Source organism: Escherichia sp. 93.0816 (genome assembly GCF_013368855.2).
GTDB lineage: Bacteria > Pseudomonadota > Gammaproteobacteria > Enterobacterales > Enterobacteriaceae > Escherichia > Escherichia ruysiae.
Map to the genome: position 1 here is coordinate 1 of NZ_JABWNC020000011.1, position 115,343 is coordinate 115,343.

Genomic DNA, 115,343 nt, shown 5'->3' on the forward strand with positions numbered 1-115,343 from the left:
GCACGACCTTGCCAAGGTCGGGGTCGCGAGTTCGAGTCTCGTTTCCCGCTCCAAAATTTGAAAGTGTTGTAAAGCACAGACCACCCAAGCGGGAATAGCTCAGTTGGTAGAGCACGACCTTGCCAAGGTCGGGGTCGCGAGTTCGAGTCTCGTTTCCCGCTCCAAATTCTCCTCTCAATAAACTATCCACAGCGACGCGATGCGTTATTGCTGGTTTTTGTTGTCTCTGACAAACTCTTGTAAACAGAGTTATCCACAGGTTCAGGCTGTAATCTTAATTTCAGAAAAACTTCGCACGGTGAATAGTAAATTATTAACGTGTTGATATTTAAATTGAAAATTAAGGTTTCGATTTGTCGTATTGATCGCTTGACGATTTTTTCCGGCTTGAATTGCAATGCGTTTTTATTTTTATTCACAAGCTGTGGATGAATCAGGCGTCGCGTGGTAAGCCCTTTTCAATCACCCGAACAAGACGCTGTTTTTTCGGTAGTTGAACCTCAACCACGCAGGCATTTCGTCGCTCGATTTGCTGCGTAATCGCCCACGCTATGTGTTCATCAAGAAGTGGATGCTCACCTTTACGACTTTCCAGCGCCGCCAGAATCGCTTCATCCCAGGGCGCATTGCCTAATGCTACGGCGATATTACGCAGCCAGCGCAGGTGGCCTATACGGCGGATCGCTGAACCTTCTGTTATTTTTAAAAACTTCTCTTCGCTCCAGGCGAATAACTCAATGAGTTCCGGTGCGTGTAGTGGTTTGCGTGGGCTGAAATCGTCTTCAGTTGTCAGTTGCGAATAGCGATTCCACGGGCAGATAAGCTGGCAGTCATCGCAACCGTAAATACGGTTTCCCATTAACGGGCGTAACTCTTCCGGGATTGCCCCTTCCAGTTCTATCGTCAGATAAGAAATGCAGCGGCGAGCATCTACGGTATATGGCTCGACGATGGCTCCGGTCGGGCAAATCGTCATACAGGCCACGCATTTACCGCATCCTTCCTCGACCGGTTGATCCACAGGTAACGGAATATCAACCAGCAGTTCGCCTAAAAAGAAGAACGAACCAGCTTCGCGATTGAGGATAAGTGAGTGCTTACCTGTCCAGCCAAGTCCCGCTTTTTCAGCCAACGGGCGCTCAAGAACAGGCGCAGAATCGACAAACGGTCTAAAATTCAGCGAAACACAATGTTGCTGAATCATCTCGCCCAGCTTTTTGAGTCGGTTGCGCAGAAGTTTGTGATAGTCACGGCCCAGCGCATAACGGCTAACATAGCCGAGTTTGGGATTTTTCAGCGTGCTGGCAAATGCGGCGTTGGCAGGCAGGTAATTCATCCGCACGCTGATCACACGCAGCGTACCGGGCAATAACTCGTGGGGGCGGGCGCGCAGCATACCGTGACGTGCCATCCAGTCCATTTCGCCGTGGTATTGTTTGTCCAGCCATGCTTGCAGTTTTGGCTCGGACTCGCTGAGATCGGTGTCGGTAATACCCACCTGCTGAAAGCCCAGTTCCAGCCCCCACTGTTTAATTTTTTGCGCTAACTGATTGAGATCGAGGGGCTCTGACATGACGGACCATACAATGAAGAAAAACCCCGTAAGTATACCACACACTGTCTGGCACGCCGACGATATCCGACGTGGTGAACGCGAAGCGGCAGACGCGCTGGGGCTAACGCTCTATGAGCTGATGCTTCGCGCGGGTGAAGCCGCGTTTCAGGTGTGTCGTTTGGCTTATCCTGACGCCCGCCACTGGCTGGTGCTGTGCGGTCATGGCAATAACGGCGGCGATGGCTACGTGGTCGCGCGGCTGGCAAAAGCGGTCGGTACTGAGGTTACGTTACTGGCCCAGGAGAGCGACAAACCGTTACCGGAAGAGGCTGCGCTGGCACGCGAAGCATGGTTAAACGCGGGAGGCGAGATCCATGCCTCGAATATTGTCTGGCCCGAGTCGGTAGATCTGATTGTTGATGCGCTGCTCGGCACAGGATTGCAGCAAGCGCCCCGCGAATCCATTAGCAAATTAATCGACCATGCTAATTCCTGTCCCGCGCCGATTGTGGCGATTGATATCCCTTCCGGCCTGCTGGCACAAACCGGAGCCACGCCAGGCGCGGTGATCAACGCCGATCACACCATTACTTTTATTGCGCTGAAACCAGGTTTGTTAACCGGCAAAGCACGGGATGTTACCGGGCAACTGCATTTTGACTCGCTGGGACTGGACAGTTGGCTGGCAAGTCAGGAGACGAAAATTCAGCGGTTTTCTGCAGAACAACTTTCTCACTGGCTGAAACCGCGTCGCCCGTCTTCGCATAAAGGCGATCATGGGCGGCTGGTGATTATCGGTGGCGATCACGGCACGGCAGGGGCTATTCGTATGGCGGGAGAAGCGGCGCTGCGTGCTGGTGCTGGTTTGGTCCGAGTACTGACCCGCAGTGAAAACATTGCGCCGCTGCTGACTGCACGACCGGAATTGATGGTGTACGAGTTGACGGAGAAATCTTTAACTGAAAGCCTGGAATGGGCCGATGTGGTGGTGATTGGTCCCGGTCTGGGCCAGCAAGAGTGGGGGAAAAAAGCCCTGCAAAAAGTGGAGAATTTTCGCAAACCGATGTTGTGGGATGCCGATGCATTGAACCTGCTGGCAATCAATCCCGATAAGCGTCACAATCGCGTGATCACGCCGCATCCTGGCGAGGCCGCACGGTTGTTGGGCTGTTCCGTCGCTGAAATTGAAAGTGACCGCTTACATTGCGCCCAACGTCTGGTACAACGTTATGGCGGCGTAGCGGTGCTGAAAGGTGCCGGAACCGTGGTCGCAGCAAACCCTGATGACTTAGGCATTATTGATGCCGGGAATGCAGGCATGGCCACTGGCGGCATGGGCGATGTGCTCTCTGGTATTATTGGCGCATTGCTTGGGCAAAAACTGTCGCCATATGATGCCGCCTGTGCTGGATGTATCGCACACGGCGCGGCGGCTGACGTGCTGGCGGCGCGTTTTGGTACGCGCGGGATGCTGGCAACCGATCTCTTTTCCACGCTACAGCGTATTGTTAACCCGGAAGTGACTGATAAAAACCATGATGAATCGAGTAATTCCGCTCCCTGATGAGCAGGCAACATTAGACCTGGGCGAGCGGGTAGCCAAAGCCTGCGATGGCGCAACCGTAATCTATCTGTATGGCGATTTAGGCGCAGGTAAAACCACCTTTAGCCGGGGCTTTTTACAGGCTCTGGGTCATCAGGGTAATGTCAAAAGCCCCACTTATACGCTGGTCGAACCCTATACGCTCGACAACTTAATGGTTTATCACTTTGATTTGTACCGCCTTGCCGATCCCGAGGAGCTGGAGTTTATGGGGATCCGCGATTATTTTGCCAACGATGCCATCTGCCTGGTGGAGTGGCCACAACAAGGTACAGGTGTTCTTCCTGACCCGGATGTCGAAATACACATTGATTATCAGGCACAAGGCCGTGAGGCGCGCGTGAGTGCGGTCTCCTCTGCGGGTGAATTGTTGCTGGCGCGTTTAGCCGGTTAACCTTTGAAGGTGGCGGGATGATGTATCGCATCAGAAATTGGTTGGTAGCGACGTTGATGCTGCTGTGCGCGCAGGCTGGCGCTGCTACGCTCTCTGATATTCAGGTTTCTAATGGCAATCAACAGGCGCGGATAACGTTAAGTTTTATTGGCGATCCTGACTATGCATTTAGCCATCAAAGCAAACGCACCGTGGCGCTCGATATCAAACAAACGGGCGTGATTCAGGGGCTGCCGTTGTTGTTCAGCGGTAATAATCTGGTGAAGGCGATTCGCTCTGGAACGCCAAAGGATGCGCAATCGCTGCGGCTGGTGGTCGATCTCACCGAAAACGGTAAAACCGAAGCGGTGAAGCGGCAGAATGGCAGCAATTACACCGTTGTCTTTACGATTAACGCCGATGCGCCGCCACCGCCTCCTCCGCCGCCAGTGGTTGCTAAACGTGTTGAAACGCCAGCCGTTGTCGCACCGCGCGTCAGCGAACCGGCGCGCAATCCGTTTAAAACCGAGAGCAACCGGGCTACGGGTGTCATCAGTAGCAATACGGTGACGCGTCCAGCAGCGCGCTCGACGGCTAACACTGGCGATAAAATTGTCATCGCTATTGATGCCGGACACGGTGGTCAGGATCCTGGCGCTATCGGTCCTGGCGGTACGCGGGAGAAAAATGTCACCATCGCCATCGCGCGTAAATTGCGTACTTTGCTCAATGATGATCCGATGTTTAAGGGTGTTTTAACCCGTGACGGGGATTACTTTATCTCGGTGATGGGGCGCAGCGATGTGGCACGTAAGCAAAACGCCAATTTCCTTGTGTCGATTCACGCTGATGCCGCACCGAACCGCAGTGCTACCGGCGCTTCCGTGTGGGTGCTCTCTAACCGTCGTGCAAACAGTGAAATGGCAAGCTGGCTGGAACAGCACGAGAAACAGTCGGAGTTGCTGGGCGGGGCAGGCGATGTGCTGGCGAACAGTCAGTCTGACCCGTATTTAAGCCAGGCGGTGCTGGATTTACAGTTCGGTCATTCCCAGCGGGTAGGGTATGATGTGGCGACCAGTATGATCAGTCAGTTGCAACGCATTGGCGAAATTCATAAACGTCGACCAGAACACGCCAGCCTTGGCGTTCTGCGTTCGCCGGATATCCCGTCAGTACTGGTCGAAACCGGTTTTATCAGCAACAACAGCGAAGAACGTTTGCTGGCGAGCGACGATTACCAACAACAGCTGGCAGAAGCCATTTACAAAGGCCTGCGCAATTACTTCCTTGCGCATCCGATGCAGTCTGCGCCGCAGGGCGCAACGGCACAAACGGCCAGTACGGTGACGACGCCCGATCGCACGCTGCCAAACTAAGGATTATTGATGCCAATTCAGGTCTTACCGCCACAACTGGCGAATCAGATTGCCGCAGGTGAGGTGGTCGAGCGACCTGCGTCGGTAGTCAAAGAACTGGTGGAAAACAGCCTCGATGCGGGTGCGACGCGTATCGATATTGATATCGAACGCGGTGGGGCGAAACTTATCCGCATTCGTGATAACGGCTGCGGTATCAAAAAAGATGAGCTGGCGCTGGCGCTGGCTCGTCATGCCACCAGTAAAATTGCCTCTCTGGACGATCTCGAAGCCATTATCAGCCTGGGCTTTCGCGGTGAGGCGCTGGCGAGTATCAGTTCGGTTTCCCGTCTGACGCTCACTTCACGCACAGCGGAACAGCAGGAAGCCTGGCAGGCTTATGCCGAAGGGCGCGATATGGACGTGACGGTTAAACCAGCGGCGCATCCGGTGGGAACAACGCTGGAGGTGCTGGATCTGTTCTACAACACCCCGGCGCGGCGCAAATTCCTGCGCACCGAGAAAACCGAATTTAACCATATCGATGAAATCATCCGCCGCATCGCGCTGGCACGTTTTGACGTCACTATCAACTTATCGCATAACGGCAAAATCGTACGCCAGTACCGCGCAGTGCCTGAAGGCGGGCAAAAAGAGCGCCGTTTAGGGGCGATTTGTGGCACCGCTTTTCTCGAACATGCGCTGGCGATTGAATGGCAGCACGGCGATCTCACGCTGCGCGGCTGGGTAGCAGATCCGAATCACACCACGCCCGCACTGGCGGAAATTCAGTATTGCTACGTGAATGGGCGCATGATGCGCGATCGCCTGATCAATCATGCGATCCGCCAGGCCTGCGAAGACAAACTGGGCGCCGATCAACAACCGGCGTTTGTGCTGTATCTGGAGATCGACCCGCATCAGGTGGATGTCAACGTGCACCCCGCCAAACACGAAGTGCGTTTCCACCAGTCGCGTCTGGTGCATGACTTTATCTATCAGGGTGTGCTGAGCGTGCTACAACAGCAACTGGAAACGCCGCTGCCGCTGGATGATGAACCACAATCTGCACTGCGCGCCATCCCGGAAAACCGCGTAGCCGCAGGGCGTAATCATTTTGCAGAACCGGCAGTTCGTGAACCGGTAGCTCCACGCTACACTCCTGCGCCAGCATCAGGTAGTCGCCAGTCTGCTCCCTGGCCGAACGCGCAACCGGGCTACCAGAAACAGCAAGGTGAAGTGTATCGCCAGCTTTTGCAAACGCCTGCGCCGACGCTCAAACCAAAAGCGCCAGAACCTCAGGAACTTACGCTGGCATCGAATGGTCAAAGCTTTGGTCGGGTGCTGACTATCGTCCATTCCGACTGTGCGCTGCTGGAGCGCGACGGCAACATTTCACTTTTAGCCCTGGCGGTAGCGGAACGCTGGTTGCGTCAGGTGCAACTGACGCCGGGGGAATCGCCAGTTTGCGCTCAACCGTTGCTTATTCCGTTGCGGTTAAAAGTCTCTGGTGAAGAAAAATCGGCATTAGAAAAAGCGCAGTCTGCTCTGGCGGAGTTAGGCATTGAATTTCAGTCTGATGCGCAGCATGTGACCATCAGAGCCGTGCCTTTACCCTTACGCCAACAAAATTTACAAATCTTGATTCCTGAACTGATAGGCTACCTGGCGAAGCAGTCCGTATTCGAACCTGGCAATATTGCGCAGTGGATTGCACGAAATCTGATGAGCGAACACACACAGTGGTCAATGGCTCAGGCTATTACCCTGCTGGCGGATGTAGAACGGTTATGTCCGCAGCTTGTGAAAACGCCGCCGGGTGGTCTGTTACAATCTGTTGATTTACATCCGGCGATAAAAGCCCTGAAAGATGAGTGATATCAGTAAGGCGAGCCTGCCTAAGGCAATTTTTTTGATGGGGCCGACGGCCTCCGGTAAAACGGCGTTAGCCATTGAGCTGCGTAAAATTTTACCAGTAGAGTTGATAAGCGTTGATTCTGCCCTTATTTACAAAGGGATGGATATCGGGACGGCGAAGCCGAACGCTGAAGAGTTACTCGCCGCGCCGCACCGATTGCTGGATATTCGCGATCCGTCGCAGGCTTATTCGGCTGCTGATTTTCGTCGCGATGCGCTGGCGGAAATGGCCGATATCACGACGGCGGGGCGGATCCCGCTGTTAGTGGGCGGTACTATGTTGTATTTCAAGGCGTTACTTGAGGGGTTGTCGCCGCTACCGTCGGCGGACCCGGAAGTACGAGCCAGAATTGAGCAACAAGCGGCAGAGCAAGGTTGGGAGTCATTGCATCGTCAACTGCAGGAGATAGATCCTGTTGCGGCAGCAAGGATTCATCCAAATGATCCACAAAGGCTTTCCCGGGCACTGGAAGTTTTTTTCATTTCGGGTAAAACTTTAACGGAACTGACGCAAACGTCAGGAGACGCTCTACCGTATCAGGTGCATCAGTTCGCCATCGCCCCGGCGAGCCGTGAACTGCTCCATCAACGAATTGAGCAGCGTTTTCATCAGATGTTGGCTTCAGGTTTTGAAGCAGAAGTCCGGGCGCTTTTTGCCCGAGGAGATTTGCATACGGATTTGCCTTCCATTCGTTGCGTGGGTTATCGCCAGATGTGGTCTTACCTTGAAGGCGAAATCTCATACGATGAAATGGTTTATCGAGGTGTTTGCGCCACGAGACAGTTGGCGAAGCGGCAGATAACCTGGCTGCGTGGTTGGGAAGGGGTTCACTGGCTTGACAGTGAAAAACCAGAACAGGCGCGTGACGAAGTATTACAGGTTGTTGGTGCTATCGCAGGCTGAATGTGTACAATTGAGACGTATCGTGCGCAATTTTTTCAGAATCGAAAGGTTCAAAGTACAAATAAGCATATAAGGAAAAGAGAGAATGGCTAAGGGGCAATCTTTACAAGATCCGTTCCTGAACGCACTGCGTCGGGAACGTGTTCCAGTTTCTATTTATTTGGTGAATGGTATTAAGCTGCAAGGACAAATCGAGTCTTTTGATCAGTTCGTGATCCTGTTGAAAAACACGGTCAGCCAGATGGTTTATAAGCACGCGATTTCTACTGTTGTCCCGTCTCGCCCGGTTTCTCATCACAGTAACAATGCCGGTGGCGGTACTAGCAGTAACTACCATCATGGTAGCAGCGCGCAGAATACTTCCGCGCAACAGGACAGCGAAGAAACCGAATAAGGTTTCGGGCTGTTTTTTTACACGGGGAGCCAGCGATCCTGCGTTCCCCGCTGATCTATTTAGAGGGTTTTACGCTTGTTTGACCGTTATGATGCTGGTGAGCAGGCGGTGCTGGTACACATCTATTTTACGCAAGACAAAGATATGGAAGACCTCCAGGAGTTTGAATCTCTGGTTTCTTCCGCCGGTGTCGAAGCATTGCAGGTGATTACCGGTAGCCGTAAAGCGCCACACCCAAAGTATTTTGTAGGTGAAGGTAAAGCAGTTGAAATTGCGGAAGCTGTCAAAGCGACGGGTGCTTCGGTCGTTCTTTTTGACCATGCCCTGAGCCCAGCGCAAGAGCGTAACCTGGAGCGTTTGTGCGAGTGTCGTGTCATCGACCGCACCGGCCTTATTTTAGATATTTTCGCCCAACGTGCGCGTACCCATGAGGGTAAGTTGCAGGTTGAGCTGGCGCAGCTGCGCCATCTGGCTACGCGCCTGGTGCGTGGCTGGACCCACCTTGAAAGACAGAAAGGCGGGATCGGTTTGCGTGGTCCGGGTGAAACCCAGCTCGAAACCGACCGTCGTTTGTTGCGTAATCGCATCGTGCAGATACAGTCGCGCCTGGAAAGAGTTGAAAAGCAGCGTGAGCAGGGGCGGCAATCGCGTATCAAAGCCGACGTTCCTACTGTTTCGCTGGTGGGATATACCAACGCCGGTAAATCTACCCTTTTCAATCGCATCACCGAAGCGCGGGTCTACGCGGCAGACCAGTTGTTTGCCACCCTCGACCCGACGTTGCGGCGTATTGATGTCGCGGATGTCGGTGAAACCGTGCTGGCAGATACCGTAGGGTTTATTCGCCACTTGCCGCACGATCTGGTGGCGGCGTTTAAAGCCACGTTACAAGAGACGCGGCAAGCCACATTGCTGCTGCACGTCATTGATGCGGCAGATGTGCGTGTACAAGAAAACATCGAAGCGGTGAATACGGTTCTTGAAGAGATTGATGCTCACGAGATCCCGACCCTGCTGGTGATGAACAAGATCGATATGCTGGAAGATTTCGAACCGCGTATTGATCGGGACGAAGAGAACAAACCGATCCGTGTCTGGCTTTCTGCGCAGACCGGAGCGGGGATACCACAGCTTTTTCAGGCTTTGACGGAGCGGCTTTCCGGTGAGGTGGCGCAGCATACATTGCGTCTGCCGCCGCAGGAAGGGCGTCTGAGAAGTCGTTTTTATCAGCTTCAGGCAATAGAAAAAGAGTGGATGGAGGAGGACGGCAGTGTAAGTCTGCAAGTTCGTATGCCGATCGTTGACTGGCGTCGCCTCTGTAAACAAGAACCGGCGTTGATCGATTACCTGATCTAACCGGCAAAGCGTCTGAAGCGTGGAGTCATATCCTCTGGCGTCGAAAGACAACAGGGATCACCGCATAACAAATATGGAGCACAAACATGGCGTGGAATCAGCCCGGTAATAACGGACAAGACCGCGACCCGTGGGGAAGCAGCAAACCTGGCGGCAACTCTGAGGGAAATGGAAACAAAGGCGGTCGCGATCAAGGGCCACCTGATTTAGATGATATCTTCCGCAAACTGAGCAAAAAGCTCGGTGGTCTGGGCGGCGGTAAAGGCACTGGATCTGGCGGTGGCAGTTCATCGCAAGGCCCGCGCCCGCAGCTTGGCGGTCGTGTCGTTACCATCGCAGCGGCAGCGATTGTCATTATCTGGGCGGCCAGTGGTTTCTACACCATTAAAGAAGCCGAACGCGGCGTGGTAACACGCTTTGGTAAATTTAGCCATCTGGTTGAACCTGGTCTGAACTGGAAACCAACATTTATCGATGAAGTAAAACCGGTGAACGTGGAAGCCGTGCGTGAACTGGCTGCTTCTGGTGTGATGCTGACGTCGGACGAAAACGTGGTACGCGTTGAGATGAACGTGCAGTACCGCGTCACCAATCCGGAAAAATATCTGTATAGCGTAACCAGCCCGGATGACAGTCTGCGTCAGGCTACCGACAGCGCCCTGCGTGGGGTTATCGGTAAATACACCATGGATCGCATTCTGACGGAAGGTCGTACCGTGATTCGTAGCGATACTCAGCGCGAACTGGAAGAGACGATTCGTCCGTATGACATGGGTATCACTCTGCTGGACGTCAACTTCCAGGCTGCTCGTCCGCCGGAAGAAGTAAAAGCAGCGTTTGACGATGCGATTGCCGCACGTGAAAACGAACAGCAATACATTCGTGAAGCAGAAGCGTATACCAACGAAGTTCAGCCGCGTGCGAACGGTCAGGCGCAACGTATCCTCGAAGAGGCGCGTGCGTACAAGGCTCAGACTATCCTGGAAGCCCAGGGTGAGGTCGCGCGCTTTGCTAAGCTTCTGCCGGAATATAAAGCCGCGCCGGAAATTACTCGCGAGCGTCTGTATATCGAGACGATGGAAAAAGTGTTGGGCAATACCCGCAAAGTGCTGGTTAACGACAAAGGTGGCAACCTGATGGTTCTGCCGTTAGACCAGATGCTGAAAGGGGGTAACGCGCCTGCGGCGAAGAGCGACAACGGTGCCAGCAATCTGCTGCGTCTGCCGCCAGCCTCTTCCTCCACGACCAGTGGGGCAAGCAACACGTCGTCCACCAGTCAGGGCGATATTATGGACCAACGCCGCGCCAACGCGCAGCGTAACGACTACCAGCGTCAGGGGGAATAACGATGCGTAAGTCAGTTATCGCGATTATCATCATCGTGCTGGTAGTGCTTTACATGTCTGTCTTTGTCGTCAAAGAAGGTGAGCGCGGTATTACGCTGCGTTTTGGTAAGGTACTGCGTGACGATGACAACAAACCTCTGGTTTATGAGCCGGGTCTGCATTTCAAAATACCGTTCATTGAAACGGTGAAAATGCTCGACGCGCGTATTCAGACCATGGACAACCAGGCCGACCGCTTTGTGACCAAAGAGAAGAAAGACCTGATCGTCGACTCTTACATCAAATGGCGCATCAGCGATTTCAGCCGTTACTACCTGGCAACGGGCGGTGGCGACATTTCGCAAGCGGAAGTGCTGTTGAAACGTAAGTTCTCTGACCGTCTGCGTTCTGAAATTGGTCGCCTGGATGTGAAAGACATCGTCACCGATTCCCGTGGTCGTCTGACCCTGGAAGTGCGTGACGCGCTGAACTCTGGTTCTGCGGGTACTGAAGATGAAGTCACTACCCCAGCAGCGGATAACGCCATTGCCGAAGCGGCAGAGCGTGTAACGGCTGAGACGAAGGGCAAAGTTCCGGTCATCAACCCGAACAGTATGGCGGCGCTGGGTATTGAAGTTGTCGATGTGCGTATTAAGCAGATCAACCTGCCGACCGAAGTGTCTGAAGCGATCTACAACCGTATGCGCGCTGAGCGTGAAGCGGTAGCGCGTCGCCATCGTTCACAAGGTCAGGAAGAAGCAGAAAAATTGCGCGCGACTGCCGACTATGAAGTGACCAGAACGCTGGCAGAAGCAGAGCGTCAGGGGCGTATCATGCGCGGTGAAGGCGACGCTGAAGCTGCCAAGCTGTTTGCTGATGCATTCAGCAAAGATCCGGACTTCTACGCTTTCATCCGTAGCCTGCGTGCCTACGAGAATAGCTTCTCCGGTAATCAGGACGTGATGGTCATGAGCCCGGACAGCGATTTCTTCCGCTACATGAAGACGCCGAGTTCCGCGACACGTTAAGATAACGACTGCGGTACAGGTAAATAAAGCCACCGCATCCTCAGGGATGTCGGTGGTTTTCTTTTTCTATAAGGACAATGAATGAATTCGACAATCTGGCTGGCGCTTGCTCTGGTTTTGGTGCTGGAAGGTTTAGGGCCGATGCTTTACCCGCAGGCGTGGAAGAAGATGATCTCTGCGATGACCAATTTACCCGATAATATTTTACGTCGTTTTGGTGGTGGACTTGTGGTTGCGGGCGTTGTGGTCTACTACATGTTGAGGAAAACGATTGGCTGAACAAAAAATAGACTGATTAAGGTCATTTTTGGATGCAAAAAGTGCTGTAACTCTGAAAAAGCGATGGTAGAATCCATTTTTAAGCAAACGGTGATTTTGAAAAATGGGTAACAACGTCGTCGTACTGGGCACCCAATGGGGTGACGAAGGTAAAGGTAAGATCGTCGATCTTCTGACTGAACGGGCTAAATATGTTGTACGCTACCAGGGCGGTCACAACGCAGGCCATACTCTCGTAATCAACGGTGAAAAAACCGTTCTCCATCTTATTCCATCAGGTATTCTCCGCGAGAATGTAACCAGCATCATCGGTAACGGTGTTGTGCTGTCTCCGGCCGCGCTGATGAAAGAGATGAAAGAACTGGAAGACCGTGGCATCCCCGTTCGTGAGCGTCTGCTGCTGTCTGAAGCATGTCCGCTGATCCTTGATTATCACGTTGCGCTGGATAACGCACGTGAGAAAGCGCGTGGCGCGAAAGCGATCGGCACCACGGGTCGTGGTATCGGGCCTGCTTATGAAGATAAAGTAGCACGTCGCGGTCTGCGTGTTGGCGACCTTTTCGACAAAGAAACCTTCGCTGAAAAACTGAAAGAAGTGATGGAATATCACAACTTCCAGTTGGTTAACTACTACAAAGCTGAAGCGGTTGATTACCAGAAAGTTCTGGATGATACGATGGCTGTTGCCGACATCCTGACTTCTATGGTGGTTGACGTTTCTGACCTGCTCGACCAGGCGCGTCAGCGTGGCGATTTCGTCATGTTTGAAGGTGCGCAGGGTACGCTGCTGGATATCGACCACGGTACTTATCCGTACGTAACTTCTTCCAACACCACTGCTGGTGGCGTGGCGACCGGTTCCGGCCTGGGCCCGCGTTATGTTGATTACGTTCTGGGTATCCTCAAAGCTTACTCCACTCGTGTGGGTGCAGGTCCGTTCCCGACTGAACTGTTTGATGAAACTGGCGAGTTCCTCTGCAAGCAGGGTAACGAATTCGGCGCAACTACGGGTCGTCGTCGTCGTACCGGCTGGCTGGACACCGTTGCCGTTCGTCGTGCGGTACAGCTGAACTCCCTGTCTGGCTTCTGCCTGACCAAACTGGACGTACTGGATGGTCTGAAAGAGGTGAAACTCTGCGTGGCTTACCGTATGCCGGATGGTCGCGAAGTGACCACCACTCCGCTGGCAGCTGACGACTGGAAAGGTGTAGAGCCGATTTACGAAACCATGCCGGGCTGGTCTGAATCCACCTTCGGCGTGAAAGATCGTAGCGGCCTGCCGCAGGCGGCGCTGAACTACATCAAGCGTATCGAAGAGCTGACTGGTGTGCCGATCGATATCATCTCTACCGGTCCGGATCGTACTGAAACCATGATTCTGCGCGACCCGTTCGACGCGTAATTCTGGTGAGCCCGGCAGATATTTTGCCTGCTGGGCTAGCAGTGTGATACATTACTGCGTCGAGTAAGCCATTACGCTTTCCGACGCAGTGTTAAATCCTCGCTTTTTTCCTTCCCCAAACTGAAATAAATTAGCGACACAGCTTGTGGCTGGTTTATCATCAATGTAAATGTATTTTTTCCCGATTTCCCTTTTGAGGTTGATGTGCAGTTAACGAGTTTCACTGATTACGGATTACGTGCGCTGATCTACATGGCGTCATTGCCAGAAGGGCGGATGACCAGTATTTCTGAAGTGACAGACGTCTACGGCGTCTCCCGTAATCATATGGTCAAAATAATCAATCAACTTAGTCGTGCCGGCTACGTGACTGCTGTTCGTGGAAAAAATGGCGGCATTCGCCTGGGTAAACCAGCGAGTGCGATACGTATTGGTGATGTGGTGCGCGAGCTGGAACCCTTATCGCTGGTGAATTGCAGCAGTGAGTTTTGCCACATTACACCTGCCTGTCGGTTGAAACAGGCACTTTCTAAGGCCGTGCAAAGTTTTCTTACGGAACTGGATAACTACACGCTTGCCGATTTGGTTGAAGAGAATCAACCGCTTTATAAATTATTGCTGGTGGAGTGACGAAAATCTTCATCAGAGATGACAACGGAGGAACCGAGATGTCACAAGATCCTTTCCAGGAACGCGAAGCTGAAAAATACGCGAATCCCATCCCTAGTCGGGAATTTATCCTCGAACATTTAACCAAACGTGAAAAACCGGCCAGCCGTGATGAGCTGGCGGTAGAACTGCACATTGAAGGCGAAGAGCAGCTTGAAGGCCTGCGTCGCCGCCTGCGCGCGATGGAGCGCGACGGTCAACTGGTCTTCACTCGCCGTCAGTGCTATGCGCTGCCGGAACGCCTCGACCTGGTGAAAGGTACAGTTATTGGTCACCGTGATGGCTACGGCTTTCTGCGGGTTGAAGGACGTAAAGATGATTTGTATCTCTCTAGCGAGCAGATGAAAACCTGCATTCATGGCGATCAGGTGCTGGCGCAGCCGCTGGGCGCTGACCGTAAAGGTCGCCGTGAAGCGCGTATTGTCCGCGTACTGGTACCAAAAACCAGCCAGATTGTTGGTCGCTACTTTACCGAAGCGGGCGTCGGCTTTGTGGTTCCTGATGACAGCCGTCTGAGCTTCGATATCTTAATCCCGCCAGATCAGATCATGGGCGCGCGGATGGGCTTTGTGGTGGTGGTCGAACTGACTCAACGCCCGACTCGCCGTACCAAAGCTGTGGGTAAAATCGTCGAAGTGCTTGGCGATAATATGGGCACCGGCATGGCGGTTGATATCGCTCTGCGCACCCATGAAATCCCGTACATCTGGCCACAGGCCGTTGAGCAACAGGTTGCCGGACTGAAAGAAGAAGTGCCGGAAGAAGCAAAAGCGGGTCGTGTCGATCTGCGCGATTTACCGCTGGTCACCATTGATGGCGAAGACGCCCGTGACTTTGACGATGCGGTTTACTGCGAGAAAAAACGCGGCGGCGGCTGGCGTTTATGGGTCGCGATTGCAGACGTCAGCTACTATGTGCGTCCGCCAACCCCGCTGGACAAAGAAGCGCGTAACCGTGGTACGTCGGTCTACTTCCCGTCGCAGGTTATCCCGATGCTGCCGGAAGTGCTCTCTAACGGCCTGTGCTCGCTCAACCCGCAGGTAGACCGCCTGTGTATGGTGTGCGAGATGACGGTTTCGTCGAAAGGCCGCCTGACTGGCTACAAATTCTACGAAGCGGTGATGAGCTCTCACGCGCGTCTGACCTACACCAAAGTCTGGCATATTCTGCAGGGCGATCAGGATCTGCGCGAGCAGTACGCACCGCTGGTTAAGCATCTCGAAGAGTTGCATAACCTCTATAAAGTGCTGGATAAAGCCCGTGAAGAACGCGGCGGGATCTCGTTTGAGAGCGAAGAAGCGAAGTTCATTTTCAACGCTGAACGCCGTATTGAACGTATCGAACAGACTCAGCGTAACGACGCGCACAAATTAATTGAAGAGTGTATGATTCTGGCGAATATCTCGGCGGCACGTTTCGTTGAGAAAGCCAAAGAACCGGCACTGTTCCGTATTCACGACAAGCCGAGCACCGAAGCGATTACCTCTTTCCGTTCAGTGCTGGCGGAGCTGGGGCTGGAGCTGCCGGGCGGTAACAAGCCGGAACCGCGTGACTACGCGGAGCTGCTGGAGTCGGTTGCCGATCGTCCTGATGCAGAAATGCTGCAAACCATGCTGCTGCGCTCGATGAAACAGGCGATTTATGACCCGGAAAACCGTGGTCACTTCGGCCTGGCATTGCAGTCCTATGCGCACTTTACTTCGCCGATTCGTCGTTATCCTGACCTGACGCTGCACCGCGCCATTAAGTATCTGCTGGCGAAAGAGCAGGGGCATCAGGGGAATACCACTGAAACCGGTGGCTACCATTATTCGATGGAAGAGATGCTGCAACTGGGTCAGCACTGTTCGATGGCTGAACGCCGTGCCGACGAAGCAACGCGCGATGTGGCTGACTGGCTGAAGTGTGACTTCATGCTCGACCAGGTAGGTAACGTCTTTAAAGGCGTAATTTCCAGCGTCACTGGCTTCGGTTTCTTTGTTCGTCTGGATGACTTATTCATCGATGGTCTGGTTCACGTCTCTTCGCTGGACAACGACTACTATCGCTTTGATCAAGTCGGACAACGCCTGATGGGGGAATCCAGCGGCCAGACTTATCGTCTGGGCGATCGCGTGGAAGTCCGCGTCGAAGCGGTTAATATGGACGAGCGCAAAATCGACTTTAGCCTGATCTCCAGCGAACGCGCACCGCGCAACGTCGGTAAAACGGCGCGCGAGAAAGCGAAAAAAGGCGATGCAGGCAAAAAAGGCGGCAAGCGTCGTCAGGTCGGTAAAAAGGTAAACTTTGAGCCAGACAGCGCCTTCCGTGGTGAGAAAAAAACGAAGCCGAAAGCGGCGAAGAAAGACGCGAAAAAAGCGAAAAAGCCATCGGCTAAAACGCAGAAAATAGCCGCTGCAACCAAAGCGAAGCGTGCGGCGAAGAAAAAAGTGGCAGAGTGATCATTACCCTCTTCAAACAGAAGAGGGTTAGTATTATGACCAACGCAAAAATTCACTCGGACAGTCCCCTCGCCCCTTTGGGGAGAGGGTTAGGGTGAGGGGAACTGGCCAGCACTGGCGCGTATAATTGCCCTCACCCGGGCTCACTCGCCTTCCAGGGGGAGAAAACCGTGCCCACGTTAACGAGTGAACTTGTTTGTCAGCAATCTCGCTCTCTTCAAAAAGAAGAGGGTGAATTATCCGTAGGCCAGATAAGCGTAGCGCATCAGGCAAAACGTAAACAACGAGTACATTAATGAGCGAAATGATTTACGGCATCCACGCAGTGCAGGCCCTGCTGGAGCGCGCCCCTGAACGTTTTCAGGAAGTCTTTATTTTAAAAGGCCGTGAAGATAAACGTCTGTTGCCGCTGATTCACGCCCTTGAGTCCCAGGGCGTGGTTATCCAGCTGGCAAACCGCCAATATCTCGACGAGAAAAGCGACGGTGCCGTGCATCAGGGCATTATCGCCCGCGTGAAGCCTGGACGTCAGTATCAGGAAAACGATCTGCCGGATCTGATCGCTTCGCTCGATCAACCGTTCCTGCTGATCCTCGACGGTGTAACCGATCCGCATAACCTCGGCGCGTGCCTGCGTAGCGCGGACGCCGCTGGCGTTCATGCAGTGATTGTGCCGAAAGATCGCTCCGCCCAGCTCAACGCCACGGCGAAAAAAGTGGCCTGTGGTGCGGCAGAAAGCGTTCCGCTGATTCGGGTGACTAACCTGGCGCGCACCATGCGTATGTTGCAGGAAGAGAACATCTGGATCGTCGGTACGGCAGGTGAAGCGGACCATACGCTTTATCAGAGCAAAATGACCGGTCGTCTGGCGCTGGTGATGGGCGCGGAAGGTGAAGGTATGCGTCGCCTGACCCGTGAACATTGCGATGAACTGATTAGTATTCCGATGGCAGGTAGCGTTTCTTCCCTGAACGTTTCGGTTGCGACCGGAATTTGCTTATTTGAAGCAGTTCGCCAGCGTAGCTAATTCTTCTGAATTATGAAAAACCATCCATATTTGGATGGTTTTTTTTTATCTATAGCTGGTAAGATAATTACGCTCTATAAATATTCATTTTATTAATAATTAAATTTAATCTATATGGAATAATATATGACATGGAATCCGTTGGCGCTGGCGGCGGCGCTGCAAGCTGTACCTGAACAAAATATTGATATAACAAATAGCGAAAACGCATTAATTATTAAAATGAATGATTATGGCGATTTGCAGATCAATATTCTTTTTACTTCTCGCCAGATGATTATCGAAACCTTCATTTGTCCGGTTTGTTATATCAGCAATCCAGATGAATTTAATACCTTTCTATTAAGAAATCAGAAGATTATGCCGCTGTCATCGGTAGGGATCTCCAGTGTGCAACAGGAAGAGTATTACATCGTTTTCGGGGCGTTATCGCTTAAATCTTCCCTTGACGACATTCTGCTGGAGATAACCACACTGGTGGATAACGCCTTGGATCTGGCTGAAATTACTGAAGAATATTCACACTAATTACAAGGATTCGTATTTATGGGGATTTTAAAAAGTTTATTTACGCTGGGTAAATCATTTATCGCACAGGCGGAAGAGTCCATTGAAGAAACCCAGGGTGTGCGGATGCTGGAGCAACATATTCGCGACGCTAAAGCTGAACTGGATAAAGCCGGAAAATCGCGCGTCGATCTGCTGGCGCGAGTGAAATTGAGCAACGACAAACTGAAAGATTTACGCGAACGTAAAGCGGGTCTGGAAGCCCGTGCGCTGGAAGCGTTAAGTAAGAATGTTAATCCGTCGTTGATTAACGAAGTTGCTGAAGAAATCGCGCGTCTTGAGAATCTCATTACCGCTGAAGAACAAGTATTGTCGAATCTGGAAGCCTCCCGCGATGGCGTGGAAAAAGCGGTTGCGGCGACGGCACAGCGTATTGCCCAATTTGAACAACAAATGGAAGTCGTTAAGGCCACTGAAGCTATGCAACGTGCGCAGCAGGCTGTGACGACATCTACAGTCGGCGCGTCTTCCAGCGTTTCGACAGCGGCAGAGTCATTAAAACGCCTGCAAACGCGTCAGGCTGAACGTCAGGCTCGACTGGATGCCGCCGCACAGCTGGAGAAAGTCGCAGACGGTCGCGATCTTGATGAAAAGCTGGCGGAAGCCGGAATTGGCGGCACCAATAAAAGCAGTGCCCAGGATGTGCTGGCGAGACTGCAACGCCAACAGGGTGAGTAATTTTTTTGCCAGCCTCACTGCAAGGCTGGCAACTATTTTAAGGATAAAATATGTCTGGTTTTTTCCAGCGCCTGCTTGGCAAGGATAATAAGCCTGCTATCGCTCGCGGTCCGCTGGGACTCCATCTCAATAGTGGTTTTACGCTCGACACGTTAGCGTTTCGTTTACTGGAAGAGGCATTGCTGATCGAGTTACCGGGTGAAGAATATACCGTGGCCGCCGTCAGCCGCATCGATCTGGGCGGCGGTAGCCAGATTTTCCGCTATTACACTTCTGGCGATGAATTTCTGCAAATTAACACCACCGGCGGCGAAGATATTGATGACATTGATGATATCAAGCTCTTTGTCTATGAAGAGAGCTACGGTATCAGCAAAGAAAGCCACTGGCGCGAGGCGATCAACGCCAAAGCGATGGGGGCGATTACCTTAAACTGGCAGGAAAAACGCTGGCAGAGATTTTTTAACAGTGAAGAACCGGGAAATATTGAACCCGTTTACATGCTGGAAAAAGTAGAAAATCAAAACCATGCCAAATGGGAGGTGCATAATTTTACCATGGGTTATCAACGGCAGGTGACCGAAGATACTTACGAATATTTGCTGTTAAATGGTGAGGAATCATTTAACGACCTCGGCGAGCCGGAGTGGCTATTTTCTCGCGCGCTGGGTGTCGATATCCCACTGACATCACTTCATATTATTGGTTAATTACAGGGACGTTTATAATGCATATACTGGATTCACTCCTTGCTTTTAGCGCCTATTTTTTTATCGGCGTAGCTATGGTGATTATCTTTCTTTTTATCTATTCCAAAATTACTCCGCATAATGAATGGCAGTTGATCAAGAATAATAACACTGCGGCGTCGCTGGCGTTCAGTGGCACGTTGTTGGGTTACGTTATTCCCTTATCCAGTGCGGCAATCAATGCGGTGAGTATTCCAGATTATTTTGCCTGGGGCGGAATCGCACTGGTGATTCAGTTACTCGTTTTTGCTGGCGTCAGACTTTATATGCCGGCATTAAGCGATAAAATTATTAATCACAACACTGCGGCAGGAATGTTTATGGGAACCGCCGCGCTGGCTGGCGGTATTTTTAACGCAGCTTGTATGACATGGTAATGGACGATCATGGCCAGAAAACGCAAATCAAGAAATAACAGTAAAATTGGTCACGGAGCGATCAGCCGCATTGGTAGACCGAATAATCCTTTTGAACCGCGTCGCAATCGTTACGCACAAAAATACTTAACGTTGGCGCTAATGGGCGGTGCCGCTTTTTTCGTATTGAAAGGATGTGCCGATAGTAGCGACGTCGATAACGACGGCGACGGAACGTTTTATTCGACAGTGCAGGATTGTATTGATGATGGTAATAATTCAGACATCTGTGCGCGTGGCTGGAACAATGCCAAAGCGGCATTTTATGCCGATGTTCCGAAGAATATGACTCAGCAGAATTGTCAGTCTAAGTACGAAAATTGCTACTACGACAATGTTGAACAGAGCTGGATTCCAGTCATTTCAGGATTTTTGTTAAGCCGGGTTATTCGTAAAGATCGCGATGAGCCGTTCGTCTATAACAGCGGAGGATCCTCATTTGCTTCGCGCCCCGTCTGGCGCAGCACTTCCGGTGATTACTCCTGGCGCTCCGGTTCTGGCAAAAAAGAGTCTTACTCCTCGGGCGGCTTTACCACCAGAAAAGCCTCAACGGTTTCTCGCGGCGGCTATGGTCGTTCTTCCAGCGCCCGTGGGCATTGGGGAGGGTAATTATGCTGAGACATAACGTCCCTGTACGGCAGGATCTTGACCAGATTGCCGCCGACAACGGTTTCGACTTTCATATCATCGATAATGAGATCTATTGGGATGAGAGTCGAGCCTATCGCTTTACTCTGCGCCAGATAGAAGAGCAGATCGAAAAACCAACCGCAGAGTTACATCAGATGTGTCTTGAGGTGGTGGAGCGTGCCGTTAAAGATGAACAGATCCTGACGCAACTGGCGATCCCGCCGTTGTACTGGGATGTGATCGCTGAAAGCTGGCGTGCGCGCGATCCTTCGCTGTATGGCCGTATGGATTTTGCCTGGTGTGGTAATGCGCCGGTGAAGCTGCTGGAGTACAACGCCGATACGCCGACTTCGTTGTATGAGTCGGCATATTTCCAGTGGCTATGGCTGGAGGATGCGCGGCGTAGCGGCGTTATTCCACGTGACGCCGATCAGTACAATGCCATTCAGGAACGCCTGATCTCGCGCTTTAGCGAGCTTTATAGCCGGGAGCCGTTTTATTTTTGCTGCTGTCAGGATACCGACGAAGACCGGACTACCGTGCTCTACTTGCAGGACTGTGCTCAGCAGGCAGGGCAGGAGTCCCGGTTTATTTATATTGAAGATCTCGGTCTGGGCGTCGGCGGCGTGTTGACCGATCTTGATGATAACGTCATTCAGCGCGCATTTAAGCTGTATCCGCTGGAGTGGATGATGCGTGACGATAACGGTCCTCTGCTGCGCAAGCGCCGTGAGCAATGGGTGGAGCCGTTATGGAAAAGCATATTGAGTAATAAAGGGTTAATGCCGTTGCTGTGGCGCTTCTTCCCTGGGCATCCTAACCTTCTGGCATCCTGGTTTGAGGGCGAAAAACCGCAGATTGCCGCTGGCGAAAGCTACGTACGTAAACCGATCTACTCGCGCGAAGGTGGTAACGTCACCATTTTCAACGGTCAGAATAATGTCGTTGACCATGCTGATGGTGATTACGCCGATGAACCGATGATCTACCAGGCGTTTCAACCGCTGCCGCGATTTGGCGATAGCTACACACTGATTGGTAGCTGGATTGTCGATGATGAAGCGTGCGGAATGGGGATCCGTGAAGATAACACGCTGATCACTAAAGACACCTCACGTTTTGTTCCGCATTACATTGCTGGTTAAGAATGTTTTAGCAATCTCTTTCTGTCAGGAATCCGTGGCAGTGACCATACTAATGGTGACTGCCATTGATGGAGGGAGACACAGTGCACTGGCAAACTCACACCGTTTTCAATCAACCTATACCATTAAATAACAGCAACTTATACCTGTCTGATGGCGCGCTCTGTGAAGCGGTAACGCGTGAAGGTGCTGGCTGGGATAGCGATTTTCTTGCCAGTATTGGTCAGCAACTAGGAACGGCTGAATCCCTTGAACTGGGGCGGCTGGCAAATGTGAATCCGCCTGAATTGTTGCGCTACGATGCGCAGGGACGCCGTCTGGACGATGTGCGTTTTCACCCTGCCTGGCACCTGCTGATGCAGGCGTTATGTACCAATCGGGTGCACAATCTGGCCTGGGAAGAAGACGCTCGCTCTGGCGCATTTGTGGCGCGGGCGGCGCGTTTTATGATACACGCGCAGGTTGAGGCCGGATCGTTATGCCCGATAACCATGACCTTTGCCGCCATGCCATTGTTGTTACAGATGCTACCTGCGCCGTTTAAGGACTGGAGCACGCCGTTGTTGAGCGATCGCTACGATTCCCACCTATTACCCGGTGGGCAAAAACGCGGCCTGTTGATTGGCATGGGAATGACGGAAAAGCAGGGCGGCTCTGATGTTATGAGCAATACCACACGGGCAGAGCGTCTGGAAGATGGCTCTTATCGGCTGGTGGGGCATAAATGGTTTTTCTCGGTGCCGCAAAGCGATGCGCATCTGGTGCTGGCGCAGACCACGGGTGGTTTGTCCTGCTTTTTTGTGCCGCGCTTTCTGCCTGATGGGCAACGGAATGCGATTCGCCTGGAGCGGCTGAAAGACAAGCTGGGTAATCGCTCCAACGCCAGTTGCGAAGTGGAGTTTCAGGATGCCATCGGTTGGTTATTGGGTCAGGAAGGAGAAGGTATTCGCCTGATCCTGAAAATGGGCGGGATGACGCGTTTTGATTGCGCCCTGGGTAGCCATGCCATGATGCGCCGTGCATTCTCGCTGGCGATTTATCATGCACATCAACGCCATGTTTTTGGTAATCCATTGATCCAACAGCCCCTTATGCGTCATGTCTTAAGTCGCATGGCACTTCAGCTTGAAGGGCAAACGGCGTTGCTGTTTCGTCTTGCGCGAGCGTGGGATCGGCGTGCCGATGCTAAAGAAGCCCTGTGGGCGCGCTTATTCACTCCAACGGCGAAGTTTGTGATTTGCAAAAGTGGTATGCCGTTTGTGGCCGAAGCGATGGAGGTGCTGGGCGGCATTGGTTATTGCGAGGAGAGCGAGCTGCCGCGTCTTTACCGGGAGATGCCGGTAAACAGCATCTGGGAAGGCTCTGGCAACATCATGTGTCTGGATGTTCTGCGCGTTCTCAATAAGCAGGCTGGTGTATACGATTTACTGGCGGAAGCGTTTATGGAAGTGAAAGGGCTGGATCGCTATTTTGATCGCGCGGTTCGTCGATTGCAGCAGCAACTGCGCAAACCGACTGAAGAGCTTGGGCGAGAGATCACTCATCAGCTATTCCTGCTGGGTTGCGGCGCACAAATGTTGAAATATGCTTCACCGCCAATGGCGCAGGCGTGGTGTCAGGTGATGTTAGATACGCGCGGCAGCGTACGATTGTCAGAGCAGATCCAGAATGATTTATTACTGCGGGCGACGGGAGGTGTGTGTTTGTAAGCGTTCATGCGTGATGCGATGCTGTTTTCGCTTCACTAAATGAAGTGTATGAGATTTGTAGGCCGGGTGAGGCGCAGGCGCCGCATCCGGCATTGTTCATTCGATGTTGATGACATTCATGCATACAGTATCGCCTGTACACGCCAGTTATCGGGCTGCTGGTCTTCGTACATGGTAATAATGCGATACCATGACGCCCCCTGTTCATCGGCCTTTAACGCCACGATACGTTCCACGTCCTGCGGATCCCCTGAAATATTGCTAACCGAGATCTGACCTATTTCATTCAGGCCCGTCACGCAGTCAGCACTGGCGAATTCTGCAGACTGTGCCGTGGCGCTCGCAGGATAAGTCACTAATTGTAGCGAGGGTGAGGCAAGTAATTGTTTCATCGTCAGCTCCATTTTTCGTTTCCCCACATGTTGCAGGGCATTCCATCGCGGTAATAAACGCCCGAGCTTCCAGTCGGTAATTTATTGTGCACAGGTAAACGCATAGGGACGCAAAGCAATGTAAAGCTTACTATGTAAGTTGTCTGATTTATTTACGGTATAAAATGGCTTGTGAATACCACTGTCCTGTCACGATGGTTTCATCCACCATGACGACAACGTAATAATCAGCTTTTGCAGCGACAGCTTTCGCCCTGATTTCTGCTAATGCGTCATCCGGAGAACCCCGAACCATCGTGCTTACGCTACCTATTCGCTGCAACCCCTGGGTTTGGTCGCGGCGAATTTCTTGCGGATGGTCTGTTACTGGTGGTGCTGGCTGTGGCGTACCTTGCAGTGCGCTACAGGCGCTTAACATCAACACCAATAATAAACTGGCAAACCGGGAAATAACGCTATTACGTTTCCTGCTAACCATAGTGTAGTGCCTTATTAATTTAACTTTGGGGGAATGTTCCCGAATTGTTACCTGGTACGCGATTTTCGAATGAAAACGTGGCGAAAGCGTAATCCACATCTCAACATTATGAACTAATACTGCCAGCAGAAACTTGTGCTAAGGATTTGTTCATGTCATACCAGACCCAAAGGAGAAACAGATGATTGAATTAGAATCGCGCGTGCTGGCAGATATTCCCATTCTTCACGCTTATCCCACAGGGCAAAAAGAAACCCCGTTACCATGCGTGATTTTTTATCACGGCTTTACTTCATCCAGCCTGGTGTATAGCTATTTTGCCGTCGCGTTGGCACAGGCTGGTTTGCGGGTGATTATGCCGGATGCGCCCGATCACGGTAGCCGTTTTAGTGGCGACGCACCGCGACGGTTAAATCAATTCTGGCAAATCTTGCTACAAAGTATGCAGGAATTCACTACCTTACGTGCGGCAATAGCCGAAGAAAAATGGCTGCTTGATGAACGACTGGCGGTTGGTGGCGCATCGATGGGCGCGATGACGGCGCTGGGGATTACCGCTCGCCACCCAACGGTGAAATGTACTGCCAGCATGATGGGCTCGGGCTATTTCACATCGCTTGCCCGTTCACTGTTTCCACCGCTAATACCTGAAACGGCAGCACAACAGAATGAATTTAATAATGTTATTGCGCCACTGGTAGAGTGGGAAGCGACAAACCACCTGGAACAACTCGGGGACAGGCCGCTCCTGCTGTGGCATGGCCTTGACGATGATGTAGTGCCTGCCGACGAATCACTACGTTTGCAGCAGGCATTAAGAGAAACGGGACGGGATAAACAGTTAACCTGTTCATGGCAGCCAGGCGTGCGCCACCGTATTACACCCGAGGCGTTAGATGCCGCTGTGACATTTTTCCGCCAACATCTTTAAACACGCAGAATGCTGACCCCTTGCGCTTCCAGTTGTTGCAGGATTTCTGGGTTAGCATTTTTGCCGGTGATCAGCATATCGATTTGATCGGCACGGCTAAAGAGCATCCCCGCGCGTTCGCCAATCTTGCTGCTATCAACCAGTACCACCAGTTTCCCTACTACACTCAGCATTTTCTGTTCTGCCATCGCCGTCAGCATATCGGTTTTATACAACCCTTCCGCTGTTAGTCCTTTGCCACTGGTAAACATCCAGTGCCCGGCATAGAGGCTGTTTTCGCTGCCCTGTGGGCTTAAGGTGATGGACTGACTTTTGTTGTATTGCCCGCCCATGATGATCACGCTGTCATGTTCCTGATCGATCAGGTAATTCGCCAGCGGCAGATAATTAGTGATAATTTGCACTGGCTTGCCACACATTTCCCGCCCAAGCAGGAATGCGGTGGAACCGCAGTTGATGACCACGCTTTCGCCCGGATTGACCAGCTGCGAGGCCGCTTTAGCGATACGTACCTTTTCATCGTGATTTTGCGCCTGATGCAGATTCATCGGCGTCCAGCGCGGTCGCTGCTGGGTAATGGCTTCTGCGCCATTGCGCACTTTTTTCAGTTTGCCGCTTTCGTCGAGTTTATTGATATCACGCCGCGCGGTAGCAGGCGAAATTCCCAGACGCTCAACGACTTTCTCAACAGTCACAAAGCCCAGTTGTGCGAGCATTTCCAGGAGAATTTGATGTCTTTGTGCTTCAGTCATGAGCTATTCCGATAAAATTTGATTTTTTTAGATGATATTTGAAATAGCCAGGAAATACTACGCCGGATAGCGCGAACATCTCTACGCTATCCGGTATAAACGACACGATTACAGGAACGATTTGAACGGCAGATCCGGTTCAATAGTGAAGCAATCGTCAAAACCACGCGGATAGTGGTACTCGAAGTTGTCTTTATCCAGCGGCCAGGTGAACTTGCCACCAACCTGCCAGATAAACGGCTTGAAGCCATACTTCAGGCGGTCTTTTTTCATTTCCCACAGCATGCGGATCTCTTGCGGATCGGCCTGGAAGTTTGACCAGATATCGTGGTGGAACGGGATAACCACTTTCGCATTCAGGGCTTCACCCATACGCAGCATATCGGCACTGGTCATTTTGTCGGTAATACCGCGCGGGTTCTCACCGTACGATCCTAACGCCACGTCGATCTGATGCTCGTTACCGTGCTTCGCATAGTAGTTAGAGTAGTGGGAATCGCCGCTGTGATAAAGGGAACCGCCAGGCGTTTTGAACAGGTAGTTCACCGCGCGATCGTCCATACCATCTGGCAGTACGCCCGCCGCTTTTTGATCCGCAGGCAGGGTAATCAGTGCAGTACGATCAAACGCGTCAAGCGCATGAATTTCAATGTCTTTCACTTTTACTACATCGCCTGGTTTGACCACGATGCAACGTTCTTTCGGCACGCCCCAGCCAATCCATAAATTCACGCAGGTTTTCGGCCCAATAAACGGTACGTCATCAGCGCAGTTTTGTATCACGGCGGCTGCCACGTTCACGTCGATATGATCGTTGTGATCGTGCGTCGCCAGCACGGCGTCGATCTGGCGAATAGCAAACGGATCTAGAACAAACGGCGTGGTACGCAGGTTTGGTTGCAGTTTTTTCACGCCCGCCATGCGCTGCATCTGGTGACCCTGTTTCATCAGCGGGTTGCCGTGACTTTGTTTGCCAGTACCGCACCAGAAATCGACGCAAACGTTAGTGCCACCTTCTGATTTCAACCAGATCCCGGTACAGCCGAGCCACCACATCGCGAATGTGCCTGGTGCGACCTGCTCCTGTTCAATTTCTTCATTCAGCCAGCTACCCCACTCCGGGAAAGTACTCAGGATCCAGGATTCACGGGTGATACTTTTCACTTTACTCATCGCCATTTACCTTCATGATGGTTCAATTCGAATCAATAATTGATTGGTTTTGATTAATCCTGACACTATTTTTTCAGGAAGGCAATGACCATTTTTTGACTTTCGGCCTGGTGAGTTGTTGTGAATTTTGGCTGTGGAAAGATTTAATGGAATGTGTAATCAAATTAACCGAATGAATTTAAATGATTAATTGTTTCTTTATGTGAATCGCATACTTTCGTTGTGGAATTATTTGCGTGCCGCGTCACATTTAATCATAAATAATCTTGTTGTGATTACTTTTGAAAATTAGAGTGAGTGCACAACATTCCGGGTGTGTGGAATACCCGGTTACCTCTTCTTCAGGAGATCGTTATGGAGATCCTCTACAACATCTTTACCGTGTTTTTTAACCAGGTCATGACCAATGCCCCATTGTTGCTGGGTATTGTGACCTGTCTGGGCTACATCCTGCTGCGCAAAAGTGTCAGCGTGATTATCAAAGGTACGATTAAAACCATTATTGGTTTCATGTTGTTGCAGGCAGGGTCCGGCATCCTGACCAGCACCTTCAAACCGGTGGTGGCGAAAATGTCGGAAGTTTATGGCATTAACGGTGCGATTTCAGATACCTATGCCTCAATGATGGCGACCATCGAACGTATGGGTGATGCCTATAGCTGGGTGGGTTATGCGGTGCTGTTGGCTCTGGCGTTGAACATCTGTTACGTGCTGCTGCGTCGAATTACTGGCATTCGTACCATCATGCTGACTGGTCACATTATGTTCCAGCAGGCAGGGCTGATTGCGGTAACGCTGTTTATCTTCGGCTACTCCATGTGGACGACCATTATCTGCACTGCGATTCTGGTTTCGCTCTATTGGGGCATCACCTCCAACATGATGTACAAGCCGACTCAGGAAGTGACGGACGGCTGCGGTTTCTCCATTGGTCACCAGCAGCAGTTTGCATCATGGATTGCCTACAAAGTCGCGCCGTTCCTGGGCAAGAAAGAGGAGAGCGTTGAAGACCTCAAACTGCCAGGTTGGCTGAATATTTTCCACGACAACATCGTCTCCACGGCGATTGTGATGACCATCTTCTTTGGCGCCATTCTGCTCTCCTTCGGTATCGACACTGTACAGGCGATGGCAGGCAAAGTGCACTGGACGGTCTACATCCTGCAAACCGGTTTCTCCTTTGCGGTAGCGATTTTCATCATCACTCAGGGCGTGCGCATGTTTGTGGCGGAACTCTCTGAAGCGTTTAACGGTATCTCCCAGCGCCTGATCCCGGGTGCGGTTCTGGCGATTGACTGTGCGGCTATCTATAGCTTCGCGCCGAACGCCGTGGTCTGGGGCTTTATGTGGGGCACCATCGGTCAGCTGATTGCGGTTGGCATCCTGGTTGCCTGCGGCTCTTCGATCCTGATTATTCCTGGCTTTATCCCGATGTTCTTCTCCAACGCCACCATCGGTGTGTTCGCTAACCACTTTGGCGGCTGGCGCGCGGCGCTGAAGATTTGTCTGGTGATGGGGATGATCGAAATCTTTGGCTGTGTCTGGGCGGTGAAACTCACCGGTATGAGCGCCTGGATGGGCATGGCGGACTGGTCAATTCTGGCACCGCCGATGATGCAGGGCTTCTTCTCTATCGGTATCGCCTTTATGGCCGTCATCATCGTCATTGCACTGGCTTATATGTTCTTCGCTGGCCGCGCACTGCGCGCAGAAGAAGATGCAGAAAAACAACTGGCAGAACAATCTGCTTAATAAGGAGTTTTGATTATGACCGTACGTATTCTGGCTGTGTGTGGCAACGGACAAGGCAGTTCCATGATCATGAAGATGAAAGTGGATCAGTTTTTAACCCAGTCGAACATCGACCACACGGTAAATAGCTGCGCGGTTGGCGAATACAAAAGTGAGTTGAGCGGCGCGGATATCATCATCGCTTCTACGCATATTGCGGGCGAAATCACCGTTACCGGCAACAAATATGTCGTTGGTGTGCGCAATATGCTCTCTCCTGCCGACTTTGGCCCGAAACTGCTGGAAGTGATCAAAGAGCATTTCCCGCAGGACGTGAAGTAAGGACGCGCCATGAAATTACGTGATTCGCTGGCGGAAAATAAATCCATTCGTCTGCAGGCCGAAGCTGAGACCTGGCAGGAGGCGGTGAAAATCGGCGTTGATCTGCTGGTGGCTGCGGATGTCGTCGAGCCGCGTTACTACCAGGCGATTCTGGATGCTGTTGAACAGCACGGCCCGTACTTCGTGCTCGCACCAGGCCTGGCAATGCCGCACGGACGCCCGGAAGAGGGCGTTAAGAAAACCGGCTTTGCACTGGTGACGCTGAAAAAGCCGCTGGAGTTCAACCACGAAGATAACGACCCGGTAGATATCCTCATCACCATGGCGGCGGTCGATGCCAACACTCACCAGGAAGTGGGCATCATGCAGATCGTCAACCTGTTTGAAGATGAAGAGAATTTCGACCGTTTACGCGCCTGCCGTACCGAGCAGGAAGTACTGGATTTAATTGACCGCACCAACGCGGCTGCTTAAGAAGGAATTGAAGATGTCATTACCCATGTTGCAAGTCGCGCTGGACAACCAGACTATGGATAGCGCCTACGAAACCACTCGCCTGATTGCCGAAGAAGTCGACATTATCGAAGTGGGCACCATTCTGTGCGTGGGCGAAGGCGTGCGTGCGGTTCGCGATCTTAAAGCACTCTACCCGCATAAAATTGTGCTGGCAGACGCCAAAATTGCCGATGCGGGCAAAATCCTTTCTCGTATGTGCTTCGAAGCCAACGCTGACTGGGTGACCGTGATTTGCTGCGCGGATATCAACACCGCCAAAGGCGCGCTGGACGTGGCGAAAGAGTTTAACGGCGACGTGCAGATCGAACTGACTGGCTACTGGACCTGGGAACAGGCGCAGCAGTGGCGTGACGCAGGCATTGGGCAGGTGGTTTATCATCGCAGCCGTGACGCGCAGGCCGCCGGCGTGGCCTGGGGCGAAGCGGACATTACCGCGATCAAACGCCTTTCCGATATGGGCTTCAAAGTGACCGTCACCGGTGGCCTGGCGCTGGAAGATCTGCCGCTGTTCAAAGGCATTCCGATTCATGTGTTTATCGCAGGTCGCAGCATCCGTGATGCCGCTTCTCCGGTTGAAGCCGCGCGTCAGTTCAAACGTTCCATCGCCGAACTGTGGGGCTAAGGAGCGGATATGTTGTCCAAACAAATCCCGCTTGGCATCTATGAAAAAGCACTCCCCGTCGGGGAGTGCTGGCTGGAACGGCTGCAACTGGCAAAAACGTTGGGTTTCGATTTTGTCGAGATGTCGGTGGATGAAACTGACGATCGCCTGTCGCGCCTCGACTGGAGCCGCGAGCAGCGTCTGGCGCTGGTGAATGCAATTGTGGAAACCGGCGTGCGCGTGCCGTCTATGTGCCTTTCTGCTCATCGTCGTTTTCCGTTGGGCAGCGAAGATGATGCAGTGCGGGCGCAGGGGCTGGAGATTATGCGTAAGGCCATCCAGTTCGCGCAGGACGTCGGCATTCGCGTGATCCAACTGGCGGGCTATGACGTTTACTACCAGGAAGCCAATAACGAAACGCGTCGTCGTTTCCGTGACGGCCTGAAAGAGAGCGTTGAGATGGCGAGCCGCGCGCAGGTGACGCTGGCGATGGAGATTATGGATTACCCCCTGATGAACTCCATCAGCAAGGCTTTGGGCTACGCGCACTATCTCAACAACCCGTGGTTCCAGCTCTACCCGGATATCGGCAACCTGTCGGCGTGGGATAACGACGTGCAGATGGAATTGCAGGCCGGAATAGGGCATATCGTTGCAGTGCATGTGAAAGACACCAAACCGGGCGTCTTCAAAAACGTGCCGTTTGGCGAAGGTGTGGTGGATTTCGAACGTTGCTTCGAAACGCTCAAGCAGAGTGGTTATTGCGGGCCGTACCTGATTGAGATGTGGAGTGAAACGGCGGAAGACCCGGCGGCGGAAGTGGCGAAAGCGCGTGATTGGGTGAAAGCGCGCATGGCCAAAGCGGGCATGGTGGAGGCGGCATAATGCAAAAGCTCAAACAACAGGTGTTTGAAGCCAATATGGATCTGCCGCGCTACGGGCTGGTGACCTTTACCTGGGGCAACGTCAGCGCCATTGATCGCGAGCACGGGCTGGTGGTGATCAAGCCCAGCGGCGTCGCCTACGAAACCATGAAAGCGGACGATATGGTGGTGGTCGATATGAGCGGCAAGGTGGTGGACGGTCAGTATCGCCCGTCTTCCGACACCGCGACGCATCTCGAACTCTACCGCCGTTACCCGTCGCTTGGCGGCATTGTCCATACCCACTCCACTCATGCCACCGCATGGGCGCAGGCGGGGCTGGCAATTCCGGCGTTAGGCACCACGCACGCTGACTACTTCTTTGGCGACATCCCGTGCACGCGCGGATTAAGCGAAGAAGAGGTGCAGGGTGAGTACGAACTGAACACCGGCAAAGTGATTATCGAAACGCTGGGTGACGCCGAGCCGCTGCATACACCGGGAATTGTGGTGTATCAGCACGGACCATTTGCCTGGGGGAAAGATGCTCACGATGCGGTGCATAACGCGGTGGTGATGGAAGAAGTGGCGAAGATGGCGTGGATTGCGCGCGGCATTAACCCGCAGCTTAATCCCATCGACAGCTACCTGATGAATAAACACTTCATGCGTAAGCATGGTCCCAATGCCTATTACGGGCAGAAGTAAAACACGTGCTGCGGAAATTTCCTTCTTCGGGAGATAACTGGTCTGATTCCGCAGCCGTTTTCAAAAAAAGCCCCCTGAGAAGGGGGCAAAGCAAACTATGGCAATGTTTCGTTGGTTATACCTGGTGCTAGCGATAAATATCCGCGCTGGCGTGCATGTTGCCGTTACTCCCCGGTTCCCGCATCAGAATCACGTGGTAGTACGTTGCGCCTTGCGCATCTGTCTCTTCATTCAGTGCCTGGCGAGCTTCACTTTCAGTGGCGAAGTTATGGTTGATATAAATCACGCCTAAGCTCTGTACGTCGTCCATATTTCTGGCCTGGTGATTATTAATTTCAATGGCTGCCCATGTATTTGCACTTAGCAAAAGCACAGCCAGAAGGGCTAAAACACGGCTGAACATAGATACCTCCTCGACGGCTGTCTTTGTGTGCTCTCCTCTGTGATGATCTTCTGATTTAATTTTAATCAATGATAAAGAAGTTGATGGTGACCATTTCTGATGCAGTTGTTCAAAAAAACACCGTAATGGAATGTGATGAACTTCAAATCAGCGGGTTAGTACGATTTGGCGAAAGGTGAGATTTATTTGTCGGCTGGCCTTGAGTTTAGTGGGGTATACCAGTACTATAACGCGTCATTTTTCAGCCGCCCTTTAACACGTTCCTTGCCTCCATGGGCTGCGGCTGACCCAGACAGGAGGCTGAATAATCCGTAAGGAGCAATTCGATGCGTCATTACGAAATCGTTTTTATGGTCCATCCTGACCAGAGCGAACAGGTTCCGGGCATGATCGAGCGCTACACTGCTGCCATCACTGGTGCAGAAGGCAAGATCCACCGTCTGGAAGACTGGGGCCGCCGTCAGCTGGCTTACCCGATCAACAAACTGCACAAAGCTCACTACGTTCTGATGAACGTTGAAGCGCCGCAGGAAGTGATCGATGAGCTGGAAACTACCTTCCGCTTCAACGACGCCGTTATCCGTAGCATGGTAATGCGTACTAAGCACGCCGTTACCGAAGCATCTCCGATGGTTAAAGCGAAAGACGAGCGCCGTGAGCGTCGCGATGATTTCGCAAACGAAACCGCTGATGATGCTGAAGCTGGGGATTCTGAAGAGTAATTTCTGATGACCAACCGTCTGGTGTTGTCCGGCACCGTGTGCAGGACTCCCCTTCGAAAGGTCAGTCCATCAGGAATTCCTCACTGCCAGTTCGTGCTTGAGCATCGTTCTGTGCAGGAGGAAGCCGGTTTTCACCGGCAGGCGTGGTGCCAAATGCCCGTTATTATTAGCGGACACGAAAACCAGGCCATTACTCACAGTATAACGGTCGGCAGTCGCATAACCGTTCAGGGGTTCATTTCATGCCACAAGGCGAAGAACGGACTGAGCAAAATGGTTTTGCATGCCGAGCAGATTGAATTGATAGATTCTGGAGACTAGCCATATGGCACGTTATTTCCGTCGTCGCAAGTTCTGCCGTTTCACCGCGGAAGGCGTTCAAGAGATCGACTATAAAGATATCGCTACGCTGAAAAACTACATCACCGAAAGCGGTAAGATTGTCCCAAGCCGTATCACCGGGACCCGTGCAAAATACCAGCGTCAGCTGGCTCGCGCTATCAAACGCGCTCGCTACCTGTCCCTGCTGCCGTACACTGATCGCCATCAGTAATCGGTCACGGTCCATTAATACGACTTTGAGAGGATAAGGTAATGCAAGTTATTCTGCTTGATAAAGTAGCAAACCTGGGTAGCCTGGGTGATCAGGTAAACGTTAAAGCGGGCTACGCTCGTAACTTCCTGGTACCGCAGGGTAAAGCTGTTCCAGCTACCAAGAAAAACATTGAATTCTTCGAAGCACGTCGCGCTGAACTGGAAGCTAAACTGGCTGAAGTTCTGGCAGCAGCTAACGCTCGCGCTGAGAAAATCAATGCACTGGAAACTGTTACCATCGCGTCTAAAGCTGGCGACGAAGGTAAACTGTTCGGTTCCATCGGTACTCGCGACATCGCTGACGCTGTAACTGCAGCTGGCGTTGAAGTGGCTAAGAGCGAAGTTCGTCTGCCGAACGGCGTTCTGCGTACCACTGGCGAACACGAAGTGAGCTTCCAGGTTCACAGCGAAGTATTCGCGAAAGTGATCGTAAACGTAGTAGCTGAATAATTCGTTATTCAACGAGACGTAAAAACGCCGACCATTGGTCGGCGTTTTGCTTTATAGCGAAAGCGTTACAACTGGAGTATAACGCTCTGATATCTATTAATTAGCTTGTCGCTAGCTGTACTTGCGGTTCTTCATCTTTAACTTTGATAAGCGTCCACAATGCAATAGCGCCAATAATGTCAAAGAAAGCCAGGGCAATAAAGAACGGTGCGAAGCCGATAATGTGAACGAATGCCCCGATGAACAGGTTGAAAATCAACTGACCGCTCCACGCACAGGCTCCTGCCATACCCACTGCGGTAGCCACTTCGTCTTTTTTGAACAGATCGCCGCCCAAAGTTGCTGCAACGGTAGAAAGGCATTGATGCGAGAACGCGCCAATACTAATCAGTAACACGGCAATGTAGGGATTTTCGACAATACTCACCAGGCCAATCGTCATCATAATGACGGCTGCAATAGTGAAGGTAATTCTTCGTGAGTTAATTAAACTTACGCCGCGATCGTGGAAGAACTTCGCGACAAAACCGCTGGCTAAACAGCCGAGATCGCCCAGCAGGAAAGGTAGCCAGACGAACATGGCGATTTCTTTCAGGCTAAAATGCAGCGTTTCAACAAAGAAAATTGGCACCCAGAAGTTAATCGTTCCCCATGCCGGATCAGCGAGAAAACGCGCGATGCCAATCCCCCAGAAATTACGTTGGCTGAGGATATGCTTGATTGACGTTTTTTCTTTCTTATCTGTTTTAAGATGCTGTTCTTGCCCTGATTCAATATAGTGGCGCTCTTCATCAGAAAGGCGTTTGGCATCTTTTGGATCTTTATAACAAAAGAACCAAAATAAAGCCGCGAGCAAAGCAAGGCTACCTGAGACAATAAACGCAAATTGCCAGCTATGAAACATAATGCACCAGGCAATTAGCGGTGGTGCAAGCATCGCGCCGAGTGAGGTGCCCATATTGAAAACACCTGTTGCCACGCCACGCTCTTTTGCCGGGAACCATGTTGATGCGGTTTTTACACCGGCCGGAATTGCCGACGCTTCGCTGAAACCCATCAGGGCGCGCATAAATGCCAGACCTGACCATGTTCCGGTCAGCGCATGACCCATTGTTGCCAGCCCCCATACTGCGGCGCAAATCGCAAAACTCAATTTCAGACCAACAGTGTCAATAAAGAATCCCATTACCGGTTGACCCAATGTATAGGCCAACTGGAATGCACTGACAATCCATGAATATTGCTCTTTGGTTATTCCAGTTGTCTCCATAATAGTTGGAGCTGCAATACCTAACGCCGTTCTGTCCAGATAATTGATTACAGTGATAAAGCATACGAGGGCAATCATATGCCACCGGTAATTTTTTATTTTATTCATGTTTAAACCTTTTAATTATATTAATAAACCCTGGTTGTTGGTAATTCCGTGTAATAGTTAATAAAAATCAGGTACAGAGAACATATTAAAAATTATTGTGTGTAAATCTCTCCCTTTAGAAAATCTGGCCAGTTTTTTTCAAAGTAAATACCATTAATACGCGGTAGCACACGTAACGACTTCACTTCAGTAATAAAAGAGTCTTGTGAATAATGAATAGTTAATTTGTTATTTTTATCGTCAGCGAGTTCAGAGCGAAAACGCCATTCTTCTTTTGCACCCTGACGAGTTTGCGGTAGACATTCGCCTTGTGGATCAATAACCATCCGCGCCCCACGGCTGCCGCCGCCTGCATCAATATAATGCGTCAACTGTGTCAATACGGCGGCAGACGTCAGCGCCATATGCCGCCACATAAATAGCTCGGCAATTTCGCCAACATGGTTGATGGTCAAACCGTGTTGTTGCACAAACTCACTTAACAGCAGGGCGTCACGGGCGGCGTGACGAACTTTATCGGCATGACAAATAAATCCGGCGTAATCAGACATTCGCGCCTGGATTTTTTCTTTCACCGCAGCCAGCGCCATTCCATTTTCGTTTGCCAGCGCCTGAGCGATGATCTCTCTGATTGAATTTAGTGCCGGAGATGCCAGTTGTGCGACATCATCTTCAACAGATCGCTTTTGTGTGCAGCCAATAAAACGCGCCAGACGCACGGCAAAAACCTGTCCGGCATTCAGCGCCGCGCCGCCAGGTCGGGTAACACCGTGAGTTCCGGCGACTTCTCCCACCGCAAAACAACCGGGCAGAGAAGTTTGCCCCCAGATATCAACCTCAATGCCGCCATTCATATGCTGATTGTTCATGGCAAACTGCAACGGCTGCGTGGTGAGATCGTAACCGTGCATCTTATACAGCGAGATAGACAGCGGATTCATTCGTTGCAGGCGTTCGATGGGTGATGGTGCCAGAGCATCGTTATTTTCCAGATACGTGCGAACGTCGTCGTCCAGTCGATCTAATGAGAATGGCAAATCACCAGGAACCGCTTCAGGATTTCGCTTGAAATCCATAAATACCTGACGCCCTGATTGCTGCTCTTGCGCCACTGCCATATCTAACAAGCTGGAGCCAAAATCCATCACCCGCGTGGCGTGGAACGGCCACTGATAGCCTTTACGGAAGATGTTTGAAGCCAGTTCCTGGGTGGTGCGATAGTAATCCGCGAGGAAGTTATACTCGTTGCCCTCGGCATCCACGGAATAGATATATGGGATCACCTGCACATAGGTGCCGGATAAATTCCACGGAAACGTGCTGCGCGGCGTGCCTATACCAAACTGGCTTTCGGTCAGATTGGTTAGCGTCAGACCTTCTTCCAGCGCCAGCCCCAGCGAGCCAAAGCATTTATGCGGATAAACACTGTCGCGATAAAGCTCGCCCGGCCCGCCTGTTGCCAGTACCACATTGGGCGCAGTGACAATTGCCAGTCCCCACGGGTTATGGGCGCGGGAACCGGTTGCGAGGATAGCTCCGGCCACGCGATCTTCGCCATTCTCTCCGCGTTGATGCAGCAGTTTGATAACTGTCGCGCTGGTTAACAATGGGATGGAAAGACGCTGCACTTCTTCGAGCAATACTTTCACCATCAGACGAGAAGTGCGCGGCCCACAGGAGGTTGCGCGTCCGGCTTCGTCATGGTCGGTCTGATAACGGAGAATCGCGCCATAGCGATCTTCCGGTAATTCCAGACCGAGATATTGCAGCCCGCCAAGGGTATGCAGGGAACCGACCGCTTCAACATACGCCGTGTCGTGATCCATCGCACCGCCACTCGCCAGTGCTTCGGCAAGTTTGGTGAAGTTGTCGCCGTTGCCCGCCGTAGCGGCGGTAAACAGCGTCTGTTTATCGGAACCGGAGCAGGCCGATGTTCCCATGTATAACCCGGCGGTGGCGATCAGCACATTTTGCTGGCGACGTTTCAGTTCAACCGCCGCACGTAATCCTGCCGCGCCGCTACCAACGACCAGGGCATCTGTTTGCCAGAGTGGGTAGTCAACACCGCCCACCGTGATAATTGACGTTGGCTCTGTTGACACAAAACCCTTCGGGAAGGTGACGTGGGTCAGCGCATCGAGGATGGCGTCATCAGGCTGGCTCATGCGTCCTCCATCGGCGTAAAAAGGCTACTTTCCATCAGGCGCGGCTGGTTGATAATTGGACGGAAGGCCATATACGGCAGAATGTCGCGGTCAATCTCCACGCCCGGCGCGATTTCAATTAATTCAACGCCTTCTGCCGTTAACTGGAATACCGCACGTTCAGTGATATACAGTACTTCCTGATCGCTTTGCTGTGCGTAGGCGGCGCTAAAGGTGATTTTTTCCACCTGAGTAACCAGTTTGGGGATTTGACCTGGCTGGGCGATATGCAAGCCATCTGGTGTTACATCAATCTTGCTGCCTTTGGCGTCGAACGTGCCGCAGAACACCACCTTACGGGCGTTTTGCGCAATTTCGAGAAATCCGCCAGGGCCAATCAGATTGCCATTGAGATGTGAGACGTTGACGTTACCATGCTGATCCATCTCGCCCATGCCGAGGAAAGTAATGTCGATGCCGCCGCCGCTGTAGAACTCGAATTGATCCAGCGAAGGGATAATGGCGTCGGCGTTACGGGCGCAGCCGAAAAACGCGTCATCAAGCATCATACCGTTATGCACGCCTTGCTCGACGCTTAGCCATAAACTTTGGTAAGGAACGCCTTCACGCAGCGCAACCCCAGGAATACCTCCGGGGATACCAAAGCCAAAGTTGGTTGAAGCGCCTGCCACCAGCTCGCGCGCTGCCCGACGGGCAATTAAGCGACGTACCGGATGACTAACCAGTTCAATAGCGTCGTTAGAACTCAGACGGCGATGTTGACCGCTGATCGTCAGGTCGTAACCGCCAAGATAGGTTTGCGGTTGTTCGCGGTATTCAACGATGCCATCAACCAGAATCCCCGGTAATTTGACCCGACGTGGTTCAATAGCGCCAGCTTCCAGTACATCGCGCACCTGTACGAACACTTTGCCACCGCTGTTGTGTGCTGCCAGCGCCATCGAATAGCTATCCATATCAATCGCTTCTTCTTCGAGGCTGACGTTGCCACGTGGGTCGGCATAAGTGCCACGTAAAATGGCATAGTCCACTTTGAAAGGGCGATAGCGGAGTTTGGTTTCGCCATCAATTTCGTTCAGTTCTACCAGATCCTCGGTGGTGCAAGCGTTCGACTTTCCGCCGCCATTGCGTGGATCAACAAATGATCCCAGGCCAACGTGGGTAAAAAGTCCCGGACGTCCGGCACCAATTTCCCGCAGCAATGCCTGAATCACACCGCCTGGGAAGCAGTAGGCTTCAATGGCATTGTTCTTCACCAGTTCCTGCATTTTGGGCGACCAGGTAAAGTGTCCGGCAATAATGCGTTTGAGCATTTCAGCATGAGCGAAGCGGTTCGTGCCTTTGCAGTCGCGATCGCCAATGCCCAGCGAGTGGATTAGCGTCAGGTCGCGTGGATGTCCGGTTTGCAGGAAGCGCGCTTCAATGGCTGCCAGAATATGGTCGGCTTCCACCATACCGCCGCCGTTACCGCTAATGGCAATGGTTGCGCCATCCTGAATTTGCGCCGCCAGTGCCTCGGCGGTTGTTATCTTACGCATACAATTTCCTTATTGATTATGGAAGCTCACGCTACTTTTTTCGGCAAATGCCTGCGTCGCCTGCTGGCAATCCTGAGTGGCGGACATTAATCCAGCCAGTAACTGGTGTGGGTATTCAGCGTGTTTATTTTCCAGTGCCAGAATCAGCTGCTTAATATGCGCCAGTGCCACCGGACCACATTTTTCCAGCTGCGCTAACTGGTTCGCCATCCAGCTTTCCACCTGTTCTTTTTCTACTACTTCATCAATTAAATTCGCCGCCTGGGCTTCATGTGCCGTCAGGCGTTTACCCAGCATCAGCATCTGGCGACCGACCACCGGGCCGACCTGATTAAGCACGCGTTCAATGCCCATCCAGCCAGGCACCATGCCGAGCATGACTTCCGGGTTAGAAAATTTCGCGCTGGGGCGAGCGATTCGAATATCGCAGCACAAGGCGAGTTCAATACCGCCGCCGATGGTATGACCGTTGAGATTCGCAACCGTTAATTGCGGTAAATTGCGCAGACGATTAAAAACGTCATTACCGCGTTTAATCCATTTTCTGCCCATATCTAATGGCGAATAGGCCGACCACGATTTAATATCACCGCCCGCACAAAAGAATTTATCGCCGGTTGCCGTTAATTCGACTAATCGTAATGTGGTGTCGTTTTCAATTTCATTTAAATAATGGTCGAGAGATTGAATCATCTCTTCGTTAATAGCATGACATTTATCTTCACGGTTCAACGTCAGACGGCAGGAAGCCGCCGCTCTGCTGAACAGAACGGGTTGGTCATTCATGATTATTCCTTAGCAATAATGCGCGATGCGATCGACGCTAATATCCAGCGTGCTGTTAATATCTTTCTGCCACCAGTACGGTGAGAATATTTCCAGTTCAATAGCGCCATTAAATCCGGCGTTTTCAACCAGTCGACGAATTGACGGAATATTTATCACGCCATCTCCCGGCATTCCCCGGTCATTGACCAGATCGGTGGTCGGCACTAACCAGTCGGAAACATGAAACGCGAGAATACGTTTTCCGGCGCGCAGGATCTGACTGGCGAGATCCGGATCCCACCAGACGTGATAAACATCCACCGCCACGCCGAGGCCAAACTCCCCATCGGGATCGAGTTCATCACACCAGTCCAGCGCCTGGCGTAACGTGCACAAACAAGAGCGATCGGCGGCGGTCATTGGGTGCAGTGGCTCCAGCGCAATTGGCACGCCGACATCTTTCGAATGTGGCAGTAACTGGCGTATCCCTTGTTTCACCTGTTCCCGTGCTTCATACAGATCTTTTGTGCCCTGTGGTAAGCCGCCAACCACCTGCATATAACAGGCGGCGTTCAGCACCGCTGCGTCGTCCAGCGCCCGACGGTTATCATCAATCGCCAGTTTGCGTTCTGCCAGCGTCGGCGCGGTGTAGTAGGTGCTACGACATAAACCGGAAACGCTCATGTTACTGGCGGCAAGCTGGCGGGCGATCTGCTGAAGATCTTCGCCCTGCAACTCTCTGCGCCAGGGGGCGATCGCACCAATACCGCGTGCGGCGCAGGCATCAATAATGGCGGGTAGCGGGGTTTTATAGCCCAGCGTCGCGGTATTGATGCTGAATAAATCCGGGCGTTGTAACAGATCTCTCATGGTTCAGCCTCAGAAACGCGGCATACTTAAGCCACCGTCGATGGCGACGGCCTGACCACAGGTGTAAATCAGTTTGCCTTCCGCCATCGCGCGGACAGTGGAGGCGATATCAGCCGGATAACCCCAACGTCCCCACGGCACCAGTCCCTTAGCGATCAGTTCGTCGTAATAAGCCGTTGCCGGAATAGTCATATCGGTTTTGATTAGACCAGGGCGCACTTCATAGACGCCAATTTGTTCGTTGCAAAGGCGAGCGGCAAACAGACGAGCAGCGGCAGAAACGGCGGTTTTAGCGATGGTATATTCGCCGCGATTCATCGCCAGCATGATAGCGTTGATTGAGCTGACAAAAATAATCGAGCGGTGCGGGAATTCTGTTTCTGGTTTTGGCTCTGCGAGCAGACGTTTACTGAATGCCTGTGCGAGGAAGAACGGCGCGCGGGTGTTAATGGCAATGTTTTGGTCGAAACTGTCTGGTTCGAGGTCGAGGAGATCACCGCGTTTTTTCACAGAAATGCCCGCGTTATTGAGCAGGCAGTCCAGACGCCCCCACTGATTTTGCGCCGCGTCGAGCATCTCTTCATGCAGGGAGAGATCGCCAACATCGGCAGGGAAGCAAATCACTTCCACGCCTTCTGCCATACATTCCTGTTGCGTGGCATGTAATTTTTCTACGCTGTCGGCATCGGGGCGATCGTTAATCAACAGATTAAATCCGCCACGGGCAAGCTCCAGCGCGCACCCCTTACCAATGCCACGTGCGGCTCCAGTGATGACGGCAACAGGACGAGTGGATTTCATACAATAGCTCTCTTTTTGAATATTGTTTCCCTAAGTGACGATTAGCTTGCGACGTGCGGCAAGAAAGATCAACCATCTGGTTGGTTGATATGCGATAGTGATCACAGGACATTTGATAACCCGATGAAAGTACAAGTTTTTAGCCTTTTTACTGGAGCTTCTAATTAATCGGGTTAAGATAGTCATCTTGAAGAGGTCGTGGGGAAGCGTTATGTATCTTGATACCAGCAACGTACAGAGCCTGAAGGAAAAGCTGCTGTTATGTGCGGTTAATGAATTTGCCGAATATGGTTACGAAGGAGCCAGAGTCGATAATATTGTTAAGGCCGCAGGGTGCAGTAAACAGACGGTTTATCACCACTTTGGTAATAAAGAAAATTTATTTATCGAAGTGCTGGAATATACCTGGAACGATATTCGACAAAAAGAAAAATCCCTGGATGTTTCAGGTCTTCCTCCACAAAAAGCAATTGAAAAAATCATCGATTTTACCTGGGATTATTACATTGCTAACCCCTGGTTTTTAAAAATTGTGCATAGTGAAAACCAGAGTAAAGGTGTGCATTATGCAAAATCACAGCGTCTTTTAGAAATTAACCATGCGCACTTGCAGTTAATGGAATCTTTGTTGGCTGAAGGGAAGAGGCTCAATATTTTTAAGCCAGATATCGACCCGTTGCAGGTGAATATTAATATTGCCGCGCTCGGGGGATATTATTTGATCAACCAGCATACGCTTGGCCTGGTTTATCACATCAGTATGGTTTCACCGCAGGCGCTGGAAGCCAGACGTAAGGTCATCAAAGAGACGATCCTTAGCTGGCTTCTCGTTGACCCTTCATCTACCGCGCACGAATAAAACTGCCATCTGGCTGGCGGGTAAACAGAACCTGTTGATTATTCCCCGTATCAATGGTTAAGCCCGTCACTACGCCGCTGGCGTTCTGGCGGATTTGTACCAATTGCCCATTTTGCAAATTACTTAGCGGCTTGCCCGCGCCTTCTACCTGCGCCATCGCATAGACATCGGTAGCGGGTAGTCCGTGGTCGCGGAACAATTGCGCCATCGTTTTACCCGGTTCGACACGATAAGAGCGCCACTGATTATCAATTCCGCTATCTGGCTGGAATGGTTGCGTTTGAGTGGTTTGCGGCTGATCTTCCGGCTGGCCTTCCTGTATCGGTTCAGGGGCGACCGGAGCCACCTGATCAGGATCATTTTGTGGGGTAACTAATTGCGCCCGCAGTTGTTCTTCCGTTGGCGGTTGTGATTGTGACTGAATATCCAGCTGCGCTTCACGCGTCACCACCGGCGCGTTGTGCGTATCATCAGACGGAAGCAGAAAACCGACCACCAATACAATGGCGGCAATAATGATCCCCCGACGATGCATCGGCGGCAGCGGGTCCATGAAGCGAAAATTGTCCGGCGCGTGCCAGACTTTCTCCAGGGTTGGTTTTAGTTCAAAGCGCCCGGGCATGGTTTCCTCCTGCTCCGCGTCTTGTTCCTCAATCATAGCCTATGAATAAGCTAACGCTATGATGTCCGTGGTAAACCCGCCTTTATTATATTCATACGGGATATTGCTATTGTTTCTTTTTCCCCGTGATTTGTCATCATTCCCGCGACAAAGTTTTACCCAAAGAAGTGTGGCTGATATGCTGCCGCTACTTTATACCCGAAGAAAGGAAATACGATGACCACTCCAACTTTTGATACCATCGAAGCGCAAGCAAGCTACGGTATTGGTTTGCAGGTAGGGCAACAACTGAGTGAATCTGGTCTGCAAGGGCTGCTGCCAGAAGCACTGGTTGCGGGCATTGCCGATGCGCTGGAAGGTAAACATCCGGCTGTTCCGGTTGATGTGGTGCACCGCGCGCTGCGTGAAATTCACGAACGTGCCGATGCCGTTCGTCGTCAGCGTTTCCAGGCGATGGCTGCCGAAGGTGTGAAATACCTGGAAGAAAACGCCAAGAAAGAGGGCGTGAACAGCACCGAATCTGGCCTGCAATTCCGCGTGATCAATCAGGGTGAAGGCACAATTCCTGCGCGTACCGACCGCGTTCGCGTTCATTACACCGGTAAACTGATCGACGGTACTGTATTTGACAGCTCCGTTGCCCGTGGTGAACCGGCTGAATTCCCGGTTAACGGCGTGATCCCAGGATGGATTGAAGCACTGACTCTGATGCCGGTAGGTTCTAAATGGGAACTGACCATTCCGCAGGAACTGGCTTATGGCGAGCGTGGCGCAGGCGCGTCCATCCCTCCGTTCAGTACCCTGGTGTTTGAAGTCGAACTGCTGGAAATCCTCTAAGCAGCGCATTCTGTTCCCCTCGAGCCAGAGGGGAGCAGGCATTCAGCAATAAACCCTTCAGTTTGCCAAACGACGCTATTTTGTGTTGCAAAGACCACGTAAGCGTGTATTTTTGTGAGCTGTTTCGCGTTATCACCGTGATATGACACTCACTTTAAACATTAAATTAACATTAGATCTAAATCTTAGTATTCATCCCGCGTATTGTTACCTAATATCGATGAGTCCCGATACAGATTCGTCGTATCATAGACTGACTAAAGGCCGCAGAGCCTGAACAACACAGACAGGTACAGGAAGAAAAAAACATGGTAGATCAGGTAAAAGTCGTTGCCGATGATCAGGCTCCGGCTGAACAGTCGCTACGGCGCAATCTCACAAACCGACATATTCAGCTTATTGCCATTGGCGGTGCCATAGGTACAGGGTTGTTTATGGGTTCCGGTAAAACAATTAGTCTTGCCGGGCCGTCGATCATTTTTGTTTATATGATCATCGGTTTTATGCTCTTTTTCGTGATGCGGGCAATGGGGGAATTGCTGCTTTCGAATCTGGAATATAAATCTTTTAGTGACTTCGCTTCCGATTTATTAGGACCGTGGGCAGGATATTTCACCGGCTGGACTTATTGGTTCTGTTGGGTAGTTACTGGTATGGCGGATGTTGTCGCTATTACCGCTTATGCGCAGTTCTGGTTCCCGGGGCTTTCCGACTGGGTGGCGTCGCTGTCGGTGATCATTCTGTTGCTGGTTCTTAATCTCGCCACCGTGAAAATGTTCGGTGAGATGGAGTTCTGGTTTGCGATGATCAAAATCGTCGCCATCGTGTCGCTGATTGTCGTTGGTCTGATCATGGTGATGATGCACTTCCAGTCTCCGACCGGTGTGGAAGCGTCGTTCGCGCATTTGTGGAATGACGGCGGCTGGTTCCCGAAAGGCTTAAGCGGCTTCTTTGCCGGATTCCAGATAGCGGTTTTCGCTTTCGTGGGGATTGAGTTGGTCGGTACAACGGCTGCGGAAACGAAAGATCCGGAGAAATCACTGCCACGCGCAATTAACTCCATTCCGATCCGCATCATTATGTTCTACGTCTTCGCGCTGATTGTAATTATGTCTGTGACGCCGTGGAGTTCTGTGGTCGCGGAGAAAAGCCCATTTGTTGAACTGTTTGTGCTGGTGGGGCTGCCTGCGGCGGCAAGCGTGATTAACTTTGTGGTGCTGACCTCTGCGGCTTCTTCTGCTAACAGTGGCGTATTCTCTACCAGCCGTATGTTGTTTGGTCTGGCGCAGGAAGGCGTCGCGCCGAAAGCGTTCGCTAAACTCTCTAAACGCGCAGTACCTGCGAAAGGGCTGACCTTCTCTTGCATCTGTCTGCTCGGCGGCGTGGTGATGTTGTATGTGAATCCAAGCGTGATTGGCGCGTTCACGATGATCACGACAGTTTCCGCGATTCTGTTTATGTTCGTCTGGACGATTATCCTTTGTTCGTACCTGGTGTACCGCAAACAACGTCCGCACCTGCATGAGAAGTCGATCTACAAGATGCCTCTCGGCAAACTGATGTGCTGGGTATGTATGGCGTTCTTTGTATTCGTCATCGTGCTGCTGACGCTGGAAGATGACACCCGTCAGGCGCTGCTGGTTACCCCGTTGTGGTTTATTGTACTGGGGCTGGGCTGGCTGTTTATTGGTAAAAAACGCATGGCGAAGTAATGCCGCGTTTATAACTCTGAAAGGCACCTGCGGGTGCCTTTGTCTTTATATATTCCTAAAAAAATCTACCATCATAGACAGCCCTCAGGCGCGAGCTTACCGTGGATCTTTGCCACTCGTTGCAGAGTTCATTATGGTTAAGCGCAGTTGGTTATTCATCGCCGCATTACCTCTCTCCATTTCACCTTCCTGGGGCGCAGATTTTTATTACCGCCAGCAGGAGAAAGGCACGGTTTACGTTGCCGAACAGAAGGGGAAAAAAGATGAAATCCTCTCCGAATTACCGGATATTAATTTTTCCCGCCTTTGGCGTATTGCCAATTTAGCCAATAAACAAGATTGCCGCTTACTGTCCGATTTTAATCCCGATAAGTTCGATTGCGATGATGAGGGGGATTGCCAGCATACCTGGCTCACCGATGGTCGCACTGTTCTTTGGGCAGGCAAAGTCCTGAAAAATCCATCCGGTAAGCCTAATGTCGATGCCGCCAGTTTTCAGGCATTCGGCGCTTTTGCTGCCGATAAGCGCAGTATCTATTTTGACGGCCAGCGTACCGATGATAATAGCGGTGATAAGCAGGTGGATATGTCAACGCTGGAAGAGACAGATATCTGGAATTTACTGCGTGATAAAAATAGTCTTTGGCATAAAGGTCGCTGGCTGGGTGATGCCGATGGATTTCAAATCGTGCGGCATTATTCATCAATGCAATTTGTTGTGCTGACAAATTCGCAGGTGATTGTTAATGGCAAGCCTCTGCCCGCCGATCGTAAAACCTTTCAGATTAAACGTTGGATGCCTGGCGAACGGTTGGTTTATCGCGATAAAAGCGGCGAGCATGACTATGAGCTTGCGGATATTGGCTATCGCTGTGCGCCCTTTAATAGTGGTCTGAATAACGTTTCCTGGCTCAAACATAAAGCCACTCCTGCGGGCAGTGAGTGTGTTTATGAAACGCTGGTGGGGGTTGATCCGGAATATTTCTATCTGTTTGTTCAGAATATCGGTTTATATAAGAACCAAATTTATAAAGTAACAACCAATTCTCTGGGAGAAGGGGAGTTGATTAATCTCAGGCCGGAAGATCTCTCCGACTCACTTGAAGCAGGTGGACACTGGAGATTAAATAAAACGTATATATCTCCAGACGGGCAGCTTTACGCTCAACAATCGATGGAAAGGGAGGAAAAGAACACTCAACAAGGTGAATGGCTGCGTTATAACCTGGGTGTGGGAGGATGGTCATCGGTGAAGCAACCCCCGAGCGGGCTGAAACCCTTATTTAAATAACCTCTTCACGCTAACAGCTTCAGGATGACGCTATGTTGCCAATTAAACCCGTTTGTCTCGTACTGGCTTTATTTTCAACCACCTCACTAGCCTGCTCCGGTGTGCCTTCTGCTGCGTTTTACTACCAGCCGTGGGGGCAAGGAACAAAATATATCGTTGAAGATAGTGACAATTATGGACTCTATTTCCCGGATATTCATTTACCGCAGGTCAAGTTTAAGCAACTTCGCCGCGTACCCAACGGCACTGATGATGAATATGATTCTCCAGACAATATCAATAATGATTTTGTACAAGTGGATGCTGGCGCTTATATCAGAACCAACGGTGGCTGGCGTTTTGACTGGCTGACAGATGGTCGCCATATTTTATGGGCAGGGAAAATCGTTCAGAATCCGCCGGGAACACCGAAAGTCGATGTCGCAACATTCCGCGCATGGGGGCGTTTTGCCGCCGATAAGGACAGCCTCTATTTTGATGGTGAACGCACGGATGATAATCACGGTGAAAAACAGGTCGATATGGATTCGCTGCAACAAGTCGGCGGGCGCGTTCGTTCAGGTGATTCTGCGGATGTGCTCAAAGATCGCCGCAATATTTACTTTCAGGGGCGCTGGTTGGGCAGTGCGCAAGGCTATTCTATTCTTGGCGTTAAATCCTGGACCCGGCGAAATATTATCTATTCCCCCAATAGCTGTGAAAGCAAAAGTAATCCAGGGCCGTGGGATACCGTCTGGCGAACCCAATCGCAGGTCTTTGTGAATGGAGATGTCATCAACGCCGATCCGGATACCTTTCATATTGTGCGCTGGATAGCCGGTTCACAGTTGATTTATCGCGACAAAGACGGGGAGAAACGTTATGCGTTTGGTAAAGATTGCCGAAATACTTTTGACCTACAGAGGGAGAAAGTAACATGGATGAAGCGTGATGCTTCCTGGCGCGCCAATGACTGCCGGGTTGCGACCATTCCTGATGTTGATCCGGAATATTTCCGCCCATTGACGGATAATGTGGCGCAATATAAAGATTCGCTCTATCTGGTGAAGTATGTTTCTGCGGTAGAAAAAACACTGTCGGTTATTCATTTACCTGACCCGCAACAAGAATTACAGGAAGGCATTAATATTGTCGGGAATAAAGTTTATTTCATTGCGAGCGATGATGTGAATATTTTCGATATTAATGGGCATTGGATGTGGTTTAAAAATGCTGACGGTGAATTGTCGAAACGTGTAGCGTTTGACGATAAATATATGTATTTTATCGGTGGTGGTACGATTGCAATCTTTGAACTTAAAGGAAAATTAACATGGTTTAAAACGCCCGAGGGGAAGGAGTCTGATACTTTTGCACATGATGATAAATATATCTATTTTCTTGATGATGCTTTGGTAAATGGTGGGCAGCGGCGTAATGAAACCCAGGATATGAATAAGGCTTATATCGATAAAAATAATGATTTAGTAACCGTTGAAGGGGCTTATTATTGGCTGAATAATGAATTTTTCCAGACCAGTAGATATAAAAGATTGTTCCAGAGTGGTGAATAACGCAATGTAATATGAAAACGCACCTGATAGTGTAAACCAGGTGCGTTGATCTAAAAAATCACTCACCCGCCAGTGCGCGCGGGAAAAGTACATTGTTTTCCAGACTGATGTGCTCCATCAGGTCATCAATCAGTTCATTAATGCCGTTATACATCGCTTTCCAGGTGGTGCAGGCTTCCGGCGGCGGTGTGACGTTATTGGTCGTGTGTTTAATCACTTCCAGCAGTTCGCCCGCTTCATCGTGCTCGCTTTCCATTACGCTGATTGGTCCCATCGCCTGGCTGCCCATGCCTTGTTTAATCATCGGGAAGAGAATTTGCTCTTCTTTCATCATATGGCTGGAAAGCTCTTCATGCAGCATGGTCAGGTATTTTGTCAGCCCTTTTGGCACGCTCGGTTTGTCGGCGTGAACGCGCTCGACTTTGGTGGCTTGCAGAATCAGTTCCGGCAGTTGTTCGCGGTGACGATCGTGGTAGCGCACGATGATATGGTCGATGATTTCCGCCAGCGGCGCGCTACGCCAGTCTTTCTCAATCGGTTGTTCAGCAAGCTTTGCCAGTTCGGCTTCAATGGCGTCAACATCCAGCTCCTTACGTGCCGCCGCGCGCGCCAGCGTCTGCTTACCGCCGCAGCAGTAATCCATATCATATTTACGAAACAGAGCCGAAGCGCGAGGAATAGAGAGCGCCAGTTCACCTAAAGGTTGGTCGCGATAAGCCATAGCTGATACCTCATTCTTAATAAGATAAGATGCATTTTAAATGCATCTTTAAGTTAAAAGCTATAACCCTTACGTAGCAGAGGCTTATTTAACAGACTGGCAAGGTGTCAACTTTCAGAGACAGGTTCGGTTAAAGGTTTTTCTGGTTTTGCTCTGACCGCAATGACCACACCGACCACTAACAGCGCGATACCGCCCAGCGTCATCAGCGGCGGCATTTGCTGGCGGAGTAAAAAGGTGTACAGCAAACCTGCCAGCGTTTCGAAAACAATCAACGGTCCGAGAATCACTGTTGGTAATCGCTGGCTGGCGACGTTCCAGCAAAGTGCGCCGACCCATGAGCAAAGCACGGCGATAGCAATCATCAGGCTAATAAATACCAGCGGACGGGGGCCAAAAGGTAGAGAGAAGTCCGGCGTTTGCGTATTCAGCCAGTAACAAGCAATGAGATAGCCGATGAGCGAAACCGGCAGCGTGACCAGCGCCTGCGCCGTCGCCCACATCATTGGATGTTTGTCTGGATTTTCCCGCAGCCAGCGGGCGTTGCGTAGGGCATACCACGCCCAGCAGACCACGGAAACTAACGCCAGCACGATACCCGAGGTATAACGTGCCCAGTCAAAATTGGGGAGTCCGTGGTTTAACTCAGCAATATTCACACACGCCAGGCCGATGCCAATACAAACCAGCGCCGGAGCGAGTTTTCCCCATGCGAGTTTGCCGTCGCGCTGGCTATAAAGCAGATTGGCGAAGACAGGAATAACTACCGGCAGGGTGCCGATAATCATCGTGGAAACAGGCGCGCCGATACGTTGAATGGCACTGGCAAGGCAAAAATAATAAATCAGGTTGCCCATCATGGTGAGCATCAAGGCGGTAAACCAGTCGCGACGCGCCAACTGACGCAGACGCATGCGTCCCAGCCAGGCAATGGGCAGTGCAATTAATCCTAACGCCAGATAACGCCCCATCGACTGCAACATCGCCGGGTATTCCGGCACGATCAACGGCCCGACAAAAATAAGCCCCCACATCAACCCTGCTAGCAGGGCGTACAACACGCCGCTAATCATCACTGGCATCCACTGGTCTGTCAGAAGAAATGTTCAGGAAGCAGACATGGTTGCTCCCGGCATCCCGTCATTATCAGAGAGGATGCGGGAGGATGCCACTTTAATTAACTAGTTATTAACATTAAAAAGATTGCTTACGCTTTCGGCTAACGTTGTCGTCGGGCGGCCAATCAATTTGCTCAGCGTTTTGCTGTCATCAAACAGACCACCTTTCGATGCGCCAACGTCAGAATCAGCCAGCATGTCCGCCAGTCCGGCAGGAAGACCAACGCTTTTCAGCGCAGCGGCGAAATCGGCTTCGCTCAGGTTCTGGTAGGTAACCGGCTTGCCGCTCTGTTTGGTCAGCTCTGCCGCTAACTGTGTCAGCGTCCAGGCGCTGTCGCCCGCCAGTTCGTAAACCTTGCCTTCGTGACCAGCTTCGCTAATCACGCGCGCGGCAGCGGCTGCATAATCTGCCCGCGTTGCTGAGGCAATTTTGCCATCGCCAGCCGCACCGATGAATACGCCGTGCTCCAGTGCTGCCGGGGCGCTGGCAAGGTAGTTCTCGGTGTACCAGCCGTTGCGCAGCAGGGTATAAGCGATACCAGAATCAGCCAGCATTTTCTCCGTCTCGATATGCTCAGCAGCCAGGCCGAGCGGAGATTTATCCGCGTGCAGCAGACTGGTGTACGCAATAAATTTCACGCCAGCCGCCTTTGCTGCATTAATAACATTACGATGCTGCGGGGCACGTTGACCCACTTCGCTGGAAGAGATCAGCAGCAGTTTTTCCACGCCCTGTAGCGCAGATGTCAGTGCGGCTTCATTGCCGTAGTCAGCCTGACGCACGGTAATGCCTTGCGCGATTAATGCCTGGGCTTTTGCCGGATTACGTGCGATAGCCACTATTTGGCTGGCAGGGACGGTTTTCACCAGGGACTCAATAACATAGTGACCAAGTTGGCCGGTTGCGCCGGTAATAGCGATCATGGGAAGTCTCCATCGGTTTGTCTTGTGTTTAAATACGCTACCACCTAAACTTACTTTTAGTAAGTACGCACAAAAAGGTAAGTGTGAAATGAGTCAGGTTAGTCTGTCGCAACAACTGAAAGAGGGAAATCTCTTCGCTGAACAGTGCCCGTCGCGCGAGGTGCTGAAACACGTCACCAGTCGTTGGGGAGTGTTGATTCTGGTGGCGCTACGCGAAGGCACTCATCGTTTTAGCGACCTGCGCCGTAAAATGGGCGGGGTGAGTGAAAAGATGCTTGCGCAGTCGTTACAGGCGCTAGAGCAGGATGGTTTTCTTAACCGTATCGCGTATCCGGTGGTGCCGCCGCATGTGGAATATAGCCTCACGCCGCTGGGCGAGCAGGTGAGCGAAAAGGTTGCTGCACTGGCGGACTGGATTGAGTTGAATTTGCCCGAGGTGCTGGCGGTGCGGGATGAACGTGCGGCATAACTGCCGGATGCGCTGCGCTTATCCACCCTGCATTTCATGACTTGTATGGCGGATAAGATGCGTCAGCATCGCATCCGCCAATAAGTGCCGGATGCGATTTGTAGGCCGAAAAAGATGTCTATTACTGACTCAAATCCACCTGATAAATCGCAAATCCGATATCATCGGTCGCGACTTTTTTCATCGGATATTGCCCTTTCTCTTTAATAAACGCAGCGGCTTTATCTGACGGAGAAGTTTCGAAACGGATATCCAGTTTCTTATCGCCGGGGATCGGTGCTAAACGCCAGTTGTTATCTGCCGCCGGGTGAATTTCCCCCGCACGCTTCGACTCTTCTGCAATCCACGCTGCCAGCACCGAGCGGTTTTCATCCGGTGAAGCAAAAGCGATATGGCTGTCACCGGTTCCGGCAAATTTGCCGCTGTAAGCGCGATAGTTATTGGTGGCAACGAGGAACATGGCATTCGGATCAATCGGTTTGCCGTTAAAGGTCAGATTCTTAATCCTTTCCGCATTAGCATTAACCACCTGACATTCACCGTCATAGCGGGCGGGCTGGGTGACGTCAATCTGGTAATTCACGCCATCAATAACATCAAAGTTATAGGTGCGGAAACCATCCCAGTTGATGAGTGACTGTGGTTTCGTGCTGTTGGGGTCAATCTGATTAAACTGTCCGGCAGAGCACTCCAGCCACTCTTTCACCTCTTTACCGCTGGCTTTCACCACGATCAGCGTATTGGGGTAGAGATAGAGATCGGCGGCGTTGCGGAAGGTAAGCTGGCCTTTTTCCACTTCAACATAGCTGGCTGGGTCGTTTTTGCGACCGCCAACTTTAAACGGCGCAGCAGCAGAGAGCACCGGCAGTTTTGCCAGATCGGGATCGCCCTGGATGTAATGTTCGACATACGCTTTTTGTGCGTTGTTCACCACTTGCACGGTCGGATCGTCCTGCACCAGCGCCAGATAGCTATACATATTGTCGGCAGATTTTCCAATCGGCTTGCTGACAAACTGGCGTGTGGCGTTGTGATCGGCTTTAAGCGTATCGACCAGTTTGCTATCTTCCGCCGCAAGGGATTTTTTATTGGCGATGTCGTAAATCGGGCGTGCTTCCGCTTTCGCCTGCGTCACCTGCCATTTTCCGCTGTCATTATCGAGTTGCAGATCAACCACGCCGAGATGATCGCCCCACATGCCAGGCATCACTGCTGGAACACCGTTAATCGTGCCTTTGGCGATATCTACGCCTTTGATATCAGCAAAATCTTTACTCGGGAAAACGGCGTGAGCATGACCAAACATAATGGCGTCAACGCCCGGAATTTCACTGAGATAATAAACTGAGTTTTCCGCCATCACTTTATACGGATCGGCAGACAAGCCAGAGTGCGCCAGAACGACAACAACATCGGCACCTTTCTCGCGCATTTCCGGCACGTACTTGCGCACAGTTTCCGTTATATCGTTAACGGTGACTTTGCCGGATAAATTGGCCTTATCCCATCCCATGATCTGTGGTGGTACAACACCGATGTAGCCAATCTTAAGCGTCTGTTTATTGCCGTCTTTATCGACCACTTCGGTGTCTTTAATTAAATACGGTGTAAACATCGGCTGTTTGGTTTTAGCGTCGATGACGTTGGCATTCACATAGGGGAATTTCGCTCCAGCCAGCGCATTTTTCAGATAATCCAGACCGTAGTTAAATTCATGATTGCCGAGTGTGCCGACGGTATAATCCAGCGTATTCAGCGCCTTATAGACCGGATGAACATCACCTGCTTTTAATCCTTTCGCCGACATGTAATCTGCCAGCGGGCTACCCTGGATCAGGTCACCGTTATCGACCAGTACGCTATTTTTCACTTCGTTGCGCGCGTCATTAATCAGGCTCGCAGTGCGTACCAGTCCAAATTTTTCTGTGGATGTATCTTTGTAATAATCGAAATCCATCATGTTGCTATGCAAATCAGAGGTTTCCATTATGCGGAGATCGACTGTTGCCGCATTCACACTGGCGGCAATCAGCGTAGCAAGAAGCGTTGCACTAAACTTAACCATCTGGGCATCCTTTTATGAACAAGAAGATGAGACGTCTTTCATACGGAGCGTGAAGGATGCCATAAATAATAAATCAGGAAACGATGACGCCATCACAGTTGGCGGATTCTGTAACGATAGGGTATAAGTAAAACAACAAGTTAACACCACTGAAACAAAAGAGGTGGAGAATGTTAGAACAAGTATGTCAACTCGCACGGAATGCGGGCGATGCCATTATGCAGGTCTACGACGGGACGAAACCGATGGACGTCGTCAGCAAAGCGGATAACTCTCCGGTGACGGCGGCGGACATTGCCGCGCACACCGTAATCATGGACGGTTTACGTACCCTGACGCCGGATATTCCCGTTCTTTCCGAAGAAGATCCTCCCGGTTGGGAAGTCCGCCAGCACTGGCAACGTTACTGGCTGGTAGATCCGCTGGACGGCACCAAAGAGTTTATTAAACGAAATGGTGAATTTACCGTTAACATTGCGCTGATCGACAAAGGTAAACCGATCTTAGGTGTGGTGTATGCGCCGGTAATGAACGTAATGTACAGCGCGGCGGAAGGCAAAGCCTGGAAAGAAGAGTGCGGCGTGTGCAAGCAGATTCAGGTACGCGACGCCCGTCCGCCGCTGGTGGTCATCAGCCGTTCCCATGCGGATGCTGAGCTGAAAGAGTATCTGCAACAGCTTGGTGAACACCAGACGACATCCATCGGCTCTTCATTGAAATTCTGCCTGGTGGCGGAAGGTCAGGCGCAGCTCTACCCGCGTTTCGGGCCGACGAATATTTGGGATACCGCTGCCGGCCATGCCGTGGCTGCAGCTGCCGGAGCACACGTTCACGACTGGCAGGGCAAACCGCTGGATTATACTCCGCGCGAATCCTTCCTGAATCCTGGATTCCGGGTTTCTATTTATTAAGCAATTTATGCAGCAAGTCCATGACTTGCTGCACTTCTTGCTGGGTTAACGCCCCGTCCTTCGCCCACTGTACGCGACCGTCTTTATCCAGCACTGCAATGGCGGAACTCTCTTCATCCAGTTGCCAGGCTCCGCGCGCGACGCCATTGCTGTCGACAATAAACTGCGACCACGGATAGAGCTTTTTATTGCTCTCCAGACTGCTGCGCACAAACATACCGGAACCGGGGATGGCGTCGTCGGTGTTGACTATGGTGGTCGTCTGGTAGCGATCGTGCGGCAATTTCGCCGATTTAATTGCTTCAATCAGCGTCGCATTTTTCTCTTTTGCGGAGGTGCGACCGGCAATATGTTGCAGTACTCGCACTTTTCCCGCTAACTGCGCACTGTTCCAGGTTTTGTAGCTAAACTGATCTTTATCAAACACCAACTCGCCACGATCGGTAATACCAATCGGCGGTACGCGCTGACCAGTTTCGAATTTATGCGCGGAGGCCATCATCGGCAGTAGCAAGCAAGTCAGCGCGAGGATCTTGCGTAGGGTCATAGTGTTTCCTTCTTATCGTATGCAGGTGATCCGACCACTTGGGTCTGGCTTTTAATCATATGTGCTATTTATCGAATTTCCCGCAAGTGCGGTGCCAGTTTGCGGACAAGCGCACAAATCATATGAAAAATGAATGTTTATACTGAAGATTGTGGTTAGGTGAAGAGATAATTCTGAATAATTGTAACAGTAGGGTAAAAAAATTTATACACGCTGGAAACATTACCCCGATAGTCTATAGTCATTAGGCATTAAAATTTGCGCCTCATAATAGTTGGGCCGATTGTGGCACCGCAAAGGCGTAATACTCAGCAGGAGACAACAATGAAAATTTTCCAACGGTACAACCCACTTCAGGTGGCGAAGTACGTGAAGATCCTGTTCCGTGGACGGTTATACATCAAGGACGTTGGCGCTTTTGAATTTGATAAGGGTAAGATTCTTATCCCAAAAGTGAAGGATAAACTGCATTTGTCAGTGATGTCCGAAGTTAACCGTCAGGTTATGCGTCTGCAAACAGAGATGGCTTAACCAAGTGCTATGCAGTAATAAGACGGCTCCTGATTCAGGAGCCGTTGATGTTTCTGGGGTTATGCGACGCTTTCTTCTTTATCTTTGGCGTCAGGCAGTTTTGGCGAAAGGGCGGTGGCTTTACTGTCGATTCGCGTAACCAGTAGCTGGTCGATGCGGTAGTTATCAATATCCACCACTTCAAATTTGTAACCGGAGAACTTCACCGAATCAGTGCGTTTCGGGATCTTACGCAACATAAACATCATAAAGCCGCCGATGGTTTCGTAGTTGCCCGACTGCGGGAACTCGTCGATATCCAGCACGCGCATCACGTCGTCAATCGGCGTACCGCCATCGATTAGCCATGAATTCTCATCACGCGCCACAATCTGTTCTTCCAGCCCCTGACCGACCAGATCGCCCATCAACGTGGTCATCACGTCGTTGAGGGTGATGATCCCCACCACCAGTGCGTACTCGTTCATGATTACCGCAAAGTCTTCACCCGCAGCTTTAAAACTTTCCAGCGCCTCAGAGAGGGTCAGCGTATCAGGCACGATCAGCGTATTGCGAATTTGCACGCCGCTGTTCAGTGCCAGGCTTTGATTGGCCAGCACGCGGTTCAGCAGATCTTTTGAATCGACATAACCGATAATGTGATCGATATCTTCATTACAGACGAGGAATTTCGAGTGCGGATGCTCCGCCACTTTATTCTTCAGGCTTTGCTCATCTTCATGGAGATCGAACCAAATCACGTTTTCACGCGGCGTCATGGAAGACGGCACGGTACGGGATTCCAGTTCAAACACGTTTTCGATCAGTTCGTGTTCCTGTTTACGCAATACACCAGCCAGTGCACCGGCCTCCACTACTGCGTAGATGTCATCAGATGTGATGTCATCTTTACGTACCATTGGCAATTTAAAGATACGGAAGATCATGTTCGCCAGGCCGTTGAAAAACCACACCAGAGGGGTGCAGACGAACAGGCAGAAGCGCATCGGGTTGATGATACGCAAAGCCACAGCTTCTGGCGCAATCATACCGATGCGTTTCGGGGTTAAATCCGCAAACAGAATAAACATGCCAGTCACTAACGAGAAAGAGAGAATAAAGCTCAGTTGCTCAGAGAGTTCCGCCGATATATAGCGGGAGAACAGGCTATTAAAAGCCGGAGAGAACGCCGCATCACCGACGATACCGCCGAGTATTGCCACCGCGTTCAGACCAATTTGCACCACGGTAAAGAACATGCCGGGATTTTCCTGCATATCCAGAACGCGCTGGGCGTTTATATTGCCTTCATCAGCCAGCAGTTTAAGTTTGATTTTGCGTGAGGCGGCAAGCGAGATCTCGGATATCGAGAAGAACGCACTCACAGCGATCAAGCAGAGTATGACTAAAATACTGTTTAACATATCTTATCCGACCGTTCAGGTCAGATCCTCGGAAGGGGAAGTTGATTAATTTGTGCGAAATACACATTGAAAGCCGGCTCGAAGAGAGTGAACCGACATTTTCAGTGGCTAGTATAGCGTAAGGTACTGTAAAGTCGCCAGAGGGTTAAATTTTTGCTTCATTTCGCTTTAGTTCGGCCTTTTATTGCTACGCTTCAGGCGGCAGGCAAACGCCGATCCCGCCAATTCCGCAATAACCATACGGGTTTTTATGCAGATATTGCTGGTGGTCATCTTCGGCATAATAAAACGGTGTCGCGTTAGCGATTTCCGTGGTGATGTGACGATCGTCATCGGCGGCAAGCATCGCGGCCTGAAAACGTTCGAGACTGGCGCGGGCGGCAGCATCCTGTTCTGGTGTTAGCGGATAAATCGCGGAACGATACTGCGTGCCATGGTCATTGCCCTGACGCATCCCTTGTGCGGGATCGTGATTCTCCCAGAATACTTGTAACAGTTGTTCGTAGCTGATCACTGACGGATCGTAAACCACGCGTACCGCTTCGGCGTGGCCGGTATCACCAGAACACACTTCCCGATAAGTCGGGTTTGGCGTGTAACCGCCGGTATAACCTGCGGCGGTGCTGTAAACGCCGGGAAGTTGCCAGAAAAGGCGTTCCACGCCCCAGAAACAGCCCATAGCAAAAATGGCAATTTCCATTCCGTCAGGCACATTTGTCATTGAGTGACCATTGACTGCATTCAACGTGGCTACGGGCATCGGGGTATTACGTCCAGGAAGGGCATCGGCGGGGGAAACCAGATGCTTTTTATCAAATAAACTCATGGTATCGCTCTCCCGAAAATCGGTCTTTGGGGTTTAGGTTGTAACAAGAGACGTATTTGCACACAATAACTCTCGTGAATGTGTATAAAGTAAAACATAAGAAATATTTTGGATTTAGTCTGCTTTTAAATCCATATTGCTGGTTTTTTGTTAAGCCGTTTAACGGGGTTCCAGGGGCAGGAACAAAGGATATTCAGGAGAAAATGTGCGCTATATCCGACAGTTATGTTGTGTAAGCTTACTCTGTTTTGGTGGTTCTGCTATCGCCGCGAACGTCCGTCTACAGGTCGAAGGGTTATCAGGACAGCTGGAAAAAAATGTTCGTGCACAGCTTTCTACGATTGAAAGTGATGAAGTGACGCCAGACCGGCGATTTCGCGCGCGTGTCGATGATGCCATCCGCGAAGGCCTGAAGGCGCTGGGCTATTACCAGCCGACCATTGAATTTGATCTTCGCCCACCGCCAAAGAAAGGGCGACAGGTTTTGATCGCCAAAGTCACGCCCGGCGTGCCCGTTTTGATTGGCGGCACCGATGTTGTGCTGCGCGGTGGTGCACGGACTGATAAAGACTATCTGAAGTTGCTCGATACTCGCCCGGCTATAGGCACGGTGCTGAATCAGGGCGACTACGAAAATTTCAAAAAGTCCTTAACCAGCATCGCGTTGCGCAAAGGCTATTTCGATAGTGAATTTACCAAAGCCCAGTTGGGTATTGCACTTGGCTTGCATAAAGCCTACTGGGATATTGACTACAACAGTGGCGAACGCTACCGCTTTGGGCATGTGACCTTCGAAGGCTCACAGATCCGCGATGAGTATCTGCAAAACCTTGTTCCGTTTAAAGAAGGTGATGAATACGAGTCAAAAGACCTGGCAGAGCTGAACCGCCGTCTCTCCGCTACTGGTTGGTTTAACTCGGTGGTGGTTGCACCGCAGTTTGATAAAGCGCGAGAAACAAAAGTATTGCCACTTACCGGCGTCGTTTCGCCGCGCACGGAAAATACGATTGAAACCGGTGTCGGGTACTCAACGGACGTTGGTCCACGTGTCAAAGCCACGTGGAAAAAGCCGTGGATGAACTCTTACGGTCACAGCCTGACCACCAGCACAAGTATTTCTGCACCGGAACAGACCCTCGATTTTAGCTATAAAATGCCGCTGCTTAAGAACCCGCTGGAACAATATTATCTGGTACAGGGCGGTTTTAAGCGCACCGATCTAAACGATACTGAATCCGATTCTACAACTCTGGTGGCCTCCCGTTATTGGGATCTCTCCAGCGGCTGGCAGCGCGCCATTAACTTACGCTGGAGTCTTGACCACTTTACCCAGGGTGAAATTACCAACACCACGATGCTGTTTTATCCAGGAGTGATGATTAGCCGCACGCGTTCACGTGGTGGCCTGATGCCGACCTGGGGCGACTCGCAACGCTACTCAATCGACTACTCAAACACCGCCTGGGGCTCGGACGTCGATTTCTCTGTGTTTCAGGCGCAGAACGTCTGGATACGCACACTCTACGATCGCCATCGTTTTGTCACGCGCGGCACGTTGGGCTGGATTGAAACAGGTGACTTCGACAAAGTGCCGCCTGATCTGCGTTTCTTTGCCGGGGGCGACCGTAGCATTCGTGGCTATAAATACAAATCTATCGCCCCGAAATACGCCAATGGTGACCTGAAAGGGGCATCAAAACTGATAACCGGATCGCTGGAGTACCAGTACAACGTGACCGGAAAATGGTGGGGGGCGGTGTTTGTTGATAGCGGCGAAGCGGTAAGCGATATTCGCCGCAGTGACTTTAAAACCGGCACCGGGGTTGGTGTGCGCTGGGAATCACCAGTCGGGCCGATCAAGCTCGATTTCGCCGTTCCGGTCGCTGACAAAGACGAGCATGGTTTACAGTTTTACATCGGTCTGGGGCCAGAATTATGAGTTTATGGAAAAAAATCAGCCTCGGTGTGGTTGTCGTCCTCTTACTATTGCTGGGATCGGTGGCATTTCTGGTGGGCACCACCAGTGGTTTGCATCTGGTATTTAAAGCGGCAGATCGCTGGGTGCCTGGGCTGGACATCGGTAAGGTGACTGGCGGCTGGCGCGACCTTACTCTGTCTGACGTTCGTTATGAGCAGCCAGGTGTGGCGGTTAAAGCAGCTAATCTGCATCTGGCAGTCGGGCTGGAGTGCCTGTGGAACAGCAGTGTTTGCATTAACGATTTGGCACTGAAGGATATTCAGGTCAACATCGACAGCAAAAAAATGCCCCCTTCAGAACAGGTTGAAGAAGAGGAAGACAGCGGCCCGCTGGATCTCTCCACGCCATATCCCATCACCCTGACGCGGGTGGCGCTGGATAACGTCAATATCAAAATTGATGACACCACGGTGTCGGTGATGGACTTCACCTCCGGTCTGAACTGGCAGGAGAAAACCCTGACCCTGAAACCGACATCGCTGAAAGGCCTGCTGATTGCCTTGCCGAAAGTGGCGGAAGTGGCGCAGGAAGAAGTCGTTGAACCGAAAATTGAAAATCCGCAGCCGGATGAAAAACCGCTCGGCGAAACGCTGAAAGATCTCTTTTCTCGCCCGGTATTGCCGGAAATGACCGACGTGCATTTGCCGCTCAACCTGAATATTGAAGAGTTTAAGGGCGAGCAATTGCGCGTGACGGGCGACACGGACATCACCGTGCGCACCATGCTGCTGAAAGTGAGCAGCATTGACGGCAATACCAAACTGGACGCGCTGGATATCGACTCTAACCAGGGGATCGTTAACGCCAGCGGTACGGCGCAACTGTCGGGTAACTGGCCGGTGGATATCACCCTCAACAGCACACTGAACGTGGAGCCGTTGAAGGGTGAAAAAGTGAAGCTGAAAGTGGGCGGTGCGCTGCGCGAACAACTGGAGATTGGCGTTAACCTTTCTGGTCAGGTGGATATGGATCTGCGTGCTCAGACGCGGCTGGCGGAGGCTGGACTGCCGCTCAATGTCGAAGTCAACAGCAAGCAACTTTACTGGCCGTTTACCGGCGAGAAACAGTATCAGGCGGACGATCTGAAACTGAAACTCACCGGCAAAATGACCGATTACACGCTCTCTATGCGCACGGCAGTGAAGGGACAGGAGATCCCGCCCGCCACCATTACCCTCGATGCGAAAGGTAATGAACAGCAGGTGAATCTCGACAAACTCACCGTCGCGGCGCTGGAAGGGAAAACTGAGTTGAAAGCGTTGCTCGACTGGCAGCAGGCGATTAGTTGGCGTGGTGAGTTAACGCTTAACGGCATTAACACCGCGAAAGAGTTTCCGGACTGGCCGTCGAAACTCAATGGTTTGATCAAAACGCGCGGCAGCCTGTACGGCGGCACCTGGCAGATGGACGTGCCGGAGTTGAAGCTGACCGGTAACGTTAAACAGAACAAAGTGAACGTTGAAGGTACGCTGAAAGGCAACAGTTATATGCAGTGGATGATCCCTGGTCTGCATCTGGAACTGGGATCAAACAGTGCCGAAGTGAAAGGCGAACTGGGAGTAAAAGATCTCAATCTTGATGCCACGATCAACGCGCCAGGTCTGGATAACGCGCTGCCAGGGCTGGGCGGTACAGCGAAAGGGTTGGTGAAGGTTCGCGGTACGGTGGAAGCACCGCAGTTGCTGGCGGATATCACCGCGCGTAGCCTGCGCTGGCAGGAACTCTCCGTGGCGCAGGTTCGCGTGGAAGGCGATATAAAATCTACCGATCAGATCGCCGGGAAACTCGACGTGCGCGTTGAGCAAATTTCGCAGCCGGATGTGAATATCAACCTCGTCACCCTGAATGCGAAAGGCAGCGAAAAGCAGCACGAGCTACAACTGCGGATTCAGGGCGAGCCGGTTTCCGGACAGCTCAATCTGGCGGGTAGCTTTGATCGTAAAGAAGAACGCTGGAAGGGAACGCTGAGTAATACCCGCTTCCAGACGCCAGTCGGCCCGTGGGCGCTGACCCGCGATATTGCGCTGGATTACCGCAATCAGGAGCAAAAAATCAGCATCGGGCCGCACTGCTGGGTAAACCCGAACGCGGAACTGTGCGTGCCGCAAACCATTGATGCCGGGGCTGAAGGGCGTGCGGTGGTCAATCTCAATCGTTTCGACCTGGCCATGCTGAAACCGTTTATGCCGGAAACCACTCAGGCAAGCGGTATCTTTACAGGTAAAGCAGACGTTGCCTGGGACACCACCAAAGAAGGGTTGCCGCAGGGCAGCATCACCCTTTCCGGGCGTAACGTGCAGGTGACGCAAACCGTCAATGATGCGGCGCTGCCGGTGGCGTTTCAGACGCTGAATCTGACGGCGGAGTTGCGTAACAACCGCGCCGAACTGGGCTGGACCATCCGCCTGACTAATAATGGTCAGTTCGATGGTCAGGTGCAGGTGACCGATCCACAAGGCCGCCGCAATCTCGGTGGCAACGTCAACATCCGCAACTTTAACCTCGCGATGGTAAACCCCATCTTTACGCGTGGGGAAAAAGCGGCGGGGATGGTGAGTGCTAATTTACGTCTGGGCGGTGATGTACAAAGCCCGCAGCTTTTTGGTCAGCTCCAGGTTACGGGTGTGGATATTGATGGCAACTTTATGCCGTTTGATATGCAGCCGAGCCAGCTTGCGGTCAACTTTAACGGTATGCGCTCGACGCTTGCGGGCACCGTGCGAACCCAGCAGGGTGACATTTACCTGAACGGGGATGCAGACTGGAGTCAGATTGAAAACTGGCGCGCGCGGGTAACGGCAAAAGGCAGTAAGGTGCGGATCACCGTACCGCCGATGGTGCGCATGGATGTGTCGCCAGATGTCGTATTCGAAGCCACACCAAGCCTGTTTACCCTTGATGGTCGCGTTGACGTACCGTGGGCGCGCATTGTGGTGCATGATTTGCCAGAAAGTGCGGTGGGCGTCTCCAGCGATGTCGTGATGCTCAACGATAATCTGCAACCGGAGGAGGCGAAAACTGCGTCGATTCCGATTAACAGCAACCTGATTGTCCACGTCGGCAACAACGTGCGCATTGATGCCTTTGGCCTGAAAGCGCGGCTGACGGGCGATCTCAATGTCGTACAGGACAAACAGGGGCTGGGCCTGAACGGACAGATCAACATTCCGGAAGGGCGTTTCCATGCCTATGGTCAGGATCTGATCGTTCGCAAAGGCGAGTTGCTGTTCTCTGGTCCACCGGATCAACCGTATCTTAATATCGAAGCAATTCGTAACCCGGATGCTACAGAAGATGATGTAATCGCCGGTGTTCGTGTCACTGGACTGGCGGATGAACCGAAAGCGGAGATTTTCTCTGACCCGGCGATGTCGCAACAGGCTGCGTTGTCTTACTTGTTGCGTGGACAAGGGCTGGAGAGCGATCAGAGCGACAGCGCGGCGATGACCTCGATGCTGATTGGTCTGGGGGTTGCACAAAGTGGTCAGATTGTGGGTAAAATCGGCGAGACATTTGGCGTAAGTAATTTAGCTCTCGACACCGAGGGAGTAGGCGACTCCTCCCAGGTGGTGGTCAGCGGCTATGTACTACCAGGTCTACAAGTGAAATACGGCGTGGGGATATTTGACTCTATAGCAACACTCACGTTACGTTATCGCCTGATGCCAAAGCTATATCTGGAAGCCGTGTCTGGTGTAGATCAGGCACTGGATTTGCTCTATCAGTTCGAGTTTTAGCGATGCGAATATTTGTCTACGGCAGTTTACGTCACAAACAAGGCAACAGCCACTGGATGACCAATGCCCAGTTGCTGGGCGATTTCAGTATCGATAACTACCAGTTGTATAGCCTGGGCCACTATCCAGGCGCAGTTCCGGGAAACGGAACGGTACACGGTGAAGTTTATCGTATTGACAACGCCACGCTGGCCGAACTTGATGCCTTGCGCACCAGGGGCGGTGAATACGCGCGCCAGTTGATTCAGACGCCGTACGGGAGTGCATGGATGTACGTTTATCAACGACCCGTCGATGGATTAACGCTGATTGAAAGCGGCGACTGGTTAGACAGGGATAAGTCATAATATAAACACGCCACCTTCGGGTGGCGTTGTTTTTTCGAGGTATCTCGCATTCTTTTTTGTAATTCCCCTACTTTTTGCTTTTCTCTCCGAGCCGCTTTCCATATCTGTTAACGCATAAAAAACTCTGCTGGCGTTCACAAATGTGCAGGGGTAAAACGGGGGCACGCTTTGAACGGTGAGTATGAGTGAGGTCGGCTAACTTCCAGCAAGTGGCTATGAACAGCAAAATGGTGGTCGAGTTTAGCTTGTTCTTACCGTTCAAGCCTTTCAAATGCTGAGAATAATGATAGTGGAATAGATAGTTTATAAATTGCGGGCATAAAAAAACCCTTACTAACCGAAGCCCGGTGTTCAGGGTTATTGCGCTATAAGAACTTATTTATTCTTTGCGCGCTCGAAGGAGGCAACGATTTCAGCTTTAGCGGCTTCTGCGTTTTCCCAACCTTCAACTTTCACCCACTTGCCTTTTTCGAGGTCTTTGTAGTGCTCGAAGAAGTGAGCGATCTGCGCTTTCAGCAGCTCTGGCAGATCGTTAACGTCTTTAATGTGATCGTATTCTTTGCTCAGCTTGCTGTGCGGAACAGCAACCAGTTTCGCATCTTCACCGGCTTCGTCGGTCATTTTCAGAACGCCAACCGGACGGCAACGGATCACAGAACCCGGCTGCAGCGGGTACGGAGTCGGAACCAGTACGTCAACCGGGTCACCGTCCAGAGACAGGGTGTGGTTGATGTAACCGTAGTTGCACGGATAGAACATCGCGGTGGACATGAAGCGGTCAACGAACAGTGCGCCGCTCTCTTTGTCGATTTCGTATTTGATCGGATCTGCGTTAGCCGGGATCTCAATAACAACGTAGATGTCTTCCGGCAGATCTTTACCCGCAGGGACGTTGAGTAAGCTCATGTCTGTTTCCTTTAAAATATGTGGCAAACAAGTGCCGAGTATTATAGCCAACTCGCGCCGAATGTCTTCGCTTGTTTTCGTCCTCATATTCCTTTTTCGCCAGTTTTAAGACGGCTCGTGGAGCAGGAAAATCCATAACCGTAGCCGCATTTTTCATAGTGATATGAAAGCGATTACAAACTTGTGATTAACGTTTTATTTACTTTTTTGAAGTGTGATGTAACGCAATCCGTTACATAACGAATTGTCTATAGTTTTTTCGCGAACATCTTTTCACCAATAATAACTATCCCGACGAGGACAACCCTATGTGGAAACGCTTACTTGTAGTCTCTGCAGTCTCGGCAGCCATGTCGTCTATGGCGTTGGCCGCTCCATTAACCGTAGGATTTTCGCAGGTCGGATCAGAATCCGGCTGGCGCGCCGCAGAAACCAACGTGGCGAAAAGTGAGGCCGAAAAACGTGGTATCACGCTAAAAATTGCCGATGGTCAGCAAAAGCAGGAAAACCAGATTAAAGCGGTACGTTCCTTTGTTGCACAAGGGGTAGATGCGATCTTTATCGCTCCAGTGGTGGCGACGGGTTGGGAGCCGGTATTAAAAGAGGCGAAAGATGCCGAAATTCCGGTCTTTTTGCTCGACCGTTCCATTGATGTGAAAGACAAATCTCTCTATATGACCACTGTCACCGCTGACAACATTCTTGAAGGTAAGCTGATTGGTGACTGGCTGGTAAAAGAAGTGAATGGCAAACCATGCAACGTGGTGGAGTTGCAGGGCACCGTTGGGGCAAGTGTTGCCATCGACCGTAAAAAAGGCTTTGCCGAAGCCATTAAGAATGCGCCAAATATCAAAATCATCCGCTCGCAGTCCGGTGATTTCACCCGCAGTAAAGGCAAAGAAGTTATGGAGAGCTTTATCAAAGCAGAAAACAACGGCAAAAACATCTGCATGGTTTACGCCCATAACGACGACATGGTGATTGGCGCAATTCAGGCAATTAAAGAAGCGGGTCTGAAGCCAGGCAAAGATATTCTGACAGGTTCTATCGACGGCGTGCCGGATATCTACAAAGCGATGATTGATGGCGAAGCGAACGCCAGCGTTGAACTGACGCCAAACATGGCCGGCCCGGCCTTCGACGCGCTGGAGAAATACAAAAAAGACGGCACCATGCCTGAAAAGCTGACCCTGACCAAATCCACACTTTACCTGCCTGATACTGCAAAAGAAGAGTTAGAGAAGAAGAAAAATATGGGGTATTGAGGGACATCAATACCTGATGCCGACTTGTGGGCCGCCGGATAAGGCGTTTATGCCGCATCCGGCGGTTGTACAGCACCGGACTTAACACCGTGCACAATCTGTCCCCTCGCCCCTTCGGGGAGAGGGTTAGGGTGAGGGGGACAAACGGCGCAGCTCTTAACATCAGGCACGATCTATTCCCAGGCTTTTAGAGCGTGGCTAAGGGGGAAACCATGACGACTAACCAACACCAGGAAATCCTCCGTACCGAAGGATTAAGTAAATTTTTCCCCGGCGTCAAAGCGTTAGACAACGTTGATTTCAGCCTACGGCGCGGTGAAATTATGGCGCTGCTCGGTGAAAACGGAGCCGGTAAATCGACGCTGATCAAAGCACTTACCGGTGTCTACCACGCCGATCGCGGTACTATCTGGTTGGACGGTCAGACTATCTCACCAAAAAACACCGCCCACGCACAACAGCTAGGCATTGGCACCGTCTATCAGGAAGTCAACCTGTTACCCAACATGTCGGTAGCCGACAATCTATTCATAGGCCGCGAACCCAGGCGTTTCGGCCTGCTACGCCGTAAAGAGATGGAAAAGCGCGCTACCGAACTGATGGCATCGTATGGTTTCTCCCTCGACGTGCGGGAACCGCTCAACCGCTTTTCAGTCGCGATGCAGCAAATCGTCGCCATTTGCCGGGCCATTGATCTCTCCGCCAAAGTGCTGATCCTCGATGAACCCACCGCCAGTCTCGATACTCAGGAAGTGGAGTTGCTGTTTGGCCTGATGCGCCAGTTACGCGATCGCGGCGTCAGCTTGATCTTCGTTACGCACTTTCTCGATCAGGTTTATCAGGTCAGCGATCGGATCACTGTCTTACGCAATGGCAGCTTCGTTGGCTGTCGGGAAACCCGCGAGCTACCGCAGATCGAACTGGTCAAAATGATGCTTGGGCGCGAACTCGACACCCACGCGCTACAACGTGCCGGACGGACATTACTTAGCGACAAACCCGTTGCTGCGTTTAAAAATTACGGCAAGAAAGGAACGATCGCGCCGTTTGATCTCGAAGTGCGCCCGGGCGAGATCGTCGGACTGGCAGGCTTGCTGGGATCGGGTCGTACCGAAACCGCTGAAGTTATCTTCGGAATCAAACCCGCCGACAGCGGCACTGCGCTGATCAAAGGCCAACCACAAACGCTACGATCGCCACATCAGGCTTCGGTACTGGGCATTGGTTTTTGCCCGGAAGACAGGAAAACTGATGGCATCATTGCCGCCGCCTCGGTGCGGGAAAATATCATCCTTGCCTTACAAGCCCAGCGCGGCTGGCTACGACCGATCTCTCGCAAAGAACAGCAAGAGATTGCCGAACGTTTTATCCGCCAGCTTGGCATTCGCACACCTTCCACCGAACAGCCTATTGAGTTTCTCTCCGGCGGCAATCAGCAAAAAGTATTACTTTCACGCTGGCTGCTGACTCGTCCGCAATTTCTGATCCTCGACGAGCCAACGCGCGGTATTGATGTGGGCGCCCACGCCGAGATCATCCGCCTGATTGAAACGCTGTGCGCCGACGGCCTGGCTTTATTGGTAATTTCTTCCGAACTGGAAGAGCTGGTGGGCTATGCCGATCGGGTGATCATCATGCGCGATCGCAAACAGGTGGCGGAAATCCCGCTGGCAGAACTCTCCGTTCCGGCGATCATGAACGCCATTGCGGCGTAAGGAGAACAGTGTGATGCCTCAATCTCTCCCTGACACCGCGTCGTCGAAAAGGCGTTTTCGCTGGCCGACGGGAATGCCTCAACTGGCGGCGCTATTGCTGGTGCTGCTGGTCGATAGTCTGGTCGCCCCACATTTCTGGCAGGTGGTGCTTCAGGATGGGCGTTTGTTCGGTAGCCCCATCGACATTCTTAACCGTGCGGCTCCCGTTGCGTTACTGGCGATTGGCATGACGCTGGTGATCGCCACTGGTGGGATTGATCTCTCCGTAGGCGCGGTGATGGCTATCGCCGGAGCCACAACGGCTGCGATGACGGTCGCGGGATTCAGCCTGCCGATTGTTTTGTTAAGCGCCCTGGGCGCCGGCATTCTGGCAGGATTGTGGAATGGCATTCTGGTGGCGATCCTCAAAATTCAGCCGTTTGTCGCCACTCTGATCCTGATGGTCGCCGGGCGCGGCGTGGCGCAACTGATCACCTCCGGGCAGATCGTCACTTTCAACTCACCAGATCTCTCGTGGTTCGGCAGTGGATCGCTGCTGTTCCTGCCAACGCCAGTCATTATCGCCGTGCTGACGCTGCTCCTGTTCTGGCTGTTGACTCGTAAAACGGCGCTGGGGATGTTTATTGAAGCCGTTGGCATCAACATTCGGGCAGCGAAAAATGCCGGAGTGAACACTCGGATCATCGTCATGCTCACCTACGTGTTGAGCGGGCTGTGTGCGGCAATTGCGGGCATTATCGTGGCTGCGGATATTCGCGGTGCCGATGCCAACAACGCCGGATTATGGCTGGAACTGGACGCCATTCTTGCGGTGGTGATCGGCGGTGGATCGCTGATGGGCGGGCGTTTTAACCTGCTGCTTTCGGTAGTGGGGGCGCTGATCATTCAGGGAATGAACACCGGAATTTTACTTTCGGGCTTTCCGCCAGAGATGAACCAGGTGGTGAAAGCGGTGGTGGTGCTTTGCGTGCTGATTGTCCAGTCGCAACGCTTTATCAGTCTGATTAAAGGAGTACGTAGCCGTGATAAAACGTAACTTACCACTGATGATCACCATCGGCGTTTTTGTGTTGGGCTATCTCTACTGCCTGACGCAGTTTCCCGGTTTTGCTTCTACGCGAGTGATCTGCAATATCCTGACCGATAACGCCTTTTTGGGGATCATCGCCGTCGGTATGACCTTTGTGATCCTCTCTGGCGGTATCGATCTCTCCGTCGGTTCGGTGATCGCTTTTACCGGCGTTTTTCTGGCAAAGGTGATTGGCGACTTTGGGATTTCACCACTATTGGCCTTCCCGCTGGTACTGGCGATGGGCTGTGCCTTCGGCGCATTTATGGGGCTTTTGATCGACGCGCTGAAGATCCCGGCATTCATCATTACCCTTGCGGGAATGTTTTTTTTGCGTGGCGTCAGCTATCTCGTTTCGGAAGAGTCGATCCCGATTAACCATCCCATTTATGACACACTCTCTGGCCTTGCGTGGAAAATTCCCGGCGGCGGTCGCTTAAGCGCGATGGGATTACTGATGCTGGCGGTCGTGGTTATCGGTATTTTCCTCGCGCATCGCACCCGCTTTGGTAATCAGGTATATGCCATTGGCGGCAACGCGACGTCGGCAAACCTGATGGGGATTTCTACCCGCAGCACCACTATTCGCATATATATGCTTTCCACCGGACTGGCAACGCTGGCGGGGATTGTCTTCTCGATTTACACCCAGGCCGGATACGCGCTGGCTGGCGTAGGTGTGGAACTGGACGCTATCGCCTCCGTGGTGATTGGCGGTACACTTTTAAGCGGCGGCGTTGGGACAGTATTGGGAACGCTGTTTGGCGTGGCGATTCAGGGACTCATTCAGACTTACATAAACTTTGACGGTACGCTGAGTTCATGGTGGACGAAAATCGCCATCGGAATTTTGTTGTTTATTTTTATTGCCTTACAGCGTGGGTTAACGGTGCTGTGGGAGAATCGTCAGAGTTCGCCAGTAATAAGAGTGAGTCCGGAAAATACAATAAAAGATTAAATTCACTGATATATAAGGATATTTTTATGTGGGCAAAGGAAGGTGAGGGTTTAAGTACAACATGCAAAAGTTGTGGTGTGGATGTTTTACCACCTGATGATTATTGTAGAAGCTGTGATGATAAAAAACTTACGGGGATTGGCGGTTGGCTGTATTTACCTGCTATTTCTTTAGTGCTGGTGATTATTTCGAGCATTTATTCTTTTGTACGAACATGGGGGCTTGCTCAGAGTAGTCAGGAAGAACCGCTCAGAACTCTGCTTTATCTGGAAGTGGCTGGATTTGCCACGATATTTCTGTTGGTAAGTTATACTACCTTTTTGTTTTTTAATAAGAAACGCCAACTTCCGCACTACTATATTGCCCTTCTTCTGGCGCTCTTCGCATTGAATGTTGCTGATATCTGGGGAGCTGTACAATTTCTTCATGCCACAATTGATTTTTTAGACGCATGGGGTGTGCTGAAAAATATCATTCATCTGGCTATCTGGGTTCCCTATTTCCGAGTCTCCAAACGAGTCAAATTAACTTTTGTTAATTAGAACGCAAAAACGCCGGAACAATCCGGCGTTTTTAGACCATTACGCGTCCGGGAACTCACGGATAAAGCGTTCGACATCTTCAACCATATGGTTATTGCCGACGAAGAAAGAACGGCGCTGGTGCAGGGTTTCCGGGATGATATCCAGAATACGCTCTTTGCCATCGCTCGCTTTACCACCTGCTTGTTCCGCCAGGAATGCCATCGGGTTGCATTCATACAGCAAACGCAGCTTACCGTCTGGGTGGCTGGCGGTGCTTGGGTAGAGATAAATTCCACCTTTCAGCAGGTTACGGTGGAAATCCGCAACCAGTGAACCGATATAACGCGAGGTATACGGGCGGTTGGTGGATTTATCTTCTTCCTGGCAGAATTTAATGTACTTCTTCACCCCATTAGGGAACTTAATGTAGTTTCCTTCGTTGATGGAGTAGGTTGAGCCTTTCTCCGGGAAGCGCATCCGTTCCTGGCACAGGCAGAAAACGCCGAGTGAAGGATCATAGGTAAAGGCGTGAACACCGCATCCTGTGGTGTAAACCAGCATGGTAGAGGAGCCGTATACCACGTAACCTGCGGCAACCTGTTTGTTGCCAGGCTGGAGGAAATCTTCTTCCGTTACCGGCGTACCGACAGGTGTAACGCGGCGGTAGATGGAGAAAATCGTACCGACAGAGACGTTAACATCGATGTTGGACGAGCCATCCAGTGGGTCCATCAGCACAACGTATTTTGCGTGTTCACAGCCTTCAAAGACGACAATCTCATCTTCTTCTTCAGATGCAATGCCCGCAACGATATCGCGCGCTTTCAATGCGGCTTTCAGTTTTTCATTAGCGAACAGGTCGAGTTTCTGTTGAACCTCGCCCTGCACGTTCTCAGCACCGCTGGCACCCAGGATATCAACCAGTCCTGCTTTGTTGATATCGCGATGGATAATCTTGGCGCCCAGTTTTATTGCCGACAGCAAAGCAGTGAGCTCACCGGTAGCATGAGAAAACTCGTGCTGCTTTTCGACAATAAATTCACCTAACGTTTTCATAAAACTTTCCCTGCAATGTTTATGGAGTAAAGCGACCGCAACAATCTTAACAAATAATCTGAATGTTGCGCTCAGGTGAATCGCGCCAGCAAATTACGGATTATCCTGAAATGCGTTTCTCACTTGCCCGACATATGCGTAAAATGAGCGGTAGATTAAAAAAGGATAATGACGTATGCGCATTCATATTTTAGGAATTTGTGGCACGTTTATGGGTGGTCTGGCGATTCTGGCGCGCCAGTTGGGCCATGAAGTAACGGGTTCGGACGCTAATGTGTATCCGCCGATGAGCACCTTACTTGAGAAGCAAGGCATTGAACTGATTCAGGGTTACGATGCCAGCCAACTCGATCCGCAGCCGGATCTGGTGATTATTGGTAATGCCATGACCCGTGGAAATCCGTGTGTGGAAGCGGTACTGGAAAAAAACATTCCGTATATGTCGGGGCCACAGTGGCTGCACGATTTTGTGCTGCGCGACCGCTGGGTGCTGGCCGTTGCCGGTACACACGGCAAAACCACCACGGCGGGAATGGCGACCTGGATTCTGGAACAGTGTGGCTATAAACCGGGTTTTGTTATTGGCGGTGTGCCTGGAAACTTTGATGTTTCGGCGCGTTTGGGCGAAAGCGACTTCTTTGTTATCGAAGCGGACGAGTATGACTGCGCCTTCTTCGACAAACGCTCCAAATTTGTCCATTACTGCCCGCGCACGCTGATCCTCAACAATCTTGAGTTCGATCACGCCGATATCTTTGATGACCTGAAAGCGATCCAGAAACAATTCCACCATCTGGTGCGTATTGTTCCTGGGCAGGGTCGTATTATCTGGCCGGAAAACGACATCAACCTGAAACAGACCATGGCGATGGGCTGCTGGAGTGATCAGGAACAGGTAGGCGAGCAGGGACGCTGGCAGGCGAAAAAGCTGACCACCGATGCTTCCGAATGGGAAGTATTGCTGGACGGCGAAAAAGTGGGCGAAGTGAAATGGTCACTGGTTGGCGAACATAACATGCACAACGGTCTGATGGCGATTGCTGCGGCTCGTCATGTTGGTGTTGCGCCGGCAGATGCTGCTAATGCGCTGGGGTCGTTTATCAACGCTCGTCGTCGTCTGGAGTTACGCGGTGAAGCGAATGGCGTGACGGTGTATGACGATTTTGCCCATCACCCGACGGCGATTCTGGCAACGCTGGCGGCGCTGCGCGGTAAAGTCGGTGGTACGGCGCGTATTATTGCCGTGCTGGAACCGCGCTCAAACACCATGAAGATGGGCGTCTGCAAAGACGATCTGGCACCGTCGTTAGGCCGTGCCGATGAAGTCTTTCTGCTGCAACCGGCGCATATTCCGTGGCAGGTAGCTGAAGTGGCAGAAGCCTGTATTCAGCCTGCGCACTGGAGTGGTGATGTCGATGCGTTGGCAGATATGGTGGTGAAAACCGCCCAGCCTGGCGACCATATTCTGGTGATGAGCAACGGCGGTTTTGGTGGTATTCATCAGAAACTGCTGGATGGTCTGGCGAAGAAGGCGGAAGCTGCGCAGTAATTCTGAAGCTTCAGCCTGGAGTAGCATTGCCGGATAAAGCGTTTACGCCGCATCCGGCAAACCATACTCATATCAACAACAAAACTTACCCTTCGTTCTCTGCCAGCTCGCGCAGATACTGGAAAATCTGTCGCGCGGATTTCGGCGGCTTATTCCCTTCTTTCTCTTTCTTCGCGTTGCGGATCAGAGTACGCAGTTGCTGGCGATCGGCATCAGGCCACAAGTTCAATACGTCAGCGATGGCATCATCACCGTGATCGATCAAACGATCGCGCAGGTTTTCCAGTTTATGGAACAGCACCACCTGCTGGTTGTGGCGGTTTTTTAGCTTATCCAGCGCCTGACGAATAGGCTCTACGTCGCGCTGGCGTAGCATTTTACCGATGAGCTGCAACTGGCGGCGGCGACCTTCCATTTTAATACGCTGGGCTAACTCGATAGCCGCACGCAGATCCGCATCTAACGGGATCTTATCCAGCGCGTTTTTCCCCAGATCAACAATTTCCGCGCCCAGGCGTTTTAACTCCTCGGCATCGCGTTTAATTTCACTTTTACTGACCCAGATAATTTCATCGTCTTCGTCTTCGATATCATCACCGGGAACGTCGTCGAGCCAGTCTTCGGGCTGCTTAGTCATGTCAGGCTCCTTAAAAAAAGAGGCTAATGTTACCAGTTAAGATGCGCACTGAAAAACGGTTCTCTGTTAGACTTCAGAGAAACTCTCTACATTATGGCACTTGCAATGAAAGTAATCTCTCAAGTTGAAGCGCAGCGCAAGATTCTGGAAGAAGCAGTTTCGACTGCGCTGGAGTTGGCCTCAGGCAAATCGGACGGTGCGGAAGTTGCCGTCAGCAAGACCACCGGCATTAGCGTAAGCACGCGCTATGGTGAAGTGGAGAATGTCGAATTCAATAGCGATGGCGCGCTGGGGATCACCGTTTATCACCAGAACCGCAAAGGTAGCGCATCATCCACCGATTTAAGCCCGCAGGCTATTGCCCGCACCGTACAGGCGGCGCTGGATATTGCTCGTTATACCTCGCCAGACCCTTACGCAGGTGTGGCAGATAAAGAACTGCTGGCCTTTGATGCGCCGGATCTCGATTTATTCCATCCTGCAGAAGTTTCCCCGGATGAAGCTATTGAACTGGCGGCTCGTGCTGAACAGGCGGCATTGCAGGCGGACAAACGTATCACCAATACCGAAGGCGGCAGCTTTAACAGCCACTACGGCGTCAAAGTATTTGGCAACAGCCACGGTATGTTGCAGGGATACTGCTCAACGCGTCATTCACTCTCCAGCTGTGTGATTGCCGAAGAAAATGGCGATATGGAACGTGATTACGCCTACACCATTGGCCGCGCGATGAGCGATCTGCAAACGCCAGAGTGGGTTGGGGCAGACTGCGCTCGCCGCACTTTATCGCGCCTGTCACCGCGTAAACTCTCCACCATGAAAGCGCCGGTGATTTTTGCCAATGAAGTCGCAACCGGATTGTTTGGTCATTTAGTTGGCGCAATTGCCGGTGGCGCGGTCTACCGTAAATCCACCTTCCTGCTCGACTCGCTGGGCAAACAAATTCTGCCGGACTGGCTGACCATTGAAGAACATCCGCATCTGCTGAAAGGGCTGGCCTCTACGCCATTCGACAGCGAAGGGGTGCGCACCGAGCGTCGCGATATTATTAAAGATGGCATCCTGACCCAGTGGCTGCTGACCAGCTATTCCGCGCGTAAACTGGGGCTGAAAAGCACCGGACACGCAGGTGGTATTCACAACTGGCGTATTGCCGGGCAAGGACTCAGCTTTGAGCAGATGCTCAAAGAAATGGGCACCGGCCTGGTAGTGACGGAACTAATGGGTCAGGGCGTGAGTGCAATTACCGGTGATTATTCCCGTGGTGCAGCGGGCTTCTGGGTCGAGAATGGCGAAATTCAATATCCGGTTAGTGAAATCACTATCGCAGGTAATTTAAAAGATATGTGGCGCAATATTGTCACCGTCGGTAACGATATTGAAACACGCAGCAATATACAGTGTGGTTCTGTACTGTTGCCGGAGATGAAAATCGCCGGGCAGTAAAAAAACTGGCGCGACCTGCCGCGCCGAATCTTCATAATAAAAAAGGAAGTGAGCAATGCGTAAAAGCCTGTTAGCTATTCTTGCAGTCTCCTCGTTGGTATTCAGTTCGGTGTCGTTTGCCGCTGAGCTGGAAGACAATATGGAAACCCTCAATGACAATTTAAAAGTGATCGAAAAGGCGGATAACGCGGCACAAATCAAAGACGCGTTAACCAAAATGCGCGCTGCGGCGCTGGATGCGCAAAAAGCGACGCCGCCGAAGCTGGAAGGTAAATCACCAGACAGCCCGGAAATGAAAGACTTCCGCCACGGTTTTGACATTCTGGTCGGTCAGATTGACGACGCGCTGAAGCTGGCTAATGAAGGTAAAGTCAAAGAAGCACAGGCCGCCGCAGAGCAACTGAAAACGACCCGCAACGCCTATCACCAGAAGTATCGTTAATTCCTTATTGGGCGGTGAAACGTTACCGCCCAACGCTTTCTTCTCCCTTCGTAAAATCACCGCAATATCTATCTTCACCACGGCATATTCCTGCGTGTCGTCCGCATTTTTGCGAGGCGTTTTCCAGAAATGAATGTAATGCATATGTAATGCTATAATGCATTACACTTTTCATAATTACCGGAGGCATAATGGCCACACTTAACGTCCGCCTGGATGACAAACTGAAAAATGAGGCTTATGCGGTGCTGGAAAAATTAAATATCACGCCTACTGAAGCAGTACGGCTGCTGTTTCAGTACGTTGCGGAAAATGGAAGAATGCCGGTAAAAACGCTCACTGTCAGTGATAGTGAAGAAGCCTTGTTACGCACTGTCAGGGAACGACTGGCCAACCCACAAGAGGCCATTAAGGTCCGACTGGATGAACTATGAGCTGGCTTTTGATCTGCGGGCGCTGAAAGAGTGGCAAAAACTGGGCGTGACAGTCCGGGAACAATTTAAAAAAAAGCTTGAGGATGTGCTGAAAAGGCCGCGCAATCCATTGGCTAAACTGCGGGATTTACCGGACTGCTACAAAATTAAGCTGCACACACTGGGATATCGCCTGGTCTATCAGGTCAATGATAAAGAGTTGCTCGTGTTGGTGATAGCTGTTGGTAAGAGAGAACTCAGCCGTTTATGAAGACGCGACTAAACGGCTGGATGAGTGATTAACGCAAATGATGCACCACCTGATTGCTGCTGCCACGCCAGATCAGGGAAGGGTCTTTTAAATCCTGCACAAATTTGCCGTCGACCAGTACGTTAATCAGATCAACAACCTGCATTTGCGCAGCGTTGAGTTCGTCGAGTTTATAGCCTGTCCACACCCAGATATCTTTACCCGGACACTCGGCGCGGATGCGTTGTACCAGTTTTAAAATGTCCGGCACGTTTTGCGGATGCAGCGGGTCGCCGCCGGAGAGGGAAATGCCCTGGCGTTTGATGCGGGTGTCGTTCAGATCGTTGATGATCTGGTCTTCCATTGCTTTGGTAAATGGCTGACCGGAATTTACCCGCCAGGTGCTTTTGTTGTAGCAACCGGGGCATTCATGAACACACCCGGAGACAAACAGGGTGCAACGAGTGCCGGGGCCGTTGACGATGTCGACAGGATAGTACTGATGATAATTCATTTTCGCTTCTCAATTGACGCCATGACTGCTCTGGTGCGTACGGGGCGAAGTCCTCTGAGGCTTACGCATTTGCCACCTTGCGACGACACCAACTGGCTAGAGGCAACTCATTATGTCGGGAGTCAAGAAGGGGCACGGAACGGTCCCCTCTCCCTGAGGGAGAGGGTTAGGGTGAGGGGGGAAGGCTTAACCGATCTGCCCATTACCCAAATGTTTAACGCGGCGCTTAACTTCTTCCTGCTTACCGGCGTTAAACGGACGCGCATCCGGGCTACCTAAATATCCGCACACGCGGCGAGTTACCGACACACGGGAGGTGTCATGGTTACCACATTTCGGGCAGGTGAAGCCTTTGCTGGTGCACTCAAACTCACCGGTAAAGCCACATTCATAGCATTCATCGATCGGCGTATTGGTGCCGTAATACGGTACATGCTGATAGCTGTAATCCCAGACATCTTCCAGCGCCTTCAGGTTGTGCTGAATGTTTGGATACTCGCCGTAGCAAATGAAACCACCGTTAGCCAGCGGCGGGTAAGGTGCTTCAAAGTCGATCTTGTCGTACGGGTTCACCTTTTTCTCCACATCAAGGTGGAAACTGTTGGTGTAGTAACCTTTATCGGTCACGCCCGGCACCACGCCAAACTCAGCGGTATCGAGACGGCAGAAGCGGTCGCACAGGTTTTCACTTGGCGTGCTGTAAAGGCTGAAACCGTAGCCAGTCTCTTCTTTCCACTGATCAACCGCCTGACGCAGACGTTCAACAATCGCAATACCTTTCGCGCGAAGCTGCTCGTTGTCATAAACATGCTCGCCGCCGAACAGCGCGTTAATGGTTTCGTGGATACCGATGTAACCCAGCGAAATAGACGCACGGCCGTTTTTGAAGATTTCAGAAACATCATCGTCGGCATTCAGGCGTACACCGCAGGCACCTTCCATATAAAGGATTGGAGCCACGCGCGCTTTCACGCCCTCGAGACGAGCGATACGGGTCATCAGCGCCTTACGTGCCAGCACCAGACGTTCATCCAGCAGCTTCCAGAAGGTGGCTTCATCGCCTTTCGCTTCCAGCGCAATACGTGGCAGGTTCAGGCTGATTACGCCGAGGTTGTTACGACCATCGTGGATCTGCTCGCCGTTTTCGTTTTCCCATACGCCGAGGAAGCTGCGGCAACCCATCGGGGTTTTAAACGAACCGGTGACTTTCACTACCTGATCGTAGTTCAGGATATCCGGATACATGCGCTTGCTTGCGCACTCCAGCGCCAGCTGTTTGATGTCGTAGTTCGGATCGCCTTTTTTATGGTTCAGGCCATCGCGAATCGCAAACACCAGTTTCGGGAACACGGCGGTTTTGCGGTTTTTACCCAGGCCAGCGATACGGTTACGCAGGATGGATTCCTGAATCAGGCGCGACTCCCAGCTGGTGCCCAGACCAAAGCCAAAGGTCACAAACGGTGTTTGACCGTTGGCGGTGTGCAGGGTGTTTACTTCGTACTCCAGCGACTGGAAGGCGTCGTAGCACTCTTTGATAGTACGAGAGTTGGCGTAGCCTTCGGCGTCCGGGATGCTCCACTCTTCTGCGGTCTTGCGGTGTTTGTTGTAGCTGGCGGTGACAAACGGAGCCAGCACTTCATCAATACGGTTAATGGTGGTGCCGCCATAAATATGGCTGGCAACCTGGGCGATAATCTGCGCAGTTACTGCGGTGGCGGTGGAGATCGACTTCGGTGGTTCGATCTCGGCGTTCCCCATCTTAAAGCCCTGGGTCAGCATACCTTTCAGGTCGATCAACATGCAGTTGAACATCGGGAAGAACGGCGAGTAATCGAGGTCGTGGTAGTGAATATCGCCACGCTCATGCGCCTGCACCACGTCACGCGGCAACAGGTGCTGACGCGCATAGTGTTTAGCAACAATACCGGCCAGCAAGTCGCGCTGGGTTGGAATTACCTTGCTGTCTTTATTGGCGTTTTCATTGAGCAACGAAGAGTTGGTCTGTTCGACCAGGCCACGGATCTCCTGGTTCAGGCGACCGCGTTTTTCACGTTCGATGTCGCGATCGTGACGGTACTCAATGTAAGCACGAGCCAGTTGTTTGTACGGGCCTGACATCAGCTGGTTTTCAACTGCGGTCTGAATTTCGTTGATATCGACCTGGTTGCGGCCTTGCATTTGCTCGCTGACGACGGCGGCAACAGTGGCACAATAATCTGCATCATCGACTTCCGCTGCTTTAGCTGCACGCAGAATGGCTTCTTTGATGCGCTCTGATTTAAACGGCACTTTGCAGCCGTCTCGTTTCATCACATGCGGTGTCATGATCGCTCCATATTTTTAAGAACAGGTTATACACAGAAAGTTGGGAAGTGCGCCCCGCTTTATTTAGCTCTTTTTACGGGGAGTTACGGCAATCCCAATCCGCTTTATCCACAATTTTGTCGGCTTTGTTGGCGTGTGTCTTGGTGCAAGTATAGTCGACGGATACAACATATTGGGTTGAGAGGCATTTTAAAGTCTATATATAGTGCTTTGCATTAAGGATGTTTGAGGTTTTTTTGATTTAGCTCAAAGTAAAAAGCAGAGTGTACGGATGACGGGCGCTACAGCGATGTGTAAATTTTTTAATAATTTTCTGTTCAAAAAACCAACAAAAACAACGCTCTGACAGGTAAGGCCCCGGAAATACTCGCTTTACCGGGGCCTGGAGAAGAATTACCTCTGCAACCACCAGACAGCCTCAAAAGGTCGCAATGTCATGGCTCCCGGTTGAGAGGCGGCTTCTTCATAGTTATGCATTAATAGTTGCCAGTCGCCGCTGATTTGCGTTGGTTGCCAGGGCTGCACGTCACGGCTAAGGTTGGCTATCACCAATAAAGTTTGCCCCAGCCATTCACGGCGATAGCACCACAATACAGGGCTGTTTGGCAGGAGATCCTGGTAATTGCCCCATGTCAGAATGGGTTCTTGTTTACGCAGCGTGATTAACTTCTGGTAGGTGTAAAACACTGAGGATTCATCGGCCAGCGCAGCTTCCACGTTGATTTCGCGATAGTTATCACTCAGACCAATCCACGGCTCGCCGGTAGTAAACCCGGCGTTATCGCCGTTGCTCCATTGCATTGGCGTGCGGCTGTTATCGCGGGATTTACTGGCGAGGATTGCCAATAGCTCTTCGGCGTCACGCCCATCGTTGCGCAGCTCGGCAAACATATTGAGGCTCTCCACGTCGCGGTAATCGGTAATGCGCGTGAAATGCGGATTAGTCATGCCAATCTCCTCACCCTGGTAGATATACGGTGTTCCCTGCATACCATGCAGTACCATCGCCAGCATTTTTGCCGCAGGCTCACGGTAGTCACCTTCATCGCCAAAGCGAGAAACAATGCGCGGCTGATCGTGGTTACACCAGAACAAAGCATTCCACGCAACGTTGTGCATTCCCTGTTGCCAGTGGCGGAACAATGTTTTTAACGCCACAAAGTCAGGTTTAGCCAGCGTCCATTTTTCACCGCCGGGGTAATCGACCTTCAGGTGATGAAAATTAAAGGTCATCGACAATTCACTGCCTGTCAGTGCCGCGTATCGCTGGCAATGTTCAAGGCTGGTGGAGGACATTTCACCCACAGTCATTAATCCGCGTGGCGTAAAGACATCGCGGTTCATTTCGTGCAAAAACTCGTGTGCTCGTGGCCCGTCGGTATAGAAGCGACGTCCGTCGCCATCCAGATCGTTGGGGAAGTTCTGGTCTTTGGAAATCAGATTCACCACATCCAGGCGCAGCCCGTCTACCCCGCGATCGGCCCAGAACTCACAGACTTTTTTCAGCTCTGCGCGTACTGCTGGATTTTCCCAGTTGAGATCGGCCTGTTCTGGTGCAAACAGATGCAAGTAATACTGTTCGCTTTCTGCGTGCCAGCGCCAGGCATTGCCGCCGAATTTAGAACGCCAGTTATTCGGTGGTATTCCTGGTTCGCCATCACGCCAGATATAAAACTGACGGTAAGGACTTTCTTTGTTCAGTGCCTCGCGAAACCAGGCGTGTTGGGTAGAAGTATGGTTAAACACCATATCAAGGATAATGCGAATACCGCGAGATTTCGCCTGCGCCACCAGTTCGTCAAAGTCGTCCAGCGTACCGTAGGTGGGATCAATCGCCGTATAGTTCGCTACGTCGTAACCGTTATCGACCTGTGGGGAGACATAAAAAGGTGTCAACCAGATAGCATCGACGCCCAGTTTTTGTAGGTAGTCGAGGCGCAGAGTGACTCCTCGCAGATCGCCGGTGCCGCTGCCCGTGGTGTCCTGAAAACTCTTTGGATAAATCTGGTAGATAACGCCGTTTTGCCACCAGTGGGGAAGATTAGTCATTACGTCATTCCTGCAAATGCGAGGGGGCGCAAGTGCGCCCCGAAGAAAATTAAACAATGTTCAGCGTGCCCAGGCGGTGTTTTCGCTGGTAGATAAACGAGGTGAGCACAATCGGGATGATGATGGCGATAGCCATGGCCAGCGCAAATACCTGCCAGTAGCTCGGCTGAATGGAGAGAATTCCCGGCAGGCCGCCTACGCCGATGCCATTCGCCATAACGCCGTTCAGGCCGCAGAGCAATCCTGCCAGACCGGAACCAATCATCGCGCACAGCATCGGGAAGCGATATTTCAGGTTGATGCCGTACATTGCCGGCTCAGTGACTCCAAGATAAGCGGAGATCGCCGCTGGAACCGAAATTTCCCGCTCGTTCTGTTTACGGCTGGCGATAATAATTCCTACCACTGCCGACGCCTGAGCAATATTCGAAAGGGCAATCAGCGGCCAGACTGGCGTACCGCCCATGCTTTGAATCATCTGCATATCAATGGCAAGCGTGGTCTGGTGTACGCCGGTAATGACCAGCGGCGCATAAAGGAAGCCAAACAACGCTGCGCCAATAGGGGCAAAGCTGCCAGTCATCAGGTGACGAACCGCAAAGGCAACGCCATCGCCAATCATGCGACCAAACGGACCAATCAGCGCATGGGCGAGGAACACTGCGAGGATCAGCGAGCAGACCGGTACAACCACCAGATAGAGATAATCCGGCACGATGCGCTTAAGGCGAGTTTCAATAAAGCCCAGCGCCAGCCCAGCTAACAGTGCCGGGATCACTTGCGCCTGATAGCCTACTTTCGCAATACTGAACATGCCAAAGTCCCACACTTCCGGCACCTGCTGCCCGAGCAGATAGGCGTTCATCAGTTGTGGAGAAACCAGCGTTACGCCAAGCACGATACCAAGGATCGGCGTGCCGCCCATCTTTTTCACCGCCGACCAGCAAATCCCGACCGGCAGGTAGAAGAAGATCGCCTCACCGATCAACCACAGAAAATCGTAGATCGTTTGCAGGGAAGGGTACATTTGCGCCAGCGTCTGGCCGTTGCTCATAGGCAGATCGCCGATAACATTGCGAAAACCGAGGATCAAACCGCCGCTAATCAGCGCGGGCAGCAATGGGAAGAAGATCTCCGCGAAATGGGAGATCAACTGCTCATGCCATTTCATATTCTGCCTGGCGGCTTTTTTCACCTGCTCTTTATCGACCTGCGCCTGACCAGTCGTTGCCAATAACGCTTTGTAGTAATCGCCAACGTTGGTGCCAATCACCACCTGAAATTGTCCTGCATTGGTGAAACAGCCTTTCACCATAGGGAGTTGTTCAATTTCTTTTGGTCTGGCATTGGCTGGTTGGTTGAGGACAAAGCGCAGGCGAGTAATACAGTGGCTGACCGTCGCGATATTGCCGCGCCCGCCGACCAGTTCAATCAACCGATCGATATCCGTTTGGTTCACTTTGCTCATCATAAGGCCCCGTGGCAGATGACATATTTGGTTGACGGCAGAATATAGTGGGAAGGAAAAATTAAAAATGGGAACGTTCCCGAAACACGGCGAAGATCACAATTTATCGTTCAGGAAACGATCAGGACAGGGCGGCGGGGATGATGATTTGTTGCGGTTCGCTGCGCCCGGTTATCTGCTCAATCAACTGGCAGGCCGCCTGGCGTCCGGCTTCTGCGTAGCCTGGGTCAACGGTGACGATCTCCGGATGGAGGAACTTCATCAACGGTGTATTACCAACGCTCGCCAGTTGTAAGGTATCAATGCGTTGCTCTTGCAGGTATTTACTTGCACCAAGTGCCAGCGTGTCAGTTGCGCACAGCAACGCGGTGGTTTCAGGGGTAATGACTTTTGCCACGTTCTCATAACCTTGCTTCATGGCGAGGCCAGGCAGAGCGGCGACGGGATGCAGTTTATGCGCTTTGCAGAACGCCAGGTAGGCTTCATGACGTCGCTTACCGGTCGTCACGTCACTGTGCGGCACGCCGAGATAACTGATATGACGATGCCCCTGGTCATACAGCCGTTGCATCAGGATTTTGATCGCCCCTTCGTCGTCATAACAGACTGAAGCAAAGCCCTTTGCGTCACGTGCCAGCAGCACCAGCGATGACTGCCAGTGGGCTAACATCTCTTCGGTTATACCGGTAAAACCAAACAGTACCACGCCGTCGATATTACGACGTTTCAAAACGCCCAGATGTTCGGCAACTAATTGTGGGGAAAACTGGCTTTCCATCATGATGGGGTCGTAGCCCTGTTCATAGAATGCCGGCAGCATGGTCTGAACCGCGAGATTTTCTGAGAGCGAATCCAGGCGGGTCACGATGATGGCGACCACTTTATCGCTTTGCCCACGCATGGCGCGCGCAGAGCGGGAAGGGGAAAATCCATGCTGATTCATCACCGCTTCAACACGCTCGCGCGTACGCTGGCTCACGCCGCTTTCGTTATTCAGCACCCGGGAAACAGTGGATTTTCCCACGCCGCTCAAGCGCGCGATGTCTTTGATGGTCAGCCGATTTTGCATCCTGTTATCCCGTAACTTGTTGTTTAATTATTAGAGACTAACTTTACCCGCGCATTCAGCAATGGGCAAAGTCTGGTTTATCGTTGGTTTAGTTGCCGACAGGTATTATATCGGCATAAATGCTACGAATATTATTGGATTCGCGGCGCTATTTATTCACTTACCGGAGGTTATATGGAACCTGATCCCACGCCTCTCCCTCGACGGAGATTAAAACTTTTCCGGTAAGCCTGTCTTTTCACGGCGTTACCGGATGCGTAAGGCCGTGACGTTTTAACGTCCCTGCTCAGTTTTATTACCTTCAGGTAAGGCTTCGCCACGCCTGAAGATATTTCTGCACTGTTCCTGACAGCGCGGAGGGACTCCCTATGTTTAAAGAAATTTTTACCCGGCTCATTCGCCATTTACCTTCCCGTCTGATCCGTCGCGATCCGCTACCGGGTGCGCAGCAGACAGCGAATGCACCAATCCCGCCTTCCTTAAGCGCGCATTGCCTGAAAATGGCGGTGATGCCCGAAGAAGAATTATGGAAAACGTTCGACACCCACCCGGAAGGGTTGAATCAGGTGGAAGTGGAAGTTGCCCGCGAAAAACATGGCGAAAATAAATTACCTGCGCAACAGCCGTCACCGTGGTGGGTACATTTGTGGGTCTGCTATCGCAATCCCTTTAATATTTTGCTCACGATCCTTGGCGGCATTTCTTACGCCACGGAAGATTTATTTGCCGCTGGCGTTATCGCGTTAATGGTGGCTATTTCTACGTTGCTGAACTTTATTCAGGAAGCACGTTCCACCAAAGCGGCAGATGCCCTGAAAGCGATGGTCAGTAATACCGCGACGGTGCTGCGCGTAATTAACGACAAAGGCGAAAATGGCTGGCTGGAGATCCCGATCGACCAGTTGGTGCCCGGCGATATTATTAAACTGGCGGCGGGGGATATGATCCCGGCAGATTTACGTATCTTGCAGGCGCGGGATCTGTTCGTCGCTCAGGCGTCATTAACCGGTGAGTCTCTGCCCGTTGAAAAAAACGCGACCACGCGCCAGCCGGAGCACAGCAATCCGCTGGAGTGTGACACCCTGTGTTTTATGGGCACCACCGTGGTGAGCGGCACGGCACAAGCGATGGTAATTGCCACAGGTGGCAACACCTGGTTTGGTCAACTGGCGGGGCGTGTCAGTGAGCAGGAAAGCGAGCCGAATGCCTTTCAGCAGGGGATCAGCCGCGTCAGTATGCTGCTGATTCGCTTTATGCTGGTGATGGCGCCCGTGGTGCTGTTGATCAACGGTTACACCAAAGGCGACTGGTGGGAAGCGGCGCTGTTTGCGCTTTCGGTAGCGGTAGGTTTAACGCCGGAAATGTTGCCGATGATTGTCACCTCAACGCTGGCGCGTGGCGCAGTCAAGCTGTCGAAACAGAAAGTGATCGTCAAACATCTGGATGCCATTCAGAACTTTGGCGCTATGGATATTCTGTGTACCGATAAAACCGGCACCCTGACGCAGGATAAAATTGTGCTGGAGAATCATACCGATATCTCCGGTAAAACCAGCGAACGCGTGCTGCATAGCGCGTGGTTGAACAGTCATTACCAGACAGGGCTTAAAAACCTGCTTGATACAGCGGTGCTCGAAGGTACAGATGAAGAGTCAGCGCGTTCGCTGGCCAGCCGTTGGCAGAAAATTGATGAGATTCCGTTTGATTTTGAGCGTCGTCGGATGTCGGTGGTAGTGGCAGAAAATACCGAACACCATCAACTGGTTTGCAAAGGCGCATTGCAGGAAATCCTCAATGTGTGTTCGCAAGTTCGTCACAATGGCGAGATTGTGCCGCTCGATGACACCATGCTGCGTAAGATTAAGCGGGTTACTGATACGCTGAATCGTCAGGGGCTGCGAGTGGTAGCGGTGGCGACGAAATACCTGCCGGCGCGTGAAGGGGATTACCAGCGGGCAGATGAATCCGACCTGATCCTCGAAGGATATATTGCTTTCCTTGATCCGCCCAAAGAGACAACCGCTCCGGCACTGAAGGCATTAAAAGCGAGTGGCATTACCGTAAAAATCCTCACTGGCGACAGTGAGTTAGTGGCGGCGAAAGTGTGCCATGAAGTGGGACTGGACGCGGGAGAGGTGGTTACTGGTAGTGATATTGAAACTCTAACTGACAACGAACTGGCAAATCTCGCGCAGCGCACCACGCTGTTTGCCCGCCTGACGCCGATGCATAAAGAACGCATCGTAACGTTGCTGAAGCGCGAAGGGCATGTAGTTGGCTTTATGGGCGATGGCATTAATGATGCGCCCGCCTTACGTGCTGCGGATATCGGCATTTCTGTGGACGGCGCGGTAGATATTGCCCGTGAAGCAGCGGATATCATTCTGCTGGAAAAAAGCCTGATGGTGCTGGAAGAGGGGGTTATTGAGGGACGTCGTACTTTCGCCAATATGCTGAAATACATCAAAATGACGGCGAGCTCTAACTTCGGTAATGTGTTCAGCGTGCTGGTGGCGAGTGCTTTTTTGCCCTTCCTGCCGATGTTGCCGTTACACTTGCTTATTCAGAACCTGCTGTATGATGTGTCACAGGTGGCGATCCCGTTTGATAACGTAGACGATGAGCAAATTCAAAAGCCGCAGCGTTGGAATCCGGCGGATCTGGGACGCTTTATGATCTTCTTCGGACCGATCAGTTCGATCTTCGATATTCTGACGTTTTGCCTGATGTGGTGGGTATTTCATGCCAACACGCCGGAAACGCAAACGCTGTTCCAGTCGGGCTGGTTTGTGGTGGGGTTACTGTCACAAACGCTGATTGTGCATATGATCCGTACCCGCCGTGTACCGTTTATTCAGAGCTGCGCATCGTGGCCATTAATGATCATGACCGTGATCGTGATGATTGTCGGGATCGCGTTGCCGTTTTCGCCGCTGGCCAGTTATCTGCAATTGCAGGCGCTACCGTTTAGTTACTTCCCGTGGCTGATTGCGATTCTGGCAGGGTATATGACGTTAACGCAACTGGTGAAAGGATTTTATAGCCGTCGTTATGGCTGGCAGTAAGTGAGTGCTGAGACTGATCGGAAAATATTGTTACTGGTCAGTCTTCTACGAAAAGACCTGAACAAAAAAATAGATTACTGCAAAAATAAAAAAACAAATAAACGTCCAGCTCAAATTATAAAGGGCGCTATAGCTTTTATTTACCGAACGAGAGAGAAAGATGTCTTCTTTTTTAATGTGTCTGGAGGAGATGTTGCGATACAGGCGGATATAGTAAACACAATAAAGTAATAAAGGCGGTATTACCCATCCACCTGTTGGTTTGCCAAATATAAGAGTCAGTACAATAGCGATAGCAAAGAAAAGCAGAAAGACGATTTGCGCTTTGGATTCTATTTTTTTTAATTCGCTTCTGATGCCTTCAGCGTGCTGTTCTTGCCAGCGCCGCAGCGTACTAATACTAAATTGATAGTGTTCACATAGCTCCTTATTAGACATACCTTCTTTTGACCGCTGTAAAATTTCAGCAATTTGTTCATTCGTGAAACGGGATTTAGCCATCTTCAACCCTCCGTGGTTGAATCAGATAATCCAGGCGCGATTCCTGGATTATCTTTCTGACAGAGATTAGCGACGAACAGCGATCGCTTCGATCTCAATCTTCACGTCTTTTGGCAGACGAGCAACTTCAACGCAAGAACGTGCCGGGAAGGTAGCGTTGTGTTCGGTGAAGAAGGCTTCGTAAGTCGCATTTACGGTTGCGAAGTCGTTCAGATCTTTCACAAACACGGTGGTTTTAACGATGTCGCCCACTTTCAGGCCAGCCGCTTCCACGATCGCTTTCACGTTATCCAGTGACTGACGCGCTTGTGCTGCTACGTCTGCCGGTACTTCGCCAGTTTTCGGGTTTACCGGGATCTGACCGGAGGTGATGATCATACTGCCCAGATCAACGCCCTGAACATAAGGTCCGATAGCTGCCGGTGCATTTTCCGTAGCGATAGTTTTGCTCATGATTTCTCCTTTATTACAGCGGTAAAAAGTCTGGCTCATTATAGGGAGCCAGACTTTTATTACCAACCGCAATTAATTGGCCAGCACCACATTATGGGAAAACTCTTTTTCGCAGTATTTGCATTTGAGCGCGATGTCATTGGCGCGTTTTCGCACTGCAAAGCTGGAAGAAACCGGTTCGGCATGGCTGATACAGTTGCTGTTCGGGCAGACCAGCACATTGTCGATGCGCTCTGGCAGGCTGGGGCGCGATTTACCAACCACTTCATAGTTGTCGATACGATTTACCGTGGCTTGCGGTGCGTACAGCGCCAGTTGGTCTACCTGATCTTCACTCAAAAAGGTATTTTCGATCTTGATCAGATCCTTGCGCCCCATCTCGCCAGAAGGCAGGTTCAGACCGATGGTGATACGCTGATCCGTTTCGGTCAGCTTGAACAGACTCAACAGCTTAAAACCGATCTGGGCGGGGATATGGTCAATTACCGTGCCGCGTTTAATAGCTTCAACCTGCAATTTATTATCGTGTGTCATCTCTATGTCCCCTTACAGTACCAGATCGCGATTCAGAACCAGTGCCAGTAACGCCTGGCGAGCGAAAATCCCATTGCCTGCCTGCTGGAAGTACCAGGCGTGCGGCGTTTTATCGACATCCGTCGCAATTTCATCAATACGCGGCAGCGGATGCAGCACTTTCATATTGGCTTTGGCGTTGTGAAGATCGCTGGCGCGCAGGACAAACTGCGCTTTTACGTTGGCGTATTCGGACGGATCCAGGCGTTCTTTTTGCACGCGGGTCATATACAGAATGTCCACTTCCGCCATCACTTCTTCAATGGAACTATGCAGGCTCCAGGCGATCCCTTTTTCATCAAGCATGTCCAGAATGTACTGCGGCATTGCCAGCGCGTCCGGCGCGATGAAGTAAAAACGGTTGCCGTCGAACTTCGCTAACGCCTGAGTCAGGGAGTGAACGGTGCGACCATATTTCAGGTCGCCGACCATTGCGACGCGAAGATTGTCCAGACGTCCCTGGGTTTCCTGAATGGTGAACAGATCCAGCAAGGTTTGCGTCGGATGTTGGTTGGAACCATCACCGGCGTTCAGCACCGGCACATTGCCGGAAAACTCGGTCGCCAGGCGCGCCGCACCTTCCTGCGGATGGCGCATCACAATCGCATCGACGTAAGTGCTGATAACCGAGATGGTATCAGCCAGCGTTTCACCTTTTTTTCCCAGTGAGGTGTTTGCGCTGTCAGAGAATCCCACCACACTAGCGCCCAGGCGGTGCATCGAGGTTTCGAAAGAGAGGCGGGTGCGGGTTGATGCTTCGAAGAAGCAACTGGCAATCACTTTATGTTTCAACAACTCTGGTTGCGGGTTTGCTTTCAGTTTCGCCGCTGTCGCCAGCACCAGATTAAGGTCATCGCGACTAAGGTCATTTATGGAAATGATATGTTTTTGATATAGCGGATTAGCCATGTTTATCTCCTGACGCCTGGGCAAAAAAAAGCCCCTCGATTGAGGGGCTGGGAATGGGTGATCAACGGGAAGAAAAACGGCAGGCCAGCGTCTTTTTTCAGACGCGGTAAGACAAAATGTCGAACACACTGAACCATACATCCTCCCGGCAAATTGTCCGGTATTATACTCAGCCAGAAAGTGGGATCAAGCGATTAATGCAAGAAATTCCCCAGGTAAACGATTGTTGTGAATTTATATGCTTCAAATTTGAATTTATAACGAAATGAATTTGGGGGGAATGTGGGTGGAAAAATATGCGCTGGCGCAATCAGGCGGCAAAAAATGCTGGTATGGCAGTAAGGAATTACGTATAACAAGAGAAATGAAACGATGTTTTAATTGAGGGAATGAAAAAATGATCATCGGAAATATTCATAATCTCCAGCAATGGTTTCCGGAAGAGTTACGCCAGGCGATCGAGTATATTAAAGCGCACGTTACGGCAGAAACGCCAAAAGGTAAGCACGACATCGAAGGCAACCGCCTGTTTTATCTTATCTCTGAAGATATGACCGAGCCGTATGAAGCACGCCGTGCGGAGTACCATGCCCGCTATCTCGATATTCAGATTGTGCTAAAAGGGCAGGAAGGCATGACCTTCAGCACACAACCTGCGGGCACGCCGGATACCGATTGGTTAGCCGATAAAGACATCGCCTTTTTGCCAGAAGGTGTTGAGGAGAAAACAGTTATCCTCAATGAAGGCGACTTTGTCGTGTTCTATCCGGGTGAAGTACACAAGCCACTGTGCGCAGTGGGCGAGCCTGCCCAGGTTCGCAAAGCAGTTGTGAAAATGCTGATGGCGTAAGTGGATTATGCCGGAGGCGACGTTACGCCGCCTCCGGTACTGGCGTTATTGGGCGAGCGTCGCAACCATTACCGCTTTGATGGTATGCATGCGGTTTTCCGCCTGATCAAAAACAATACTGGCGGCAGATTCAAAGACCTCATCCGTCACTTCCATCCCACCGTGCAGGCCAAACTCTTCTGCCATCTTTTTACCTAGCGTCGTTTGGTCGTCATGAAACGCGGGCAGACAGTGCAGGAATTTGACGTCTGGATTACCGGTCAACTGCATCATTTTGCTATTCACCTGATAATCACGCAGCAATGCAATACGTTCTGCCCATTTCTCTTTCGCTTCCCCCATCGACACCCACACATCGGTGTAAATAAAGTCGGCCCCTTTAACGCCTGCTGCGATATCTTCTGTCAGCGTAATATTCCCGCCATTTTGCTGCGCCAGGGCGCGGCATTCCGTAACCAGCGAAGCTTCCGGCCAGCACGCTTGTGGCGCTACCAGGCGTAAATCCAGACCGGTCAACGCCGCAGCTTCCAGCATTGAGTTACCCATGTTGTTGCGTGCATCTCCGGCATAAACCAGCGTCATCTCATTGAAAGCTTTACCTGGTAAATGCTCCTGCATGGTCAGCAGATCCGCCAGAAGCTGTGTAGGATGAAACTCATTGGTCAGGCCGTTCCATACCGGCACACCTGCATATTCCGCCAGCGTTTCGACAATCTCCTGACCATAGCCGCGATACTGAATACCGTCATACATGCGACCAAGTACGCGGGCGGTATCTTTAATCGACTCTTTATGGCCAATCTGGCTGCCGCTTGGGCCGAGATAAGTGACACGTGCGCCCTGGTCATATGCGGCAACTTCGAAAGAGCATCGGGTACGAGTCGAGTCTTTTTCGAAGATGAGCGCGATATTTTTACCTGTGAGTCTGGCTTCTTCTTTACCGCTTTTCTTATCGGCTTTCAGCTTCGCAGCTAACTGCAGCAGGCTGTTGAGTTCAGCTGGCGTGAAATCGAGTAATTTCAGGAAATGTTTATGATAAAACCCGGACATAGATCCCTCCTGTGGCTAACGCCGTAATGAATTAAAATTCAATTTATATGGATGATTATTCATTTGCAAGTCTAAAACATAAATCTTTGTCACAAAGGTGGAGGCAATGTCAGTGGTGTGTGACAATAAGAGTATCGGCAGGACATTAAGAGGAATGAGCCATGGCAAACCCGGAACAACTGGAAGAACAGCGTGAAGAAACGCGTTTGATTATTGAAGAATTACTGGAAGATGGCAGCGATCCGGACGCGCTGTACACCATCGAACATCACCTTTCCGCAGACGATCTGGAAACCCTGGAAAAAGCAGCGGTTGAAGCGTTTAAACTCGGTTACGAAGTGACCGATCCGGAAGAGCTGGAAGTGGAAGATGGCGATATCGTAATTTGCTGTGACATCCTCAGCGAATGCGCGTTGAATGCCGATCTTATCGACGCCCAGGTTGAGCAATTGATGAACCTGGCAGAGAAATTCGACGTTGAATACGACGGTTGGGGTACTTACTTTGAAGATCCTAACGGCGAAGATGGCGACGATGAAGATTATGTCGACGAAGACGATGACGGTGTTCGTCACTAATTAATTGATTAAAATGCCCGCTAGTACACACTAGCGGGCATTTTTTTAGAGTTTACGCAGCATCCGCACTTCACAATCGACATGGCCCGTGCAACCAAGTGCGTAATCGATATGTTGAAAACCTAAATGTTCATACAAACCAATCGCTTCTTTTAAAAAAGCGGTCGTTTCCAGATAGCAGCGTTTGAAGCCCATTTCTCGCGCCTGCTCCATCGCCATTAAGGCCAGTTTTTTCGCCAGTCCTTTACCGCGAATAGCAGGAAGAAAATACATCTTTTGCAGCTCGCAAATGTCCGATTCACTACCTGCTAATGGCGCAATCCCGCCGCCGCCCACCACTTCGCCATTATGCTCAACTACCCAATACGCATGACCAGGCTGACTATACACTTGATACAATTCGTCGAGATTGGGATCGGCGACGGTGTAGCCTTTATCAGCGGTAAGACCGTATTCTGCGGATACCTGGCGGATGACGCTGGCGATGGCGGGATTATCGGCGGCAGTAAGTTTGCGCAAACGGAGCGCGGGAGAAGCGACAACATTCATAGCATAGCTCAATTTCAAATGTATGATTTATAGCTCACTTTAATACCACCCTCGCTTATGCGGTGCAAGAAGAAGATAAATCAGAAAATATTAAGCATATATCTCTTTGAGAAAGCGTATTCTAGGTGTACCAGTATCAATTTACTGGGATTATTATCTATATGAATGGAATTTATTTTAGGGATATGATTCATGAATGGTGTAAACGTCGGGAAAGATAATTCTCGTCACTCATTTGTTTTTACAGGCAAAGGTGGTGAGTATTTTCTTATTTGTCTTGTGAATTTTTTACTGACAATTATTACTCTGGGAATATATGGGCCGTGGGCATTGGTGAAATGCCGTCGTTATATTTATCAACATGTGACACTCAATGGGCAACCATTTAGTTATAAGGGAACAGGTGGTGCCATTTTCGTTAGCATGTTCCTTATTATGGTCGTTTATCTTCTCAGTATTTCTTGTTTTTCAGGCCAGCACTTTGTTCTTGGTTTTCTCCTGTTTGCTCTCTTGATCTGCGGTATTCCTTGCATGGCAGTGAAGAGTCTGCAATATCAGGCGAACATGACCTCACTGAATGGCATTCGCTTTGGCTTTAACTGCTCGATGCTCCGTGCATGGTGGGTCATGTTAGGTCTGCCTGTTCTGTTGGCGTTAGCTTTTTGGTTCGCACTGTATCTTATTGCGCAAGTGACGACATCGATAGGAGGATTATTCTTTAACTTAGTCGCGTTAAGTTTGCTTTCTGCCATCGGGCTGGGTGTCGTCCATGGTATAACCTATAGTAAATGGATGCCATTGCTGGGTAACAATGCAACTTTTGGCATTCATAAGTTTTCTGTTCAGGTAAACGTAAAAGAATGCATTAAAGGATGTACGCTCGCAATATTAACTATGGCTCCTTTCATCATTGTGATTGGTATTATGATTGCGCCAGTATTCCAGCAGTTAATAATGATGAGCATGTTGGGGCAGTCTGATGCAGGAGGTGAGCTTGTATTGCAATATTACCCGCAGATTACGGCCTCCTACTTCCTGTATTTTGTTGCGATTCTTGTGTTTTCCATTTATCTCTATGTCACGTTACGCAATCTGTTTCTGAATAATTTAACGCTGGCAAATGGAACAATTCGTTTTCATTCGTCCATTACCACGTTCGGTATGCTTCTGCGCATGTTTGCAGTATTAATGGGAGCCTCAATCACCTGTGGCCTGGCTTACCCCTGGTTGAAAATGTGGATGATTAGCTGGATTGCCAACAATACCCACGTTCAGGGTGACCTTGATTCGCTGGAGTTAACCAATGATGACAAACCGCAGGATAGCGGTCCGTTAATGTGGATTTCTCGCGGTATCATGCCGTATGTTCCGTTTATCTAAATAAAAAGGCCGGAGTATGCTCCGGCCTTCATTTTCTTTACTGTATTGATTACAGTGCAGCGATAACAGCCTGCTGTTCAATCAGCTTCGCTTTCGCTTCTGCATAGCCTTCCAGCTTCTCACGCTCTTTAGCGATGACCGCTTCCGGTGCGCGGGCGACAAAGCCTTCGTTCGCCAGCTTGTTCTCGATACGGCTGATTTCACCTTCAATCTTCGCCACTTCTTTCGCCAGACGCGCCAGCTCATCTTCTTTGTTGATGAGGCCAGCCATCGGGATCAGCAGCTCAGCGCCGTCGACGATCTTAGTAACGGAAACCGGACCTTTGTCATCGGCAGGCAGCACGGTGATGCTTTCCAGGCGTGCCAGCGTTTGCAGGAAGCCACGGTTTTCATTCACGCGACGCTCTGCATCCGCACTGCAACCACGCAGCAGCAGCTCCAGCGGTTTGCCCGGCGCGATGTTCATTTCTGCACGGATGTTACGTACCGCAACGATCGCTTGTTTCAGCCACTCGGTATCGGCCAGTGCGGCTTCATCAACCTGAGATGCATCGTACTGCGGGAACGGCTGCAGCATGATGGTGTCAGCGGTGATGCCGCAAAGCACTTTTACGCGCTGCCAGATAGTTTCGGTGATGAACGGAATGATCGGATGCGCGAGGCGCAGCAGACCTTCCAGCACGGTCACCAGCGTATGGCGAGTACCACGCAGTTCGGCTTCGGTGCCACCGTTCATTACCGGCTTGGTCAGCTCCAGATACCAGTCACAGAACTGGTTCCAGGTGAATTCATACAGAATGCCAGCAGCGATATCGAAGCGGAAGCTATCCAGTGCTTCGCGGTACGCTTTGATGGTCTGGTTGAACTCCGCCAGAATCCAGCGATCCGCCAGCGACAGCGTCATTTCGCCGCCGTTGAAGCCGCAATCCTGACCTTCTGTGTTCATCAGCACAAAGCGGCTGGCGTTCCACAGTTTGTTACAGAAGTTACGGTAACCTTCCAGACGCTTCATATCCCAGTTGATGTCACGACCAGTAGAAGCCAGTGCCGCCAGGGTGAAGCGCAGGGCGTCAGTACCGTGCGGCTCAATGCCGTTCGGGAACTGCTTCTCGGTGCGCTTACGGATTTTGTCCGCCAGCTGCGGCTGCATCATATTGCCGGTGCGTTTTTCCAGCAGTTCTGGCAGCGAAATACCGTCGACCATATCCAGCGGGTCAATAACGTTACCCTTGGATTTGGACATCTTCTGGCCTTCGTCGTCACGAATCAGACCGGTCATGTAAACGGTGTGGAACGGCACCTGCGGCTTGCCATTTTCATCTTTGATGAAGTGCATGGTCATCATGATCATGCGGGCAATCCAGAAGAAGATGATGTCGAAGCCAGAAACCATCACGCTGGTCGGGTGGAACTGACGCAGGGCGTCGGTATTTTCCGGCCAGCCAAGAGTAGAGAAGGTCCACAGCGCGGAAGAGAACCAGGTGTCGAGAACGTCTTCGTCCTGACGCAACGCGACGTCCGCACCGAGGTTATTTTCTTGACGCACTTCATCTTCGTTGCGGCCAACATAAACGTTACCCGCTTCGTCGTACCATGCCGGGATACGGTGACCCCACCACAGCTGACGAGAGATACACCAGTCCTGAATATCGCGCATCCAGGAGAAGTACATGTTTTCGTACTGCTTCGGTACGAACTGAATGTCGCCGTTCTCAACCGCTTCAACTGCCGGTTTCGCCAGTACATCGGCACGCACGTACCACTGGTCGGTCAGCATCGGTTCGATAACCACGCCGCCACGGTCGCCGTAAGGAACGGTCAGATCGTGCGGTTTGATCTCTTCCAGCAGACCGAGTGCGTCAACCGCAGCAACGACTGCTTTACGCGCAGCAAAACGCTCCAGTTTCTGGAACTCTGCCGGGATCTCACTGGAATAAACGTCGGATTCGTTGCCTTTGGTATCGAACACCTGGGCGCTTTCACGGATATCACCGTCAAAGGTCAGGATGTTGATCATCGGCAGGGCGTGACGTTTACCGACTTCATAGTCGTTAAAGTCGTGTGCCGGAGTGATCTTCACGCAGCCGGTGCCTTTTTCCATGTCGGCGTGTTCGTCGCCAACGATCGGAATACGACGGTTAACCAGCGGCAGAATGACATATTTGCCAATCAGATCTTTATAACGCGGATCTTCCGGGTTAACAGCCACGCCGGTATCGCCCAGCAGGGTTTCCGGACGGGTGGTCGCAACCACCAGATAATCTTTACCATCTGCGGTCTTCGCGCCGTCAGCCAGCGGATAGCGGATGTGCCACATAGAACCTTTCGATTCGCGGTTTTCCACTTCCAGGTCAGAGATAGCGGTGCGCAGTTTCGGATCCCAGTTTACCAGGCGTTTGCCACGGTAAATCAGGTCTTCTTTATACAGACGAACGAAAACTTCTTTCACCGCATTGGACAGGCCTTCGTCCATGGTGAAGCGTTCACGCTCCCAGTCTACGGAGTTGCCGAGACGACGCATCTGACGGGTAATGGTGCCGCCGGATTCTGCTTTCCATTCCCAGATTTTGTCGATGAAGGCTTCGCGGCCATAGTCGTGACGGGTTTTACCTTCTTCTGCGGCAATCTTGCGCTCAACGACCATCTGGGTAGCGATCCCGGCGTGGTCAGTACCGACCTGCCACAGGGTATTTTTACCTTGCATACGCTGATAGCGGATCATGGTATCCATGATGGTTTGCTGGAAGGCGTGACCCATATGCAAACTGCCGGTGACGTTCGGCGGCGGGATCATGATGCAGAAACTTTCCTGGCTTTCATCGCCATTAGGCTTAAAGTAGCCCTGCTTTTCCCAGTGCTCGTAAAGCGGCTGTTCGATATCTTGTGGGTTATATGTCTTTTCCATTATTTCCAGGTTGCCGTATTCAGGTTGAAACCAGCCACGCGGTAGGCTTTATAGCGTTCGCGCGCCAGTTGTTTCAGAGAATCTTCATAAGGAACGAAGTCTACCACTTCTGTGAAAGCGGTGGCAAAATCTGCAAAGCTTGTTCGCAGACTAATCAATATATCGCGCGGGCTGCTGCTACGTTTTTGCGGCCAGGCGATCTCCACCGGCGCACCGCCGCGCGGTCCTTCTCCCGCTAAATTGTGCGGAACAAAACTTTCTGCCGGACGCGCCCACAGGGCTTCATCCAGCCGGTAAGCCTGCTTTTCATCTTCACAGGCGATGAGCACGCGCTTACCGCTGCGCCAACGTTCTGCGGCAATTTCACACACCAGTTGCTCAACGGCGCTTAAGCCATCGACGGTGGTGTCATTGTCCAGAAGGTAGAACGTTGCGTTTTTCATATATGGGCTTCTTGTGGTGGATTTAAATATTGCTGCATTCCTCACCCTGAAAGATGAGCAATGAATTTCTATTGCGCTCGATCGGTTCCCTCTCCCTTAGGGAGAGGGTTAGGGTGAGGGTAAAACGCAAACTTACTCTTCGCCGTTAAACCCGGCGCGATTCAGCAGGAACTGTGCCAGCAACGCTACCGGACGACCGGTTGCGCCTTTTGCCTTTCCAGAACGCCATGCGGTTCCCGCGATATCCAGGTGCGCCCAGTTGTACTTACGGGTAAAGCGCGACAGGAAGCAACCTGCGGTAATCGCCCCACCAGGACGACCGCCAATGTTCGCCATATCGGCAAAATTGGATTCCAGCTGTTCCTGGTACTCATCACCCAGCGGTAAACGCCATGCGCGGTCACCGGATTGCTCAGACGCGGCAATCAGCTCATGAGCCAGTGGATTATGATTCGCCATCAGACCAGTAATGTGATGACCCAGCGCGATTACGCAGGCACCGGTCAACGTCGCTACGTCAATCACCGCTTCTGGCTCAAAACGCTCAACGTAAGTTAACACATCGCACAGCACCAGACGGCCTTCGGCGTCGGTGTTCAGCACTTCAACGGTTTGACCGGACATGGTGGTTAACACATCACCCGGACGATAGGCTCGTCCGCCAGGCATGTTTTCGCAGCCTGCCAGCACGCCGATAACGTTAATCGGCAGTTGTAGCTCTGCGACCATACGCATCACGCCGTAAACCGCTGCCGCACCGCACATATCGTACTTCATCTCATCCATGCCTTCTGAAGGCTTGATGGAGATGCCGCCGGAGTCGAAGGTTAAACCTTTACCCACCAGCACGATTGGGCGTGCATCTTCCGACGCGTTGCCTTTGTACTCAATCACTGACATCAGCGATTCGTTTTGTGAACCCTGACCGACCGCCAGATAGGAATGCATCCCCAGTTCTTTCATCTGCTGTTCGCCGATAACGCGGGTAATGACATTCTTGCTGTAGCTGTCAGCCAGCTGGCGCGCCTGAGAGGCGAGGTAAGCGGCATTACAGATATTCGGCGGCATATTGCCGAGATCTTTTGCTGCTTTAATCCCGGCGGCAATTGCCAGACCGTGCTGGATCGCGCGCTCACCGCTGGTCAGTTCGCGGCGGGTCGGCACGTTGAAGACCATCTTACGCAGCGGACGACGCGGCTCGGTCTTGTTTGTTTTCAGTTGGTCAAAACTGTAAAGCGTCTCTTTTGCTGTCTCGACAGCCTGACGCACTTTCCAGTAGTTGTTGCGACCTTTGACGTGCAGCTCGGTCAGGAAACAGACCGCTTCCATTGAACCAGTATCATTCAGTGTATTAATGGTTTTCTGAATAACCTGCTTGTACTGACGCTCATCCAGCTCACGTTCTTTGCCGCAACCAATAAGGAGGATGCGCTCGGAGAGCACGTTTGGCACATGGTGCAGCAACAGTGTCTGCCCCGGTTTTCCTTCCAGTTCGCCCCGACGCAGCAGGGCGCTGATGTACCCATCACTGATCTTATCGAGCTGTTCTGCAATCGGAGAAAGGCGACGTGGTTCGAAGACGCCCACGACGATGCAGGCACTCCGCTGTTTCTCCGGGCTACCGCTTTTTACACTAAACTCCATGCACTACGCTCCTGAATCTTAAAGACAACGGCGGTGGCTACAGATAGAATTGCAAGCTTTCGTAACTCATGTCCGCTGTTGCGATGACTTCGTGTTAATCTTAACGTTATTACGGCATTGGCACGTCAGAACAAAATCTGAGAGGTGAATCCGTTGAGTATAATTATCTTAGCGACGATTTCGACGACTCAAGAGAATAAATGACGTTTAAGCCATGAAACAAGCTAAAATCCTGCAAAAGACGAGTTTTTACGGGCGTATTTAAAGTGATAATCATAAGATATCTGGTTCGGGAGACGCTCAAAAGCCAGCTGGCGATACTCTTCATCTTGCTTTTGATCTTCTTCTGTCAAAAGTTAGTGAGGATACTCGGCGCAGCGGTTGACGGCGACATTCCGGCGAACCTGGTGCTCTCCCTTCTCGGGTTGGGCGTGCCGGAAATGGCGCAGCTTATCCTGCCATTAAGCCTGTTCCTCGGGCTGCTGATGACGTTGGGTAAACTGTATACCGAAAGTGAAATTACGGTAATGCATGCCTGCGGCCTGAGCAAAGCGGTTCTGGTGAAAGCGGCAATGGTTCTCGCGGTGTTCACGGCGATTGTCGCGGCGGTTAACGTCATGTGGGCGGGGCCGTGGTCATCGCGTCATCAGGATGAAGTGTTAGCAGAAGCGAAAGCGAACCCTGGCATGGCGGCGCTGGCGCAAGGGCAATTCCAGCAAGCGACCAATGGCAGCTCGGTGTTGTTCATCGAAAGCGTTGACGGCAGCGATTTCAAAGATGTGTTCCTCGCGCAAATTCGACCAAAAGGTAATGCACGACCTTCTGTGGTGGTGGCCGATTCCGGACATTTAACTCAGTTGCGGGATGGCTCTCAGGTGGTGACTCTCAACCAGGGAACGCGTTTCGAAGGCACTGCACTGTTACGTGATTTCCGCATTACTGACTTCCAGGATTATCAGGCGATCATTGGTCACCAGGCGGTGGCGCTCGACCCGAACGATACCGACCAGATGGACATGCGCACGTTGTGGAACACCGACACCGATCGCGCCCGGGCGGAACTGAACTGGCGTATCACGTTGGTATTCACCGTGTTTATGATGGCGCTCATGGTTGTACCGTTGAGCGTGGTTAACCCACGTCAGGGACGCGTACTGTCGATGCTGCCTGCGATGCTGCTGTATCTGCTTTTCTTCCTGATCCAGACCTCCCTGAAATCGAACGGTGGCAAAGGTAAGCTGGACCCGACGCTGTGGATGTGGACCGTTAACCTGATTTATCTGGCTTTGGCGATTGTTCTCAACCTTTGGGATACGGTGCCGGTTCGCCGCCTGCGCGCCAGTTTTTCGCGTAAAGGAGCGGTGTGATGCAACCTTTTGGCGTACTTGACCGCTATATCGGTAAAACTATTTTCACCACCATCATGATGACGCTGTTCATGCTGGTGTCGCTCTCCGGCATTATCAAATTTGTCGATCAGCTGAAAAAAGCCGGGCAGGGGAGTTACGACGCGTTAGGCGCAGGAATGTATACCCTGCTGAGCGTGCCGAAAGATGTGCAAATCTTCTTCCCGATGGCGGCTCTGCTGGGGGCGTTGCTTGGTCTTGGGATGCTGGCGCAGCGCAGCGAACTGGTGGTGATGCAGGCTTCTGGTTTTACCCGTATGCAGGTGGCGTTGTCGGTAATGAAAACCGCCATTCCGCTGGTCTTGCTGACGATGGCGATTGGCGAATGGGTCGCACCGCAGGGCGAGCAGATGGCACGTAACTACCGTGCACAGGCGATGTACGGCGGCTCGTTGCTCTCTACCCAGCAAGGCTTATGGGCGAAAGATGGCGACAACTTTGTCTACATTGAGCGGGTTAAAGGTGATGAAGAGTTAGGGGGTATCAGTATTTATGCCTTTAACGAAAATCGTCGTCTGCAATCTGTGCGCTATGCCGCTTCTGCGAAGTTTGATCCTGAACATAAAGTCTGGCGGCTGTCGCAGGTTGATGAATCTGACCTGACTAATCCAAAACAAATCACCGGTTCGCAGACCGTGAGTGGCACCTGGAAAACCAACCTCACGCCAGACAAACTGGGCGTGGTGGCGCTGGACCCGGATGCACTCTCCATCAGCGGTTTGCACAACTATGTAAAGTATCTGAAGTCGAGTGGTCAGGACGCTGGACGTTATCAGCTCAACATGTGGAGCAAAATCTTCCAGCCGCTATCCGTGGCGGTGATGATGCTGATGGCGCTGTCGTTCATCTTCGGCCCACTGCGTAGCGTGCCGATGGGCGTGCGCGTGGTTACCGGTATCAGCTTCGGTTTTGTGTTCTATGTACTGGATCAGATCTTCGGCCCGCTGACGTTGGTTTACGGCATCCCGCCGATCATCGGCGCACTGTTGCCAAGTGCAAGTTTCTTCTTAATCAGCCTGTGGCTGTTAATGAGAAAATCGTAACCAGATGAGTGAAGGAAGGGAGCGAAAGCTCCCTTTCAGATTTTTGATAAAGTCAAATACGAGCTCGATCGGTCCCCTCGCCCCTTTGGGCTGAGGGGGAGGGGCACAGACAGCACCTGACTTACCTTCTTCTTCCCCCAAGTAAACTCCCCAGCACACCGCGTATAATCTGGTTCGTGACCTGGCGGGCGGCACTTTTCGCCATAGTCTGTACTACGCCATCTTTCTTTCCGCCACGCGGTCCGGTAGTGCCAAACAAAATGTCCTTTAACCCACCGAGAATACCGTCATCCACAGCCATCTCTTTTCCTTTGGCTGGTGGATTATTTTGCTGTTCGGTACTGGTTTGCACTCCTTTTTGCAGCATCTCATAGGCAGATTCCCGATCCACGTCATCTTCATACTTGCCATATACCGACGAGTGATTAATCAGGCCGTTACGCTCATCTTCCGTCACCGGTCCCATCCGTGAACAAGGCGCAATCACCATCGCACGCTCCACCACAGAAGGACTACCTTTCGCATCCAGAAATGAGATCAACGCTTCGCCGGTTCCCAGCTCCTGGATTGCCTTTTCTGTATCAAACGCTGGATTGGGTCGCATGGTTTGCGCTGCCGTCTTCACTGCTTTCTGGTCTTTCGGCGTAAAGGCGCGCAGAGCGTGCTGAACGCGATTCCCCAACTGCCCGAGTACGTTGTCGGGTATATCCGAAGGGTTTTGCGAGACAAACCAGACGCCCACGCCTTTCGAGCGGATAAGCCGTATTACCTGCTCAATTTTATCCAGCAGCACCTGCGGTGCATCGTTAAACAGCAGATGCGCTTCGTCGAAGAAAAAGACGAGTTTCGGTTTATCCAGATCCCCCGCTTCCGGCAGTTGCTCATACAATTCAGAAAGCATCCACAGCAGACTGGCAGCGTACAGTTTTGGCATCTGGTAGAGCTTTTCGGCGCTAAGGATATTGATAACGCCTTTGCCGTTGGCATCGGTACGCATCCAGTCTTTGATATCCAGCATCGGCTCGCCAAAGAAATGCGTCGCTCCTTGCTGCTCCAGCGACAGTAATCCGCGCTGGATTGCACCAACAGATGCGTTACTGATATTGCCATACTGATTCTGGAATGATTTGGCGTTATCTCCGATGTACTGGGTAATGGCCCGAAGATCCTTAAAGTCGAGCAACAACAGTCCCTGATCGTCAGCAATGCGGAAGATGATATCCAGCACACCAGTTTGCACGTCGTTGAGATTCAACAAACGCGCCAGCAACAGCGGCCCCAGATCGGAGACCGTAGCCCGTACTGGATGACCTTTCTCACCAAAAATATCCCATACCACCACTGGATTCGCATGTGGTTGCCAGTCGTTGACGCCGATACTTTTCAACCGAGCGAGCAGTTTTTCCGAGGTCGTACCTTCCTGTGCAACCCCGGTCAAATCGCCTTTCACATCGGCCATAAACACGGGGACACCGATTTCTGACAGTGATTCCGCTAGTTTTTGCAGCGTGACAGTTTTACCCGTCCCCGTTGCGCCAGTAATCAGCCCGTGACGGTTAGCCATAGCGGGTAATAAAAACAGTTCCGTGTCAGGCGTGCGTGCAATTAAAAGTGGTTCGCTCATGAGATTTCCTCCAGTTCCCTGCCTGGAGTATAGGCACGGTTGAAAAGTTTTCACCACTAAATTCAGCCGATTGCGAGATGTCTTAAAGGCCGGGCAGAATCGGCCTGGTAAAGGGATCAGAAGTCGGCTTTCAGGACCACGCGGCAGCGCGCCTTACCGTCACGTACATGCTGGATGGCATCGTTAATTTTCGACATCGGGAACCGTTCGGTTGTTGGTGCGACTTTGCTGCGGGAAGTGTAGAGCATGGTCGGGCAGGTGCCTGGAGTGTGACAGAGGTTACACATCGTGGAAGACAATGCTGAAATTTTCAGCACTTAGCGAGGCAGGCGTAAGCTGGCGCTTGCATGGTGACGCGTGACAGGTATAATCCACAACGTTTTCCGCATACCTCTTCAGTGCCGAAGTGGCGAAATCGGTAGACGCAGTTGATTCAAAATCAACCGTAGAAATACGTGCCGGTTCGAGTCCGGCCTTCGGCACCAAAAGTATGCAATAGCTTGTTTTTCAACGAGTTATGGTGAAAACCCTGTCTATTGCTACTAATCTTTTCCCGTAATCTATTATCTTGGACTGCCGCTATGGTTGATGATGGTAATGGGAGATCTTAACTGTAACGGCCTCTAGTTGTACTGCTCGAACAGGTATTAAAAACTCGAAGCTGATGACGATACCACGTCTATAAATCCTTCCAAAGCAGACTAACTAAGCATTCAAGCCCGATGTGCTGTCTTCCTGTATCTGATTTTGAGATCTGAATGGCGGCGTAAACAAGTCTATGGTGGTGTGTATCTGTAAACGATATGCAGGCTCTGCCAGCATTTCAGCCATGCCCCTGCAAAGGTACACAGTTATCCTGATAATGTTCCGGAGTTATCGGGGGAGGCTTTGGGTGTTTTGCCCTGACACTCATTACGCAGTTGTTTGACTCACCTTGTAATCGTGGAAAGGCCGACATCCATAGCTTTGAAGGTATCTGCCACTGTGTAGTTCTGGTCAACAACCAGTTGAGTGGATTCGCGTTTGGATTCTGGACTAAAACTTCTTCTTTTCATTGGTGCACCTGTGTTGTTATGAGGTGGGCTTATCACTTCTGTTCAGGTGGCCAAATTCAGTAAACCACGACATAAGTTGTGAGAGAGTAAAACTTTTGCTGTAACTTTCAAAGTCAGAAAATTATACTACATCCAAACACTTAATGGATGTCGGGAGAATACAATGTCAAAAGAGACGTCTTTTGTTAAGAATGCTGAGGAACTTGCAAAGCAAAAAATGGATGCTATTAACCCTGAACTTTCTTCAAAATTTAAATTTTTAATAAAATTCCTGTCTCAGTTTCCTGAAGCTTGCTCTAAACCTCGTTCAAAAAAAATGCAGAATAAAGTTGGTCAAGAGGAACATATTGAATATTTAGCTCGTAGTTTTCATGAGAGTCGATTGCCAAGAAAACCCACGCCACCTACAACGGTTCCTGATGAGGTGGTTAGCATAGTTCTTAATATAAGTTTTAATATACAGCCTGAAAATCTTGAGAGAATAAAAGAAGAACATAGATTGTCGATGGCTGCTGAGAATATTGTAGGTGATTTGCTTGAAAGGTATCTTGCTGAAAAACTAGAACCTTCTGGATGGATATGGTGTTCAGGCACAAGTGTTAAAGCAGTTGATTTTATTCACTATGATGAAAAAAACAATGAATGGAACCTGCTCCAAGTTAAAAATAGAGATAATACCGAAAACTCATCGAGTAGTAAGATTAGAGATAATACAACAATAAAAAAATGGTTTAGAACTTACTCACAGCGTGATGCTACTAATTGGGAAAATTTTCCAGATGAAGTATCATCTAAGAATTTAAATGAAGAAGACTTCAGAGCTTTTGTTAAAAATTATTTGGTAAAAATAATATAAAGAGGAGGAAAACACTTCATTTTTATCATAATAATTATTCTGGAATAAATCTAACGCATCCAACATAGAGTAAGAATAAAAGGGTAGGCCATGAAACCTACCCTGTAGAGACTGTGATTAAAATTGTGTAATTGCCTGATTTTGATATGTTCACTCCAGTAACGGAGACAGGCAATTATGGACGAAAAGAAACTCAAAGCCCTTGTGGCTGAACTGGCTAAAGGCCTTAAAACCGAAGCAGATCTCAATGCTTTTTCCCGCATGTTGACGAAGCGTACCGTCGAAACGGCGCTCAATGCGGAGCTGACTGACCACCTCGGGTATGAGAAAAATGTGCCCAAAACAGGCTCAAACACCCGCAATGGCTACTCGTCAAAACGGTGTTATGCGATGACGGCGAGATCGAACTGAACACGTCGCGTGACCGTGAAAACACCTTCGAACCGCAGTTGATTAAGAAGCTCCAGACGCGCATTACGCAGATGGACAGCCAGATTTTATCCCTCTACGCCAAAGATATGACTACCCGCGAAATTGTCGCCACCTTCAAAGAGATGTACGACGCAGATGTGTCACCCACGCTGATATGTAAAGTCACTGATGCGGTCAAAGAGCAGGTTGCAGAATGGCAAAATCGACCTCTGGATGCACTGTATCCCATTGTTTACCTTGACTGTATCGTGGTGAAAGTTCGTCAAGGTGGCACCGTAATTAACAAAGCGGTGTTCCTTGCACTCGGTATTAATACTGGAGGCCAGAAAGAGTTGCTGGGCATGTGGCTGGCCGAGAACGAAGGGGCGAAGTTCTGGCTGGGTATGCTGACAGAGCTTAAGAATCGGGGGCTTCAGGATATCCTTATTGCCTGCGTGGACGGTCTGAAAGGCTTCCCGGATGCGATAAACAGCGTGTATCCGCAGACGCACATCCAGTTGTGCATCATTCATATGGTGCGTAACAGCCTGAAATACGTATCGTGGAAGGACTACAAAGCCGTCACCGGCGGGTTAAAAACGGTGTATCAGGCGCCAACAGAAGAGGCGGCGCTAGTGGCACTGGAGCAGTTCTCGGATGTCTGGGACGATAAATACCCGCAAATCAGCAAAAGCTGGCGTGCGCACTGGGAAAATCTCAACACGTTCTTCGGCTATTCGCCCGATATCCGCAAGGCCATCTACACCACGAACGCTATCGAATCGCTGAACAGCGTGATCCGTGCGGCCATTAAGAAGCGTAAAGTGTTCCCGACTGACGACTCGCTGCGGAAGGTCATTTCTCTGGCGATCAAGGATGCATCAACAAAATGGAATATGCCAATCCAGAGCTGGCGGCTGGCGATGAGTCGCTTTATTATCGAGTTCGGTGACCGCCTGAGCGATCACCTTTAATATGGCAGCAATTACACAGAATTATTTACAGGGTCTATCTTTTATTTATCTTATCTAAAAGATGTACCACAGATTTGCCAACAGCAAATGACAGATTAACAGGAACAGCGTTTCCTATTTGCTTATATTTCGCTGACATTGGGCCTTCAAATACCCATTCATCGGGGAAGGTCTGTATTCTTGCATACTCACGCACAGTTAATGGTCTTGTTTCTTCTGGGTGGCAACGCTCTGTTTGTTTCTGTGCTGGGGCGCATGTTAATGTTAGGCTTGGTTCATCCCATGACAAGCGACGAGCCATACCAGTTTTGCCCCCACCTAAGTAAAAACTCTTGAGCATGTATTCTTTTTGAATATCTTCAGGAAGATCTCTCCAGTAGCCACCGGGAGGAACCATACTTAGGATCTCTGCTTTTCTTTTGGGATATTTTTGTCCTTCAGATTCTGGCACGTCGCTATCGTACAGCTCTCCCTTTTTTAATGCATCTTTAAGGGTTAATATTTTATTGTAAGAAGAAGGCCACTCATAATCGATGCCATCAGCAAGATCATTTCTTACAGCTACAATGATCAAACGCTCGCGTTTTTGCGGCACTTTGTAGAAAATAGCCTTAAGCACTCTTGGCTCAAATAAAGTGTAGCCCAAGTCTGTGATAATATTTTTTATTGTTTCTAAAGTTCGTCCATCATCATGATTTAGCAACCCTCGAACATTCTCTGCTAAAAGAACTTTCGGATTGATTTCTTTAGCTGCTCGGGCGAATTCAAAGAAAAGGGTGCCCCGTGTATCTTCAAAACCAAGTTTTTTGCCTGCATAAGAGAATGCTTGGCAAGGAAAGCCACCAGCCAGCACATCAACGGTATTCCTATAAGGTGTGAAGTCTACTTGGCTCACATCACCTTCAACCACATTCCATTCAGGCCTATTTTTTCGTAACGTCTTACAAGCATGGGAGTCAATTTCATTTAGTAAAACAGATTTTAAACCGGCTTTTTCTAAACCTAAAGCCATCCCCCCTGCGCCAGCAAATAACTCTAATACAGTATAAACACTATTGCTTATTTTAGTCTCATCAGACCACTGGCTTTTAAATAAAAACTGAGCTTGTTCAAAATTTTTAAGTTGCTCTTTTTTATAAAATCGATAGTTGTTTTCGTCATTTCTTTGAGAAACTAATTTTCCAGCAGTATCCCAACGCCTTAAAGTTTCTTTTGAAACGCCCAAAATGTCTGCAACTTCTGAAAGTGAAAACTCTTCCTTTAACATATTTAGTAACCATGCCAACATTAGTCATGGTTACTACTGTATGGGTTTACATGTACTTTGTCAAACATTGATCATGGTTATTAGCCGTAAGCGAGCCCAAAATACTTAATAAAACTATCTTTATCAGGGATGGAAAAGCCTTGCTGCCCAAAACGTTCGCTCAAAATATACTCAATTGCGTGAGGAAGAGCACTATGGAGTTCTTGCAGAGCATCTGGTCTGCCAGTGACAAGCTCATAGAAACTCGCACCATCAATGATTCGAATGTTAGGGTTCGAAGGACACTGAGTACCGCTACCTTTATTGGAAGGGGTAAAAGGGATGTCATATCTGATAGGTTTACGAGGGATTATATTAACAAAGTACGCGCAGTAATCCTTAAATCGGCTATGTTTCGGTGATACCAACTCATCTAAACCTTTATATTTATCTGCTAAATCCCCGCCAGTAACCGTTGAGTATTTATTTTTCACCTCAGCGATGATTTTTCTTTCTTCGTTGAGAAGATCAACGATGCCACCAATCCCCATATCCCGCCATCCTTCAACATGGCCGAGGATTTTTTGGTGAAAAGTACCAACATGATTTTGAATGGTTTTCTGCTGTTGTCGTGCTAGTTCGGAGTTTCGCCACTCTTCATGGGATGAGAACCCCGGAGCTTCAAAAAGTGCGCCAAAAGGGTCAATCACATTGCTGGTAAAAGTCTTCTCAGCAGCGTCTTTTTTCTTTTTAGCTTTCGTTAATAAGATTTCAACTTCGTTAAAAAGATCTTCATCACTGATATATTCAAGTAATGACATAGTTGTCTCTCCATCATTCTTTATAATTCAATAAATTTTTCGCGTAATAACCTTTGGGGACTATTGCGGTTGCGGCTAATTACACGACAGCTCTCAAAAACGACACTGGAGCAAGTTTTCTAATCATAACGATTACAGACATAGATTAAAACGATCAATAAGCACTTAAAGAGCGGATGTTTGTTGTGGCGGGATCTGAATGGCTTGTGCTGAGGATTCGAGCAATATGTTACAGGGATAGGGGATTTGAAGTGGTTTACTGAATTTGGCCACCTGAAAAGAGGTGATATGCTCACCTCAGAACAACACAGGAGCACAAATGAAAAGAAGAAATTTTAGTCCTGAATTCAAATGCGAATCCGCTCAACTGGTTGTTGACCAGAACTATACAGTGGCAGTCATTATACGAGCAGGCAGTTCAGGCAGTTACTGTGGCGATACCGGATCAGGCAGAGTATGAGCCGGCGCGGAAACTGCTGGGATAACAGCCCAATGGAACGCTTCTTCAGGAGTCTGAAGAACGAATGGATGCCGGTGGTGGGTTACGTAAGCTTCAGCGAGGCAGCTCACGGCATAACGGACTATATCGTTGGATATTACAGCGCACTAAGACCGCACGAATATAACGGTGGGTTTACCCCCAAACGAATCGGAAAATCGATACTGGAAAACTCTAACTCGGTGGCCAGTTTTTGTTGACCACTACAAACCGTTGTATAAAGTCGTTGGCATTGTGACGCCATTTTCGGCACAGGTTAATGCCATCAAGACGTCATTGCGTAAGCTGGAGATTAATTGCAGTGACGAAGATGATTCGCTGACCGTGGGAACTGTGCATTCCTTGCAGGGGGCGGAGAGGGCGATAGTTCTTTTCTCTACGGTCTATTCAAAACATGAGGATGGGCGGTTTATTGACAGCAATAGCAGCATCCTCAATGTCGCAGTCTCGCGTGCGAAAGATAGTTTTCTGGTTTTTGGGGATATGGATCTTATTGAGATGCAGCCGGCTTCTTCGCCGCGAGGATTACTGGCTACATATCTGTTTGCTTCAGACAACAATGCGTTGCAATTTGAGTTTCAGAAACGACAAGATTTAAGTTCCGCAAATGCACAGATTTCAACTCTGCATGGTGTGGAGCAGCATGATGCATTTTTGAATAAGGCTCTTGCCGGGGCTCAAAAGAAAATAACGATTATTTCTCCCTGGTTATCCTGGCAAAAAGTGGAGCAAACCGGGTTTCTGGCGTCAATGGCTCTGGCCCGTTCCCGGGGCATTGATATTACCGTGGTGACGGATAAAAACTGCAATATAGCGCATGTCGATGATGGTAAGCGTCAGGAGAAACGACATCTGCTGAATGATGCTGTTGAAAAGCTCAATAATATGGGCATCGCTACGAAATTGGTTAATCGTGTCCACAGCAAAATTGTGATTGAGGATGAAGAGCTGCTGTGCGTCGGATCTTTTAACTGGTTCAGTGCCGCGCGGGAAGATAAATATCAACGATACGATACGTCTTTGGTGTACCGTGGCGAAGGCGTAAAAAATGAAATAAAGGCAATATATAGCAGTCTGGAACAGCGTCAGCTATAAGTGCGAAGATCGGTTCCTGACACAGGATGACGTAATAATGTCATCGGTGAAATCGATAAAGAGAATATTTTACTCATATGAAGGCGACTATAAGATTTATTGCGAGTCGCCTTCCCTATTTTCAATCTCATTGTTTATCTCATCTTTCATCTTTGCATAATGCGCATGGCATTATAAGAAAAGATTTGACAGAGGAAATCCAGATAACCCCGCCCTTGATGGGCAGGGTTAACGTCGAATTACTGGCCTTTGTTTTCCAGATTCTCAACCTGCGGTACGCCTGACGCGGCAGAAGATGAGAGCAGACCCGTTTTGGCATAACCGAAAAGTTTCTCGCGAGTATCGGTGATATCCAGGTTGCGCATGGTCAGTTGACCAATACGATCATCTGGCGAGAACACCGAGTCACCTTTTTCCATCGTCAGACGTTCTGGTTTGTAAGTCAGATTGTCAGAGACGGTATTAAGGATGGAGTAATCATTCCCGCGACGCAGCTCCAGGGTAACTTCACCTGTAATCTGGCTGGCAACCCAGCGTTGCAGAGAGTCACGTAGCATCAATGCCTGGGAATCGAACCAACGTCCCTGGTACAACAGACGACCCAACTGACGACCATGCGCGTGATACTGCTCGATGGTGTCTTCGTTGTGAATACCTGTCAGCAGACGTTCATAAGCGATATGCAGTAGCGCCATCCCCGGAGCTTCGTAGATACCACGGCTTTTCGCTTCGATGATACGGTTTTCGATTTGGTCGCTCATGCCCAGGCCGTGACGACCGCCGATGCGGTTGGCTTCCAGCATCATTTCCACATCATCGCTAAAGGTTTTGCCGTTCAGCGCCACCGGATGACCCTGTTCGAAACGTACCGTGACTTCTTCTGCCGGAATCTTCACACTCTCATCCCAGAATTTCACACCCATTATCGGGTTGACGATTTTGACGCTGGAATTGAGATATTCCAGATCTTTCGCTTCGTGCGTCGCACCAAGCATATTGGAGTCGGTGGAGTAGGCTTTCTCGACCGACATTTTGTAGTCGAAACCGCAGGCAATCATAAATTCAGACATTTCATGACGACCGCCTAACTCATCAATAAAGTCAGTATCAAGCCACGGTTTGTAAATTTGCAGTTCCGCGTTGGTCAGCAGGCCGTAACGATAGAAACGTTCGATATCGTTTCCTTTATAGGTGCTGCCATCACCCCAGATGTTAACGCCGTCTTCTTTCATGGCAGCAACCAGCATGGTGCCAGTCACGGCGCGACCCAGCGGCGTGGTGTTAAAATAGGTCAGGCCGCCAGTGGTGTTATGGAAAGCACCACACTGAATAGCGGCAATGCCTTCGGCCACCAGTTGTTTGCGGCAGTCGATTAGACGAGCGTTCTCCGCGCCGTATTCCATGGCACGACGAGGGATCGCATCATAATCCTCTTCGTCTGGCTGACCCAAATTTGCAGTATATGCATAAGGGACAGCTCCCTTTTGTCGCATCCACAGCAGTGCGGCACTGGTGTCCAGACCGCCAGAAAAAGCGATGCCAATACGTTGACCTACCGGGAGATGTTTGAGAATCGTCGTCATAAAATAACACCCTGCTTGATTAACTGATGATGAGCCTGGATTTCCGCTCTCACTGAATTTTTATGCAAAATAAATGAGTTTTCATTTAATCATCTTTTATCGGAGACCGGAAGAGTTTAGTGCGTTTTTTGTAAAATAATGCGTTTAAGAGAAGTAAGGTGAGGTAGAAATTATTCAATCAATGAAAGTGAACTGGATATCCATTCACGTGAGTAGCAATAAATGTTGACAAAATGTGGCGTGGATCACTATAATGACCGCAGATTTTACGTCCCGTCTCGGTACACCAAATCCCAGCAGTATTTGCATTTTTTACTCAAAACGAGTAGAATTTGCCACGTTTCAGGCGCGGGGTGGAGCAGCCTGGTAGCTCGTCGGGCTCATAACCCGAAGGTCGTCGGTTCAAATCCGGCCCCCGCAACCACTTTCCCTTAGAGTTCTTTTTCAAATATACTGTGAAGACTTCGGCCTTCGTAGTGGGATTTGAAAAAATCCTTCTGGAAAGTGCTCCAGACCGCATTTGCGGTTATAGGGTTCAGTTATATAAAGCCCCGATTTATCGGGGTTTTTTGTTATCTGACTACAGAATAACTGGGCTTTAGGCCCTTTTTTTATGTCTTGGGGGTGGGCTTGTCCACATTAGAGCAAAAATTAACAGAGATGATTACTGCGCCAGTTGAGGCCCTGGGTTTTGAACTGGTTGGCATCGAGTTTATTCGCGGTCGCACATCCACACTGCGCATCTATATTGATAGTGAAGATGGCATCAATGTTGATGATTGTGCTGATGTGAGCCACCAGGTAAGTGCCGTGTTGGATGTTGAAGATCCCATCACCGTTGCTTATAACCTGGAAGTCTCCTCACCGGGTCTCGATCGCCCACTGTTCACGGCTGAACACTACGCCCGTTTCGTCGGAGAAGAGGTGACTCTGGTTCTCCGTATGGCGGTACAAAACCGTCGTAAATGGCAGGGCGTTATCAAAGCGGTAGACGGTGAAATGATCACAGTTACCGTCGAAGGTAAAGATGAAGTGTTCGCGCTGAGTAATATCCAGAAGGCGAACCTGGTTCCCCACTTTTAATAGTCTGGATGAGGTGAAAACCCCGCGATGAACAAAGAAATTTTGGCTGTAGTTGAAGCCGTCTCCAATGAAAAGGCGCTGCCTCGCGAGAAAATTTTCGAAGCGTTGGAAAGCGCATTGGCTACAGCAACCAAGAAAAAATATGAACAAGAGATCGACGTCCGCGTACAGATCGATCGCAAAAGCGGTGATTTTGACACCTTCCGTCGCTGGCTGATTGTTGATGAAGTCACTCAGCCGACTAAAGAAATCACCCTTGAAGCTGCGCGTTTTGAAGATGAAAGCCTGAACCTGGGCGACTACGTTGAAGATCAGATTGAGTCTGTCACCTTTGACCGCATTACGACCCAGACGGCAAAACAGGTTATCGTGCAGAAAGTTCGTGAAGCCGAACGCGCGATGGTTGTTGATCAGTTCCGTGAACACGAAGGTGAAATCATCACCGGCGTGGTGAAAAAAGTAAACCGCGATAACATTTCTCTGGATCTGGGTAATAATGCTGAAGCTGTCATCCTGCGTGAAGACATGCTGCCGCGTGAAAACTTCCGCCCGGGCGACCGCGTTCGTGGCGTACTTTATTCCGTTCGCCCGGAAGCGCGTGGCGCGCAGCTGTTCGTCACCCGTTCCAAGCCGGAAATGCTGATCGAACTGTTCCGCATTGAAGTGCCGGAAATCGGCGAAGAAGTGATTGAAATTAAAGCTGCAGCTCGCGATCCGGGCTCTCGTGCGAAAATCGCGGTGAAAACCAACGATAAACGTATCGATCCAGTAGGTGCTTGTGTCGGTATGCGTGGTGCCCGTGTTCAGGCAGTTTCCACCGAGCTTGGCGGCGAGCGTATTGATATCGTTCTGTGGGATGATAACCCGGCGCAGTTCGTGATCAACGCGATGGCACCGGCAGACGTTGCTTCTATCGTGGTGGATGAAGATAAACACACCATGGATATCGCCGTTGAAGCTGGTAATCTGGCGCAAGCAATTGGCCGTAACGGTCAGAACGTGCGTCTGGCTTCGCAGCTGAGTGGTTGGGAACTCAACGTAATGACCGTTGACGACCTGCAGGCTAAACATCAGGCGGAAGCACACGCAGCGATCGATACCTTCACCCGTTATCTCGACATTGACGAAGACTTTGCCACTGTCCTGGTAGAAGAAGGCTTCTCGACGCTGGAAGAACTGGCCTATGTGCCGATGAAAGAGCTGTTGGAAATTGAAGGCCTTGATGAGCCGACTGTTGAAGCACTGCGCGAGCGTGCTAAAAATGCACTGGCCACCATTGCACAGGCCCAGGAAGAAAGCCTCGGTGATAACAAACCGGCTGACGATCTGCTGAACCTTGAAGGGATGGATCGTGATTTGGCATTCAAACTGGCCGCCCGTGGCGTTTGTACGCTGGAAGATCTCGCCGAACAGGGCATTGATGATCTGGCTGATATCGAAGGGTTGACCGACGAAAAAGCCGGAGCACTGATTATGGCTGCCCGTAATATTTGCTGGTTCGGTGACGAAGCGTAATAAACTGTAGCAGGAAGGAACAGCATGACAGATGTAACGATTAAAACGCTGGCCGCAGAGCGACAGACCTCCGTGGAACGCCTGGTACAGCAATTTGCTGATGCAGGTATCCGGAAGTCTGCTGACGACTCTGTGACTGCACAAGAGAAACAGACTTTAATTGACCACCTGAATCAGAAAAATTCAGGACCGGACAAATTAACGCTGCAACGTAAAACACGTAGCACCCTTAACATTCCTGGTACCGGTGGAAAAAGCAAATCGGTACAAATCGAAGTCCGCAAGAAACGCACCTTTGTGAAACGCGATCCGCAAGAGGCTGAACGCCTTGCAGCGGAAGAGCAAGCGCAGCGTGAAGCGGAAGAGCAAGCCCGTCGTGAGGCAGAAGAATTGGCCAAACGCGAGGCGCAACAAAAAGCTGAACGTGAGGCCGCAGAACAAGCTAAACGTGAAGCCGCTGAACAAGCGAAACGTGAAGCTGCGGAAAAAGACAAAGTGAGCAATCAACAAGACGATATGACTAAAAACGCCCAGGCTGAAAAAGCCCGCCGTGAGCAGGAAGCTGCAGAGCTCAAGCGTAAAGCTGAAGAAGAAGCGCGTCGTAAACTCGAAGAAGAAGCACGTCGCGTTGCTGAAGAAGCACGTCGTATGGCGGAAGAAAACAAATGGACTGATAGCGCGGAACCGACCGAAGATTCCAGCGATTATCACGTTACAACCTCTCAACATGCTCGCCAGGCAGAAGACGAAAGCGATCGTGAAGTCGAAGGCGGTCGTGGCCGTGGTCGTAACGCGAAAGCAGCGCGTCCGAAAAAAGGCAACAAACACTCTGAATCTAAGGCCGATCGCGAAGAAGCGCGCGCAGCAGTACGTGGCGGTAAAGGCGGAAAACGTAAAGGTTCTTCACTGCAGCAGGGCTTCCAGAAGCCAGCTCAGGCCGTTAACCGTGACGTGGTGATCGGTGAAACCATCACCGTTGGCGAACTGGCTAACAAGATGGCGGTTAAAGGCTCTCAGGTCATCAAAGCGATGATGAAACTGGGCGCAATGGCAACCATCAACCAGGTCATCGACCAGGAAACCGCACAGCTGGTTGCCGAAGAGATGGGCCACAAAGTTATCCTGCGTCGTGAAAACGAACTGGAAGAAGCGGTAATGAGTGACCGTGATACTGGCGCTGCGGCTGAACCGCGTGCACCGGTCGTGACCATCATGGGTCACGTTGACCACGGTAAAACCTCCCTGCTGGACTACATTCGTTCAACGAAAGTGGCCTCTGGCGAAGCAGGTGGCATTACCCAGCACATCGGTGCATACCACGTTGAAACTGAAAACGGCATGATCACCTTCCTGGACACCCCGGGGCACGCCGCGTTTACTTCAATGCGTGCACGTGGTGCGCAGGCAACGGATATCGTAGTTCTGGTT

At 51.0% G+C, this 115,343-nt stretch carries 106 protein-coding genes, 3 tRNA genes and 7 pseudogenes (1 of these 116 running past the window's edge); 72 read left to right on the plus strand and 44 right to left on the minus strand.

From position 1 onward, the window contains the following. Window positions 1-88 precede the first annotated feature (88 nt). A tRNA-Gly gene (locus HEM79_RS12965) sits at window positions 89-164 on the plus strand. A gap of 233 nt (window positions 165-397) precedes the next feature. After that, entirely contained in the window at window positions 398-451 is a 54-nt protein-coding gene (locus tag HEM79_RS12970) for a hypothetical protein (protein ID WP_105285681.1), read from the plus strand. On the opposite strand, the gene queG is transcribed toward HEM79_RS12970, so the two are convergent. Continuing rightward, window positions 434-1,573 (minus strand): tRNA epoxyqueuosine(34) reductase QueG, encoded by a 1,140-nt coding sequence (gene queG / locus HEM79_RS12975; RefSeq protein WP_105290104.1) that lies wholly within the window; start codon window positions 1,571-1,573, stop codon window positions 434-436. The genes HEM79_RS12970 and queG overlap by 18 nt on opposite strands. Between queG and nnr the strand changes: the two genes are divergently transcribed. The 21 genes from nnr to HEM79_RS13080 all read left to right on the plus strand — a co-directional run bounded on the left by nnr (window position 1,572) and on the right by HEM79_RS13080 (window position 23,522). Further along, window positions 1,572-3,119: a bifunctional ADP-dependent NAD(P)H-hydrate dehydratase/NAD(P)H-hydrate epimerase gene (gene nnr / locus HEM79_RS12980; protein ID WP_176241571.1), complete on the plus strand. Its 1,548-nt coding sequence runs from the start codon at window positions 1,572-1,574 to the stop codon at window positions 3,117-3,119. The two genes, queG and nnr, sit on opposite strands and share 2 nt — an antisense overlap. Next, the gene (gene tsaE / locus HEM79_RS12985) at window positions 3,091-3,552 is read left to right on the plus strand and encodes a tRNA (adenosine(37)-N6)-threonylcarbamoyltransferase complex ATPase subunit type 1 TsaE (RefSeq protein ID WP_000981977.1); all 462 of its coding nucleotides are present in this window, start codon (window positions 3,091-3,093) and stop codon (window positions 3,550-3,552) included. Before nnr ends, tsaE begins: the two co-directional genes overlap by 29 nt. Window positions 3,553-3,569: 17 nt before the next feature. Beyond that, on the plus strand, window positions 3,570-4,907 hold the full coding sequence (amiB, locus tag HEM79_RS12990) for an N-acetylmuramoyl-L-alanine amidase AmiB (RefSeq protein WP_176241572.1): 1,338 nt from the start codon (window positions 3,570-3,572) through the stop codon (window positions 4,905-4,907). Between the two features lie 9 nt (window positions 4,908-4,916). Further along, entirely contained in the window at window positions 4,917-6,764 is a 1,848-nt protein-coding gene (mutL, locus tag HEM79_RS12995) for a DNA mismatch repair endonuclease MutL (protein WP_176241573.1), read from the plus strand. Continuing rightward, entirely contained in the window at window positions 6,757-7,707 is a 951-nt protein-coding gene (gene miaA / locus HEM79_RS13000; protein WP_001280353.1) for a tRNA (adenosine(37)-N6)-dimethylallyltransferase MiaA, read from the plus strand. The genes mutL and miaA overlap by 8 nt, the downstream gene beginning before the upstream one ends. Before the next feature lie 85 nt (window positions 7,708-7,792). Next, window positions 7,793-8,101 carry an RNA chaperone Hfq gene (gene hfq, locus HEM79_RS13005; RefSeq protein ID WP_001051883.1) on the plus strand — a complete coding sequence of 103 codons (309 nt, stop codon included), beginning with the start codon at window positions 7,793-7,795 and terminating at the stop codon, window positions 8,099-8,101. A 75-nt stretch (window positions 8,102-8,176) separates the two neighbouring features. Then, complete coding sequence (gene hflX / locus HEM79_RS13010) at window positions 8,177-9,457, plus strand: ribosome rescue GTPase HflX (RefSeq protein WP_000460360.1); 1,281 nt, start codon at window positions 8,177-8,179, stop codon at window positions 9,455-9,457. An 86-nt stretch (window positions 9,458-9,543) separates the two neighbouring features. Further along, window positions 9,544-10,803, plus strand: a complete 1,260-nt coding sequence (hflK, locus tag HEM79_RS13015) for an FtsH protease activity modulator HflK (RefSeq protein ID WP_000312488.1) — start codon at window positions 9,544-9,546, stop codon at window positions 10,801-10,803. 2 nt (window positions 10,804-10,805) lie between these two features. Then, window positions 10,806-11,810 (plus strand): protease modulator HflC, encoded by a 1,005-nt coding sequence (gene hflC / locus HEM79_RS13020; RefSeq protein WP_001232411.1) that lies wholly within the window; start codon window positions 10,806-10,808, stop codon window positions 11,808-11,810. A gap of 81 nt (window positions 11,811-11,891) precedes the next feature. Beyond that, complete coding sequence (locus tag HEM79_RS13025; RefSeq protein WP_001089300.1) at window positions 11,892-12,089, plus strand: DUF2065 domain-containing protein; 198 nt, start codon at window positions 11,892-11,894, stop codon at window positions 12,087-12,089. A 103-nt stretch (window positions 12,090-12,192) separates the two neighbouring features. Further along, window positions 12,193-13,491, plus strand: a complete 1,299-nt coding sequence (purA, locus tag HEM79_RS13030) for an adenylosuccinate synthase (protein ID WP_000527955.1) — start codon at window positions 12,193-12,195, stop codon at window positions 13,489-13,491. A 204-nt stretch (window positions 13,492-13,695) separates the two neighbouring features. Beyond that, window positions 13,696-14,121: a nitric oxide-sensing transcriptional repressor NsrR gene (nsrR, locus tag HEM79_RS13035; protein ID WP_001177639.1), complete on the plus strand. Its 426-nt coding sequence runs from the start codon at window positions 13,696-13,698 to the stop codon at window positions 14,119-14,121. 38 nt (window positions 14,122-14,159) lie between these two features. Further along, on the plus strand, window positions 14,160-16,601 hold the full coding sequence (gene rnr, locus HEM79_RS13040; RefSeq protein WP_105286340.1) for a ribonuclease R: 2,442 nt from the start codon (window positions 14,160-14,162) through the stop codon (window positions 16,599-16,601). 295 nt (window positions 16,602-16,896) lie between these two features. After that, window positions 16,897-17,628: a 23S rRNA (guanosine(2251)-2'-O)-methyltransferase RlmB gene (gene rlmB, locus HEM79_RS13045; protein WP_001293282.1), complete on the plus strand. Its 732-nt coding sequence runs from the start codon at window positions 16,897-16,899 to the stop codon at window positions 17,626-17,628. 126 nt (window positions 17,629-17,754) lie between these two features. Next, window positions 17,755-18,156: a YjfI family protein gene (locus HEM79_RS13050; protein ID WP_000220110.1), complete on the plus strand. Its 402-nt coding sequence runs from the start codon at window positions 17,755-17,757 to the stop codon at window positions 18,154-18,156. Window positions 18,157-18,174: 18 nt separating this feature from the next. Continuing rightward, window positions 18,175-18,873, plus strand: coding sequence for a PspA/IM30 family protein (locus tag HEM79_RS13055; protein WP_176241488.1), 699 nt, complete (start codon window positions 18,175-18,177; stop codon window positions 18,871-18,873). Window positions 18,874-18,923: 50 nt separating this feature from the next. Further along, on the plus strand, window positions 18,924-19,583 hold the full coding sequence (locus tag HEM79_RS13060) for a YjfK family protein (RefSeq protein ID WP_176241487.1): 660 nt from the start codon (window positions 18,924-18,926) through the stop codon (window positions 19,581-19,583). 17 nt (window positions 19,584-19,600) lie between these two features. After that, window positions 19,601-19,999 (plus strand): DUF350 domain-containing protein, encoded by a 399-nt coding sequence (locus tag HEM79_RS13065; RefSeq protein ID WP_000547757.1) that lies wholly within the window; start codon window positions 19,601-19,603, stop codon window positions 19,997-19,999. A 9-nt stretch (window positions 20,000-20,008) separates the two neighbouring features. Continuing rightward, window positions 20,009-20,647, plus strand: coding sequence for a DUF1190 domain-containing protein (locus HEM79_RS13070; protein ID WP_000101663.1), 639 nt, complete (start codon window positions 20,009-20,011; stop codon window positions 20,645-20,647). A gap of 2 nt (window positions 20,648-20,649) precedes the next feature. Further along, window positions 20,650-21,813, plus strand: coding sequence for a glutathionylspermidine synthase family protein (locus tag HEM79_RS13075; RefSeq protein WP_016159974.1), 1,164 nt, complete (start codon window positions 20,650-20,652; stop codon window positions 21,811-21,813). An 83-nt stretch (window positions 21,814-21,896) separates the two neighbouring features. Then, window positions 21,897-23,522 (plus strand): isovaleryl-CoA dehydrogenase, encoded by a 1,626-nt coding sequence (locus tag HEM79_RS13080; protein ID WP_176241486.1) that lies wholly within the window; start codon window positions 21,897-21,899, stop codon window positions 23,520-23,522. Window positions 23,523-23,638: 116 nt separating this feature from the next. Here the strand turns inward: HEM79_RS13080 and yjfN are convergent, their stop codons facing one another. After that, entirely contained in the window at window positions 23,639-23,914 is a 276-nt protein-coding gene (gene yjfN / locus HEM79_RS13085; RefSeq protein WP_000811566.1) for a DUF1471 family protease activator YjfN, read from the minus strand. A gap of 148 nt (window positions 23,915-24,062) precedes the next feature. Continuing rightward, window positions 24,063-24,392 carry a biofilm peroxide resistance protein BsmA gene (bsmA, locus tag HEM79_RS13090; protein ID WP_000254627.1) on the minus strand — a complete coding sequence of 110 codons (330 nt, stop codon included), beginning with the start codon at window positions 24,390-24,392 and terminating at the stop codon, window positions 24,063-24,065. A 181-nt stretch (window positions 24,393-24,573) separates the two neighbouring features. Here bsmA and yjfP point away from each other — a divergent pair, with 181 nt between their 5' ends. Beyond that, window positions 24,574-25,323: an esterase gene (gene yjfP / locus HEM79_RS13095; protein ID WP_176241485.1), complete on the plus strand. Its 750-nt coding sequence runs from the start codon at window positions 24,574-24,576 to the stop codon at window positions 25,321-25,323. Here yjfP and ulaR read toward each other — a convergent pair. Together ulaR and ulaG are read right to left on the minus strand one after the other, a co-directional pair. Then, on the minus strand, window positions 25,320-26,075 hold the full coding sequence (gene ulaR, locus HEM79_RS13100; RefSeq protein WP_000133631.1) for an HTH-type transcriptional regulator UlaR: 756 nt from the start codon (window positions 26,073-26,075) through the stop codon (window positions 25,320-25,322). The genes yjfP and ulaR overlap by 4 nt on opposite strands. 108 nt (window positions 26,076-26,183) lie before the next feature. Beyond that, window positions 26,184-27,248, minus strand: coding sequence for an L-ascorbate 6-phosphate lactonase (ulaG, locus tag HEM79_RS13105; RefSeq protein WP_176241484.1), 1,065 nt, complete (start codon window positions 27,246-27,248; stop codon window positions 26,184-26,186). A 354-nt stretch (window positions 27,249-27,602) separates the two neighbouring features. On the opposite strand from ulaG, the gene ulaA reads away from it, so the two are divergent. From ulaA to ulaF, 6 genes are read left to right on the plus strand one after another with little or no spacing between them, the layout of a single operon-like run. After that, window positions 27,603-29,000, plus strand: a complete 1,398-nt coding sequence (gene ulaA / locus HEM79_RS13110; RefSeq protein WP_001355100.1) for a PTS ascorbate transporter subunit IIC — start codon at window positions 27,603-27,605, stop codon at window positions 28,998-29,000. 15 nt (window positions 29,001-29,015) lie between these two features. Then, a complete protein-coding gene (gene ulaB, locus HEM79_RS13115) occupies window positions 29,016-29,321 on the plus strand; it encodes a PTS ascorbate transporter subunit IIB (protein WP_000218362.1) in 306 nt (101 codons plus the stop codon). A 9-nt stretch (window positions 29,322-29,330) separates the two neighbouring features. Then, window positions 29,331-29,795 carry a PTS ascorbate transporter subunit IIA gene (gene ulaC / locus HEM79_RS13120; protein ID WP_032314391.1) on the plus strand — a complete coding sequence of 155 codons (465 nt, stop codon included), beginning with the start codon at window positions 29,331-29,333 and terminating at the stop codon, window positions 29,793-29,795. 13 nt (window positions 29,796-29,808) lie between these two features. Further along, a complete protein-coding gene (gene ulaD / locus HEM79_RS13125) occupies window positions 29,809-30,459 on the plus strand; it encodes a 3-keto-L-gulonate-6-phosphate decarboxylase UlaD (protein ID WP_000056749.1) in 651 nt (216 codons plus the stop codon). 9 nt (window positions 30,460-30,468) lie between these two features. Next, window positions 30,469-31,323 carry an L-ribulose-5-phosphate 3-epimerase UlaE gene (ulaE, locus tag HEM79_RS13130; RefSeq protein WP_176241483.1) on the plus strand — a complete coding sequence of 285 codons (855 nt, stop codon included), beginning with the start codon at window positions 30,469-30,471 and terminating at the stop codon, window positions 31,321-31,323. Beyond that, entirely contained in the window at window positions 31,323-32,009 is a 687-nt protein-coding gene (ulaF, locus tag HEM79_RS13135; RefSeq protein ID WP_176241482.1) for an L-ribulose-5-phosphate 4-epimerase UlaF, read from the plus strand. Before ulaE ends, ulaF begins: the two co-directional genes overlap by 1 nt. A gap of 127 nt (window positions 32,010-32,136) precedes the next feature. On the opposite strand, the gene yjfY is transcribed toward ulaF, so the two are convergent. Further along, window positions 32,137-32,412: a DUF1471 family protein YjfY gene (gene yjfY, locus HEM79_RS13140; RefSeq protein WP_000492914.1), complete on the minus strand. Its 276-nt coding sequence runs from the start codon at window positions 32,410-32,412 to the stop codon at window positions 32,137-32,139. A 326-nt stretch (window positions 32,413-32,738) separates the two neighbouring features. On the opposite strand from yjfY, the gene rpsF reads away from it, so the two are divergent. From rpsF to rplI, 4 genes are read left to right on the plus strand one after another with little or no spacing between them, the layout of a single operon-like run. Beyond that, the gene (rpsF, locus tag HEM79_RS13145; RefSeq protein ID WP_001216676.1) at window positions 32,739-33,134 is read left to right on the plus strand and encodes a 30S ribosomal protein S6; all 396 of its coding nucleotides are present in this window, start codon (window positions 32,739-32,741) and stop codon (window positions 33,132-33,134) included. Between the two features lie 6 nt (window positions 33,135-33,140). Beyond that, entirely contained in the window at window positions 33,141-33,455 is a 315-nt protein-coding gene (gene priB, locus HEM79_RS13150) for a primosomal replication protein N (protein WP_016159978.1), read from the plus strand. A gap of 4 nt (window positions 33,456-33,459) precedes the next feature. Further along, a complete protein-coding gene (gene rpsR / locus HEM79_RS13155) occupies window positions 33,460-33,687 on the plus strand; it encodes a 30S ribosomal protein S18 (protein ID WP_000135199.1) in 228 nt (75 codons plus the stop codon). A 41-nt stretch (window positions 33,688-33,728) separates the two neighbouring features. Continuing rightward, window positions 33,729-34,178 (plus strand): 50S ribosomal protein L9, encoded by a 450-nt coding sequence (gene rplI, locus HEM79_RS13160; protein ID WP_001196062.1) that lies wholly within the window; start codon window positions 33,729-33,731, stop codon window positions 34,176-34,178. 100 nt (window positions 34,179-34,278) lie between these two features. Here rplI and HEM79_RS13165 read toward each other — a convergent pair whose 3' ends face one another. The 6 genes from HEM79_RS13165 to HEM79_RS13190 all read right to left on the minus strand — a co-directional run bounded on the left by HEM79_RS13165 (window position 34,279) and on the right by HEM79_RS13190 (window position 41,698). Then, complete coding sequence (locus HEM79_RS13165; protein ID WP_001033619.1) at window positions 34,279-35,556, minus strand: MFS transporter; 1,278 nt, start codon at window positions 35,554-35,556, stop codon at window positions 34,279-34,281. Between the two features lie 92 nt (window positions 35,557-35,648). Beyond that, entirely contained in the window at window positions 35,649-37,721 is a 2,073-nt protein-coding gene (locus HEM79_RS13170; protein ID WP_176241481.1) for an FAD-dependent oxidoreductase, read from the minus strand. Further along, window positions 37,718-39,259, minus strand: coding sequence for an acyl CoA:acetate/3-ketoacid CoA transferase (locus HEM79_RS13175; protein WP_176241480.1), 1,542 nt, complete (start codon window positions 39,257-39,259; stop codon window positions 37,718-37,720). Before HEM79_RS13175 ends, HEM79_RS13170 begins: the two co-directional genes overlap by 4 nt. Window positions 39,260-39,268: 9 nt before the next feature. Continuing rightward, window positions 39,269-40,045, minus strand: coding sequence for an enoyl-CoA hydratase/isomerase family protein (locus tag HEM79_RS13180; RefSeq protein WP_176241479.1), 777 nt, complete (start codon window positions 40,043-40,045; stop codon window positions 39,269-39,271). A 9-nt stretch (window positions 40,046-40,054) separates the two neighbouring features. After that, window positions 40,055-40,897, minus strand: a complete 843-nt coding sequence (locus HEM79_RS13185) for a sugar phosphate isomerase/epimerase family protein (protein ID WP_054628142.1) — start codon at window positions 40,895-40,897, stop codon at window positions 40,055-40,057. Window positions 40,898-40,906: 9 nt separating this feature from the next. Continuing rightward, the gene (locus tag HEM79_RS13190; RefSeq protein WP_176241478.1) at window positions 40,907-41,698 is read right to left on the minus strand and encodes a 3-ketoacyl-ACP reductase; all 792 of its coding nucleotides are present in this window, start codon (window positions 41,696-41,698) and stop codon (window positions 40,907-40,909) included. 211 nt (window positions 41,699-41,909) lie between these two features. Here HEM79_RS13190 and HEM79_RS13195 point away from each other — a divergent pair, with 211 nt between their 5' ends. Continuing rightward, entirely contained in the window at window positions 41,910-42,557 is a 648-nt protein-coding gene (locus HEM79_RS13195) for a TetR/AcrR family transcriptional regulator (protein ID WP_010348212.1), read from the plus strand. On the opposite strand, the gene ytfB is transcribed toward HEM79_RS13195, so the two are convergent. Then, window positions 42,541-43,179 carry a cell division protein YtfB gene (ytfB, locus tag HEM79_RS13200; protein ID WP_176241477.1) on the minus strand — a complete coding sequence of 213 codons (639 nt, stop codon included), beginning with the start codon at window positions 43,177-43,179 and terminating at the stop codon, window positions 42,541-42,543. The two genes, HEM79_RS13195 and ytfB, sit on opposite strands and share 17 nt — an antisense overlap. Before the next feature lie 216 nt (window positions 43,180-43,395). Between ytfB and fklB the strand changes: the two genes are divergently transcribed. From fklB to HEM79_RS13220, 4 genes are all read left to right on the plus strand, one after another. Beyond that, window positions 43,396-44,016: an FKBP-type peptidyl-prolyl cis-trans isomerase gene (fklB, locus tag HEM79_RS13205; RefSeq protein WP_176241476.1), complete on the plus strand. Its 621-nt coding sequence runs from the start codon at window positions 43,396-43,398 to the stop codon at window positions 44,014-44,016. Window positions 44,017-44,324: 308 nt separating this feature from the next. Continuing rightward, window positions 44,325-45,728, plus strand: coding sequence for a D-serine/D-alanine/glycine transporter (gene cycA / locus HEM79_RS13210; RefSeq protein ID WP_064525833.1), 1,404 nt, complete (start codon window positions 44,325-44,327; stop codon window positions 45,726-45,728). 133 nt (window positions 45,729-45,861) lie between these two features. Continuing rightward, window positions 45,862-47,019, plus strand: a complete 1,158-nt coding sequence (locus tag HEM79_RS13215; protein ID WP_176241475.1) for a hypothetical protein — start codon at window positions 45,862-45,864, stop codon at window positions 47,017-47,019. 32 nt (window positions 47,020-47,051) lie between these two features. After that, window positions 47,052-48,572 carry a hypothetical protein gene (locus HEM79_RS13220; RefSeq protein WP_176241474.1) on the plus strand — a complete coding sequence of 507 codons (1,521 nt, stop codon included), beginning with the start codon at window positions 47,052-47,054 and terminating at the stop codon, window positions 48,570-48,572. 58 nt (window positions 48,573-48,630) lie between these two features. Here HEM79_RS13220 and ytfE read toward each other — a convergent pair whose 3' ends face one another. From ytfE to qorB, 3 genes are all read right to left on the minus strand, one after another. Further along, window positions 48,631-49,293: an iron-sulfur cluster repair protein YtfE gene (gene ytfE, locus HEM79_RS13225; RefSeq protein WP_016159984.1), complete on the minus strand. Its 663-nt coding sequence runs from the start codon at window positions 49,291-49,293 to the stop codon at window positions 48,631-48,633. A gap of 107 nt (window positions 49,294-49,400) precedes the next feature. Continuing rightward, complete coding sequence (locus HEM79_RS13230; RefSeq protein ID WP_176241490.1) at window positions 49,401-50,366, minus strand: DMT family transporter; 966 nt, start codon at window positions 50,364-50,366, stop codon at window positions 49,401-49,403. A 108-nt stretch (window positions 50,367-50,474) separates the two neighbouring features. Further along, window positions 50,475-51,335, minus strand: coding sequence for an NAD(P)H:quinone oxidoreductase (gene qorB / locus HEM79_RS13235; protein WP_176241473.1), 861 nt, complete (start codon window positions 51,333-51,335; stop codon window positions 50,475-50,477). An 88-nt stretch (window positions 51,336-51,423) separates the two neighbouring features. Between qorB and HEM79_RS13240 the strand changes: the two genes are divergently transcribed. Further along, window positions 51,424-51,804 (plus strand): winged helix-turn-helix transcriptional regulator, encoded by a 381-nt coding sequence (locus HEM79_RS13240; RefSeq protein WP_001317588.1) that lies wholly within the window; start codon window positions 51,424-51,426, stop codon window positions 51,802-51,804. A gap of 121 nt (window positions 51,805-51,925) precedes the next feature. Here the strand turns inward: HEM79_RS13240 and cpdB are convergent, their stop codons facing one another. Continuing rightward, entirely contained in the window at window positions 51,926-53,869 is a 1,944-nt protein-coding gene (cpdB, locus tag HEM79_RS13245) for a 2',3'-cyclic-nucleotide 2'-phosphodiesterase (protein ID WP_176241472.1), read from the minus strand. Window positions 53,870-54,039: 170 nt separating this feature from the next. Here cpdB and cysQ point away from each other — a divergent pair, with 170 nt between their 5' ends. Next, window positions 54,040-54,780: a 3'(2'),5'-bisphosphate nucleotidase CysQ gene (gene cysQ, locus HEM79_RS13250; RefSeq protein ID WP_176241471.1), complete on the plus strand. Its 741-nt coding sequence runs from the start codon at window positions 54,040-54,042 to the stop codon at window positions 54,778-54,780. Here cysQ and HEM79_RS13255 read toward each other — a convergent pair. After that, the gene (locus tag HEM79_RS13255) at window positions 54,770-55,327 is read right to left on the minus strand and encodes a YtfJ family protein (protein WP_000175264.1); all 558 of its coding nucleotides are present in this window, start codon (window positions 55,325-55,327) and stop codon (window positions 54,770-54,772) included. The genes cysQ and HEM79_RS13255 overlap by 11 nt on opposite strands. Before the next feature lie 324 nt (window positions 55,328-55,651). Here HEM79_RS13255 and HEM79_RS13260 point away from each other — a divergent pair, with 324 nt between their 5' ends. After that, window positions 55,652-55,858, plus strand: a complete 207-nt coding sequence (locus HEM79_RS13260) for a DUF1107 domain-containing protein (RefSeq protein ID WP_000689228.1) — start codon at window positions 55,652-55,654, stop codon at window positions 55,856-55,858. A gap of 59 nt (window positions 55,859-55,917) precedes the next feature. On the opposite strand, the gene HEM79_RS13265 is transcribed toward HEM79_RS13260, so the two are convergent. After that, window positions 55,918-57,261 (minus strand): hemolysin family protein, encoded by a 1,344-nt coding sequence (locus HEM79_RS13265; protein ID WP_000935031.1) that lies wholly within the window; start codon window positions 57,259-57,261, stop codon window positions 55,918-55,920. Between the two features lie 187 nt (window positions 57,262-57,448). Further along, window positions 57,449-58,087, minus strand: a complete 639-nt coding sequence (gene msrA / locus HEM79_RS13270) for a peptide-methionine (S)-S-oxide reductase MsrA (protein ID WP_000051459.1) — start codon at window positions 58,085-58,087, stop codon at window positions 57,449-57,451. 205 nt (window positions 58,088-58,292) lie between these two features. Between msrA and tamA the strand changes: the two genes are divergently transcribed. Genes tamA through HEM79_RS13285 form a run of 3 tightly spaced genes read left to right on the plus strand, consistent with a single transcriptional unit; the run spans window position 58,293 to window position 64,149 of the window. Then, complete coding sequence (gene tamA / locus HEM79_RS13275; RefSeq protein WP_001269289.1) at window positions 58,293-60,026, plus strand: autotransporter assembly complex protein TamA; 1,734 nt, start codon at window positions 58,293-58,295, stop codon at window positions 60,024-60,026. Then, window positions 60,023-63,802: an autotransporter assembly complex protein TamB gene (gene tamB, locus HEM79_RS13280; protein ID WP_176241470.1), complete on the plus strand. Its 3,780-nt coding sequence runs from the start codon at window positions 60,023-60,025 to the stop codon at window positions 63,800-63,802. The genes tamA and tamB overlap by 4 nt, the downstream gene beginning before the upstream one ends. A 2-nt stretch (window positions 63,803-63,804) precedes the next feature. Then, window positions 63,805-64,149, plus strand: a complete 345-nt coding sequence (locus HEM79_RS13285; protein ID WP_001219162.1) for a gamma-glutamylcyclotransferase family protein — start codon at window positions 63,805-63,807, stop codon at window positions 64,147-64,149. Window positions 64,150-64,524: 375 nt separating this feature from the next. Here HEM79_RS13285 and ppa read toward each other — a convergent pair whose 3' ends face one another. Further along, window positions 64,525-65,055: an inorganic diphosphatase gene (gene ppa / locus HEM79_RS13290; RefSeq protein WP_000055075.1), complete on the minus strand. Its 531-nt coding sequence runs from the start codon at window positions 65,053-65,055 to the stop codon at window positions 64,525-64,527. Window positions 65,056-65,363: 308 nt separating this feature from the next. Here ppa and ytfQ point away from each other — a divergent pair, with 308 nt between their 5' ends. From ytfQ to HEM79_RS13315, 5 genes are all read left to right on the plus strand, one after another. After that, window positions 65,364-66,320, plus strand: a complete 957-nt coding sequence (gene ytfQ, locus HEM79_RS13295) for a galactofuranose ABC transporter substrate-binding protein YtfQ (RefSeq protein WP_000265933.1) — start codon at window positions 65,364-65,366, stop codon at window positions 66,318-66,320. A gap of 212 nt (window positions 66,321-66,532) precedes the next feature. Next, the gene (gene ytfR, locus HEM79_RS13300) at window positions 66,533-68,035 is read left to right on the plus strand and encodes a galactofuranose ABC transporter, ATP-binding protein YtfR (RefSeq protein WP_176241469.1); all 1,503 of its coding nucleotides are present in this window, start codon (window positions 66,533-66,535) and stop codon (window positions 68,033-68,035) included. A 13-nt stretch (window positions 68,036-68,048) separates the two neighbouring features. Continuing rightward, a complete protein-coding gene (ytfT, locus tag HEM79_RS13305; RefSeq protein WP_176241468.1) occupies window positions 68,049-69,071 on the plus strand; it encodes a galactofuranose ABC transporter, ATP-binding protein YtfT in 1,023 nt (340 codons plus the stop codon). Next, on the plus strand, window positions 69,058-70,062 hold the full coding sequence (gene yjfF, locus HEM79_RS13310; RefSeq protein WP_176241467.1) for a galactofuranose ABC transporter, permease protein YjfF: 1,005 nt from the start codon (window positions 69,058-69,060) through the stop codon (window positions 70,060-70,062). The genes ytfT and yjfF overlap by 14 nt, the downstream gene beginning before the upstream one ends. Window positions 70,063-70,088: 26 nt before the next feature. Then, complete coding sequence (locus tag HEM79_RS13315; protein WP_000263318.1) at window positions 70,089-70,604, plus strand: DUF2569 domain-containing protein; 516 nt, start codon at window positions 70,089-70,091, stop codon at window positions 70,602-70,604. Between the two features lie 39 nt (window positions 70,605-70,643). On the opposite strand, the gene fbp is transcribed toward HEM79_RS13315, so the two are convergent. Next, window positions 70,644-71,642, minus strand: coding sequence for a class 1 fructose-bisphosphatase (gene fbp, locus HEM79_RS13320; protein ID WP_000853756.1), 999 nt, complete (start codon window positions 71,640-71,642; stop codon window positions 70,644-70,646). 175 nt (window positions 71,643-71,817) lie between these two features. Here fbp and mpl point away from each other — a divergent pair, with 175 nt between their 5' ends. After that, window positions 71,818-73,191, plus strand: a complete 1,374-nt coding sequence (mpl, locus tag HEM79_RS13325) for a UDP-N-acetylmuramate:L-alanyl-gamma-D-glutamyl-meso-diaminopimelate ligase (protein ID WP_001219776.1) — start codon at window positions 71,818-71,820, stop codon at window positions 73,189-73,191. An 85-nt stretch (window positions 73,192-73,276) separates the two neighbouring features. Here mpl and yjgA read toward each other — a convergent pair whose 3' ends face one another. After that, entirely contained in the window at window positions 73,277-73,828 is a 552-nt protein-coding gene (yjgA, locus tag HEM79_RS13330; protein WP_000166265.1) for a ribosome biogenesis factor YjgA, read from the minus strand. Window positions 73,829-73,921: 93 nt separating this feature from the next. Between yjgA and pmbA the strand changes: the two genes are divergently transcribed. The 4 genes and pseudogenes from pmbA to HEM79_RS13350 all read left to right on the plus strand — a co-directional run bounded on the left by pmbA (window position 73,922) and on the right by HEM79_RS13350 (window position 76,428). Beyond that, window positions 73,922-75,274 carry a metalloprotease PmbA gene (gene pmbA / locus HEM79_RS13335; RefSeq protein WP_001162191.1) on the plus strand — a complete coding sequence of 451 codons (1,353 nt, stop codon included), beginning with the start codon at window positions 73,922-73,924 and terminating at the stop codon, window positions 75,272-75,274. Window positions 75,275-75,329: 55 nt separating this feature from the next. Continuing rightward, window positions 75,330-75,716 (plus strand): cytochrome b562, encoded by a 387-nt coding sequence (gene cybC / locus HEM79_RS13340; protein ID WP_176241466.1) that lies wholly within the window; start codon window positions 75,330-75,332, stop codon window positions 75,714-75,716. 191 nt (window positions 75,717-75,907) lie between these two features. Continuing rightward, entirely contained in the window at window positions 75,908-76,150 is a 243-nt protein-coding gene (locus tag HEM79_RS13345) for a type II toxin-antitoxin system RelB/DinJ family antitoxin (RefSeq protein WP_000212715.1), read from the plus strand. Beyond that, a pseudogene (locus tag HEM79_RS13350) lies at window positions 76,140-76,428 on the plus strand (type II toxin-antitoxin system RelE family toxin). Before HEM79_RS13345 ends, HEM79_RS13350 begins: the two are co-directional and overlap by 11 nt. Here the strand turns inward: HEM79_RS13350 and nrdG are convergent. The 5 genes and pseudogenes from nrdG to treR all read right to left on the minus strand — a co-directional run. Then, complete coding sequence (gene nrdG / locus HEM79_RS13355) at window positions 76,429-76,893, minus strand: anaerobic ribonucleoside-triphosphate reductase-activating protein (protein WP_001106233.1); 465 nt, start codon at window positions 76,891-76,893, stop codon at window positions 76,429-76,431. It lies immediately after the preceding pseudogene. A 186-nt stretch (window positions 76,894-77,079) separates the two neighbouring features. Then, window positions 77,080-79,218 (minus strand): anaerobic ribonucleoside-triphosphate reductase, encoded by a 2,139-nt coding sequence (nrdD, locus tag HEM79_RS13360; protein ID WP_000187803.1) that lies wholly within the window; start codon window positions 79,216-79,218, stop codon window positions 77,080-77,082. A gap of 393 nt (window positions 79,219-79,611) precedes the next feature. Then, on the minus strand, window positions 79,612-81,267 hold the full coding sequence (gene treC / locus HEM79_RS13365; RefSeq protein WP_000183358.1) for an alpha,alpha-phosphotrehalase: 1,656 nt from the start codon (window positions 81,265-81,267) through the stop codon (window positions 79,612-79,614). Between the two features lie 49 nt (window positions 81,268-81,316). Next, window positions 81,317-82,738 (minus strand): PTS trehalose transporter subunit IIBC, encoded by a 1,422-nt coding sequence (treB, locus tag HEM79_RS13370; protein ID WP_021551481.1) that lies wholly within the window; start codon window positions 82,736-82,738, stop codon window positions 81,317-81,319. A gap of 118 nt (window positions 82,739-82,856) precedes the next feature. Next, window positions 82,857-83,807, minus strand: a pseudogene (treR, locus tag HEM79_RS13375) (trehalose operon repressor TreR); the annotation flags it as partial. A 171-nt stretch (window positions 83,808-83,978) separates the two neighbouring features. Here treR and mgtL point away from each other — a divergent pair. Then, entirely contained in the window at window positions 83,979-84,032 is a 54-nt protein-coding gene (gene mgtL / locus HEM79_RS13380) for a mgtA regulatory leader peptide MgtL (RefSeq protein WP_001387276.1), read from the plus strand. 140 nt (window positions 84,033-84,172) lie between these two features. Next, a complete protein-coding gene (gene mgtA / locus HEM79_RS13385) occupies window positions 84,173-86,869 on the plus strand; it encodes a magnesium-translocating P-type ATPase (protein WP_176241464.1) in 2,697 nt (898 codons plus the stop codon). Window positions 86,870-86,914: 45 nt separating this feature from the next. On the opposite strand, the gene HEM79_RS13390 is transcribed toward mgtA, so the two are convergent. From HEM79_RS13390 to pyrL, 5 genes are all read right to left on the minus strand, one after another. Further along, on the minus strand, window positions 86,915-87,370 hold the full coding sequence (locus HEM79_RS13390; protein ID WP_176241463.1) for a transposase: 456 nt from the start codon (window positions 87,368-87,370) through the stop codon (window positions 86,915-86,917). Window positions 87,371-87,436: 66 nt separating this feature from the next. After that, complete coding sequence (locus tag HEM79_RS13395) at window positions 87,437-87,823, minus strand: enamine/imine deaminase (RefSeq protein WP_000047542.1); 387 nt, start codon at window positions 87,821-87,823, stop codon at window positions 87,437-87,439. 72 nt (window positions 87,824-87,895) lie between these two features. After that, window positions 87,896-88,357: an aspartate carbamoyltransferase regulatory subunit gene (pyrI, locus tag HEM79_RS13400; RefSeq protein ID WP_000148581.1), complete on the minus strand. Its 462-nt coding sequence runs from the start codon at window positions 88,355-88,357 to the stop codon at window positions 87,896-87,898. 12 nt (window positions 88,358-88,369) lie between these two features. Beyond that, entirely contained in the window at window positions 88,370-89,305 is a 936-nt protein-coding gene (pyrB, locus tag HEM79_RS13405; RefSeq protein WP_000013052.1) for an aspartate carbamoyltransferase, read from the minus strand. A gap of 2 nt (window positions 89,306-89,307) precedes the next feature. Then, window positions 89,308-89,442, minus strand: coding sequence for a pyr operon leader peptide (gene pyrL / locus HEM79_RS13410; protein WP_001296693.1), 135 nt, complete (start codon window positions 89,440-89,442; stop codon window positions 89,308-89,310). A 260-nt stretch (window positions 89,443-89,702) separates the two neighbouring features. On the opposite strand from pyrL, the gene tabA reads away from it, so the two are divergent. Further along, window positions 89,703-90,155 (plus strand): toxin-antitoxin biofilm protein TabA, encoded by a 453-nt coding sequence (tabA, locus tag HEM79_RS13415; protein ID WP_176241462.1) that lies wholly within the window; start codon window positions 89,703-89,705, stop codon window positions 90,153-90,155. A gap of 45 nt (window positions 90,156-90,200) precedes the next feature. Here the strand turns inward: tabA and argF are convergent, their stop codons facing one another. Then, the gene (argF, locus tag HEM79_RS13420) at window positions 90,201-91,205 is read right to left on the minus strand and encodes an ornithine carbamoyltransferase (protein WP_000012938.1); all 1,005 of its coding nucleotides are present in this window, start codon (window positions 91,203-91,205) and stop codon (window positions 90,201-90,203) included. Window positions 91,206-91,366: 161 nt separating this feature from the next. Here argF and rraB point away from each other — a divergent pair, with 161 nt between their 5' ends. Continuing rightward, on the plus strand, window positions 91,367-91,783 hold the full coding sequence (gene rraB, locus HEM79_RS13425) for a ribonuclease E inhibitor RraB (RefSeq protein WP_000002947.1): 417 nt from the start codon (window positions 91,367-91,369) through the stop codon (window positions 91,781-91,783). A 45-nt stretch (window positions 91,784-91,828) separates the two neighbouring features. Here the strand turns inward: rraB and HEM79_RS13430 are convergent, their stop codons facing one another. Beyond that, window positions 91,829-92,332, minus strand: coding sequence for a GNAT family N-acetyltransferase (locus HEM79_RS13430; RefSeq protein WP_010353854.1), 504 nt, complete (start codon window positions 92,330-92,332; stop codon window positions 91,829-91,831). A gap of 192 nt (window positions 92,333-92,524) precedes the next feature. Between HEM79_RS13430 and HEM79_RS13435 the strand changes: the two genes are divergently transcribed. Continuing rightward, window positions 92,525-93,712 (plus strand): YjgN family protein, encoded by a 1,188-nt coding sequence (locus HEM79_RS13435; RefSeq protein WP_176241461.1) that lies wholly within the window; start codon window positions 92,525-92,527, stop codon window positions 93,710-93,712. 49 nt (window positions 93,713-93,761) lie between these two features. Here the strand turns inward: HEM79_RS13435 and valS are convergent, their stop codons facing one another. From valS to pepA, 3 genes are all read right to left on the minus strand, one after another. Beyond that, window positions 93,762-96,617: a valine--tRNA ligase gene (valS, locus tag HEM79_RS13440; protein WP_000416397.1), complete on the minus strand. Its 2,856-nt coding sequence runs from the start codon at window positions 96,615-96,617 to the stop codon at window positions 93,762-93,764. Next, on the minus strand, window positions 96,617-97,060 hold the full coding sequence (gene holC / locus HEM79_RS13445; RefSeq protein WP_000786399.1) for a DNA polymerase III subunit chi: 444 nt from the start codon (window positions 97,058-97,060) through the stop codon (window positions 96,617-96,619). Before holC ends, valS begins: the two co-directional genes overlap by 1 nt. A gap of 132 nt (window positions 97,061-97,192) precedes the next feature. Beyond that, window positions 97,193-98,704, minus strand: coding sequence for a leucyl aminopeptidase (pepA, locus tag HEM79_RS13450; RefSeq protein WP_000397162.1), 1,512 nt, complete (start codon window positions 98,702-98,704; stop codon window positions 97,193-97,195). 153 nt (window positions 98,705-98,857) lie between these two features. Here pepA and ytgA point away from each other — a divergent pair, with 153 nt between their 5' ends. From ytgA to lptG, 3 genes are all read left to right on the plus strand, one after another. Next, complete coding sequence (ytgA, locus tag HEM79_RS22650) at window positions 98,858-98,908, plus strand: protein YtgA (RefSeq protein ID WP_211180521.1); 51 nt, start codon at window positions 98,858-98,860, stop codon at window positions 98,906-98,908. A 62-nt stretch (window positions 98,909-98,970) separates the two neighbouring features. Next, window positions 98,971-100,071: an LPS export ABC transporter permease LptF gene (gene lptF, locus HEM79_RS13455; protein WP_000584137.1), complete on the plus strand. Its 1,101-nt coding sequence runs from the start codon at window positions 98,971-98,973 to the stop codon at window positions 100,069-100,071. Further along, window positions 100,071-101,153 carry an LPS export ABC transporter permease LptG gene (gene lptG / locus HEM79_RS13460; RefSeq protein ID WP_001182249.1) on the plus strand — a complete coding sequence of 361 codons (1,083 nt, stop codon included), beginning with the start codon at window positions 100,071-100,073 and terminating at the stop codon, window positions 101,151-101,153. The genes lptF and lptG overlap by 1 nt, the downstream gene beginning before the upstream one ends. Before the next feature lie 121 nt (window positions 101,154-101,274). Here the strand turns inward: lptG and HEM79_RS13465 are convergent, their stop codons facing one another. Further along, window positions 101,275-102,777, minus strand: coding sequence for a helicase HerA-like C-terminal domain-containing protein (locus HEM79_RS13465; protein WP_176241460.1), 1,503 nt, complete (start codon window positions 102,775-102,777; stop codon window positions 101,275-101,277). Between the two features lie 116 nt (window positions 102,778-102,893). Then, window positions 102,894-103,025, minus strand: a pseudogene (locus HEM79_RS13470) (alcohol dehydrogenase); the annotation flags it as partial. 152 nt (window positions 103,026-103,177) lie between these two features. Between HEM79_RS13470 and HEM79_RS13475 the strand changes: the two are divergent. Then, a tRNA-Leu gene (locus tag HEM79_RS13475) sits at window positions 103,178-103,262 on the plus strand. Window positions 103,263-103,709: 447 nt separating this feature from the next. Here HEM79_RS13475 and HEM79_RS13480 read toward each other — a convergent pair. Next, window positions 103,710-103,832 (minus strand): annotated as a pseudogene (locus HEM79_RS13480) (IS3 family transposase); the annotation flags it as partial. 163 nt (window positions 103,833-103,995) lie between these two features. On the opposite strand from HEM79_RS13480, the gene HEM79_RS13485 reads away from it, so the two are divergent. Together HEM79_RS13485 and HEM79_RS13490 are read left to right on the plus strand one after the other, a co-directional pair. Then, a complete protein-coding gene (locus HEM79_RS13485) occupies window positions 103,996-104,688 on the plus strand; it encodes a SinI family restriction endonuclease (RefSeq protein WP_000032527.1) in 693 nt (230 codons plus the stop codon). 177 nt (window positions 104,689-104,865) lie between these two features. Continuing rightward, window positions 104,866-106,073: pseudogene (locus tag HEM79_RS13490) on the plus strand (IS256 family transposase). Window positions 106,074-106,107: 34 nt separating this feature from the next. On the opposite strand, the gene dcm reads toward HEM79_RS13490, so the two are convergent. Both dcm and HEM79_RS13500 read right to left on the minus strand, forming a co-directional pair. Next, entirely contained in the window at window positions 106,108-107,340 is a 1,233-nt protein-coding gene (gene dcm / locus HEM79_RS13495) for a DNA (cytosine-5-)-methyltransferase (protein WP_176241459.1), read from the minus strand. A gap of 80 nt (window positions 107,341-107,420) precedes the next feature. After that, the gene (locus HEM79_RS13500; protein WP_016160012.1) at window positions 107,421-108,140 is read right to left on the minus strand and encodes an Eco47II family restriction endonuclease; all 720 of its coding nucleotides are present in this window, start codon (window positions 108,138-108,140) and stop codon (window positions 107,421-107,423) included. 393 nt (window positions 108,141-108,533) lie between these two features. On the opposite strand from HEM79_RS13500, the pseudogene HEM79_RS13505 reads away from it, so the two are divergent. Then, window positions 108,534-108,839: pseudogene (locus tag HEM79_RS13505) on the plus strand (integrase core domain-containing protein); the annotation flags it as partial. A gap of 1 nt (window position 108,840) precedes the next feature. Continuing rightward, window positions 108,841-109,734, plus strand: a pseudogene (locus tag HEM79_RS13510) (AAA domain-containing protein); the annotation flags it as partial. A gap of 239 nt (window positions 109,735-109,973) precedes the next feature. Here HEM79_RS13510 and argG read toward each other — a convergent pair. Continuing rightward, complete coding sequence (gene argG, locus HEM79_RS13515) at window positions 109,974-111,317, minus strand: argininosuccinate synthase (protein ID WP_000207675.1); 1,344 nt, start codon at window positions 111,315-111,317, stop codon at window positions 109,974-109,976. 347 nt (window positions 111,318-111,664) lie between these two features. Here argG and HEM79_RS13520 point away from each other — a divergent pair. From HEM79_RS13520 to infB, 4 genes are all read left to right on the plus strand, one after another. Next, window positions 111,665-111,741: transfer RNA gene (locus HEM79_RS13520), tRNA-Met, on the plus strand. 206 nt (window positions 111,742-111,947) lie between these two features. Continuing rightward, a complete protein-coding gene (rimP, locus tag HEM79_RS13525; RefSeq protein WP_001300397.1) occupies window positions 111,948-112,400 on the plus strand; it encodes a ribosome maturation factor RimP in 453 nt (150 codons plus the stop codon). Window positions 112,401-112,427: 27 nt separating this feature from the next. Beyond that, window positions 112,428-113,915, plus strand: coding sequence for a transcription termination factor NusA (gene nusA / locus HEM79_RS13530; RefSeq protein WP_001031044.1), 1,488 nt, complete (start codon window positions 112,428-112,430; stop codon window positions 113,913-113,915). Window positions 113,916-113,939: 24 nt separating this feature from the next. Further along, a protein-coding gene (infB, locus tag HEM79_RS13535; RefSeq protein ID WP_000133059.1) for a translation initiation factor IF-2 crosses the window boundary here: on the plus strand, window positions 113,940-115,343 show its 5' portion. The gene runs 1,269 nt beyond the window's last position; only the first 1,404 of its 2,673 coding nucleotides appear in the window; it begins with the start codon at window positions 113,940-113,942; its stop codon lies off the right edge, out of view.

Excerpts from the sequence above, each read along its gene's own strand:
- fklB (WP_176241476.1), top strand. The coding sequence starts at position 43,396 with ATGACCACTCCAACTTTTGATACCATCGAAGCGCAAGCAAGCTACGGT.
- hflC (WP_001232411.1), top strand. The coding sequence starts at position 10,806 with ATGCGTAAGTCAGTTATCGCGATTATCATCATCGTGCTGGTAGTGCTT.
- HEM79_RS13175 (WP_176241480.1), bottom strand. The coding sequence starts at position 39,259 with ATGCGTAAGATAACAACCGCCGAGGCACTGGCGGCGCAAATTCAGGAT.
- msrA (WP_000051459.1), bottom strand. The coding sequence starts at position 58,087 with ATGAGTTTATTTGATAAAAAGCATCTGGTTTCCCCCGCCGATGCCCTT.
- HEM79_RS13190 (WP_176241478.1), bottom strand. The coding sequence starts at position 41,698 with ATGAAATCCACTCGTCCTGTTGCCGTCATCACTGGAGCCGCACGTGGC.
- argF (WP_000012938.1), bottom strand. The coding sequence starts at position 91,205 with ATGTCCGGGTTTTATCATAAACATTTCCTGAAATTACTCGATTTCACG.
- rplI (WP_001196062.1), top strand. The coding sequence starts at position 33,729 with ATGCAAGTTATTCTGCTTGATAAAGTAGCAAACCTGGGTAGCCTGGGT.
- valS (WP_000416397.1), bottom strand. The coding sequence starts at position 96,617 with ATGGAAAAGACATATAACCCACAAGATATCGAACAGCCGCTTTACGAG.
- HEM79_RS13230 (WP_176241490.1), bottom strand. The coding sequence starts at position 50,366 with ATGATTAGCGGCGTGTTGTACGCCCTGCTAGCAGGGTTGATGTGGGGG.
- HEM79_RS13345 (WP_000212715.1), top strand. The coding sequence starts at position 75,908 with ATGGCCACACTTAACGTCCGCCTGGATGACAAACTGAAAAATGAGGCT.
- tsaE (WP_000981977.1), top strand. The coding sequence starts at position 3,091 with ATGATGAATCGAGTAATTCCGCTCCCTGATGAGCAGGCAACATTAGAC.
- mgtA (WP_176241464.1), top strand. The coding sequence starts at position 84,173 with ATGTTTAAAGAAATTTTTACCCGGCTCATTCGCCATTTACCTTCCCGT.
- HEM79_RS13185 (WP_054628142.1), bottom strand. The coding sequence starts at position 40,897 with ATGAGAGATCTGTTACAACGCCCGGATTTATTCAGCATCAATACCGCG.
- queG (WP_105290104.1), bottom strand. The coding sequence starts at position 1,573 with ATGTCAGAGCCCCTCGATCTCAATCAGTTAGCGCAAAAAATTAAACAG.
- HEM79_RS13240 (WP_001317588.1), top strand. The coding sequence starts at position 51,424 with ATGAGTCAGGTTAGTCTGTCGCAACAACTGAAAGAGGGAAATCTCTTC.
- HEM79_RS13170 (WP_176241481.1), bottom strand. The coding sequence starts at position 37,721 with ATGAGCCAGCCTGATGACGCCATCCTCGATGCGCTGACCCACGTCACC.
- HEM79_RS13485 (WP_000032527.1), top strand. The coding sequence starts at position 103,996 with ATGTCAAAAGAGACGTCTTTTGTTAAGAATGCTGAGGAACTTGCAAAG.
- rraB (WP_000002947.1), top strand. The coding sequence starts at position 91,367 with ATGGCAAACCCGGAACAACTGGAAGAACAGCGTGAAGAAACGCGTTTG.
- HEM79_RS13315 (WP_000263318.1), top strand. The coding sequence starts at position 70,089 with ATGTGGGCAAAGGAAGGTGAGGGTTTAAGTACAACATGCAAAAGTTGT.
- rnr (WP_105286340.1), top strand. The coding sequence starts at position 14,160 with ATGTCACAAGATCCTTTCCAGGAACGCGAAGCTGAAAAATACGCGAAT.
- HEM79_RS13165 (WP_001033619.1), bottom strand. The coding sequence starts at position 35,556 with ATGAATAAAATAAAAAATTACCGGTGGCATATGATTGCCCTCGTATGC.
- HEM79_RS13285 (WP_001219162.1), top strand. The coding sequence starts at position 63,805 with ATGCGAATATTTGTCTACGGCAGTTTACGTCACAAACAAGGCAACAGC.
- HEM79_RS13060 (WP_176241487.1), top strand. The coding sequence starts at position 18,924 with ATGTCTGGTTTTTTCCAGCGCCTGCTTGGCAAGGATAATAAGCCTGCT.
- fbp (WP_000853756.1), bottom strand. The coding sequence starts at position 71,642 with ATGAAAACGTTAGGTGAATTTATTGTCGAAAAGCAGCACGAGTTTTCT.
- ulaD (WP_000056749.1), top strand. The coding sequence starts at position 29,809 with ATGTCATTACCCATGTTGCAAGTCGCGCTGGACAACCAGACTATGGAT.
- yjfP (WP_176241485.1), top strand. The coding sequence starts at position 24,574 with ATGATTGAATTAGAATCGCGCGTGCTGGCAGATATTCCCATTCTTCAC.
- tabA (WP_176241462.1), top strand. The coding sequence starts at position 89,703 with ATGATCATCGGAAATATTCATAATCTCCAGCAATGGTTTCCGGAAGAG.
- mutL (WP_176241573.1), top strand. The coding sequence starts at position 4,917 with ATGCCAATTCAGGTCTTACCGCCACAACTGGCGAATCAGATTGCCGCA.
- HEM79_RS13065 (WP_000547757.1), top strand. The coding sequence starts at position 19,601 with ATGCATATACTGGATTCACTCCTTGCTTTTAGCGCCTATTTTTTTATC.
- nusA (WP_001031044.1), top strand. The coding sequence starts at position 112,428 with ATGAACAAAGAAATTTTGGCTGTAGTTGAAGCCGTCTCCAATGAAAAG.
- ytfB (WP_176241477.1), bottom strand. The coding sequence starts at position 43,179 with ATGCCCGGGCGCTTTGAACTAAAACCAACCCTGGAGAAAGTCTGGCAC.
- HEM79_RS13395 (WP_000047542.1), bottom strand. The coding sequence starts at position 87,823 with ATGAGCAAAACTATCGCTACGGAAAATGCACCGGCAGCTATCGGACCT.
- HEM79_RS13215 (WP_176241475.1), top strand. The coding sequence starts at position 45,862 with ATGGTTAAGCGCAGTTGGTTATTCATCGCCGCATTACCTCTCTCCATT.
- HEM79_RS13390 (WP_176241463.1), bottom strand. The coding sequence starts at position 87,370 with ATGGCTAAATCCCGTTTCACGAATGAACAAATTGCTGAAATTTTACAG.
- argG (WP_000207675.1), bottom strand. The coding sequence starts at position 111,317 with ATGACGACGATTCTCAAACATCTCCCGGTAGGTCAACGTATTGGCATC.
- cpdB (WP_176241472.1), bottom strand. The coding sequence starts at position 53,869 with ATGGTTAAGTTTAGTGCAACGCTTCTTGCTACGCTGATTGCCGCCAGT.
- HEM79_RS13055 (WP_176241488.1), top strand. The coding sequence starts at position 18,175 with ATGGGGATTTTAAAAAGTTTATTTACGCTGGGTAAATCATTTATCGCA.
- ulaG (WP_176241484.1), bottom strand. The coding sequence starts at position 27,248 with ATGAGTAAAGTGAAAAGTATCACCCGTGAATCCTGGATCCTGAGTACT.
- tamB (WP_176241470.1), top strand. The coding sequence starts at position 60,023 with ATGAGTTTATGGAAAAAAATCAGCCTCGGTGTGGTTGTCGTCCTCTTA.
- HEM79_RS13220 (WP_176241474.1), top strand. The coding sequence starts at position 47,052 with ATGTTGCCAATTAAACCCGTTTGTCTCGTACTGGCTTTATTTTCAACC.
- dcm (WP_176241459.1), bottom strand. The coding sequence starts at position 107,340 with ATGTTAAAGGAAGAGTTTTCACTTTCAGAAGTTGCAGACATTTTGGGC.
- ytfQ (WP_000265933.1), top strand. The coding sequence starts at position 65,364 with ATGTGGAAACGCTTACTTGTAGTCTCTGCAGTCTCGGCAGCCATGTCG.
- priB (WP_016159978.1), top strand. The coding sequence starts at position 33,141 with ATGACCAACCGTCTGGTGTTGTCCGGCACCGTGTGCAGGACTCCCCTT.
- ulaA (WP_001355100.1), top strand. The coding sequence starts at position 27,603 with ATGGAGATCCTCTACAACATCTTTACCGTGTTTTTTAACCAGGTCATG.
- ytfR (WP_176241469.1), top strand. The coding sequence starts at position 66,533 with ATGACGACTAACCAACACCAGGAAATCCTCCGTACCGAAGGATTAAGT.
- pmbA (WP_001162191.1), top strand. The coding sequence starts at position 73,922 with ATGGCACTTGCAATGAAAGTAATCTCTCAAGTTGAAGCGCAGCGCAAG.
- HEM79_RS13265 (WP_000935031.1), bottom strand. The coding sequence starts at position 57,261 with ATGTTAAACAGTATTTTAGTCATACTCTGCTTGATCGCTGTGAGTGCG.
- rlmB (WP_001293282.1), top strand. The coding sequence starts at position 16,897 with ATGAGCGAAATGATTTACGGCATCCACGCAGTGCAGGCCCTGCTGGAG.
- yjfY (WP_000492914.1), bottom strand. The coding sequence starts at position 32,412 with ATGTTCAGCCGTGTTTTAGCCCTTCTGGCTGTGCTTTTGCTAAGTGCA.
- HEM79_RS13025 (WP_001089300.1), top strand. The coding sequence starts at position 11,892 with ATGAATTCGACAATCTGGCTGGCGCTTGCTCTGGTTTTGGTGCTGGAA.
- purA (WP_000527955.1), top strand. The coding sequence starts at position 12,193 with ATGGGTAACAACGTCGTCGTACTGGGCACCCAATGGGGTGACGAAGGT.
- ppa (WP_000055075.1), bottom strand. The coding sequence starts at position 65,055 with ATGAGCTTACTCAACGTCCCTGCGGGTAAAGATCTGCCGGAAGACATC.
- HEM79_RS13050 (WP_000220110.1), top strand. The coding sequence starts at position 17,755 with ATGACATGGAATCCGTTGGCGCTGGCGGCGGCGCTGCAAGCTGTACCT.
- HEM79_RS13465 (WP_176241460.1), bottom strand. The coding sequence starts at position 102,777 with ATGAGCGAACCACTTTTAATTGCACGCACGCCTGACACGGAACTGTTT.
- HEM79_RS13260 (WP_000689228.1), top strand. The coding sequence starts at position 55,652 with ATGAAAATTTTCCAACGGTACAACCCACTTCAGGTGGCGAAGTACGTG.
- miaA (WP_001280353.1), top strand. The coding sequence starts at position 6,757 with ATGAGTGATATCAGTAAGGCGAGCCTGCCTAAGGCAATTTTTTTGATG.
- ytfE (WP_016159984.1), bottom strand. The coding sequence starts at position 49,293 with ATGGCTTATCGCGACCAACCTTTAGGTGAACTGGCGCTCTCTATTCCT.
- HEM79_RS13070 (WP_000101663.1), top strand. The coding sequence starts at position 20,009 with ATGGCCAGAAAACGCAAATCAAGAAATAACAGTAAAATTGGTCACGGA.
- ulaC (WP_032314391.1), top strand. The coding sequence starts at position 29,331 with ATGAAATTACGTGATTCGCTGGCGGAAAATAAATCCATTCGTCTGCAG.
- pyrI (WP_000148581.1), bottom strand. The coding sequence starts at position 88,357 with ATGACACACGATAATAAATTGCAGGTTGAAGCTATTAAACGCGGCACG.
- pepA (WP_000397162.1), bottom strand. The coding sequence starts at position 98,704 with ATGGAGTTTAGTGTAAAAAGCGGTAGCCCGGAGAAACAGCGGAGTGCC.
- pyrB (WP_000013052.1), bottom strand. The coding sequence starts at position 89,305 with ATGGCTAATCCGCTATATCAAAAACATATCATTTCCATAAATGACCTT.
- HEM79_RS13075 (WP_016159974.1), top strand. The coding sequence starts at position 20,650 with ATGCTGAGACATAACGTCCCTGTACGGCAGGATCTTGACCAGATTGCC.
- HEM79_RS13180 (WP_176241479.1), bottom strand. The coding sequence starts at position 40,045 with ATGAATGACCAACCCGTTCTGTTCAGCAGAGCGGCGGCTTCCTGCCGT.
- cysQ (WP_176241471.1), top strand. The coding sequence starts at position 54,040 with ATGTTAGAACAAGTATGTCAACTCGCACGGAATGCGGGCGATGCCATT.
- hflK (WP_000312488.1), top strand. The coding sequence starts at position 9,544 with ATGGCGTGGAATCAGCCCGGTAATAACGGACAAGACCGCGACCCGTGG.
- HEM79_RS13255 (WP_000175264.1), bottom strand. The coding sequence starts at position 55,327 with ATGACCCTACGCAAGATCCTCGCGCTGACTTGCTTGCTACTGCCGATG.
- holC (WP_000786399.1), bottom strand. The coding sequence starts at position 97,060 with ATGAAAAACGCAACGTTCTACCTTCTGGACAATGACACCACCGTCGAT.
- ulaF (WP_176241482.1), top strand. The coding sequence starts at position 31,323 with ATGCAAAAGCTCAAACAACAGGTGTTTGAAGCCAATATGGATCTGCCG.
- lptG (WP_001182249.1), top strand. The coding sequence starts at position 100,071 with ATGCAACCTTTTGGCGTACTTGACCGCTATATCGGTAAAACTATTTTC.
- nrdD (WP_000187803.1), bottom strand. The coding sequence starts at position 79,218 with ATGACACCGCATGTGATGAAACGAGACGGCTGCAAAGTGCCGTTTAAA.
- cycA (WP_064525833.1), top strand. The coding sequence starts at position 44,325 with ATGGTAGATCAGGTAAAAGTCGTTGCCGATGATCAGGCTCCGGCTGAA.
- nrdG (WP_001106233.1), bottom strand. The coding sequence starts at position 76,893 with ATGAATTATCATCAGTACTATCCTGTCGACATCGTCAACGGCCCCGGC.
- cybC (WP_176241466.1), top strand. The coding sequence starts at position 75,330 with ATGCGTAAAAGCCTGTTAGCTATTCTTGCAGTCTCCTCGTTGGTATTC.
- mpl (WP_001219776.1), top strand. The coding sequence starts at position 71,818 with ATGCGCATTCATATTTTAGGAATTTGTGGCACGTTTATGGGTGGTCTG.
- qorB (WP_176241473.1), bottom strand. The coding sequence starts at position 51,335 with ATGATCGCTATTACCGGCGCAACCGGCCAACTTGGTCACTATGTTATT.
- rpsR (WP_000135199.1), top strand. The coding sequence starts at position 33,460 with ATGGCACGTTATTTCCGTCGTCGCAAGTTCTGCCGTTTCACCGCGGAA.
- HEM79_RS13430 (WP_010353854.1), bottom strand. The coding sequence starts at position 92,332 with ATGAATGTTGTCGCTTCTCCCGCGCTCCGTTTGCGCAAACTTACTGCC.
- ulaB (WP_000218362.1), top strand. The coding sequence starts at position 29,016 with ATGACCGTACGTATTCTGGCTGTGTGTGGCAACGGACAAGGCAGTTCC.
- HEM79_RS13500 (WP_016160012.1), bottom strand. The coding sequence starts at position 108,140 with ATGTCATTACTTGAATATATCAGTGATGAAGATCTTTTTAACGAAGTT.
- pyrL (WP_001296693.1), bottom strand. The coding sequence starts at position 89,442 with ATGGTTCAGTGTGTTCGACATTTTGTCTTACCGCGTCTGAAAAAAGAC.
- yjgA (WP_000166265.1), bottom strand. The coding sequence starts at position 73,828 with ATGACTAAGCAGCCCGAAGACTGGCTCGACGACGTTCCCGGTGATGAT.
- nnr (WP_176241571.1), top strand. The coding sequence starts at position 1,572 with ATGACGGACCATACAATGAAGAAAAACCCCGTAAGTATACCACACACT.
- rpsF (WP_001216676.1), top strand. The coding sequence starts at position 32,739 with ATGCGTCATTACGAAATCGTTTTTATGGTCCATCCTGACCAGAGCGAA.
- ulaE (WP_176241483.1), top strand. The coding sequence starts at position 30,469 with ATGTTGTCCAAACAAATCCCGCTTGGCATCTATGAAAAAGCACTCCCC.
- amiB (WP_176241572.1), top strand. The coding sequence starts at position 3,570 with ATGATGTATCGCATCAGAAATTGGTTGGTAGCGACGTTGATGCTGCTG.
- yjfN (WP_000811566.1), bottom strand. The coding sequence starts at position 23,914 with ATGAAACAATTACTTGCCTCACCCTCGCTACAATTAGTGACTTATCCT.
- treB (WP_021551481.1), bottom strand. The coding sequence starts at position 82,738 with ATGATGAGCAAAGTGAACCAAACGGATATCGATCGGTTGATTGAACTG.
- hfq (WP_001051883.1), top strand. The coding sequence starts at position 7,793 with ATGGCTAAGGGGCAATCTTTACAAGATCCGTTCCTGAACGCACTGCGT.
- HEM79_RS13195 (WP_010348212.1), top strand. The coding sequence starts at position 41,910 with ATGTATCTTGATACCAGCAACGTACAGAGCCTGAAGGAAAAGCTGCTG.
- ytfT (WP_176241468.1), top strand. The coding sequence starts at position 68,049 with ATGCCTCAATCTCTCCCTGACACCGCGTCGTCGAAAAGGCGTTTTCGC.
- HEM79_RS13435 (WP_176241461.1), top strand. The coding sequence starts at position 92,525 with ATGAATGGTGTAAACGTCGGGAAAGATAATTCTCGTCACTCATTTGTT.
- ulaR (WP_000133631.1), bottom strand. The coding sequence starts at position 26,075 with ATGACTGAAGCACAAAGACATCAAATTCTCCTGGAAATGCTCGCACAA.
- bsmA (WP_000254627.1), bottom strand. The coding sequence starts at position 24,392 with ATGGTTAGCAGGAAACGTAATAGCGTTATTTCCCGGTTTGCCAGTTTA.
- treC (WP_000183358.1), bottom strand. The coding sequence starts at position 81,267 with ATGACTAATCTTCCCCACTGGTGGCAAAACGGCGTTATCTACCAGATT.